The sequence below is a fragment of the Streptomyces sp. NPDC001890 genome, from assembly GCF_042891445.1.
In the GTDB taxonomy this organism is placed as follows: domain Bacteria; phylum Actinomycetota; class Actinomycetes; order Streptomycetales; family Streptomycetaceae; genus Streptomyces.
On the sequence record NZ_JBIATE010000011.1, the window covers coordinates 56,832 to 168,941 of the forward strand.

The window sequence follows — 112,110 nt, forward strand, 5'->3', positions numbered from 1 at the left end:
TCCCGCGCCGGTAGCGTCTCATCGACTTGCACCGGCGCGGGATCCGATGTCCCGCTGGGGCGGGTGTTCGTGTCGCTCTCAAGGGCTGCTGGAGGTCACCTTCCGGGTGAGATGTCGAACCGGCGTGCTGTCAGCTGCAGTTGCAGCCGGATGTGCTCTTGGCTTCGAGGACGGTGTTGTGCGGGTCGTCGGCCTGTTCGACGGGTGTGCAGCATGCGGTGACGCCGCAGCAGGAGTCGCTGCTCATGCTCGCCCCGGCCTCGTCGCTGGTGGGGGGCTTGGTGGCGCGGATGATGGCGGAGTGCATGCCGTCTGCGACCGCGTGGGTGGGGCTGAGTTCGATGTGGGTGAACCCGGCGGCTTCGAGGCCCCGGCGGTACTCGGCGAAGGAGAGGGCACCGGCGATGCAGCCCACGTAGTCGCCGCGCTCCGCGCGCCGATCGGGAGTGAGGGCGTCGTCGGCGACGACGTCGGAGATGCCGATCCGGCCACCGGGCTTGAGGACCCGGATCATCTCGGCGAAGACCGCGGGCTTGTCGGTGGACAGGTTGATGACGCAGTTGGAGATGACGACATCGATCGTGTTCGCGGGCAGCGGAACGGCCTCGATGGTGCCCTTGAGGAACTCGACGTTGGTGGCACCGGCCCTCCGCTGATTCTCCAGCGCGAGGGCGAGCATCTCCTCGGTCATGTCGAGGCCGTACGCCTTGCCGGTGGGGCCGACGCGGCGGGCGGAGAGGAGGACGTCGATGCCGCCCCCGGAGCCGAGGTCCAGGACGCGCTCGCCTTCGTGGAGGTCGGCGATCGCGGTCGGGTTGCCGCAGCCGAGGGAGGCGGCGACCGCCTCGGCGGGCAGGGTGTCGCGCTCGTCGGCGGCGTAGAGGGCGGAGCCGAAGTTGTCGTCGATCTCGACGGCCTCGGGGCCGCAGCAGGCGGTGCCACCCTGGGTGACCTGCACGGCGGCTGCGGCATAGCGCTGGCGGACGGTCTCGCGCAGATCGGTGCTCGGCTCTGTCATGGCGGCGACTCCTCGATGGTGGGCAGGACCCAGTAGGGGCTGCATTGATGCCTCTCGATGCAACCTTGCGCACTGAATCGAAGACTGTCAACATAGAAGCATGTCGAAACAAGAGCTGGTGGTGCTCGGCCAGGACGAGGCGGGCTGCTGCCCGACCCTGCTGACCGCGCCGATGGGACAGGACCAGGCCGTGGAACTGGCAAAGGTTTTCAAGGCCCTGGGCGACCCGGTCCGCCTCCGCCTGTTGTCGATGATCGCCTCGCGGGAGGGCGGGGAGATCTGCGTGTGCGACCTGACCCCGGCCTTCGATCTGTCGCAGCCGACGATCTCCCACCACCTCAAGCTGCTGAAGCAGGCCGGGCTGATCGACTCCGAACGTCGCGGGACGTGGGTGTACTACCGGCCCCTGCCCGCGATGACGGACAAGCTCGCCGCCGTACTCACCCGCCCCCAAGGGCCCGATCACCCGTCCGCGAGCGACCCGGCCGAGGTGGCCTCGTGAGCGAGTCGGCTGCTGTTTCGTCGGGTTCGGTGGCCGGGCGGCTGTCACTGGTGGACCGGTTCCTGGCGGTGTGGATCCTCGTGGCGATGGCCGTCGGCCTCGGGCTCGGCCGTCTGGTGCCGGGCCTGGGTGACGCGCTGGCGAAGGTGACGGTCGTCGGCGTCTCGCTGCCGATCGCGCTCGGTCTGCTGGTGATGATGTATCCAGTGCTCGCCAAGGTCCGCTACGACCGCCTGGAGAGCGTCACCCGCGACAGGCGCCTGTTGGTCCCGTCGCTGGTCATCAACTGGATCCTCGGCCCGGCCGTGATGTTCGCACTCGCCTGGATCTTCCTGCCGGACCTGCCGGAGTACCGGACCGGCCTGATCGTCGTGGGGCTCGCCCGCTGCATCGCCATGGTCATCATCTGGAACGATCTGGCCTGCGGCGACCGCGAGGCCGCCGCCGTCCTCGTCGCGCTCAACTCCATGTTCCAGGTGATCGCGTTCGCCGCCCTGGGCTGGTTCTATCTTTCGGTCCTGCCGGGGTGGCTCGGACTGGAACGGACCACGCTGGACGTGTCGGTGTGGGAGATCGCCCGCAGCGTGCTCATCTTCCTCGGCATCCCACTGATCGCCGGGTTCATGACCCGACGGCTGGGCGAGAAGGCCCGGGGCCGGACCTGGTACGAGACCAGGCTGATCCCCCGGATCGGGCCGTTCGCCCTGTACGGGCTGCTGTTCACGATCGTCGTGCTGTTCGCCCTGCAGGGTGGGGCGATCACCTCCCGGCCGCTCGACGTGGTGCGGATCGCGCTGCCGCTGCTGGTGTACTTCGCCCTCATGTGGGCCGGGTCCATGGCCCTCGGCAAGGCCGTCGGCCTGGATTATCCGCGGGCGACCACGCTGGCCTTCACGGCTGCGGGCAACAACTTCGAACTCGCCATCGCGGTGGCGATCGCCACCTTCGGCGCGACCTCCGGCCAGGCTCTGGCCGGCGTGGTCGGTCCGCTCATCGAGGTGCCGGTGCTGATCGGGTTGGTCCACGTCGCCCTCGCCGCCCGCCGCTTCTTCCCTCAACCCGGCCCGGTGGCCGGCCCGTCGGACGCCCTTGAGAAAGGAACCGCTCGTGTCTGAGGCCGCCGCCGGCAAGCCGTCCGTGCTGTTCGTGTGCGTGCACAACGCCGGACGCTCCCAGATGGCAGCCGCCTTCCTCACCCACCTGTCCGGTGGCCGGGTGGAGGTCCGTTCGGCCGGGTCCGCCCCGGCCGGGACCGTGAACCCGGCGGTCACCGAGGCGATGGCCGAGAGCGGCATCGATCTGTCCGCCGAGGTGCCCAAGGTACTGACCGTCGAAGCGGTCCAGGCGTCCGACGTCGTGATCACGATGGGCTGCGGGGATGCCTGCCCGGTCTTCCCGGGCAAGCGGTATCTCGACTGGAAGCTCGAAGACCCGGCCGGTCAAGGCGTCGAGGCGGTCCGCTCGATCAGGGACGAGATCGAAGCACGCGTCCGCGGCCTGCTCGCCGACCTCCTTCCCCCGCAGTGACACATCGCCGGTGGATCAGCTGCAGACGAACACGCCTTCTCGCGCAGTTACCCTGAGCCTTTTCCAATCTGGCGGTGGTGACCGCGCGTTGGACGGTCCTTCACAACGACGAAGCTCCTGGTGGACGGGTTCTCGATCAAGATCGCCCGTGTCTGCCAGGAGCTTCGCGTGCTTGCCTACCCGTCCTCGATTGATCTGTCCAGCCGCACCTTGCGGTTCCTGACCGGGCGGCTGAAGGCCAGACGGCAGGAGATCGGGACGCGCTGGCGGCGCCTTCCCGCCTCGCGACAGGCCTTGCTCGCCCTGGCCCACCTGCGGTGCGGTGACACCTACGCCCAGCTGGCCGCCGGGTTCGGTATTGGGATCGCGACTGTCTACCGCTACATACGTGAAGCCGTCGACGCCCTGGCCATCCTCGCTCCGTCCCTGGCCGAGGCGATGCGGACGATTCAGGAGAAGGCGTTCGTCATCCTCGATGGCACCCTGCTGCCGATCGACCGCATCGCCGCTGACACCCCCTATTACTCCGGGAAGCACAAGCGCCACGGCATGAACGTGCAGGTCCTCACCGATCCGTTCGGACGGCTGCTCTGGGCCTCGCCGGCTCTGCCCGGCTCGACTCACGACCTGACTGCCGCGCGACAGCACGGGATCACCGAAGCCCTCACCGAAGCAGGACTCAGATGTTGGGCGGACAAGGCGTATCAAGGCGCCGGCGGACCCGTCCGCGTACCGTTTCGCGGCCGGCGCCTCAAGATGTGGAAGCGTCGCCACAACACCACCCACGCCGAGATCCGCTGCCTCGGCGAGCAGGCCATGGCCACCCTCAAGGGCTGGCGCCTCCTGCGGAAGCTCCGCTGCAGCACCAACCGGATCACCGACGTGGTGAAGGCCGTCCTTGTCCTTCACCATGCATCAACATGAGGTTGGGCATCGCTCAATACGTCAGCCACTCCGTGTCGGGGATCAAGTCCTCGATCCGTTCCTGGCCTCGCATGGCCCACTGAGGCGCAAGGAACACTGGGCGACAGCGGGCGTGGTCACCGTTCTGTTGGCAGCGCAGGATCAATCCCAGACTGAGGAGATACGGCTCCCCGCGGGGCCCGAAGCGCAGGCCGTCGACGTACTCGGGCAGAGTCGGATCCTCAAGTGTTGACGCGGTTTCCTCAAGCCAGGGTTCGAGTTCCGAGGGCAGCCGGCCAACCAGAGGGGTGTCGTCGAGGCTGACCTGTGGGCCCCGGCAGGCGTCGACAGCTATTGCAGCCAGGGTCTGGGCCTCCTGGTCGTAGTAGGTGTCGATGCCAACCCCGTCGAAGGGATACCACCGCGCGTACTTCTTGGCGTCCCATCCCGTGATCGGCTCACCCAGAGCGGCTGAGACTTCCTCCTTGCTCTGACCGAACCGTATGGGCCCCACGGACTTCAATGGGACCCATGTCCACTCAGGACGCTCCCCGTCCCAGAGGAACCTTTCCGTCCACCAGACCAACGAACCCACCCCTGCTCGAAACATGCGTGTAGGAAGCATTCTTGCAAGGCGCGTCACGGACGGCACCATGCGTCTGCCTGCGGGGCCCATTCCAGAAATCCGGAACGGTCCCTGGGCGGCTGTCGTGGTGCCGCCTGACCAGGGGCGCGGGGATGCGGGCGAGAATCGAAAGTGCGGGCACGCGGTGTGGTGAGGGAGGTTTCCTCCCCCGCGTCCGCCACCTCTTCGCCGGGCATCTGGCCCTCGCACGCGCACGGCAGCTGAGGCGCCGCCCCTTCCGGACCCACCGGCGGACGGGTCCGGTCAGAGCCTGAGGCCCCAGTGTCACTGCGGCCCACACCAAGAACCCCCCACCCGTCAGATAGGACCGAGCCATGGACACCAGGTTCAATCCCGACCGGCACATCCGAAACATCTACAGCTCACCCGAGGTGAAGCTCCTCAACTCACGAGGTGAGGTCATCCCCGGAATCCTGGGTGTGGTGGGCGCCGGCGAGCTGATCGAGAACGATGTGGCGGTCGGTGCGGACCGCATCATCATGGAACCCGGATCCCGCTTCGAACTGCACACTCACCCCGGTGCGCACATCCTCTACGTACTCAGCTCCCGCGGCCACATCCGCATAGACGGGGTGGACTACGAGATGGGCCGGGGCGAAACGGTGTTCGTCCCGGCGAACTACGCACATGGCGTGAAGACCATGCTCCATGTGCCGGAGCCGCTGGAGATCCTCGCGTTCGGGGTTCCCCACATGCCGCTGGAGTCCGCCGAGCGGATGACCCTGGTGGAGGCCCCGTGACCAGTGCACGCCGGTCCCGGTGGAGTACGACGAGGTCCGGGCTGTCTCGGAGATCGTGTCCCATCCCTTGCCCAACGGCACCCTGTGTGGCCTGGACCTGGGTGACGTGCAGCTGACCGGCCTCGGGCTCGATTCCCTGCGCGTCGTACGACTGGTGACGCGGATGGAGAAAGATCTCGACTTCAAGTTCCCGCCCGACTTGACCAATACCAACAACACCTTTCGCGCGATACACACGATTGCCGACGTCGCCCGGCCGGCGCCCGCCTGGCTGAACGGGCAGTGGAGCAGAGAGCATGCCGTCCGAGACCGAGACCGAGGTCGATCGGTCGACCGGTCGACCGATCCGAATGAGGAAGCCGCGTGCATGACAGTCTCCTGGCGGACGCCGATCCGGTTCGCCACTACCGGGGCGAGCCCTTCCGGGCCGACCACACCATTCGCTCCAGCATCCCGTCGTACCTGAGTCACGCGGCGGAGCTCCGGGGCGAGTCCCTCTATCTCACCGCGGTCGCCGAGGACGGCAGCACAACCAATGTCACCTACCAGGAACTCGACGAGTACAGCCGCCGGACCGCTCACTGGCTGCGCACCGAATGCGCGGTACCCCCGGTGCTGCGGTGGGCCTGTTGCCCGTCAACGACGCCGAGTCCGTGGTCGGACTCTTCGCCCTGCTGCGCGCGGGAAACCCGGCGCTGATACTGAACCCCGCCGACCCCACGGCCCGGCTGACGGAGCAGACAAGTGCACTGGACATAGACATCGTGCTCAGGGGGCCGCGAGTGCCGGACGACGGCCTGCCGGGCAACATACGGTTGCCGGACCCGCGAAGACTCCCTGCCCCCCGGCAGCGTGGAGACCCGGGCCGATCCGGCGTGCGATGCACTGTAACTCCCCAGCCTGCTGGACGCCTTGACAGAAACCTGGCGCCGCCCCGAACTCCCCACGAATTTCGACTACTTCGTCTCCGCCGCGGCACCGCTGTCGACGATGACCGCCCGCGCCGTGCACGACCGGATCGGCGCACGCGTGGTACAGGGATACGGCCTGACGGAGACCACGAACTTCTCCACGAGCATGCCGACGGACCTGTCCGACGAGGCGTACCGGCATCTGGTCCTCGACGCCGACATCCCTGCCATCGGCATCCCTGTGCACGGAAACGAGGTGGCGGTCCTGGCACCGGACGGCAGCCTCGCCGAGCCGGGAACGACGGGGGAGATCTGTATGCGCGGCCACAACGTCATGTCGCGGTATGCCAACAACAATGCGTCCACCGCAATGGCGTTCCGCGGCGGGTGGTTCCACTCGCAGGACCTGGGACACCGGACGGTCGACGAGGAGTCGGGCCACACCCTGTTCGTCATCACCGGCCGCACCAAGAACGTCGCCAAGGTGCGGGGCGAAACGGTGTCCTTGGAGGAAATGGAACGTGTGCTGCGCGCACACCCCGGCCTGCGTGACGCCGCCTGCGCGGCGGTTCCCCAGCCCCTGCTGGGCGAGGTGGTCTCGGCCGCCGTGGTCGCCCCGCCCGAACTCACGGACAGCGAGCTGCGGGCCCATCTGCGCCGGCACTTCGCCGAAGGCGTGCTTCCCACCCGGATCGTGCGGGTCGACAAGGTGCCCAGAACGGCCACAGGCAAGATCCTGCGGCCGGCTCTCCAGGATCTGCTGGCTCCGCCCGCCCCATGACGTCCCTGAACCTTCTCGGACTGAGCAGCGGGTCGCACAGATCGTGGATCACGCCGCTGGCGTCGTCGACGGAGTAGGTGTCGCATTCCTCGCCGGTGTTTTCAAAGATCCGGCGTTGCTCCGCTGTGGGCACAAGAGGGTTGTCCAACCCGATGTGCTCGACGGCATGGCCCTCGTGGCCATCGCGCACCAGTTCCTCGTATGCCTTGGCCGGGGACAGCCGGACCCCTCGATCGGGGCGCTGCCGAGCCACCGGCCCCGGCCTGGCTGGGGTTGCCCGATGTCACCGCGAACTCCGGATGTCGATGGGGCGCAACTTCGCTGACAGAGGTCGTGATCGACAGCGAATCCAGTCACACGTCGCCGAGGAACCCAGGGTCGGACGGGCCCATCTGCCGGGCGAAGTCCGCGGCGACTCCCATGACCTCGCGCATCGTCACAGGCCGCCTGCTCGTGGCCGCTAGATCGGCATGGGCCTCCTTGGACCACAGGAACGGATACACGGAAATGCCCTGCGAGAAGTCCAGGGCCGCAGCTTCCTCACGCCAGCCGGGCCATCGCAGCCCGTCATAGAACGTCTCCAACCTGCCCGAGAGCAGCCAGGAGACCCACCCGGAGTGCCCCATCTCCATCGCCTCCCACGCCAGCGTGTCGGGAGCGAAATACGTCATCTGTCCCGGCGCTCCCGGACGGCCCGTCGCCGCAGGATCGCCACCGTTCAGCGCAAAGACCCCACCGACGACGTCGTGGCCGACGACGAGACCTGTCGCGGGATGCCAGACCGGATCGAAGTCCGTGGGGAAACGGTTGACCTGCGCCAGACCCGGAAGCCCCCCAACTGCAACTGAGCCCCCGCCGAACACTCGCACCCACCCGTTGTCCACGACCAATCCGCCGGTGTTCAACATCAGCGCACCCAGCATCGATCGCGCGCTGACCTGCATCTGCAGAAGGCTTCGGCGTCCCTCGTCGACGTCGGCGGGCAGCACCTGAACAGGCACGGAGCTCGACGCGAGCATCTTCTGAAGCTCTGTCCATGCCGGATCGTCCACGTTGACCAACTCGTCAATCTCTCGCATGCGAGGATGGTCGCACCCTTTCGCATCGCCTCATCACGCGGGCTGGACCGCGATCGCTCGGGGCTGGGGCGATGGATTGGGCAGCGACCTCGCAGTCAGACGTCACTGGCAGTGGTCAACGTCCACCGCCTCTGGACAACCTGCACCGACTCGCGGCTGAGGTTCAAAGACACCTGCTGACCGTCATCGCCACTGCCCAGATCTCGCGTACCCGGTGTCCCGGTCCCGGCACTCCAGCGTCCAGGCTCTCCGCGACCCTGGACACCCGGGCAGCTCAGTGATCGCGAAATGGTGTCATCAGCCTGTGGGGCTGACTCCTTGACCTCAAGTGAGGTTGAGGTCTTAGCGTGCTGTGAACGTGCTCAGCGGCTGACGACAGGAAGAGACGACGATGATCCTTGTGACCGGCGCGACCGGGAACATTGGAAGTGCTCTGCTGAGGGAGTTGCAGGTGGCCGGCGCCGCACCTGTGCGAGGTCTGACTCGTGATGCGGGACGGTCCTCGTTCGCTGAAGGGATCGAAGCCGTTGAGGGCGATCTCGCGCAGGCGGATTCGCTGAAGGCCGCGCTGGAGGGAGCGCGCTCCTTGTTCCTGCTGTCGGGCATGGGTGCGGAAGCGGAGGTCCTGGCGGCTGCCCGGCAGGCAGGCGTGGAGCATGTGGTGCTCGTGTCGTCGATCACGGTGCAGACTCATCCGCATCTGCCCGCGGCCGGCGAGAACCTTGCTGTTGAGCGGTTGCTCAAGGACAGCGGCATGGCCTGGACCATACTGCGGCCGACACAGTTCGCCTCGAACACCCTGTGGTGGGCGCAGTCGATTCGCGATCAGGGCGTGGTCCGGGCGCCGTATGCGGACATCGGTCTCCCGACCGTCCACCCTGCGGACATCGCGGCGGTGGCCTGTGCGGCGCTGACCGAGCCAGGCCACCAGGGGCGGACGTATGCATTGACCGGGCCGGAGTGCATCACCGTCCGACGGCAGGTCGCGGCCATCGCTGCAGCGTTGGGGCGGGAGGTGGCCTTGATTGAGATCAGCCGGGAGGAAGCCCACCGGCAGATGGCTTCCTTCATGGGGGACGAGACCGCGGATGCGGTCCTCGACTTGATGGGCGGGGACGTCAACGACGAATTGCTGAAGGTGAGCGACACCGTTCCCCGGGTCACCGGGTCGGCGGCGAGATCGTTCCAACAATGGGCGTCGGACAATGGTGCCGCCTTCCGCTGATACCGCAGGCCGCTGCCGTGACCTCGAACTTCACCGCGTCCTCGGGCTCGATCCGGTCGTCGGGGCACACGTCCAGGACCACACCAGTGCCGTCGCGACGGCACACGAAGCAGTCCGGCGTACGGCTGGTCCGCCGCTATGTGCTGGAGGGCGATGACGGCGGTGTCGTCGACCAGCTGCCCGCCGACGTGGGCGAGCAGATCGGTGCACAGGTGACGGATCGGTGCCCGGGAGGCATTCGTCCGTCCGGGCGGCGGGCGCGCTCGGTACTCGCAGAAGCGGGGCGGCGGGTGCCACCCTTCCGCTCCCCCGCCTTGAGGGCGAGCGCAGCAGCCCCACAGCCATCGATCTCCGCACCGGGAAACAGAAGTGGCCGTTCAAGGACGAAGCCGTCGGGGGTGGACCGCGATCACGGCCCGCTGTCCACCCCCGACGGCTTCGTCCTTGGTCGCACCCGACGGCGTAGTCCGTCCCAGCGCCGAAGACGGCACAGACCTCTGGCGGACCAAGGGCGGCGAGGACCTCGACATCGACTCCGCGGGCAACCACACCATGGTCCGTCACTCGCACACCGCGAGGCTGTTCCAGCAGAGACAAGCGGTCCGCATCCTCCGTTCCGCGGATGGCCGGGCGCTGAGGCAGGGCGAGTTCGAGTCAGGCTTCAACAAAAGCGGGGTTTCGTCCCGGCAGGCCCGGTCAGGGGGCCGGCGGCGCCGATTGGTCGCGTGGACGTCCTGGACGGCGGTGGCGGCGCCGCAGCTGACGTTGCGCAGGTCGACCGGGCTCGCCGGGCGGCGGGCTCCGGCTCGTTCGCTCCACGCCTCGGCGGTTCGGCCGAGCAGCTTGCCGCGGGCCGGCGGCGGCCGCCGCTACCGCCTCGGTGTGCTGTCGCGCACGACCGGCTCCGCAGGAAGCAGCAGCCCGCTCGCCGGGGCGGTTGCGGGGTCCTCGACAGCGCTGATCAGCCGGTCGACGAGGGCGTGGGCGATGGCGGCCAGGGGCAGGCGCGCGCTGGTGAGGGTGGGCTGGAGCAGCGTGCAGAGCGGGATGTCGTTGAAGCCGGTGACGGCGACGTCGTCGCCGACGGTCAGGCCGGCGGCGCGGACCGCCTGGTAGGCGGTCAGGGCGAGCCAGTCGCTGGCGCAGACCAGGGCGGTCGGCCGGTCGGGGCCGGTGAGCAGGCGCTGGACGGCGTGGGAAAGCGCGGCCGGGTCGTCGTCGGGGACGCCGACCTCGAAGGCGCCGTCGGGGGCGGCCGCTGCGGCTTGCAGGAAGCCGGCCCTGCGGTCGGCGAGCCAGGGCAGGGATGCGGCGGAGTTGAGGTAGCAGATCCGGCGGTGTCCCTGGTCGAGCAGGAGTCCGGTCAGGGCGGCGGTCGCGGCGGTGGAGTCGATGTCCACCCAGTTCTGCGGACGGCCGGGTGCGGTGCGGCCGAAGGCGGTGAACGGGAAGCCGGCCTCGGTGAGCACGTCGACGCGGGGGTCGTCGTGGACGACGTCGGAGAGGACGAACCCGTCGACCTGGCGGGCCGCGATCAGGCCGTTGAAGGACCTGGCGACTGCTCCGGCGCCTTGTCGGGGGTCGGAGCGGAACACGAGGATGCGGTGGCCTACGGCGTCGGCGGCGGTTATCAGCGCCTGGAGGAAGCCGCCCATCAGGGGGTTGGGGTCGGCCGGGTTGTCGGCGGGGGCGGGATAGCCGATGACCTTGCGGGTGCCGGTGCGCAGGCTGCGGGCGGACTGGTCGGGCTGGTAACCGAGTTCGTCGATGGCCGCGGTGACCCGGGCGAGGGTGGTGGCGCGCAGCCGGTGGGGTGCGTTGAGGGCGTTCGAGACGGTCTGGCGGGAGACGCCCGCCGCGTGTGCGACGTCTTCGATGGTCACCTGTCGAGCGGTCATCGTTCCTCTGTGGTCGGCGGGCTGGGAGCGGCAGGTGGTCGCCCCCAGCCCCGGTCGTCAGTGCTCGCGGGTCAGGGTGAGCAGGCCACCGGTCGGCACGGTCACCGAGTTCACTCCGGTGACGAGGTCGAGCACGGTCTCGGACAGGATCTCACCACGGCAGTCCTGGACGCGGGCGAGGGTCTGTTCCGGTCGGGTGGCGGTCAGGAGCACTGCGGGGTCGCCGTCCGCGTTGGCGACGAGCAGGGTCTGCGGGCCGGCCGCGGAGCGCCGGTCCGGGAGGGCGACGGGCAGCGGCGCGTAGCGCGCGACCACGGTGGTGCGGTGGTCGCGGGCGCGGATCAAGGGGTAGCCCAGGTCCGGCCGGGCGGGTTCCAGGACGCCGAGCTGGAGTACGTCGGCGTACTGGCGGAAGACGCCGAGCCAGAAGCGCAGGGTGGCGAGCTGCTCAGGGCTCTGGGCGGCGAGGTCGACGGAGATCTGTGGCACCGAGAACAGGGCGTTGACGAGGTGGACGGCGACGGACTCGGGCGTCTCGGCGGAGTTCCACGTGATCATGTCGGCGTGGACGGCGAGCGGGCCCGCTGTGAGCCGGCAGTCGACGGTGCGCTGGCGGTTCTCGGCAGGGCTGAGCGGGCAGTCGGTGGCGCGGACCATGGTGGCGTACGGCCACAACCCAGGGCTGACGTAGGGCTGGCGGTGCTCGACGATCACGTCGGGCCGGGTGCGGCGCAGGCGGGTGTCGAGGTCGGCGAGCAGCTGGAGCAGGCCCTCGTGGACGGTGGTGCGGTCGGCGCCGGCCGGGGCGGGCGGGGGGTCGGTGACGGCGAAGCGGTCGATGAAGTCGAGTTTCAGACCGTCCATGTCCCAGTGTTCGACGGCGCGGGAGACCTTCTCGATCAGGTAGGCGCGGACCTCGGGGTGGCGGGGGTCGAGCACGGCCGCGTCGAGGTGGGGTTCCTCGCGCAGGATCATGCCCTTGAAGCGGTCCCAGGCGTCGTTGTGCCGGCCGATGAAGGGCAGTGCGTACCAGAGGAGGTAGGCGAGGCCGAGCCGGTGGACCTCGGCGACGTGGGCCGCGGGGTCGGGGAAGGCCATCGGGTTGGGATCCCAGTCGCCGCAGTGGCCGTAGCCGCGGGCGCGGTCGGTGGTCTGCCAGCCGTCGTCGACGATGATGCTCTCGCAGCCGACGGCCGCGGCGAGGGCAGCCTGGCGTTCGACTGCGGCGGTGTCGACGTTCTGGTGGAGGCTGTACCAGGTGGAGTAGGCGGGCATCCGGGCGGCGGGGGCGACGCCGGGGTGGTGCAGGCCCTCGGCCCACCAGGCGGTGACGGCCTGCAGGGTGGCGGCGAAGTGCCGGCCGCTGAGGTCGATCCGCAGCCGCAGCGGCGGCCCGTCCGGGGTGAGGTCCTGTTCCACGGTGAAGGCGAACTCGCTGCTCTCCTCCACCACACCGGCGCCGACGCGCACGGGTGCGGAGGTCTCGTCGGCGGCGGCGGTGCACAGGGCACGGTCGTCGGCGCCGACCAGACTGACGACGGGAGCGCCCAGGGCGAGCGAGACGGTCCGGGGGGCGATCCAGGACGGCGGCAGCCAGTGGGAGGCGTTGGTGTCCGGGGTCCAGTAGGCGGTGGCCCCCAGGCAGGGGACCCGCCATTCGGCGCGGACGGTGGCCGCGGCCGCCGTCGTGACCTCGATCAGGGCCACGCCGTCGCCGACCGGGGTGACGACGGTCTCCAGCCGGTCGCAGCCGAGCCCGGTGAGGTGGACGGTGAGCGGAGCTCCGGTGGAGTCGAACAGACCGCTGGCGAGCCGCCGGTGGCCGATGGTGTCGGGAGTGGCCCCGGTCTGCGGGTTCGGGCGCCACAAGGGGACGGGCTGCTGCGGGGCGGCGTCCGGCTCGGCGGACACGTGCGGACTGCCGGGGTGCTCGCCGACGGGGCGTGGTGCGGTGGTCATGGTGGTCACTCCTTGGTGGCCCCGGCCAGCAGGCCGGAGATGAACTGGCGTTGCAGGACGAGGAAGAGGGCCATCACGGGGATGGCGGCGATGCCTGCGGCGAGCAGGACCTGCGCGTAGTTGGTGGTCGACAGCCCCTGCAGGGTGGCGGTGGCCACGGGCAGCGTGTACATCTCGGGGCTGCGCAACGCGATCAGCGGCCAGACGAACTGGTTCCAGCTGCCGAGGAAGACGAACAGCGCGAGTGCCGCGATGACCGGCCGGTTGACCGGGATGACGATCCGCCACAGCACCCGCAGTTCACCGGCCCCGTCGACGCGGGCCGCGTCGAGGAGTTCGTCGGGCATGGAGCGCAGTGCCTGCCGCATCAGGAAGATGCCGAACGGGGTGACCAGGCCGGGCAGGATGATGGACTGGTAGGAGTCGATCAGACCCAGCTCCATCATCATCTGGAAGATCGGGATCAGCATCACCGTGTCGGGGATGACCAGGGTGCTGAGCAGCAGGACGAAGAACAGGTTGCGCCCGCGGAACTCGAACTTGGCGAAGGCGTATCCGGCCAGGACCGAGACGGCGACGGCACCGATCGTCTGGACGCCCGCCACCAGCAGGGTGTTGAGCAGGACCCGGGTGAGTCCGATGGACTCCTCAAGTCCTCGGAGATTCTCCATGAGGTGGCCGCCGGGCAGCAGTTTCGGCGGCCAGGAGAACACGTCCTTGTCCTCCTGGGTCGCGGCGATCGCGAGCCAGTAGAACGGACCGACGCAGAGCGCGAAGGCGCCCGCGAGCAGCAGGGTGAGCAGGGGGCCTCGGGGCTTCACCGGCGCTCCCCCATCAGTCGGACCTGAAGGATGCCGAGCACGGACACGATCAGAGCGAGCGCGTAGGCGATGGCCGAGGCGTAGCCGAAGTCGAAGTACTTGAAGCCGTTGTTGTAGAGGTACATGGTGACCGTCAAGGTGGCGTTGTCGGGGCCGCCGCCGGTGAGGACGTACGGCTCGTCGAAGAGCTGCAGGGTGCCGATGGTGGAGAGCACCACGGTGAGGAGGAGGATCGGCCGCAGCTGGGGAAGGGTGATGGAGACGAAGCGGCGGACCGGTCCCGCGCCGTCGACCATCGCGGCCTCGTGCAACTCGTTGGGAATGCCCTGCAGGCCGGCGAGGTACATCACCGCGTTGTAGCCGGTGTAGTGCCAGGTGATGACGAGGACGACGCCGACGCGGGCCCAGAAGGGGCTGCCGAGCCAGTTCACCCGGTCGACGCCGAACAGGGAGAGGACCCAGTTCAGCAGCCCGGCGTCGCGGTTGAGGATCACGGAGAACATCACGCCCGCGGCGACCAGTCCGGTCAGCGAGGGGACGAAGACGCCGAGTCGCCAGAGCGGGCGCAACCAGACCTTGGTGGAGTTCAGGGCGAGGGCGACGAGCAGAGCCAGGCCGAGCATCAGTGGCACTTGGACGACCAGGATCAGCGCGGTGTTCTTCAGCGCGGTCCAGAACAGCGGATCGTCCAGCAGACGCCGGTAGTTGGCGATTCCGGCGAAGTGCCGGCTGTCGCCGTTGCCGGTGGTGAGGCTGATCCAGAGCGAGGAGACGATGGGGTACGCCTTGAAGATCGCGAAGCCCAGGACGGCGGGCATGATCAGCAGGTATGGGACGGAGCCGCGGGTTAGCAGCCGACGTCGGCCCGGGCGGGCGCGGCCGGTGTATGTGGGTGTGCCGCGGCCGGCCGGGGTGGCGGTGGCGGGAGCGTGTTCGGGCGGGGCGAGGGACATGGTGGTCAGGCCGCCTGCTGCCGACCGGTCTGCTGCGCGAGCCGTTCGGCGGCGTCCTTGAGTGCGTCGGCCGGATCGGCGCCCTTGACCAGCACCTGGCTCTGGGCGTCACTGGCGAGCTTGAGAGCTCGGGTGTAATCGCCGGTGAAGTTGGTGGCTTCGGATCCGTAGCCGAGCGAGTCGACGAAGGTCTTCAGTACCTTCTGGCCACCGTAGAAGGGGTGGGGCGCGCTGAACCTCGGATCGTCGTACGCCGCTCTGAGCGCGGGGAAGACGCCACCGGAGGTGAACATCCGGTTGATCTCGACGGGCTTGGTGAGTGCGTACTCGATGAATCGCCAGGCGGCCCGGCGGCGCTTGCTCGATTCGGAGACAGCCAGGTAGGTGGAGTTGACGATGGCGCTGCGCCCTCCCCCGGGTACGGCGGCGGGCGGCTGCATGACACGCCATTTCCCCTTCTGGTCGGGGAACTTGGTGGCCAGGTACTCGACGGCCCAGGCGGGGTCCGGTGAGGTGGCGAGCTTCCCCTGGCCGAGCAGGCGCTTCCTGGTGCCCTGGCCCGCGGTGTCGGCGAGCAGACCGCCGTCGTTGAGCCGCTTGATGATGGTGAGGGCCTGGACGGCTTCCGGGGAGGCGAGGGTGATCTTGCCTTGCTGGTTGAAGTAGAACGCGCCCTGAAGCTGCATCAGGTTCTGGAAGAAGTCCATGTCAGGAGTGGTGCCGGGCTTGTCGAGCCCGAGCAGCCGGGCGCCGGTGGCGGCGAGGATCTCGGGTCCGGCGGCGATCAGGTCGTCCCAGCTGCTGATGTCCGCGGGATCGACACCGGCCTTGTCGAAGTAGTCCTGCCGGTAGAACAGGCCGAGCGGATTGACCTCCCAGGGCAGGGCGTGGGCGGCTTTGTCCTTGCCTATGACGGTCGGCCACAGCCCCTGCGCGAAGTCGCTCCTGTATCGGTCGGCCCCGAGTCCGGACAGGTCGGCGAGGCCTTCGGGGAACTTCTCCAGGTAGCCGGGCAGGTAGTCGACTCCGATGTGCAGGACGTCGGCGAGACCCTTGCCGCCCGATGCGAGGCCGACGGTGATCTTGTCCCAGATGGCCGGGTTCCCGACATCCTGCACATCGACCTTTATCCCGGGGTTGTCCCGTTCGAAGGAGGGGACGACGCCGCGCAGGGCCTCGGCCGCGGTGGTCCAGCTCCAGACGGTGATCCGGCCGCTGTCGCCGTCGCCGCCGGTGACGCCGCTGCCCGAGCCGTTGCCGCCACAGGCGGCCAGGCCGAACCCGGCGGCGGAGGCGGTGGCGAGCTGGAGCAGCCGGCGGCGGCTCAGTTGGTGGGACATGTCGGCTCCTGGGGATAGTGGGTTGTGCGGTGAGTGAGGGTGTGCAGTGCCTCGGCGAGCAGGTCGGCCGCGGCGTCAGGGGTGGAGATGTGGGGAGACAGCCGGATCCACTCGTCGCGGCGGGTGGTGATCAGGCCGGCCGATTCGAGGGTGCGGTGGACGGTGGCGGGATCGTGGCCGGGCAGGCGGAAACTGCCGATGCCGGCGCGCTCGTGGGGGCCGGCTCCGTCCAACAGGATCTCGGCGCCGGCCCGGCGTGCGCGGTCGAGCAGGTCGGCGAGGGTGGCGCGGATACGGGCGCCGACGGCGGCCGGGCCGCCCTGGTCGGACAGGTCGTCGATGGCTGCGCCGATGGCCGCCGCGGCCGGGAAGTCCGGGTTGGTGGCGAGGTGGGCGGCGGCCCCGGGCAGCGGCGGCGCCGGATGCCGCGGTGCGAAGGGCTCCGCGACACCGGCCCAGCCCCCGAGCCCGGGAGTCAGGCGCTCGGCACACCGGTCGCGGATCAGTAGCAGGGCGGCTCCCCAGCCGGCCCGTAGCCACTTCTGGCCGCCGCTGACCAGGATGTCGGCGGCGTCCACGTCGAGTGGGACGGAGCCCAGACCCTGGATGGCGTCGACGATCAACAGCCGGCCGGGCCCGAGGACCTCCTTGAGAGCGGCGAGCGGTGCGAGGTGGCCGGTGAGCGAGTCGACGGCGCTGACGGTGAGGGCGGTGACGTCAGGAGTGAGGTGGCCGCGCAGGAGGTCGGGGGTGATGTGCCGCCCGTCCACCGGGTCGACGAGACGGACGGCGGGACCACCGCGGTCGGCGAAGCGGAGCCAGGGGTAGAGGTTGGCGGGGAACTCGCCACGGGGCACCAGGACGGTGCCGGGGCCGTGGAGTGCGGCGGCCACGGTGAACAGGCCGTTGCTGGTGGACGGGGCGAGCGCGATCTCGTGCGGACGGGCGTCGAGCAGCCGTGCCGCCGAAGTCCGGGCAGCGTCGCCGAGGGCGAACAGCCGGTCGAGGTCGGCGGGGTCGAGGCGGGCGGCGAGCGCGGTCGTGGCGGCGAGCGCGGCGGCGGCCGCGCGGGAGAGCGGGCCGATCCTGGCGTAGTCGAGGTAGCCCACTCTCGGACCGCGGGCGGGAGCCGGGCCGGAGACTGCACGGATGACGGCTTCGGGTGCTCGATGGATTTGATCGTTCAAAAAACTTGCCTAACGGAGCTGGATACGCGCACTTCCTGGATTTGAAGGTTCACATTAGGGAGTCGAGGTTGCCCCAGCAAGAGGTTCGACGCAGCTGATTTCCAGCGAGCCGGCCGGCCCGGTGCGGGCAGGCGGCCCGGTTGATCGTCCGTGCGGGTGTGCACCTCTCCTTCAGGACTCCACGCGGGGCAAGCCCCCAACTGGCGGCGGCGGCGCCCGGATTCCCGCGGTCGGGGCCGACGACTCCGGCGCGTGTGGCACATTTCCTCTCCGCCAGCCGGACTGCGGCGGGCCAACCGCCTTCGGCGAGACAGCCACGGCGACCGGCCACCCGCCTTCGACCGCGAGACCTGCCGAGGCCACAACACCGTCGGACGGTGCGTCAGCCGCTCGAAGCCGATCCTCCTCACGGGCTCGACCGTGGTGATACGGCGACGGTGCGGCCGGGTGCCGGTTGTACGGGGCCGGCCGGCTTCGTGGTGCACCGAGCGCCTGGGACGAAGCCGATCGTTGCGGGCGGTTCTTCTGTGTCGGAGCCACGAAGCCGGTGCTGGTGGGGGCGGAGGCAGGCGCAGGACGAAGGCACCGGCCTGTCCCGCTCACCCATGGCTCACGCCCGCCCGACAGGCGCGCCCGGTGATCCCGACAGGCGCGCCCGGTGAGACGGCGCGAAGATGGAATCGGCCCGGCGCACTGGGCGGCGTGAGGAGAGGACATGGAGATCAAGCCTCAGGCGGTCGTACTCCCCAAGAAGACGGATCACCTCGAACAGGGGAAGTACGGGCCAGTCTTTCCCAGGACTCCGGCGTGCTACGGATTCACCGTCATCGCGCGGGTCAAGCCCGGTCACGCCGATGCCGTGCGCGAGTACGGCTACTCGCTGGCCAAGGCGCTCGAACGGGATCCCTACCTTCTCGCGCCACTGAAGCTGCACTATCTGCGGTGGGTTCTCTTCGACGACGACACGCGCTTCATGTACCAGGGGATCTTCGACACCGACTTCGACAAGTACACCGAGGACGCCATCGCGCTGTTCTCGAAGGCCGGTGTGAGCACCGCGTTCGAGCATCTGGAGGGATTCCCCGAGGACTGGCGGACCAACCCGGAGGCGTTCGTCAGATTCGTCCGTGAGCACCACTGTCCGAGCTTCATCGAGTACGGAGAGTATCCGTACGTGACGGCGGACGAGATCAAGAAGGCCCTGCGGGTCAAGAGCGCTCTGTCGGAGATGCTCGACCAGATGCAGTGAGGGCGGGAGCGGAGAGCTGGGAGCCGGGCGATGAGTGATGCCAGAACAGCACGGACCTACAACCAGCGGAACATTCCCCGGAAGTACACCTCAACCGGACGGCGTGTGAGCATCTACGTCTCGTGGAGCTATCCCGCCGAGGCGGGCCGGAACGCGGCTGAACTGGACAACCGGTTCTCCACCATGACCGAGGTCCGGCGGGTGGCGTGGCCGGCCTACGAGGACCCGGAGTGGTCGGACCCCGCTCGGTTCCAGCAGGGGATCGCGGGGTCGCTGGAGCTGTTCTTCCGGGCATGGGTGCCATTCCAGGAGTTCGTCACGGAGGTCACCGGGCATCCAGTCCCGGTCTACCAGCGCATCGACCAGGCCGGATTCCACACCCCTCTCGACGAGCGGGTCCTCGACGACACGGATGTCCTGTTCGTCTTCGGGCTGGACCACATGATCACCGGGCAGGCAGCCGAGCCCGGTGAGATCGAAGCGCTGCGGTCCTTCGTCGCGAGGGAGGACGCCCGGCTCGTCCTGGGGCCCCACCACGACGTCGGCGCGTCGGACGACCTGTCCGTGCGCGAGGTGGAGTACCGCCACCACGGCGATCCCCTGGTGCCCCGCCAGCAACGGTTCGCCACCTACGTCAGGGACGTGATGAACGGCCTGGGCGTGCCCGTCATCAACCGGTACGGGCTGCGCCCCGCCACCGGCCAGGACAACCGGATCGCCCCCCTGTCGACCGTCAGGGATCTGGACGGGAAGGGCTGGCTGAACGGGGTTACGAACTTCAACTTCCACATGCACCTGCCGCACTACGCGGTGACGACCGACGAGCCGCAGGCCATCCATGTGCTGGCCCGGCAGCCGATCGACACGTCCCGGCCCCATCCGTTCACCCAGGACGGGAACACCGAGTTCAACATGCTCCTGTGGATGCCTCCCGGAGAGGACCGCGCGGCAGACGTGCTGCTGGCCGACTCGACGATCTTCAGCACACTCTTCGGCGCCGACGACAGCCTGCGGAACTTCTGGCGCAACCTCGTCTCGTAGTGATGCCGCAGGGAGGCCGGCATGAGCGCACCCATGGACGTCACGCTGGAACTCGACGACATCCAGCGCGGGGTACTCAGCCCGCGTCCCACCCCGTACGCGGCGACGTACCTGGTCTTCCGTATCGACGACCGCTCCCAGGGCCGGGAGTTGATGCGGCGGGCAAGCGCGGTGGCGACCTCCGCCGCCGACACCTCCAGCCCCCTCGGAGACACCTGGGTCAGTGTCGCCGTCACGTACTGGGGCCTGGAGGCGCTGGGGATGCCACGTGCATCGCTGGACACGTTCGCCTGGGAGTTCCGGCAGGGCATGGCGGCCCGCGCGCGGGCGCTGCTCGACGAGGGAGCGAGCAGCCCGCAGCACTGGGAAGCGCCCCTCGGCACGCGCGACGTTCACGTCGTGATCACAGTGGTCGCACCCGACCCCCTGGGCCTGGAGGCGGCCATCGACCGCGCCCGGCCCGCCTACGAACGTCTTCCCGGCGTGACAGCGATCTGGCGACAGGACTGCTACGCACTGCCCACCGAGAAGGAACACTTCGGATACGTCGACGGCGTCAGCCATCCGGCCGTCGAAGGGAGCGGCATCCCCGGGTCCAATGAGCTGGAAACGCCTCTGAAGAGCGGGGAGTTCGTCCTCGGATACCCGGATGAGATCGGCGGCGCCCAGACGCCTCAGCCGTCCGTGCTGGGGCGCAACGGCAGCTATGTGGTCTTCCGTAAACTCCACCAGAACGTCGCCGCGTTCAGGCGCTATCTGAAGGACAACTCCACCAGCGCCCACGACGAGGAACTCGTCGCCGCGAAGATCATGGGCCGCTGGCGCAGCGGGGCCCCACTGGCCCTTGCCCCGGAGCACGACGACCCGGCCCTCGGCGTCGACCCCCACCGCCGTAACACCTTCCTGTACGAACAGGACGACCCGGCGGGATTCACCACCCCCGGTGGCTGCCACATCCGCCGCGCCAACCCACGCGATGCCTCAGTGGCCGGAGAGGTACGGCTGCACCGCATGATCCGGCGCGGCGCCGTGTACGGCCCGCCCCTGCCGGAAGGAGCACTGGAGGACGACGGAGCGGACCGCGGTCTGATGTTCGCGTTCATCGGCGCCCACCTGGGCCGACAGTTCGAGTTCGTCCAGTCGGAGTGGATGAACGACGGCGTCTTCTTCGGGGCAGGCAACGCGAAGGACCCCGTCGTCGGCGCCCAGGACGGGCAGACCCGCTACACCGTCCCCCGAAGGCCGGTGAGGCGATGTCTGGCCCCGCTGCCCCGGTTCGTCGTCACCCGAGGAGGCGAGTACTGCTTCCTGCCGAGCCTGAGCGCCCTGCGCTGGCTCGGGGACCTCGACGACTGACAAGGCGGGCAAGCGCCATGGACACCCTGCGTCTCGTCCTCCATGGGGTCACCGTCGTCTTCATCGCAGCCACCGTGTTCGGCGCCGGGCCCACGAGCAACCGTCCCCGGCGTCGCGCGGCGCCTTCGCCGATGTCCCCCTGCTGCCGGCGCTGACGGACGACATGCCGGTCATTCCGCCGCTCGGCCGGGGGCATCGGCTCTCTGTTCAGTCTCCCCCGGCTCCTTCACCGCCCTGCCACCTCGTCTTCGGGCGGCCCCTTCGGGGCAGAACCGGCGATCGTGCAGCGAGACGACCTCGTTGCAGGCTCAGGCGTCGAGATTCCGTTTCTCGTTTTCTCGTTCCTCCGACGAAACTGCCGGTCGGACACCGCTTTCATCACAGAACCCGGGCGGCGGAATCCTTTCGTCGCCCGGGGCCGGCCGGGTCGCACCGACGGCAGCAACGTCGAGCAGACCTGACCAGGGCCTGACCCGTTCACTGACCCCCACGGCAGTCTTTTCCGGCCGCGTCTCCGGCACAAGGTACGCCCTTGTGCCGGAGACGCTTCTTGTACTGGCAATCAAATAGCTTGTTGTTCCTTGAGATTAGCGAGATCAGCAGCACCCTCGAAAAGACTGGAGCTTCCGGGATTCCTGGCGTCCGCACCAACCCACCTGACGTACTGCTCATCGTCGCGGCTTCGGATCACCGTACGCGGCACCGGAATTCGCCCTTTTGACGAACGCTTTGGCGTTCCTCCGCCTGGCTTCCGACCGCATGCCGTGGCGGGTTTGCGTCATGGAAGAAAGCCGCCACGGTCAAGCTGTTGCCCCGCTCGGCGTAGAGCCCGAAAGTATCTGCCGAATGCAGCAAGTACTTCTTTCTCACGACGAGTAGGAGAAGCTCATGCATCCCCCGCGCTGTTTTCACGGCGAGCCCGAAGCAACGGCATCTCGGAAGGCCTCGCGATGAGGAGTCTCGGGCGACGACTGGCCGCCGCGGTCGCCGGCGTCACCATCCTCGGGACGGTCATGGCGAGCACCGCGGCGAATGCCTCCGACCCGGCTCCGTCTGCCGCTGCCTCCCTCAACCTGCCCGCGTCGGTCAGCAACAGCCTTCTCCAGGCCGCAGCTGGAAATGGGGCCGATCTGTCGCTGACGCTGGTGACCGGCGACAAGGTGCAGATCGGCATCACTGAGGAACGTAAGCCGGTCGTCCGTGAGATCGTGCCCGCGACGCGGCCCGGGAACGAGTCGGTTCTCTTTCAGACCATCACCAGAAACGACCAGGTCTACGTCGTACCGGAAGACGCGTTGTCGCTGCTCCGTGCCGACGCGCTGGACTGGGAGCTCTTCAACCTCGCCAAGCTGGCCGATTGGACGACTGCGGGCCGGACCGGCGAGGTCCCGGTGATCGCCACGTACACCGGCAGGACCAGTGCCCGGACGGCGAAGCCCTCCACCGGCGCGACCACCAGGGCCGTCCTGCCGAGCATCAATGCCCGCTCGATGAGCATCAAGGGCAACGGCCAGTGGTGGCGAGAGGTGCGGAAGAAGAACACCGGCAAGTCCGCCGCCGCCCTGACGACCGGCCCGCTGGCCGGGGTGGAAAAGGTATGGCTCAACGAGCTGACGAAGCTGCAGCTCGACAAGTCCGTACCGCAGATCGGCGCACCCGCTGCCTGGGAACGCGGCTACGACGGTTCGAACGTGAAGGTCGCGGTGCTGGACAGCGGCGTCGACGCCACCCACCCCGATCTCACCGGCCAGATCGCCGAGGCGATCGACTTCACCAACAGCCCGAGCGGCCCGGTGGACGGACACGGACACGGCACTCACGTGGCGTCGACGATCGTCGGTACCGGCAAGGCCTCCGACGGGCTGCGTCGCGGTGTGGCGCCCGGTGCGAAACTCGCCATCGGCAAGGTGTGCGACAACGAGGGCAGATGCGCCGGCGACGCGGTCATCGCCGGTATGGAGTGGGCCGCCAAGTCCGGTGCCGACGTGGTGAACATGAGCATCGGCGGCGGGGCCAGCGACGGAACGGACCCGCTGAGCAGCTCGGTCAACGCTCTCAGCCGCACCTACGGCACCCTGTTCGTCATCGCCGCGGGCAACAGCGGCCCGGACCCCGAGACGGTCGGATCGCCAGGTGCCGCCGACGAAGCACTGACCGTCGCGGCCGTGGACAAGAGCGACCAGATGGCTTCCTTCTCCAGCCGCGGGCCTCGCGTCGGGGACGGCGCGGCCAAGCCGGACATCGCCGCTCCGGGCGTCGCCATCGCCGCGGCCCGCGCCAAGGGCACCTCGATGGGCAAGCCCGTGGACGACTACTACACGTCCGCCAGCGGCACTTCCATGGCCACGCCCCATATGGCCGGTGCCGCTGCGATCATCGCCCAGCAGCACCCGGACTTCACCGGGCGGCAGATCAAGGCGCTGCTGATGGCGACCGCCAAGGACCTCGGGCACGACCTGTATGCGCAGGGAGCCGGTCGGGTGGACGTGGCCCGCGCGATCGACCCGAAGGTCATCCCCGACGCGAACCTGAACTTCGGCCGAGCCGCATACCCGCACGCGCCGGTGACGAGGAAGGTCACCTACACCAACGTGACCGACGCGCCGATCACTCTTGCGCTCTCCGCCTCGGCTTCCTCCTCGGGCAAGCCCGCACCGGCGGGGCTCTTCGCCCTCAGCGCCGACCAGGTCACCGTGCCCGCCAAGAGCTCGGCCGAGGTGACGGTGACCATGGACGGCAGGGTGGTTGACGCTTCCGGGCAGTACGGCGCGTACACCGGCGCCCTGACCGCCAAGGACAGTGCGGGACTGGTCCTGTCCTCGCGGATCTCGACCTTCGTGGAGCCGGTCCGCCACGATCTGACTATCAAGATCGTTCCTCCGACCGGCGCCACCGATGTCTCGTACGGCGATGTGCTGATCGTCCCCGTCGATGAGGACAAGCTGAAGCTGTACGACGAGCCGCTGACGGTACCGGGCGGCGAGACGGTCAAGGCTCGGGTCTTCGCCGGAAGTGTCACGGCGGCCGTCGGGGTGTCGTGGCGGAACGCGGCCGGTGAGCTGAACACGGCTGCGCCGATGGTGCCGGAGGTGAAGGTCACCGGGGCGGCCTCGGTGGAGCTGGACCTCCGGAAGGTCAAGCCCATCAGGGCGAAGACCCCGGAGCCGACCGAGACGTACCAGCAGACCTTCAAGACCGAGCGGACCTCCGTGAACGGAGACTGGGGGATCACGGCGTCATTGGGCACCGAATACGGTCCTGGTGAGCCGAACTGGTGGGCGCTGCCGACCACCGGTGAGGTCAGCCTCGGCACGCTCGACTTCCACAGCCGGCATGTCCTGGTGCCTCCGTCGGTGACGATGAAGGTCACAGGCAACGGTGACTCGTTCGACCTGGATGCCCGCTACGCGACACCGGACACCACCATCAACGGCGGAAACCAGAAGTGGACGAAAGACGGGAAGATCGTGACCACCCTCGTGCGGTCGAAGATTCCCCGACTGCCCTCCGACGGGAAGAAGCCCGTCGTCTACGCAGGCACCGGCTCGGCCGAGGAACTCGCCGACGTCGATGCCAAGGGTGCGCTGGTGCTGCTGAAGCCGACCGACATCTGCGAGAGCACCTGCGACTTCACCGCACTGCGCAAGCGCGTGGCGGCGGCTGCCGACGCGGGCGCGGTCGGGGTGCTGGTGACCGGCGAGACCAAGAGGGTCGCCCTGCTGAAGTATGAGTCGTCCCGGCAGTACAAGTGCGCGGACGGTCCCGACAGCTGCCCGCCGGTCGATCCCTACGCGGCGCTGCCGATCGTGACCGTCCCCCCGGCCCAGGCCGCCTCGTTGATCCGGCGGGTCGAGGGCGGAGCGAAGTCCGGCGTCCGGATCGAGCTCGGAGGCAGCCGTGAAGTGTCCAAGGCCTACGCTCTGGCCTTCGACTCCCCCGGTCGGGTTCCCGGCAACCTGCCGTACCAGGTCCAGTCCCAGGATCTCGACCGCGTCGATCACCGCTTCCACGCCGACCAGCCCGGCGCGATTCCCCACTTCAGCTGGAACCGGTTCTCGAAGTCCGGCCCGGTGACGGAGGAAATCATGCTGCCCAAGCCGGAAAGCCAGCGGCAGTTCACCACGTTGGTCGGGCCGCGGAACGCCAACGCGATCGACCGCTTCGAAATGTCCGGCAGGGACTACCTCGCGCCGTCCGTGGCGCGTGCGTCGGGCCCGATCGAAACTCGCGACCTGGTGCTCGGCACGAAGAACACGATTGCCTGGAACGCGGGTCCGTCCCTTCCCGGAGCGGCGCCTCAGGTCCGCACCGCGTCGGGCTTCACCGCCGACACCGGCCTGCCGTGCGCCGGCTGCCGGGAGGGCGACCGCTTCTGGCCCACTCTCTACCAGACCAGCAGCGGGGGAGGTCGCCAGGCCATGATGGGCATGCTCAACGACACCGGTGTCGCCCATCTGATCTACGGGCTGCAGGCCTGTGAGCCCCCTGCCTGCAAGGTGGGCCTCTTTGACGGCACGGGCCGCGAACTCCAGCAGAAGCTTCACCCGGTCGAGTTCGTCTTCCAGCTCGGCGAGCCCGGCAATGTGCCGGACCTGGCATCGAGGAGCGGGCGGTGATGACCGGAATGGGAAAGGAGACCGCTCCGATGAACGCGGCCGTGCCGTCGAGATGGCGCCGGAAGGTGAACCTGGCGGCGTCGGCAGCCATAGCGGTGCTCGCGCTGGCGGGGTGCAAGGCCGACGTCATCGCGTACGACCTGCCTGCGGAATCAGCCCGCTACACGTTCCAGGCGGAGACCAACGGGGTCAAGACCGCGTGGGAGTACACGTCCGACCGGCCGGCCGAGTCCGACACGCCGAAGTCCCAGCCCTGCGTCGCGGACGTCGTTGTCAAGGACCCCGGTCCGTGCCGTCCGGAGCCGCTCATCTTCCTGCGGTACGACCTGGGTCTGGAGCTTGACAACACCGCCAAGGCCGACGGGATCCATCCCATCACGGTCACCGGCTACTACCAGGACCGGCTGAGCACGCCGCCGACCGTGAGCGAACTGCGGGCGGAGACCAGCTTCGACGGCGGAAAGACCTGGAAGACGGTGGCCTCCAGGGCCGACGGCAAGAACACCTTCACCGCGCGGATCAGGAACCCGCAGCGTGACCAGGCCCCCGAGGGAGTCGCACTGCGGATCACCGCGACCGACAGCGCGGGGAACAAGGTCGAGCAGACCATCCCCCGGGTGTACCGGCTGCGCTGAGGTGAACCTGTGAAGCGGTGAACCGACCCGGAGGGGTCACGGCCGGGGCGAGACGTGAAGCTCGCCCCGGCCGTCTCTCACATCTCCCGGGAATTCCTCGTCAGTCGTGGACGAGGCCGGCGATCGCGGACCGTTCGCGAGAATCGGCGCCGCACATGCGCCGCTCGATCGGGCCGTTGGGCCAGTGCCGCTCGCACCGGCCCACGGCACGCCCGGTTCCGCATTCCGGTGCCCTCGCACTGATGACACATCGAGGCTGCGGGCTGCTTCCGCGACACGAAAACCAGGCCGAAGTGCCGAAGGACAGACGGAGAGACATCATGCTGTCGGACGTGCTGGGACTCACTCCCGAAGAGGCGGACGCCTACCGCACCCTGGTCTCGGTATCCTCTGCCACTCCCGCCGAACTCGCCGAACTCGTCGGCCACAACGCCCGTCAGGTGGTGCGCATCCTCAGCAGGCTCGAAGGCCGGGGGCTCGCCGCGCGCAGCCTCGGCGACACCACTCGGTTCGTCGCCTCACCACCGGCGGCGGCACTACGGGCTCTCCTGGTCCAGCGGCAGAACGAACTCAATCTGGCGGAAATCGAACTCGACTCCCTCGACGAGACATACCGCGCGGCCACCCTCGGGCGCGGCGTCGCGGAAGTCGTCGACGTGATCCACGGCACGGAGGCCGTCCGCGAGCGCGTCGGACACATACAACTCGGCGCACGGAAAGAAGTCATGAACTTCGCCAAGGCGCCGTTCTTCTCACCCGGCAACACGACCGACGACGCGGTCATCGAACGCGGCATCCGATACCGCGTGATAATCGAAAGCTCTTTGTTCGACGGAGAAGGCCCGTCGTTCGGCGAGATCGCCCACGCGCAGGCCTCAGGAGAAGAAGTCCGGATCGCCGAAACCGTCCCACTGAAACTCTTCATCGTGGACCGCGAGTTGGCCATTGTTCCACTGCTCGGTTCGGCCAGCGCCACAAAGGCGGGAGCCCTGCTCGTGCACCAGAGCAGCCTGCTCGACGCGCTGATCGCACTGTTCGAGTCCGAATGGGAGAAAGCAACGCAGTTCGCGACTTCCGCGGGTGATGTGCAGAACGCGCCCGCCATCGACGATCTGGACGCGCAAGTCCTCAGCCTGTCGCTGACCGGCCTCACCGACCAGGCGATCGCCACCCAACTGCGCGTCTCCTTGCGGACGGTCCAGCGCCGGATACGGCACCTGATGGACATCGCGAGAGTGCACAATCGCATGCAGCTGGGCTTCCATGCGGCGCGGGCGGGCTGGCTCGGGGCCGAACAGAAGGGCGGTGGAACGACGCCCCGCCTCCGGGCCGTACCACCGGCGCCTGCCACGACCGCTCGGAGATCCGCCGGGTAGCCGTACCGGTGGCCTTCGGGGAAGGTCGGCCCGCGGCTTCGGCGATGCGCTCGGTCCCCGTGGGAAGTGCTCGCGATCCGAGTGCCGAGTCCGAGGCGCCTTCCGCCCGGGCAACGCCTTCTTCAAGGAGACGGGCAAGCACACGGCGGCGCGCGCCGCTGTGCTGGACAGCACGCCGTGAGGTCTGCGGGCGACTGCTGGGCCGGCCTTCGCGTTCATCGTTCTCCGACGCCACGGGCTCGGCAGCCCGTGTCCGGCAGCGGTGGGTGCAGGCCGGCACCCACCGCTGCCGGACGATCCCCGGCCGCCCGTGGAGTCGGCCCGGTTGCCATTCGGCTGTCCGATGCGGCGAGCAGGCCGATGGCGCCGGCTATGTCGTTCCGTCACGGCGGAGCACGGCACCCGGCGGCCGACAGCCGCCCCGCCCCGGGAACGCCCGGCCCGGGGCCGTCCCATTCCGTGGTCGGGCTGATCGACGGAGTGCAGTCGGAGGGGCGAGCAGATGCGCCCCGGCGCGGCCGTCCGCGCGCGCAGCCGCGCGAGCAGTTGGGCGGCGGCCGGGCCCGACGGAGCAGGGAGCTCCTCGGGTTGCGCGCTCATCGGCACCTCCTGGTGAGATCTACAGCCACAGCAGCTGCCGCCGGGGCGCTGGAAGAGGGGCCCGACACCCAATTGCCGCGGCGCCTCACCGTCGTGGAGGCGCACACCGAACCGCCCCCGTCCCCGCTTCCTCGGCGGACGGGGGCGGTTTCCCAAGTTCGGACAGCGTCGTCAGTCCACGCCTTCGGAGGCCAGCCGATCCCGGAAGGCTGGTAGTAGGTCGGGGCGAACGGCGTCGTCCGGCGCGGGGACCTGGGCAGGGATGGTGGCGCTCGGGCGCCTTGGGGCGCTGGCTGCGCGTGTCGGCGCGGCCACGATGGCGTCCTGTTCAGCCCGCTGCCAGGAGGGCTGGGAGTGTGCGCATGTCGTCGAAGACGACAGTGCCAGGTCCTTCAAGCCACTGCGCGGGAGTCAGTCCCCCGGAGTAGCCGAAGGCACGCATGCCCGCCGCGCGGGCCGCCTGCACGCCGTACTGACTGTCCTCCACCACCACGCATCGATCAGGGGTGACGCCCATTCGTTGTGCGGCGTGAAGGAACAGATCCGGGGCTGGTTTACCCCGTTCGACCTCAGTGGCACTGAATATGCGGCCCTCGAATTTCGAGAAGAGTCCGGTGATTCCCAGGGTGAGTCGCATCTTGCTGTGACTCCCGCTGGAGGCGACGCAGGCGGGCCGGTGGACAAGGACGTCCAGCGCTTCGACGATGCCGTCGACGGGCTTCAGCTCCGCCAGGAGAGCCTCGTGGTACCGGTTCTCCGTCTCTTCCTCCCAGGTGGCTGGAAGGCTGCGCCCGAGATGGGCCTCGATGTCCTTCCTCATCGAGGCCGTCGTTCGGCCTACGAACCGGTCAACGATCTCGGATTCGGTGAGCTCCCATCCGAGCTGGGACAGCACCATCGCGTCCACGCGCACGGCAATGCGCTCACTGTCGACGAGGACGCCGTCGCAGTCGAAGATCACGAGCTCTATCGGTTTGATCACGGGCGCACCATACGGGGAGCACCTGGAAATGTCGCCGCCTCCTGCCCGGAATCGGGCATGAAGCGGAAGGTTCCAATCCCTGGACGGGTCGCTTTTCAGGGTTCGTGGCCAGCGGGCTTGTCCGATGTCGGTGTCGAGTAGGTCGAGGAGGTGGAGTTGGACGCCGCGAGCGGTCTGGATGGTGGGCGGGTCGGACCCTGCCTCCGCCATCGTCCTCGGTGACAGAAACCTGTCTCCGTGACGCCAGCCGTGCTTGGGCGCAGTAGCGGGCCCGGCGCGCCTGCGAGCGCCACGGGCTGAAGAAGATGGCCCACGGCCACAAGACCCCGCATCATGGCTGTGCTCGCAAGTTGCTTCTCGTGAACGCAGCCCGCATCAGGCCCGGCAGCGGGCAACCATCGTGCTGCTGACGGCCCGCGGGCGCTCCAACGACGCCCGGGTAGCCGCGCAGACGCGCATGCATGTCGACACGGGCGCACCTGGCGGGGCCGTTTCGCCGCCGACGGACTGCGTTCGGCACGCCACCGACGGGACGTTTCAGTCGGGACCGAACTGTCCTGCACCGGAACGTCAGGCCCGGTCCGGCAGCAGTTCCGCGTTGAGTACGGCGATGCCCGCCTCGCCCTCCTCGAACAGGGCGATCAGCTCCTCGGGCCCGGCATCCGGACCGGCGGTGTGATCGACAAGGAGGACCGGCTGGAACTCTCCGCCCTGCTCGACGGGGACGAAGCCGGTGGTCAGCTCGCGGCGGAGCAGGACGACCCGGTCGGCGTCGAGCGGGTCAAAGGGCAGTGCTCCGGGCAGTACGCACCCCTCCTCCGGGCGCGCCCGGAGGCTGTGGGCGAGGACGTCCCGGCGGGCGAGAAGCGTCACCACGAGCCGGTCACCGGTCCGCTCGTAGCGGGCGGCCAGATCCTCCGGCAGCAGATAGAAAACGCCCTCCTCCCCCTCGTGCCCCCGGTCGAGAAGAAGCCGCGCCAGCCGGGCTCCGGGCTCGTCGGCGTGCGAACCGAGCCCCAGAAACACATCACGCCCACCGGGCCCGAGGGAGGGCACCGCCCCGATCCACAGCTCGGCGGAGCCCTCCGGGGCCTGCTGGATGTCGTCGTCCTTCGTCATGGCGGCGATCCAAGCACACGGCACCGACAGGCCATTGTCAGTGCGCTGCTCGCGGCGCAGCCCCCGGGGGTGACCGGGTGGACCACTCGTACGCCCCGAAGGAGCCCCTGCCCGCGCTCACGACGGATCTGCGGCCCCTGGTGGTGTCGGCGCTCGACCAGATCCTCACCAAGGAGTCCGAGCTGCTCGAACTCTGGGGAGAGGAGCTACGGTACGTCGCTATGGACGCTGCCGATCTTGACTATCGGGCCCGGACGCAGTCTGGCTGCATCCCGCCGCATCTGGTCTCCCGGCTTCTCGAACTCGGCCATGCCGGGATAGTGGAGTTCTGGGCCGGCCATGAGGAGTGGTTCTGCGCGCGGGAGTGGGCGCGGCTGCTCGGTGAACAGGGCCGACGCGCTGAGGCGTTGGAGATGCTCGACCCATACCTTGCTACGGGCTGGTGGACGGCCACCAGGACCACGGCGGACCTGCTGGAGAGCTGGGGGCGGCCCGACGAGGCGATTGCACTGTCCCGATCACGTATGGAGGACGGGCACCCGCTGGCACTGGAGTTCCACTCTCGGCTGCTCGCCCGGCACGGCCGGGACGACGAGGCATTCCACCTGCTGCGGCCGCACGTCCAGGACTGGTTCATCGCCGCGGCCCTGGTCGACGTCGCGGACGGCGCCGGCCGGGACGACGAGGCGGCGGAGCTGCTCGCGGCCCAGATCCCGGACGAGCATCGGTGCGACAGCCCGTGGTGCTGCCGTGGCCTCGACCCCGACATGGCGATCGGACTGCTCGCCACGATCCGTGAACGCCAGGGCCGCGTCGACGACGCCATCGCCCTGCTGCGGACCCGGGACAAGACCTCGCTCAACAACCGGGACCAACTGGCCGACCTGCTGGCCCGGCAGAACCGAATCGAAGAACTGCATGTGTACGCGGCGACTGAGCCTTTCGGAATCGCTGCGCGGCGTCTGGCGGAGCTGCTGGAGGAACGCGACGACATGGAGGGTGCGATCGCCGCCTACCGGCAGGGCCGTGCTGCGTCCTTCTGCCCGGGAAACGTGGCAGTGGATCTCGCACAACTCCTGGCGCGCCACGGCCGGGGCGAGGAGGCGGTGGAGGTGATGCGCGCAGTGGCCGATGCTCCTGGCGGCGCCGAGGACTGGATCGTCCACATGCTCTGCACTCTCTACACCAACCAGGGCCGCCCCCAGGACGGCCTGGCGTACCTCGACGCCCTCGCCGCCGCCCGCGGGGGCCAGGAGGAGTGGGACCTCTTCTGGATACGGCTTCCGCTGATGGCCGCCTGCGGCCGGATCCATGAAGCGTTGGAGGATGCTCGGGCCCATCCCGAGGGCGCCACCCAGTACGCGGCACCGCACATTGCCGAGCTGCTCGCCGGCGCCGGCCGCACCGAGGAGGCTGTCGCTGTCCTGCGCCCTCACGCCCCCGCAAACAGCCATGACCTGGCCAAGTACCTCATTGACCTCGGCCGCGCCGAAGAGGCTGTAACCGTCCTTCATCAGGACAAGCCTCGTCCGCCGCAGCCCTCTGCCGCCGCTTGGAGCGAAGATCCCCCGTTCTGAAGATGTGCCGCCTCCGCGTGGCAGGCGCGGATGTGGCTCCCCTCTGAAGTTCCCCACCGAAGCGGCGCTCTCCGATGCGATCGTCACCAGGTCCTGGCAGGCAGAATGCGCGGACGAGGAAGCCCCACCGCCGGGCGATCCCCACGCCGGTTTCGGCCTCGCTCTGATCGGCCGCCGCTACGTGGCGTCGCTCACCGCCCGGACGCGGCTGACCTGTTCCGGATCGTCATCGCCGAGCTGCCGCGCTTCCCGGAACTGGCCGAGTCGCATTCCAGCCCCTGAGGATTGCTGGGATCGGTGGCCGCCTGAGACGCAGACGGCTCGCCCCTCCCGCTCGACGCGCCCCGCCACCGGGAGGTGCTCGGACGGCTACTGGCCGCCCGGGGCCGGGTGGTACCGGTCGGTCGGCTCGTGGCCGGCCTGTGGGAGGACGAGCCTCCGGTGGTTGCGGTGGGTGCGGTCCGCCATCTTCGTGGCGGCGCCGCGCCGCTCTCTGGAGCCCGTACGCCCTCCCGCCGACCGTCCTGCCTGTTGGTCACCGACGGCCCCGGCTACGCGCTGCGCGCCGGCCGCGAGGCGGTGGACGCATGGCGGTTCGAGGACACCGTGGCTAGGGCCGCCGAGACACCGCCTCACGCGGCCGTCGCCCTGTGGGACGAGGCACTCGCCCGCTGGCGGGGGGCGGTGCCGGCCGACTTCCCTGCCGCCGCCTGGGCCGCTGCCGAACAAGCCCGACTGGAGGCGCTCCGCCTCGACGCGGTCGAGCGGCGAGCCGCCGCTCTGCCGGCGACCGGCGCGACTCGCGACGCCGTCGCCGACCTGCGGGCCCATGTCACCGCCCACCCCGGCCAGGAAGACGGCTGGCTCCTGCCGGCCACCGCACCCGACCGTGCCGGGCAGCGCGGTGAGGCCCTGGAGGCCCTGAGCCATGCCCGCGCCGCCCTCACCGACACGAGCGGGCGCTACGGGGCCCCGTAAGCGCCTTGGCGCGGGCAGAGCACCGCATCCTCGGCGCCTCCGCACACTTCCGCGGTCTTGAGCTGGATGTTCAGAGAAGGGATATTCTTGGACCGGGGGCCGGACGAGAATCCCGGCCCGATTACGGCGGGCCGGGATTCTCTGGCATGTGCAGCGGACGGTTGCTGGATTTAGTAATCGCCGAATCCGCCGCCCTCGCCCTTCTCGTCGTGGTAGCGCTTGATGACACGGAAGCTGGCGACGACTCCGCGCTTGACCTTCACCCCGTCATCCATCTTCTCGTGGTGCTTCTTCTCGTGGTGCTTCTTCTCGTGGTGCTCGCCCTTCTCGCAGTTCTCGTCCTCATCCTCGCCGGGGCGGACGTTGTTGGCGGAACTGTAGCGGCCGACAGTGGCGATGGGGGCACCGTTGTCGCACACGGCACCACGGAAGACCTCAACTTCGTTGCGGCTGTCGTTGCGGATGTTGAAGCTCTCGGCGCCCAGACCACTGACGACGGTGATGCAGCCGTCGGGGCGGCTGGAGTATTCGCGCTCGTTGATGTGGATCCGGCCCTCCTCGTGATGGCGCTTGCCCCCGCGCTCGTTGCCGCCGCGGTCGTTTCCTTCATTGCCCTTGCCTTCATTGCCCTTGCCCGTGTTGCCGCCGTCGCCACCCATGGGGGCCTGGGCAGGGACCGCGATCGGGGCCACCTGGGCCTCGGGGGCGGGAACCGCGGTGGCGTAGGTGATACCGGTCGCGGTCAGTGCCGCGGCGGCGGCGACGGCCGTGGCGATCGCGTGGGAACGGGTCATGATCATGTCGCTTGTTCTCCTTCTAGGACTCAGAGACAGTCTCGCTGTGACAGCCGATGCGTGATTGAACGTACTAACAGCACCTATTGCTGTCATATCGAACAAATCAGAATCCCTGTTTTGATGGGCCGATCGAGTCTGCAGAGCCTCCTCGTGCCGCCCCAACAGTGAACTGATTACTCGTCAAAAATACCTTGAATATGGGCATTTAAACGGAAATTAGCCCTTGCAGGTGATCTCCTGACGCCTAGTCACCCGATAGCATCGGGAAGTGTCGGCAAGTCGCTGCTTGACATGTGGCCTGCCTAGTGCTGTGACCAGGAAGGTTCGCCGGGGTATTGGTTGGAACGGTTGGATGGGCGGCAACGTCCGTTCCGACCGTTGGAGGTGTGGCGGCTGAGCCCGTGCGGGTGCGCAGACCGACCGACCAGGCGGGGCAGAAGTTGCATCAGATCGTGCGCCGGGGCAGTACCAGCTCGGTGCGCCATCGGCGGGCGATGATGCTGCTCGCGTCTGTCGGTGGGAACCGTGTCCCGGTGATTGCCCAGCTGGTCCAGGCCGACGAGGGCACGGTGCGGGAGGTGATCCATCGGTTCAATGAGATCGGCCTGGCCTGTCTGGCCCCTCCGTGGGCAGGAGGCCGTCCCCGCCTGCTCAGTCCTGACGCCGAGGACTTCGTCGTCCAGGCGGCCACCACCCGCCCCACCAGGCTCGACCAGCCCTTCACCCGCTGATCGATCCGCGAACTCGCCGCCTACCTGCGGAAAGTGCACGGACACGCCATCCGGATCGGTCGCGAGGCGTTACGGTGACTCCTCCCATGCCACGGCATCACATTCCAGCGCACCAAGACCTGGAAGGATTCCCCCGGCCCTGACCTCGATCGCGACGCCAAGCCAGACCACAACGAGCACGTCCTGGAGCACTTCCCGGACGGCGTCTTCGCCTTCGACGAGTTCGGGCCGCTCGGGATCCGCCCCGCGGCAGGTTCCTGCTGGGCGAAGCAGGGCAAACCCGATCGCCTGCCGGCGACCCACCACGGCAGCCACCCCGCACAGACCCAACACCTGCACCGCTTCCTTCGCTGGCGCAACGCCAACACCCGCCACCCCGACGTCCTCGCCGCCCAGCGCAAGGAGCGTGCCCCCATCCGCAGCGAGAAGGGCATCAGCTGGGGCGGACGTCCTCTCAAGGCGGCCTCACCATGAACAACAGCAGGGCGATGACATCGATCCAGCTCGTCCACGAGACCCACGCCACCACCACCGACAACGAGGCCGGAATCGCCACCGGCTGGCTGCCGGGCGTCTTCTCAGAACAGCGGCGACAGTTGCATACGTGAGCCACCAGTACGGGGCCGGGGAAGTCGTGGAGTACCTGGCCGCAGAGCACGAGGAGGGCCCCCGCCACTGAGGTTCGGGGCCCTCCTCGTGTCACGACGGAGCGTCAGTACGCCACGGTGAAGCGTTCACCGAGGTGCTGCGACTGCTCAACCTCGTCCAGCAACGCCACCGCGTAGTCTTCGGTGGAGATCCGGCTCTCGCCGTCCTCACCGATCAGCAGGTCCTCCAGGCCCTGGCGGTAGAAGCCGGTGCGCTCGCCCGGGGCGATGGTGGCCGCCGGGGACACGTTGGTCCACCGCACGTCGGTGACAGTTCGCAGGAAATCCAGCGCGTCGCCGTGCGCGTGCATGATCTGCAGCAGGAACTCCGGCAGGCCCTCCGCGTCCCACACCTGCTTGCCGTCAGGGGTGCGCAACGAGCCCGCGCCGCCCACCGTGACCAGCCGCGGCGCGTCCGCGCCCAGCGTGCGCAGGCCCGTCACCAGCGACTCGAAGGACGGCTTGATCAGCGCCTGATGCCCCGGCCCGTCTCCGCCGCCGACCGCGCTGACCACCACGTCCGTGCCCTTGGTGTGCTCAGCCACCGACGCCGGGTCCAGCACATCGCCGACCGCCACGGTGAGCGCCGGGTGATCAACCGTCAGTTTGGCCGGGTCCCGGACCACTGCGGTGACCGAGTGACCGCGGCGCAGTGCCTCGTCAAGGACGCGGGAGCCGATGGTGCCAGTGGCGCCGTACAGGGTGATGGTGCTCATCGTGGAATGTCTCCTTCTGCCATTTTCTGTCCTCACCGTACGGCGGTACGGAGCAGGTGGGCGATGTGCCGGGCCGAGAGAACGGAGGGAAACCGGGAGCCGTGCGCGCAGGTCGGCTTCGCTCGACGCGTCCCACTGCATCGCCTGTCTGCCGACACCCGGACCGGTCGGGACGGCCAGGAAGTCGAACACGCCCCGTCCGAGCGACTTGAGACCTGTCTGCCCTCCGCCCAATCCCGTGGTCAGCTTCGGACACGGGGGTCGGGAATTCCGAGCACCTGGCACTCATCCGTCGCTGGCTCGCGGGCGAAATCGTCAACAACACCGTCGGCATCGCGATCGTCGCCGGTCCTTTCAACGGGCAGACCGAAATCGTCAACTCGACCAGGCAGGACTGCCGCCCGAAGGCATCCGCGGCCGCCCCGGCCGGGTACCGGGGCCCTGGAACGCATCGCCAAACACACCTACCTGGCAGCCCGGGCCTCGACACTTCTGCGGGCTGGACCTACGAATACGTCGGCGTCGGCACAAGCACGGAAGACTGACGCGCCGAGCCTCCACCGCCCCGCAGAGACTTGCCCAAACCCAGCGGGGCGCCCCCGCCCGGGAGCGGTAGCTGTAGTGCGTACCGGAGGTGGGCGATAAGCACCGTTGACTAATCCTCGATGAACGTGACCATCTCCTCCAGTGGCGCCCTGCCTGTACGGGCGTACTCCACCGTGTCGTCCTCGAACCCGATCGACATGCCGCAGAAGAGGATGAGCTCGTCCGGGGGCGACAGGACCTCCGCGACGGTCTTGCGATACACCGACCACGCCATCTGCGGGCAACTGTGCAGCCCTTCGGCGCGCAGCAGCAATATGACGGTCTGCAGATACATGCCGACGTCGGACCATTGGGGCCGCCCCAGGTCACGGTCGATGTAGCAGAACAGCGCGGCGGGCGCGCCGAAGCAGTCCCAGTTCGCGGAAGCGGCCCTCTGGCGCGCCTCCCAGTCCTCGCGACCGATACCGAGTGCGCTGTAGCGCTCTTGACCGAAGGCGGATCGGCGCTCGCGGTGCGGGGACTTCAGTGAGGGCGGGTACATCTCGTACTCCCGCTCGTCCCATGGGCCGGCTGCCGCCACGCGTTCGCCGGCACGCCTCTTGAGCTCGGCCAGCGGCCGGCCGGTCAGCACGTAGGTGCGCCACGGCTGGAGATTTGACCCGGACGGCGCCCAGGCCGCGGCGGACAGCACACGTTCCAGCACCTCCCTCGGCACGTGTCGGTCGGTGAACCCGCGCACCGCCCGTCGGCTCGCGACCGCCTCATAGACGTCCAAGGTCATCTGCCTCCCTCGCTTGCTCCACGTGCCTGCTCATGGACAGTCGGGAACCTTGAAATGCGACCAAGTAGCGCTCTCAGTACGCGAACTCCCAGTGCGAAGCTGTGCGGACCGGGCACGGAACCCGTCTGTCCTCGCACCCCACGACTCGGCCTGCTCAACCCGTCAACGATTCATCGCACCGTCACGACAACGGGCTCATCCGGCGCCCGGCGCGGTAGATGCCCTGGCTGCGTGAGGCCGCATGGACCACGTCCGGCCCCTGTTCGGAGTACGTGGCATCGCCCACGACAGGCTGGGGCCGGGTTCTCTGCGGTCTGCGTGCCGGAGGGACACGAGCGAGTCGAGCAAGTCAGGAGAGCCAGTCGGCGTAGCGGGTGGGGGCGAGGTGCGCTTCCTTGTCGGTGAGGACGTCCCCCTTGACGGCGGCGAACATGCCGGCGGTGGGGTCGGTGACGACGGTGCGGTTGTCGCCCTTGTGAGCCAGGGTGATCCGGCCCAGCTCGTCCAGGTTGAAGATCTCGGGGCCTGCGATGTTGCGCCTGCCGTTCAGCGGGGCACCCGCGGCGACCTCCGCCACCGCGCTGGCCACTTCCTTGGAGGCGATCGGCTGGATCGGCGTGGCGGGCAGCCGGACGGTGTCGCCGTCGGTGGTCCAGGACAGGACGGCGTCCATGAACTCCATGAATTGCGTGGCCCGGACGATCGAGTACGGGATCGGCCCGGCCGCGAGGATGTCCTCCTGGAGCGTCTTGGCCCGGTAGTAGTCCAGCTCCGGAACCTGGTCCGTACCGACGATCGAGAGGATGACGAAGTGGCCGACGCCACCCTTCTGGGCCGCGGCCAGAAGGTTGTCCATCGAGGTCTGGAAAAAGGCCGGTGATGCTTCGTCGAAGGTCGGGGAGTTCGTCAGATTGACGACGACGTCGGCTCCCGCCACCGCCTCGTCCAGTCCCTGGCCACTGATGACGTCGACTCCGGTGGACTGCGAGTGAGGTACCGCCTCGTGTCCGGCGGCGTTCAGATCCTTGACGACCTGCGAACCGATCAGCCCGGTACCGCCGATGACTGCGAACTTCATGACACACCTTTCGTTGAGATTACGTACGAAATATGCCATATGAGCCACGCTGTGGGCGCGGCAAGAAACGGCGCCGTGATCGGCTGAGAAACGAAGGTGTACAGACCATCCATGAAGGCGACCATCTCGCCGAGCGGCGCCCGGCCCACGCGCGCGTCATCTGCCGTGCCGTCTTCGAACCCGATCGACACACCGCAGAAGGGGCTGAGCTCGTCCGGAGCGACAGGACCTCCGCGACGGTCTTGTGGTGGGTCGCCCATGCCATCTGCTGCGGATACATGCCGGCATCGGCCCATTGGGGTGAGCCCATTTCACGGTTGATGTGGCAGAACAGGGCGGCGGGCGCGCCGGATGAGTCCCCGTTCACGGAAGCGGCTCTCTGGCGCGCCTCCCGGTCCTCGCACGGAATGCCGAGTGCGCCGTAGCGCTGCTCACCGACTGCCTCCGCCCGCGGTGCCCGTGTCATCGGTCACGGTGACCACGTGGTCGGTCGGCGCCGTGGCGGCGCACGTCGTCGGCCGGCAGATGATGAGCTCCCGCCACGACAACTGCCCCTGGCCAGCAGCACCGTTGCGGGAGTTGCCGTGGGCGGCGCGGTTGTCGGCGTGGGGTGATGTATTCGGCGTCGGCGTCGGCCGCTCAGGATCGGGTGGTGGAGTGGGTTGGTGTTGGTCACCGAGGGCCTGGTCACTGGTGAGGCGGGTGAAGCACTGCCAGATGAAGATGCGGAAGGACAGCATCGGTTCTCAGTGGTCGGTGGGGGCCGACGTGATCTGCCGCATGAGGCCGATCACGTCCGCGGGAACCCATTCCTCGGCGATCTTGTCGCCCACGAGACGGTTGACCCCGATGCTTCGGTAGCCGGCCTGACGGCCGGTCGCCTCGAACTGCTGGAACGCGCCCAGATGGGTTCCCCGGCAGTGGAGCAGCACCGTGACCTTGTCATCGACGCCGAAGATGTCCTGAACAGCTTGGAGGTCGCCGGCTTCCACGGCCTGGAAAGCTGTGCGTATCAAGGTCATGCTCTGCTCGGCGGTGGTAGTCATCATGGCTTCCTCTCCAAGGCGGGCCTGGGCTCGGCGACCGCCGAGCCCAGGCCAATCAGTAGAAGCCGTGACGTCGCGACAAGGTCAAGGAGACCACTGGAACCCCCTACTCGCAGGGGCGGGGCAAGTGTGCCGTCTCCCGCTCAGGCGTCCTTGACCTTGTCTCAGCGTCATGGTTTTCACTGAAGTCATGCGAATCGGCGAACTCGCCGCCCTCGTCGGAATCACCCCACGGGCCGTGCGGCACTACCACCATCTCGGACTGTTGCCCGAGCCCGCGCGGCGCAACAACGGGTACCGCGCGTACGGCGTGCGAGAGGCCGTACCGCTCGCTCGGCCCCGGCGGCTGCCCGAGCCCGGGCTCGGGCTCGGGCTCGGGCTCGGGCTCGGGCTCGACGAGGCGCGGGACGTTCTTGCGGACGATGCGGGCCGGGAGGTGGTTGAGGTCCTGAAGGAGGTGGACGAAGACCTCGGACGCCATGAGGCGGTCATCCAGGAGCGGCGGGCACAGCTCGCCTCTCTGCCGCCCCAGGCACGCGCCGGGCAGCTTTCCGCAGAAGGGCCGTTGTCGCCGGAACTCACCAGGCTGCTGGCCGGTCCCGGCGAGCTTCCCGACTCGCCGATGGCCGTGAAGGACCGGGAGCACCTGGCCTTCCTCGACGCCGCCCGCGCCCCGCCCTCACCCCGGCGATGTCGGCTCCGGCTTCCTTTGCCTGCCCCTGCGGCGCGGAACAGCGGCGGACTGAGGTTGATCCCCGGGAGTGGACACCGGGTTTCATGCAGCGCGTGACAGCCTAGGTGACGTGATCAGTTGCTGTTCGAACCCGGCCGTTGTGAGGTAGCCGAGCGCGGAATGCCGACGTCGCCTGTTGTAGTACGACAGCCTGCGGAACAGCTTGAGCCGACGGATCCGCTTGACGCCGAAGTCGGCGCGGTTGTCGGAGATGGAGTCCCAGCGGCAGAGCGTCCGCGCCACAGGATCACCCTCAGTGTCGGCGGCGGTTGAGCACCCCGATGAGAACGGCAAGGTCGGCGGCACCGGCTGGGTCATCCGCGTAGCGGGTGGTCTGGAGAGGGCCGACCTCAGGGAGGACGATGTCCTCCCGGGCCAGAACATGGACCAAGGTCAACAGCGCGGCGCGGGCATTGCCATCGGTGAAGGGGTGGAAGAACGCCACATCGAGGTAGGCGCGGGCCGCGCGGGCTGCCAGCGGGACGTCCGGGTCGGTCGTCTCGCGCAGGCAGGAATCGAAATCGGCCTGCGTGTGAGGGGTCAGGCCATAGCGCTCGCGACCTGCCTTCGCATGGGCGTCACTCGCGCGGAACGGTGCCCCTGTTGCAGCGAGGACTTCGCGCTGCCAACCGGCCATCAGGGCGAAGTCCAGTGGGGTGCGGCGTGCGGCATCCTCTCGGGCCAGGGCGTGTGCGGCGAGCAGACGCTCGGCGCGAATCGGGTCGCGCCGGCGTACCGACCCCTCGCACCAGGACCGGAACCCATCGCGGTCGGGCGTGACCCGCTGCAGCGCCGGTGCGCGTTGCCAGTCGGCCTCACGGCGCACGCGCAGCCAGACCGAAAGGCTGTCAGTAGCGGTCATGGAGATCCTCCAGCGCAGCCCTCTCACGGTGGTCCCGGTACGGGGCGTGGCCGGTGAGGCCGGCAGCCAGGTCCTCACCGACGGATTCGATCAGCGTCCGTCCCGGGGTGACCCAGCTCTTGAACCGGCCACCGATCGCACTCTCCACCGCTCGCGCGGCTTCGGCTCGGTCCAAACCGGTGCTGGTGAGGAACCAGCCCAGGACGATCGAAGCCTGGCCGTGCCAGCCGCCCTCCGCGCCCGAGTCCAGCGTGTGGGTCACGAGCCGGACGCAGGCCCGCTCCAGGTGCCAGCTGCGGTCCTCGGGCGAGGCGTCCGAAGGCGGCGCCAGCTCGGCGAAGCGCTGGGCCGTCCGCTCCAGCCACTCCCGCCACTCCAACAGCGCGGCTACGACGCGTGCTGCGGTCTCGTCGGGGGTCGTCACCGAGCTTTCCCCGCTGACCCAGTTACCGATGGGCCCGCCGTCGCGGTAGCACCAGCTCCACCCCCAGGCCCAGGTGCCGTATCGCTCCCGGATGACCGCGTCCACCTGACTCTCACACCAGCGTTCACCCTGCCACCAGCCGGCCATACCGGAGAGCACAGGTGGCACCCACACACGGACCAGCGAGCGGAGGTGGGCTTCCTCGTCCTCGTCCCAGGCGAACGAGTGACGGGCCGGGTCGAATTGGTCCCAGTTCCGAATGCCCTCGTAGGTGATGGGGGGCACACGGTTGTCGGGAAAGGGCAGGGTTTCACGGTTGTACGTCAGCGCTGGCCACTCTTCCTGTTCGATGTGATCGACCCACCAGTCTCGGCCCGAAGCCCCTGGAATCGCGAACGGTTTTCGGACCGCACCCCGTGCGGCCATCCGTACGGAACCTGTAGCCCGCTCTCGTCGCCACCGACCGATGGTTCGCGCAGCGACCGCCGCCCGGCTTCGGCCGGGCGGAAGAACACATACCGGCCAAGGAAGTCGATGTGGTCAAAATGGAGCAGCAAGAGGCTGATGAGGAGGCCGTCGGTGACGGGAAGGCCGTCGGAGGCGAGCTGCCTGGCAGCACCTGCGGCTCCAGAAGCAGCTGTGGGCGGCGGGTCAGTTCAGGACGCCGATGCGCGGTGCGCGTCCGAGAGACGGCACTGACACTGCCCGATGGCCGGAGGTCAGGTTTGAGGGAACCGCTCAAGCACGTCGTACTCGGCATCCCTGGGGCACCAGACGGCCCCGATCCGGTCACCCGGAACGCCGGCCTCGTAGTCGATCTGACAGCCGGCTCCGCGACTGCGCTGTCGCGTCCTTGGGCCAGGACGTGTTCGCGCAGGCTGACCGGGCGAGTGCGGTAGCGGTCACGAACCGTGTCCACCGGCCAGGTCGACGACGATGTCATGACTGCTGCAACTGCTGGTCGAAACCGGGCGACCGACCTCCGGCCCTGGCGATTCGGACCCGGTTGGCGGCCTGATCGACTTTCTCCGGGATGACATGCCAGATTCCGCGTCTGCGCAGGTAGCGGCGGGTTCGGCGGTTGCTGCAGCCCTTGTCGGCGCTGACGCTGTGCGGTTTGGTACGCGGCCTGCCGCAGGCCGGCCTCGGCACGCGAATGTTGTCCATCACCGGCCCGAACTGGGTGCAGTCAGCACACTGCTGTGCGTATCCGGAACAGCACCCCGTTCACGACCTGACGATGCTCCCGCCACCTGCCACAACGTCCGCTGCTCACTGGCAGAAGCGACTCCAGGCGCTCGCACTGGGCATTCGTCAAGTCACTCCCACTTCCCATAGTCGTATCAACGACTCAGCTGTGCAGCAGCCACGGCCAGGAGCGCGAGGGGAACGATCCACCCCTCCCTTTCCACTCTCTGTCAACCGCCCGGCAAAGACAAGACTGCAGTTTTTGCTGTCAAACCAGGAAACTCGTTCCCGAGCGAAGGTCTGCACCGCTCTCGAACGGGAGGACACTCATGTCAGACGTCTGGGATCCACATGGCAGCCTGAAGCGCGCGCTGTGGATCGGCGGCGCACAGTGGTCCGGCAAGACCACCGTTGCCGAACTCATCGCCAGAAAGTACGGATTGACGGTGTATCACTACGACTATCACGACGCCCGCGGCCATCAGGATCGCCGGATCGCGCGTCGGGTCGCCCTGGGTGAGCCCGTGGAAGATCCCACCCCCGACCATGTCTGGTCGGACCGGAGCCCGGAGGAGATGGCTGCCGAGACGCTGGCCGGCTTCCCGGTCCGCTTCGAGTGGGCGTTGGACGACCTGCGCGCACTGTTCACCGGCCGACCGGCGATCGCTGAGGGATGGGGGCTGCGACCGGAGCTGGTCGCGCCGCTGCTCGACTCACTCCGGCGAATGGTCGTCCTCGTCCCCACCGAGGACTTCCGTCAGCACCAACTCCGGACCCTCCCGCGCGCGGGAACTCTCAACGTCCCTGTCACCGACCCGGCCCGATCCCAGGCCAACCGTCTCGCCCGTGACCGGCTGGTCACCGAGGACGCAACACAGAACGCCCGCCGCCTCGGCATCCGCGTCATCGAAGTCGACGGGACGCTCGACGCGGTGGCTGTGGCGGCAGAGGTCGCCGAACATTTCGCCCCTTACCTTGGCCCGGCGACGGCTGCGTGATCGCTCGGCCCAAGAGGTTTTCGCTATTGATCGCCAGCACACTGCCTAATTCGAGGCACGTTGGGCGAAGGCCAGGACGGTCCGACACCGCAGGGACCACGCCTGCGGTGTCGAACGGCGCCGCACCCACCCCTCAAGCGCGCGGCCCGCGCCTCGTCCGACAACCTCGACTCGGCCTTCGGCCGCCCCGTCCGTGCCATGGGACAAGCCTGCCCACCTGAACAGAATTCCCGCCCCAGAAGACCAGGTCCTGCCTCCTCGATCACGACCAGGGCTCCCGATGCATCTGCGCTGGCCGACTGCGGACCACATTGCCCTCAAGGCTGAGTTGATCAGAGCCCGTTGTCGACCAACAGCTGAGAGATGAGGGTGTCGTACGCCCATTTCTCCCACTTGGCCGGTGGCCATGCACGGTCGCGGGTGAGTACCAGGAAGAGCTCTGGGCTGAGGACGGCGTAGATGATGTCCGCCACTTCTTCGACGGAGATGGCGGGGCGGGCGCCTGGCTTCTCGGTCAGGGACTTCGCTGCTGTTGAGATCACTGAGTACCGCGGGTCTGCCTGATCCGGCCACAACTCTCGGATCTCCGGGTTGGTTGCGGTCGCGGCGCGGACCATCTCGTTGATGGCCGCGACGCGTTCGAGTGTCTTGCGGGTACCGGCAGTCAGTGCGGCCAGAGCGGACTCGGCGGTAGGCGCGGTCATGACCTCCGCGAACCAGGGCCTGTCCATCGTCGGCACGGGTTCGTCGTCGCCCGCGATCGCGACATCGACAAGTTGCTTGAGCAGCGAGGGCTTGTTCCGAAAGACGAAGTAGATCGTCTGCACTGCCACGCCTGCCCGGTCGGCGATCTCCTGCAGTTTGGTCGCCCCGTAGCCCTTCTCGATGAAGAGCGCACCGGCCGCCTCGATGATCCGTCGCCGTGTCTCCTGGGCCTTGCTTCCCTGTTTCCCCTTGCCCTCACGCATGACTGGAGTCTATATCTAGAGTTGAACTCTAGAGGTGAACTCTAATCGTTGGAGGGTAAGCCGTGCACGCGATCGCCAACCATCAGCAGGCAGAGGCATGGAATGACTGGGAGGGCATCCTCTGGGCCGAACACCCCGAGCGTTACAACGGGATGATGGGCGCGTTCAACGCACCCCTGTTCGCCGCCGCAGGCATCGCGGCCCAGGACTGGGTCCTCGACGTCGGCTGCGGCACCGGCCAGACGACGCGCCTTGCAGCACAACGGGCGTACGACGGAAACGTCGTGGGAATCGACCTGTCCGCGCCGATGCTGGAACGCGCCCGCCGTGACGCTGCCACGGAGGGTCTCGACAACATCACCTTCGAGCAGGGCGACGCACAGGTGCATCCGTTCCCCGACCGTGGGTTCGATGTCCTCGTCAGCCGCGGCGGTGTCATGTTCTTCGCCGACCACGTCGCAGCCTTCACTCATCTCAGGCACGCGCTCGTGCCGGCCGGCCGCCTCGCGTTCCTCGGCCCGCGGCCCGCGGGCCCGGACAGCGCCTACGCCCGTGCGACCGCCGCACTCTCGCCGTTCCTGCGCGAGGCATCCCCCGCTTCCAGGGGCATGGGGTCGCTCCTCGACCCCGCGCGCATCCGCCGAGTACTCGCCGCCAGCGGGTTCACCGACATCGAGGTGGCTTCATTTGAGGCGCCCATGACCCTTGGCACCAACGCGGGCGACGCCGCAGACTTCATCTTCTCCATGGGCCCGACGCGCCACAACCTGCGGGATGTCGACCCCGCAACCATCACCCGCATCCGTGCCGAAGTACACGACGCGCTCACGGAGTTCGAGACCACAGACGGTGTCCGCATCCCCGGAGCAGTCTGGATCGTCACAGCGATGCGTGAGCCCATCTCTTCGAGCAACTGACGCATCATTGCAGAGGCGATCAGCAGGGGGATCTGACGGACGTGGAGTGGGCGCTGCTGAAGCCGCTGCTGCCGGTGAGCAACAACCGGTGCGGCCGGTGGCGGGACCACCGCCAAGTGATCAACGGCATCATCCATCGATTGGGCAGCGGGGGGCAGTGGCGTGAGCTGCCGGACCGCTTCGGACCGTGGCAGACCGTCCACAAACGGCACGCGCTGTGGTCGGCAGACGGCACCGGGGAGATGCTGCTCCAGCATGTCCAAGCCCAGGTCGCCGCCGAGGACGGCATCGACCTGGGACGTCTCGGTCGACTCCAGTGTGATGCGCGCCCACCAACACGCCGCCGGGATGCATCATGGCGAAGACGTACTCGCCGCCCTGGAGAAGGCGGCCGCAGGGAGAAGAAGGTCACGTCAAAAGGGGCGACTTGAAAGAACGAACCGGACACGACGTCGAAGCGGACCCCGAACGGAAGGAGAGACGACGCGTCCGGTGCCGACGAAAGCTCCGACTCAGAGCCGCCCTCCTCGGGCGTTCGCGGGGCGGGCAGACCAGCAAGGTTCACCTCGCCACCGACCGTAAGTGCCGCCCGCTGGCGTTCGTCCTGACCGCCGGCCAGGCTGTCGTCAGCCCGCAGTTCATCTCCGTCCTGAAGAAGATCCGGATTCACGGGCCCGTTGGCCGCCCCCGCACCCGGCCCAACGCCGTCGCGGGCGACATGGCCTATTCGTCCCGCGGCAACCGAGCCCACCTACGCAGACGCGGCATCAAGGCCGTCATCCCGGAGAAGGTCGACCAGGCTGCCAACCGGAAGGAGTGGTCCAAGGCAGCCGGCCCGTCAGCCACGACGTAGATCTGTACAAGGAACGGAACACCGTCGAGCGGCTGATCAACAAGCTGAAGGCCTGGCGGGGCATCGCCACCCGGTACGACAAGACCCCGGAGAGCTACCTCGCCGGACTCCACCTGCGCGCCTCGATGATCTGGATCAAAGACCTCACCAGGGGCGACCCGCTGATCAGGACTCGCTCCGTACCCTAGCGCCGTCGTCCGCGTCCGCCCTGCCGTCTGCCCTTGCCCCTGCTGGGTCGTCTGCTCTTGGCCTTGCCCCTGCGCCTGCCCGGAGCCTGCACCGGGTGCCCCTGCCAGTCGATGCTGTCGTCCTCCGAGAGGCTCGCTGCATACGAGAGCGCATGCTGGATCAGCAGCGCCAACAGGCGCTTGGACTCCACCGAGGGAAGCTCGCTCTGCCAGGGGCAGAGCGAGTACCAACCCTGGCCCGGATCCGTCAGGGGCGGGCAGGGCTCTGCGGGCACCAGGGGCTCAGCCGGCGCTTCGGGAAGGCGCACCAGCAGCATGCCCATGCTCCAGGCGACGACCGCGGCGATGCCCTTGGCTGCAAGCACCGGCATCCCGGACGTCGCCAGAACGGGCCACCGGGGAGCAAGATCCTCAAGCCTCTCGACCAGATCGGGGTGGGTATGCAGCTCCCACCCCTCATGGACGTATGCGCCGCGCCCCTGCGGAACGCCCTGCTGCCGCAGCAGGTCGAGCAGCGCCGTGTTCTGAGGCAGGTCCGGCAGCAGCGTCATGCCTCGACACGCTACGCGCCGTTCAGCAGTGGGGACAGTGGTGGCGCACCTCTCCAGCAGGCTCACCGGACCGGCACCATTCGGCAGTACTGGTACGGCCCGGTGGTGTCAGACCGCTCCCGCCCTCCGCCGCCACCATGGCGAATCCGCAGAATGATCACGACTCGATAAGCGCCCTGATGGAGACGGTGCGGCAGCCGAGTGTCCGGGCCGTGGCCACCCGCTACGACGAGCGCGGATACCTCTGCCTCGGCACTGCTGCTGCGGCGGCATCACCCGTCTTGCTCCGATCGTGATCGAGGAGACAGGCCCTGTGCCCGGCCACTCATGAGTGCCCGGCCATTCATGCCTGGTCGCGTTCGCTGGCAAACTGCAGCCCGGCTGTGCCGCCGATCTCGATGAAGAGCTTCATGAACTGGTCGGCAGTCTCCTTGCGATTCCAGTCACGCTGGAGCTCGCACAGCAGCTGAGTCCACGTGATCAGCTGCGCGCCTGCCTGTTCCACACGGCGCAGGGCGGTTTCGTGCGCCGTGAGCGATGTGCCGCCTACCGCGTCCACCACGGGGTACACCTCGTAACCCTCGTGGAGGGCGTCGTAGGTGGGGAACGTCAGACAGGCCTCCGTCCAGAGTGCCGCCATGATCAGTTTCCGGCGGCCCGTCGCTTCGATCGCGTCGACGAACTCCTGATCCTCCCACGCATTGATCGACGTGCGATCGTACGTCGGCAGATCATCAAGCACTTCGCGCAGTTGCGGGATGGGCGGTTTGTTGAGCCCGGTCGCGACATTGACCGTCGAGTGGACGATCGGCAGTCCGTAGGCCCGGCCGATCTTCGCCAGCCCGACAATGTTATCGACCAGCAGTTGCCGGTCCATGGAATCGATCGAGTTCACTTGAACCGGCTGGTAGTCGATGATGACGAGCGCCGCGTTCTTCGGCGTCAACAGCCCGTCGGTTTCCTGGTCACGGATTGGTTTACTGGTCATCCTTCGGGCTCCTTGGTGCGCCGGGTACGGAACGTCGGCGCTCTCCGAACGCTTCCCTGGTCCTGATCGCTGGGATACCGGGCCGCGGAACGGCTCTCACGGCCTTTCAAGGCCTCTTGCTTCCGTCGGTCCTGTCCGGGCGGCAGAGTGCGCCGGGACCGCGAGCCACCGTCGCGCTCCCGCATCCCTCACAGCGCGCAGCTCACACAAGAAGAGGAGGCGGGTCGGGGTCCTGCTCACACCCTGGCGAGAGGCATTCGTCATCTTGGCCGCTCCACAATTCGACCACCCTCCACCCAGCTCCGCAACGCAGACAGGGCGGCACGAGAGGCCGTTGTGCGACTGCTTCCAGCGGTTCTGGCCAGCGGCACGCACGCTTCCGACGGCCACGGCTGATCACGAACTTGCCGAGGTACCGTTCCCATGCCCGGGCCGCGTTGGTGAGGGGGTCCGCTCGAATTCGAGCCGGATCCGGCGGTGCACGTCCCGCTCGCCGACGCAGTCTTCGCCGGGGATGCCCTGACCACGCGCCACGTCCTCACCGGACGGGCAGGCCCGCAGAGGCCGCCTCTACCGATGACCACGCCGAAGCGCTCGCACCCTTCGGCGATATCGCCGATCTGGCGGCGTCCTGGGTGCTCCCCGGTCACGGCACCCCCTGGTGCACCTCGCCGGCCCGTGTACGTAAGGGGGTTCAGCTGGCTCACGACCCTCAAACGCCACGCCGGCATCACCGATCGTGACGAGCGAGGTCAGCGCGGGACCTCCGGCCGAAGCAGCGTGGCCGGTCTGTGCCGCCCTGCCTTTCAGCTGGGTAGGAGAGCAGAAGCGTTCGAGCGGGTGACCACGGAAAGGTGTTGCGCGCCCGCACTTGGGGCCACGTCTGCCAACTCAACTCCATGGCCTGCGCATTCACCATCAACCCACGTCGGCACGGCGGGCTGCTGGACGGCGGTGACCAGGCCGTGTTCCCGGATGCCGACTCCAAGGTCAAGCAGGTCACCGGCGCCGCGAAACGGGGAACCGGGCACGGCTACACCAAGGTCGAAGGTCTGCACTTCCATCTCGTCACGGCCTCGACCCCGCTGTCCGCACCGGTGATCGTGGTGCGGGCCGACTCCGCGTTCTTCTCCCACAAGGTCGCCGCTGCCTGCCGCCGCTGCCTGCCGTCGCGCGAAGGTGCGGTTCTCCCTCGCGGTCCCGATCCGCAAGAAGATCCGCGAACACCTCGCCGCCATCGAGGAGAGTGCGTGAACGCCGATCAAGCACCCGAAAGCGATCTGGGACGAGGCCGAGCGCCGCTGGGTCTCCGACGCGGAGGTCGCCGAGATCGAGCACTCCGCGTTCACGGGCAAGGCGAAAGAGCGAAGCAGAGCGCGGGTCTTGTCCGAGTCGTAGCCGGCGTCCAGGTGCACGGTGATGTCGTCGGGCAACGGTCCCAGGTCGTCAAGAGGGTCCAGGGTCGGGGCGAGCAACGGGGTGTCGTGACGGTTGGCGCCGGCCAGGACACGGCCCAGTGGAATACCGTATCCGTCCGTCATACCCGAGCGTTTGAGGCCCTGTTTGCCGCGGTCGACCGGTGAGCGGCCGGCGGCCTCGCCGCCTCCGGGGGCCTTGGTGATGGAGCCGTCGACGGCAATCTGGTCGAGGACAAGGCCGATGATCCGGTCGTAGGAGTCCAGCGCCATCTGCTTGAGCCGGGCGAACACGCCCAGGCGTATCCACTCGTCGCGACGGCTGCGGATCGTGGTGGCCGAGCAGGTTGTGTCGGCAATCGCCTCGCAAGAGCAGCCGAAACGAAGCAGTTGCAGGAGCTTGTCGAAGATGCCCCAGTCACTGATGCGCCGACGGTGGCAGCCGAGCGGATGACCGGTGCGGTACTCCGGCTGCTCAGGCAGCAGGGCTGCGAATTGGCCCCAGAGCGGTTCTGTCAGCCATGACGGACGCGCGGGCACAAGCCTCCTCAGTGATCACAGAGCGTCGCAACTCCCTGATCGTCGGCACCCGTGCCTGTCCTGCTGCCGGGCCCCACCATCGAGCCACGGCCTTGACCACCGGCGTCTCGGTGCGCAATCCGCACCCGACGAGCATGAAGTGCTGGGTGTAGGTCGCTGTGACGTGAAGACGGGCAGGCGCGGTTCGTGCGGATCAGTGGGCGCTGCATTCGATGAGCAGTGCATCGGTGAGGACGAGTCGGGGTCAGAGGGCGCTGATCGGCTCAGCCGTGGAGAGTGACGTGGGGCAGCGGACGGCCAGTGGCGTCGAACAACGCGGCTCCGCAATCGCAGCGCTCGTCGGCCAGGGTCTGGTCCGCCGACAATTCCCAGACCAGCATCTGCGAGCAGTTCGGGCAGTCCAGGCTGACCAGGGTCTCGTCGGGTTCCGAGCCCCAGGCCCGCACCGGAAGGCCCTGGTGCATCAACCCGGTCGGCTCACGCTCATCGGTCAGCGCGACCAGTACCTCGTAGGTGTCGGTGCCGTTCTCCCACACCATGAGCGTGCAGCGGAGATCTGCCAGCACACCGGACAGGTGATCGAGCTGACGGACCGGCAAATCACCGCGGCGCAGGGTCGGGTCGGTCTCGGCTGCTCGGTATACGACGTTGGTGTCGACGTCTGTCGGCTCCGCCCCGAAGGTCCGCACTCGACCAGCCACGAACGCAGCCAGCTGGCCCGGGTGGTCCTCACCGGCCCAGTCCATCGTGAACATCACGCTGTCGACGGGAACCCCCCGGGCCCGTTCGCCGGGGCTCAGGACCAGCTCTTCCAGTTCTGTCACGACGATCACGCTATCAACTGCCGGGCGGCGGACGGTGCCGTTGTCGTGCATGACCAACATCAGCCTGAGGTTCGGATGTGTCTCAAGCAGACGATGCTGCGTGCAAGTTGGAGCAGCCCGACATGCAGGTCGGCGCGTATCTCGTAGCGGGTGCGGAGTCGTTTGAACTGATGGAGCCAGGCGAAGGTGCGCTCGACGACCCACCGTGTCTTGCCCAGCCCGGACCCGTGCGGGCTGCCGCGACGGGCGATCTTGGGTGTGATCCCGCGGCCCCGGACGAGACGGCGGTACTTGTCGCAGTCGTAGCCGCGATCAACAAAGAGCCGCCGGGGACGGTGGCGTGGTCGGCCACGCAGGCCACGAATGCGAGGTATGGCGTCCAGCAGTGGCATGAGCTGGGTGACATCGTGACGGTTTCCGCCAGTCAGGGAGACGGCGAGCGGAGTACCGTGCCGGTCGACGATCAGGTGGTGCTTGCTGCCGGGTCGGGCACAGTCGACCGGCGAAGGGCCAGTGTGAGCCCCTCTTTGAGCGCCCTGATGTGCGAGCCGTCGATCGCGGCGTCGTCCATCTCCAGCAGGCCATCCCTGCGTAGTTCTGTCACAAGGACCTCGTGCAGGCGGGGCCATACCCCGGCCTCGGTCCAGTCCCGCAGACGCCGCCAGGTCGTCACTCCACTGCAGCCGACCCGCTCTGTGGGAACGTCCCGCCAGCTCACGTTTCCCACTGCCCTGCCCCGCAGACACCCAGTAATCCACCACCGGATGGCGTGCCGCCACGGGTGCAGCCGATCTTGCCGGTGACCTTCACCGTCGCTCGGCTGCGACTACGCGGGCGCGGCTGCGCCTACCAGGTCGCCCACTCCGATTTCCTCAACTCGGGGCGGCAGTCGATGGGCTGCGGATCACGCCGACCCAGGCTGGGGCTCCTCGCCGTCGTAGGCCGCCAGCGCAGCCTGGCGGCATTCCAGCAGGTCGCCAAGGTCCTCGTGGGTCACGTGCTCCTGGGTCAGTGCCACCATGGCCCTGGCCTCGACCGAGGCCCATGCGTGCCGGGCGCGCTTGTTGGCGCGGCGCCTGGTATCGCTGCGCAGGAAGCCCGCTCCCGCCGCGAACCCGGCAGAGGCCAGAGCGGCGAGGGCGGCGGGAACGCGCACGTCCGCCGAGGCCAGTCCTGCCGCTCCCGCCGTGCCCGCGAGCAGGGCCGCGGGGAAACCGAGGGCGATGTCCGTCCTGGCCCAGAACTCGGCCCGGCGGTAGGCGAGTTTCTTCTGGCGCGTCGCCTCGTCTCTCAGCCGCTCGATCTCGGCACGCAGGCGGTGCGCGAACTCGTCCGGGATCAGGCCTGTGGTTCCGTCAGCGGGAGTGACCATAAAAGCATTCCAACACGCCTGCACCGGAATGTACTTGGCGAGCCCGGACAGCCTTCGAACGCGGCGGACGTGAGCTTCCCACAATGGTGTGCGCCAAGTCGTGCAGCCGATCTTGCCGATACGGTGGCAGGCCATCACTGAACGTGGCATCGGTATCCATCACCGCACCTACGACCACGATCTGCTGGTCCCTTCCCGGGGGCTGGACTCCGAAGTGGCGGCCCCGGGCAGGGACATGCAGAGTCCGTACCAACCCGCACGTCGTTGATGACGCTCTTTGACATCGGCCACCCCCTGCTCAGGGGTGACCCCACACCTGCTCACGCTTCCCCAGCTGCGGAATGAGATGACCACCGTGGGGCACGGGGCCGGTTTGTTGCTCCGCCGATGGTCAGAGTTGGTTCGCAATCCGCCGGCCGAGTTGTTCGAGGAACTTCTGCAAGCTGGCCTCGGCAATCTCGAAGCCGTCGAACCAGGAAGCCGTAGTGGACTTCCAGACTTGTCCGCTGTCTCCGATCGCGAACAGATGACCCCCGCCGTCGCTGGCGAAGACCAGCGCGATGGATTCGCCGTCAATCGGAGCGGGGCCGTACTCGCGGAAGTGCTCGGCTGCCGTCGCAGGTGAGTGGATGAAGTATCCGCTGTCGACGTCGGGCAGAGAAGCCTCGCCGATCCCCCAATAGAGCGTGGTCAGGTCGGAGGGAATCGGCGTCAGGTCCACGAGTGTGTCCGTCGCCTGGTGGCTGTCGTCGGTTGCGAGCATCACGGCGTTGTGGCCGGGCGGGAAACCGTGCGCAGGGAGGAAGGACTGCGTCAGCCGCTTCAGCGCCGCATCGGCCTGCTCCCACCAGGACCGGACCCACTCCGCATCAAGCCGCTCACCAGACACGTTTCCCCCTCGAATTCGCGTGGAGCGCGCCGGCGCGGGCCCGGTAGAACATATCCGAGAGCCCCGTCTGCCCCCTGCGTTCCCAACTCGCTTCAATCTGTAAAGAAGTGGAGTGAAGAGGATCCCTGGCGGCGCCAGGCTCGACGCCACAGAGCGGTGCCCCCCACGCGTCGGTCCGACCCGAGACCCACGCTCGGGACCCCCGACGACCGGCCGGAGATCTTCAAGGCGTGGTTCAGCCGACCGGTTCCGTCATCGCGTGCGGCCGTACCGCCGGTTCGAGCAGCGACAGTGTCCGCTCCCGCGCGTCCAGGCCCACACGGATGCCGACCGGCATCGACCGCTTGGCGCGCTGCGGGCACGGTCTGCCAGTGCCCGCCGATTCCAGGTGTGGTCAGATCGGCATGGAAGCCGACCATACCCGTGCGCCCATGGAGCACCAGATGCAGCAGCGAGATGTCGCTGTGTCCGAGAATCGGCTTGGGGTCGGCAGTGATCGCCTCGACGTCGATCAGGTCGAAGTAGCCGAGCACCGTCTGGCCGCCGCCATACGCGATGGACGCGCGCACCTCAGGATCGCGCAGCAGTCCGTTGAACTCCCCGGCGATCCCGCCGGCCGAGCAGCACTCCACCAACGGCGCCGCCCTGCTTCGAGAAGCAGTGCCCGACAACTGCCGATGCTCCTCCACCCCGACGCGTTTCCTGCGCGAAACCAGACTCCGGCGCGTACGACAGGAGCTTGTCGCGGCCGACCCCGCCACGACGAAGGTCACCGACGTCGCCGCGCGCTGGGGATTCGTCCACCCCGGTCACTTCTCCGTGTACTACCGTCGGCGGTTCGGCGAGCCGCCGTCCGCCACGCTGCGACGCTGAAGCCTGGCCGGCCCCGCCACGGCGTGCGTCACCGCACAGCATGTCGTATCGGCGGAGCCGGTCGGCCGGCACGACGTAGAGCTCCGCCACCGCCGGCCGCCGGCCGCCGGCCTCCAGGGCCGATCGGCCCTAGTGGTGCACGGTCTCCGACGGGTTCACTGCGATGCATCGCACGCCGCGGGTGCGCGAGGAGGGAATCATGGTGATCGCAGTCGTCGGGCACAGGGATCTCGGCAACAGAACCCTGGAGCTGGTGGAAGCCGAACTGAGAGCGCGGCTGGACCGCTTGGCGGAAGGTGCCGCCGCCCTGGTGCGGGTCGGGGCGGGGCTGCCGTTGGTGTTCGGGCGGGCCGCCCGGGAGGCCGGGCGGAAGCTGACGGTGCTGCTGCCGGCCCAGGGCGCGGTCCCCGCCGTACTGCCCGAGCGGGACCGGTCGGCCGCCGGCGAACTGCTGGTCCTGGCCGAGCACGTACGGCTGCTGCCCTTCGATCCGGCCGACCGCGACGCGTGTGTCGGCGCCGATGAACGGCTGGTGGAGACCTCTCGGACCGTGCTCGCCGTGTGGGACGGATCGCCGTCGGACGGCCGGGACGCCACCGCGCACCTGGTCGCCTTCGCACGTGCACGAGGAATCCGGGTGGAGATCATCTGGCCGGACGGTTCGGTGCGGGGGCGGGCATGAAGCTTTCGGAGCGTGGTACGGGGAGGGTGGCGGAAGGCCCCGAGGCCGGCGAGCGGGAATGCGCCGGCGTGGTCGGGACGGGGGACGAACGGGAGTGCACCGGGGCGAGGCCGGGGTTCGGTTGGCTGCTGGTCGTCACCGCCGCACTCGGGCTGCTCGGCTCGTTCGTCATCACGATCGACAAGTTCGCACTGCTCGCCGATCCCGGCTTCGTGCCCGCCTGCTCGCTGAGCCCCGTGGTGTCCTGCACCAGTGTGATGCGCAGCGAGCAGGCGTCGGCGTTCGGCTTTCCCAACCCGCTCATCGGGCTGGTCGCCTTCGGGACGGTGCTGGGGACCGGGGCGGGCCTCCTCGCGGGTGCGCGCTACCGGCGCTGGTACTGGTGGGGACTGAACCTCGGCACGCTGTTCGGCGCCGGCTTCTGCATGTGGCTGATGACCCAGGCGTTGTTCGAGATCGGCGCGCTCTGTCTGTGGTGCGTGCTCGTGTGGGTGGCCACCGTCCTCATGTTCTGGCACACCACCGTGCACAATCTGCGCCACGGCGTCCTGCCCGCTCCGCGCGCCCTGGTCGCGGCGGTGCTGGAGTTCCCTCTCGTGGTGCCGGTGACCTGGTGTCTGGCCATCGTCATGCTGATAGCAATCCGGTTCTGGTCGTACTGGCAGACATTTCTGTGACCGCGACCGCGCCGGCGGCGTCATGACGGATCTGCTCGGCCGGTACTCCGGCGGCGGCCAGCCGGGCGGCGACCGCCTGCGCCGGCCCGGTGGCGGCGGCCTCGGGGGCCAGGGCCAGACAGGCGTGCTGCCGGGCCGCGGCCCCGGGCTGCGGGGGCAGTATGCCGTTCAGGGCCGACAGCCAGGCATCCGCGAATCGAGGGTTCGTCGTGTCGGCCGCGATGACGGTCAGCCAGGGGCGTTTGCGCCGGAAGGCTTCCAGATACGCCGCGTCGTACATCTCCCCGTCCGTCGCCGTCTCCCCTGTGGGGCCCAGCAGCAGCCGTACCCGGCGCGCGCGGGCGCGCTCGTCGTCGATCCGCTGGAGCAGGGCCTTCATCGGGGCCCAGCCCGTACCGGAGGCGATCAGCAGGAGGTCCGCGAAGGGAAGGTGCTCCGGCAGGGCCAGTGCCCCGCGCGGGGCACTGAGCCGGACGGTGCAGCCCTCTCGCGTACCGTGCACCAGAGCGCCGCTCACCCCGTCGGCGCCCCGGGCCCGTACGTGGAACTCCAGTTCACCGTCCGGATGCGGGGCACGGGCCAGGTAGTACGGACGCCATGCCTGCTCCAGGAGCGGCGACTCCAGGGACGCGTACTGCCCGGCCTCGAAGGCGTAGGGCTGATGGGGCCGTACCCGCAGTACCGCGAGATCGGGGGTGCGCAGTTCGTGCGAGGTCACCGTCGCCTCCCAGCTGGGTAGTTCGGCGATCGCCTCGTCCGCTCCCCTGACCATCGCCGAGACGGCCAGCCGCAGCATTCGCAGCCAGGCCTGCTCCAGTTCGTGGGTCCACCGGGCGCCCGAGCGCACGCGCAACGCCTCGATCAGCGCCGCCTCGAATGCCTCGAAGTGCGCGGGGCGCACACCGAGCTTGCGGTGATCGCGCCCCAACTGACCGAAGACGCGGATGATTTCGTCCGCGCGGTGCAGATTACCGATCAGATAGCGGAAGATCCCGGCGAGATGGGCCTGCTGGAAGGCCATCGACTCGGGGAACAGAGACCTCAGATACGGGTGCCGCTCGAACAGGATCCGGTACAGCTCGGCGATCAGCTCCTCCAGCGGGTTCACCAGGAGCAGTGAGTCGCCGATCAGCAGTTGGTCGGCCGTTCCGTCGTACGCCTGCGGGGCCTTTGCGCTGCACTCCCCGGCACGGCTTCCGGCCGGGGCCAGGATGCGTCGCCGGAGCCGCATCGCGTCATGCCGTGCGAGCAGTGCGTGGTAGTCCTCGCTCGGGGTGTTCATGGGCCGGTTGCTCCTCGTTGCAGCACAGTGGGGTGGCCGGGAAGGAAGACGTCCGGGGCGCCCGGACGATCTTGGCGGCGTCAGTATGGCACCGCGCCCCACCCGCTGACCGGCCCCTGGCCACAGGGCCTTTCGGCCCTGTTCAGGCACCGTTTTCCATGCTGCCGCACCCCGGCGGGAACAGCCCCGCGGACGGGCACATACTGTTGGCGCCCCTCTCCCCGAACCGATCGAGCATGTGGTGAATGAGTTCGCGAGTACCCCACCGAGCACGGCCCTGACGAGCACGGAATCGCCCCGGTCCCCGGCCCCCGTACGCGTCTTCATCCTCGATGACCACGAGGTCGTCCGGCGCGGCGTACGCGATCTGCTGGAGGCCGAGGACGACATCGAGGTCGTCGGCGAGGCGTCCGACGCCCGGGAGGCGCTGGCCCGGGTACCGGCAAGCAGACCGCACGTCGCCGTGCTGGACGTACGACTCGGCGACGACCGGGGCGGTGATCACGCCGGCATCGAGGTCTGCCGGGAGCTGCGCGCGCTGATGCCCGAACTCGCCTGCCTGATGCTGACGTCGTTCGACGACGACGAGGCACTGTTCGACGCCATCATGGCGGGCGCCGCAGGATACGTGCTCAAGCAGATCAACGGAGCCGATCTGATCACCGCCGTGCGCAGGGTCGCGTCGGGCACCTCGATGCTCGATCCGCGGACGACCGCCCGCGTGATGGAGCGGCTGCGGGGCGGTGAGCGGCCCCCGGCCGAGGTGTCGGAGGGATCGGAACTGGACGGACTGACGCCCAGGGAACGGCAGATCCTCGATCTCATCGGCGAGGGACTCACCAACCGCGAGATCGCGGAACGCCTCTTTCTCGCCGAGAAGACCGTCAAGAACCGCATCTCCTCGATCCTCGCCAAACTGGGCGTGGGCCGCCGGATCCAGGCCGCGATGCTCGTCGGCCGGGTCAAGGGCCGCCAGGGGTGGCCCCGGGATCCAAGAGGCTGACGGGTACTCGGACGCCGGTCCCGGGCATCAGTCGTGGAGCGGTGCGCGCCAGATGATCCGGGTGCCGCCGTCCGTCGGCCGTTCGACGGACAGGGTGCCGCCGCACAGTTCCGCCCGCGTACGCATGTTGGTCAGCCCTCCGGGGCGCTCGGCCGCGGTTCCTGTCCCGGCCGTGGTCGTGACACCGTCGCGGATCCCGATGCCGTTGTCGGTGACGGTCAGGGTCACCGCGTCGTCGGCCGACAGGACGATGCCGATACGCGTGGCGCGGGCATGGCGGGAGGCGTTGGACACCGCCTCGGCGGCGACCGCCACCACATGTTCGGCCACCTCGTCCGGGACCGTGGTGTCCACCGGCCCGTCGATCCGCAGAGAGGGCCGGAATCCGAGGGCGCGGGCCGCCGTGCGAGTGGTCTCCGCCATACGGTGCCGCAGCCCGCCGCGGCCCGGACCGTCCGCCGTCCGCAGATCGAAGATGGTGGACCGGATGATCCGGATCGTGGTGTCCAGATCGTCCACCGCCCTGCTGACCCGCTCGGCCGCGTCCGGCCGGTCCGCGATGGCACGCGTGGTGCTCTGCAGGGTCATCCCGGTCGCGAAGAGACGCTGGATCGCCAGATCGTGCAGATCGCGGGCGATCCGGTCCCGGTCGTGCATGACGGCGAGTTCCTCGGACTCGGCGCGCCTGCGGGCCAGTTCCAGGGCGATGGCCGCCTGGTCGGCGAAGCCCGAGACGAGCGCCACCTCGGTGTCGTCGAACGGCGGGCGGTCCACCGGCCGCCCCAGGCGCAGGGCACCCCTGGTCTCCGCGTCGACCCGCAGAGGCACCGTCACCACCGGGCCCAGGCCGTCCTCGGCACCGTCGCCGAACGGGTGGGCCCGGGGATCGGTACGCACATCGGCGCAGTGCACCGGGGTCCCGGTACGGGCGGCGAGTCCGGCCAGTGAACCCCGCGCGGGTACGGACAGCCCCGTGACGCGCTCGGAGTCCCTGCCGTGGGCGACGGCAACGGTCAGACGCTCCGGGGCTTCGGAGCGGGGCGTGGGGGGTGGCGGCAGCAGGATGGCGGCCCGGTCGGCCCCGGCCACCTCCATCGCCCGCTCCGCGATCAGATGCAGCACCTCGTCGGCGTCCGTCCCCGAGAGCAGGGTGCGGGTGATCTCGCCCAGCGCCTCCAGCCGCCGCTCCCGGCGACGGCTCTCGTCGTACAGGCGGGCGTTGTCGATGGCGACCCCGGCCGCGATCGACAGGGTGGTCAGCACCGCTTCGTCGTCGGTGTCGAAACTCACCCCGCCCCGCTTCTCGGTGAGATAGATGTTGCCGAACACCTCGTCCCGCACCCGCACCGGCACCCCGAGGAAGGTGCGCATCGGGGGATGGTGGGGCGGAAATCCGAAGCTGCGCGGATGGTTGCTGAGATCGGTGAGCCGCAGCGGTTCCGGGTGCCGGATCAGCTCTCCGAGGATGCCGCGTCCGCACGGTGTCTGGCCGATCTCAGCAGCGAGCTGTTCCGATATGCCGACCGGCAGGAACTCCAGCAGCTTCTGCCCGTCCCCGACGATGCCGAGCGCCCCGTACTCCGCGTCGGTCAGGGTCACCGCGGCCTCCACGATCCCGCGGAGCACCTCGGGCAGTTCCAGGCCCCGCCCCAGGCTCATCACGGCATCCAGCAGACTGCGCATCCTGTCCGGCCGGCTGGGCTGGGGCCAGGCCGCCGGACCGGCACAGAGGGAGTCGGGCAAAGCCTCGGGGGCTGTCTCTGTCATCGGGCGCCGCTCTCAGAATCCGTGTGCCGTATACCGGGAATCGCTCACCGGATCACCGCAGGTCCGGGGCCGGTCCACGGACGGTCAGCCTACGGCAGCCGCAGGGCGGTTCCGGCCGTGCGGCTACCGGCCCGTGAGGCCGGTCGGCTCCCCTGCGCCCCGGCAAGCAGGGCCGGTCGGCCCGGCGGAACGTACCCCGTAGGTCCCTGGAGGAATTCGCGGGGCGCGGCCAGCATGGTGCGGTCGGGAAGGTCCGGACCCGTCCCCTCGTGATCTGCCGGACCTTTCCGGCCGCTCCTCCGGATGGAGCTTGAAGGCGCCCGGCAGGTCGGCCGGAGATGTCTGCCGCCGCCGCAGGAGGACGCCGGGCGGTACGTCTCGCCCTGCACAGGAGGAGGTCAGACGGAGGCTATGCGCAGCACCAGTGCGGCGACCGAGAGCAGAGTGAGCACAACGGCCGGTGCCACTGCGTAGTCCTTCGCACGCAGGTGGGCGATCACCGCGCCGACGAAGTAGAGCACCAGGCCCACGGCAGCGGCCATGCCGAGCGGTGGGAGAACCAGGCCCCCCAGCAGGCCGAGAGCGCCTGCCGCCTTCGCGGTCGCGAGCCAGGGCAGCCATGAGTCGGGCACGCCCAGCTTGGTCACGCTGCCTGCGACCTGCGGATTGCGGGTGAAGGTCATGAAGGCCGAGGCGGACAGGCCGAGCGCAAGCAGCGCGGCGACGACAACGTAGCCAATGAACATGGTGCGACTCCAATGATCTTGAGCAATCAATCGTTGAACACTATAAACGATTTGGCTCGCTCCACAATAGAGCCGCTGTTACGGTGGAGGGCATGGCAGCTGCGCACCCGAACGAACGCCTCGGCTTCCTCCTCTCCTTCCGCGGGGAGCTCACCGGAGCACGCATCCGCGCCGCCCTGGCTGTCGCCGGGTTGCACCCACGCAACGCGATGACCCTGATGCGACTCGCCCCCGGTGCCACCAGTCAGCGCGACCTGGCCGCCACGATGGAGATCGATCCCAGTCAACTGGTCGCGATTCTGAACGAGTTGGAGTACTCGGGGCTGTGCGAGCGGCGCCGCGACCCGGCCGACCGGCGACGCCACATCGTGGAGATCACCCCGGCCGGCCGGCAGGCCCTGGAACGCATCGACGAAGCGGTGAGCGCGGCCGAGCGCGAGCTCTTCGGCAATCTCACCAAGGCCGAGCAGACCCTGTTGCGGAGTCTGCTCAACCGTGTCGTGGTGGATCCGGCCGCCCACGAGTGCGGCGAGTAGTCGCCGGCTCCCGCTTTCCTCACAGCCCCGCAACGGGGATCCTGTCCTCCGGGGTCGGCATGCCTTTCTCCCCGGGAACGATCTCCGCCGCCCGGTGAGCCCGGCGTACGCCAGGGGCCGCGCAGATGCGGATCGCGTGCGGCTGGTTGCCCACGGGCTTCTCGGACAACGGTGGCCGCAACCGCGACAGCCCGAGCAACGGCCATCCACGTGGATTTCCGATGTTCGGGCAGGTCAGCCGGTCTGGCTGTAGTGCTGGAGATAGAGGAAGATCGAATTCAGGCCCGATCCCACGTGAACGATGTGCAGTTGCCCGCCCGCCGAACCGAAGTCCCAGGCAGCGACTCCCTGAACCTCGTCCCCCGACTCGACGTCCTGATGGAATCGGTAGGAGACCCCGCCGGAGACCGTGTCGATCGAGTAGACCGACTTGGCCGAGTCGTCCACGGAGGCATAGAGCCTGCCCTGCCACATCGCGGCACCCTGGATTCTGCTCAGGGGCTGCGACAGCGTCACGGTCTTCACCACCGGGAGCGCCGAGCCGGGCGCAAGGGTCAGTAAATCGTTCAGGCTGTAGGCGACCAGCTTGTTCGTGCCCTGCGCGGCATCCTGAGTCCAGGGGGCGGTGTAGAGCAGTCCGGAGGCGGCATCCACCGCAACCCACGGCACGCCACCCGGCATCTGCTCGAGCGGCAGTTGCACATAGCGGCCCGTGTAGCTCAGGTCGCTCGCGTTGTACAGCGCCAGCAGCGGATGCCGATAGTCGTTGCCGTCCTCGATCGGGGCAATCACATAGCCGCCGTAGTACTCCACGTCCCCGATGTGATCGCTACCGTACGTCCCCCTCAGCTCCCACGGAATCGGGAATGCCGACGACGCCACCTCCGAGTCGTTCGCGACAGTGGCCTTCACCATCCCGCCGGGCCCTGCGTAGTAGAAATATGTCCCGTCCGTCGCCACGCCCTGTCCACGCTCCAGCGCGTTGAACCCGGTCCAGCGCTGATAGTCCGCCGTCCGTGTCCAGGCCGCTGCCATCGCGGGAGACGCTGCGCTCCCGATGAACGTCACGACCGCGAGCGTCGCACCCGCAACCATCCTGCCCAGCTTCATCTGGTATCCGCCCTTGTCCTGTTCCGGTATGTGCCGAACCGTGTTTCTCACGGGGAATGGATTACAGCGGTGCGGGTCGACGAGCGTCAATGAGCAAGGGGCGAGCAGTTGGCTCGGCATGCGGTACACCCAGCACCCACCGTCTCGGAGCAAGTGAGCTGAGGGTGCACGAGCAGCTCATGGGCGGCCCGGAGCAGAACGGCGCCCTCGGCGAATGTGCCGGCGGTTCGGCTTTCCGTGCCGGCTCAGGGGCGACGCGTTCCTTCCGCCATGGTGCCGCTCCTGGTGAAGCCACTGGTGGGTGCCTGGGCGGCGGAGCGCAGGCGGGACACCCTGGAGCGACTCAGCTCGGAGCGCGACATATGGGTGTCGACTGCCCACCCCGATCACGGCCCGCAGCGGGTGCCGCTGTGGTTTCTGTGGGACGGGCAGGCCGCGTGGATGTGCACCGGCGCGAACTCCGCGACCGCGCGCAACGCACGCGAGGAACCGCGCGTACGGCTGGCTCTGCCGGATACCGTCGACGTGGTAATGCTGCAAGGGGAGGCGGAGTGCGGTCCCGCGCGGGAAGTACCGGAGGAGGCCGCGGATGCGTTCGCGGGCAAGTTCGGTTGGGACCCGCGTACGGAAGAGACCTCGCTCCTGTACCTGCGCGTGGCGCCGTAGACGGTACGCGCCTGGCGTGGGGTGCCGGAACTTCCAGGCCGGGTCGTGATGCGTGACGGGGCGTGGCCGGGGTAGCACGGGGGCAGTGTGAATGTGCTGGTCACAGCCGCTCGTTGAGGGTGGCGACTAGGGCGGTCACCCCTGTCCCCGACGCGCGGCCACGGCGACCGCCCCACGCCGGGGACGGTGCCGGACCGCGGGCGGAACGCGATGCCGAGATCCCTGGCCGGCTGGAGGCGGACGCGGAATCGGCAGGCTCGCAAGCATGCCGATTCCGGAATCGGAGGCGGTCTCGATGGTCCGGCCGTCGTACGACGGCAACGAGACCGCTCCGCACCGGCCGGCACAGATCCCGGCCGGGAAAGCAGCCGCTCCCGGTGAGGGCGGCCCCGGTGCCGTTCGGACTGCGGGGCCGTCAACCGGCCGGTTCCACGACGGAAGCGGCCCCGCTGATTCGACGGAGCGTCAGCCCGCCCAGACCTCGGCCTCATCGGCCGGGACGGTGGTGGCCAGGCCCAGTTCCTTGCGGGCGGCGACCGACTTGTTCGGGTCGATACCGGAGAACGCCGGGTCGTAGGCGACGTAGAACGTGTCGGCATCGGCGGCGTTCGAAGCCTTCTTCCAGTTCCCCGCCGCCTTCGTCAGCGTCGCACGGAGCTTTCCGACCTCGGTGCCCTCGATGCCGTCCAGGCCCTTGACGTGTGCGTCGAGGGCGGCGGCGACGGCCTTGGCCTGCGCCTTGTAGCCGGCCAGGTCGTCCTCGACGGCCTCCTTCTCGGACTGGTTCGCCCACAGGGCGTCGTAGACCGCGTTCGAACCCTTGAGATACGTGGTCTGCTCGGGCTTGAGGGACTTCGCGGTGCCCAGCGAGCCGCGGAACGTGCCCTTCTCCACGGTGTAGGTGCAGCTCACCGCGCGGTCACCCGTCGCCCAGCTCTCCTTGGTCGGGGTGTAGTAGAAGAGGGCGACGCCCTTGGGGAGCGCCCAGGTGTCCGGGGCGTACTTCTCCGCCTCGACCAGGCAGCGCTTGTCCGCGATCGCCGAGACCCCGTCTTCGCCCGGGTACTCCTTGCCCTCGTCGACCGCGAAATCGCCGACGACCTGGCCCTTGTGCGCCTCTTCGCAGGGCACGACCTCGACGGCGTACGCCGTCCCCTCGGCCTTGCCGTTCGGGTTGTAGCAGTCGCCGACGTCCAGCGAGAACACCGAGCGCTGACGAGTCACCTTCTTCGCGCTGTCCTTGGCGCTGTCGACGGCGTCGGAGACGTCCGAACATCCCACCGCACCGATCGCGAACAGGGCGACAACGGCAGATATGCGGCGAATGGAACGATTCGGGACAGGGATTGCCATGACGTGTACATCCTCTTAAGTGATCTTTATGAAAGCTGCGCGCATCCTATGCCATTCCTGTGAACTGGACACGGAGGCCCTCACCTCATCACTGCATCTCCGACTCGTGACGGGCCGCAAGGGTTGTATCCGGGCTGCTCGCAGGTGACCTTCCTGGACCTCGCATCCGGTCCGAGCGGCGCGGCGCGGCCGGTGATCACCCGGCGGAGCGGGAAGGACTTCGCCACCGTCCCTTCCCCGGCCCCACCCCTTCGGGGAACCCCTCGGCCGTCGCCGTCGAGTGCGGCGACGAGCGGCTGACGTACGCGCAGCTCGAAGCGTGGTCCGACGAGACAGCCCGTACGCTGCGAGCCGAGGCGCCGCCTGGACTGCCGGTGGCAGTGGCCGTTCCGCGGAGCGTCCGGTTGCCTGTGGCTCTGCTCGGCATCTTGAAGGCAGGGCTCTCCTACCTCCCCTTGGACGCGGACGACCCCCCGGACCGGCTGCGACGCGTACTCGATGTATCGGGCAGCGCGCCGGCCCTCGTGATCGACAGAACACAGGGTCCACTGGCCGCGCGGGGACTACGCACGATCACAGTCCCCACGCGCTCAAGGGGTCCGGCGGCCGGGGAAGCGGAATGGGACTCCCTACGGCCGGTCTCCGACGCGCAGCCCGTCCATGTGCTGTTCACGTCCGGATCCACCGGCACACCCGAGGGAGTCGTGCTGCCGAGCACCGCTCTCGCCAACCGGCTGGTGTGGATGCGTGACACCTACGGGGTCGGCCCGGCCGACCGTGTCCTGCAGAAGACGCCCATCACCTTCGACGTCTCGGGCTGGGAACTGTGGCTCCCCCTCATCTCGGGCGGCACCTGCGTCCTGCTGCCACCCGAGGAACACCGCGATCCCGGGCTGGTGGCACGCGCCATCCGCGAACAGGGCATCACCCTCTGCGATTTCGTCCCCACCATGCTCCGCGAGTTCCTCCGCCACCGCGATTCGGCACGGTGCACCCCCCTCCGGCACGTCTTCTGCAGCGGCGAACCGCTGCCGGTCGAGGTCGCGCGTGCGTGCGTGGGCACCGTCCCCGCCGCCCTGCACAACCTCTACGGTCCCACCGAGGCCGCCATCGACGTCAGCCACTGGACCAGCCCGGCCCCGGCGCGGGAAATCGACCGCGTCCTCATCGGCCGGCCCATCGACAACTGCGTACTGCTCGTGGTCGGCGGCGACGGCGGTCCGGTTCCCGACGGCGACGAAGGGGAGTTGTGCATCGGGGGCGTACCACTGGCCCTGGGGTACCTCAACGATCCCGCGCAGACCGCCCGCGCCTTCGTACCCGCACCACCGGGGTCCTCCGTGGACCGGCTCTACCGGACCGGCGACCGGGTACGACTGATCGACGGGAACCTTGGAGTACCTGGGACGGGCCGACGACCAGGTGAAGATCCGGGGGCAGCGCATCGAACCGCATGAAGTCGAACACCACCTGTGCTCCCACCCCTTGGTGGACGACGCCGAGGTGGTGGCGGTCAGGGCCGGGAAGGACACCGAACTGGTGGCGTGGATCCGCGTGGCCGAGGCCCGTGCCCCTGCTCGCGATCTCTCCGCCGCCCTGCGCGCACACCTCGCCTCCGTCCTTCCCTCGGCGTATGTGCCGGGGCACTACCTGATGCTCGACGAAGTCCCCCTGACCGGCAGCGGCAAGCTGGACCGGGCGCGACTGCGATCGCGCGCCGAGCAGCAACTCGGTGCCGGGCGGGCCGCGCCCGCCTCTCCCTCCGTCACGCCGGGCGAGCGGCCCCTGTTCGCGGCCCTGCTGCGGGAACGCGACGCTCGTACCGTCGCGAGCGGACCCCGCGAAGCGACTCACTGACCGGACGGCCGTCGCTCGCTCCGGTGCCAGACACCTCCCTTTTTCTCTTCTCCGCCCATCCGGGGCGTCCCCGCGCGCCCATGAAGGCGATCCCTCGCACGTCACGGGCGCCGCCCACCCCCGCGGCGCTCTCGAAGATCTGGAGCCATCCCATGCCGGTCGATCCCCCGCAGCAACCGCAGAGCGAGGAATGTTCTCCTCCCCGGACGGTCCATGACCTGGTGGCACACCGGGGCGCCCACCATCCCGAAGCCACAGCCGTGATCGCGGGCGAGCGCAGGACGAATTACCGGGAGCTGCTCGCCCTGGCCACACGGATCAGCGCGCTCCTCCCGACCGCTCCCTGGGGCAGGACCGGCATCTGCCTCGGGCGCGACGAGCGCACGGTGGCCGCCTTCCTGGGGGTGTGGCGGGCCGGCCGCTCCTGCGTGGCCCTGGATCCCGCGCTCCCGCCGTCCCGGCTGGCACACATGGTCCGCTTCGCCGAGATCAGCGAGGTCCTCACCACGCCCGAACTGGCCCCCGTCGTCGCGGCGGCGGGCGCCCGCCCCCTCATCGTCGACGACGCCCCGCACCAAGCCGCTCACGACAGCCCCGCACCGCACCCGGCGCGTACCGTGGGCGAAGAGGCGTACCACACCTGTCGGTGCTGGTCCGCGCGGCCGAGATCCTCGGCCGCAACGGGGCAAAGACCACCGTCGGCTGCGTGACGGCCGAGGAACTCGGGGTTCGGGGTCGGTGTTGCAGGGTTCCAGGTTCAGGGGTTCAGGACTCAGGGTTCAGGGGGCGTCGCAACGTCACCCGCGATCCCGATTTCCTCTTCCGCGGGTACTGTCAGTTCTGCCGGATGAAGCAGTCCGAGACGTAGCCCTCCACCCCGGTTCGGTTGTTGTGGATGTACGTCCAGTGGTCCTTGACCTGCCCATCGGGGCACCGCACCTCGTCGGCGCCTGTGCTCTGGCCCCCCATCCAGGTGTATCCGTCTCCCGGATTGCCGTGTCCCCGGACCGGTGAATCGAGCGTGTAACCGCTGTGGATCCTGACACCGGTGGCAGTGAAGTCACCCTGTGGTGGATCCGCAGCGATCGCCGTCACCGGCGCGGACAGAACGCTCAGTAGGGTCAGTGCCGCCACGGCTGTCCGGACGACCGTGGAACGCGCGTTGCTCATGGTGCTGTCTCTTTCTCGAACAGGGACGTCACAGCCGCATCAGCGAGGAGCAACTGTCTTCCCAGGTCATGTGGTTGAGCACGACCGGCTCGGCCTCGTCTCCCCACAGCGTGCGGATGCACCGGCGGTGGTGGGAGCGCCGCGAGCCCGCCGGAAGCCGAAACGGCTGTGCGGGGCGCGGTGCGCCGCAGGTGACGAGTCATGCCGATCATGCTCCGGCCCCGGCCGTCGGAGAATCGTTGCTGCCCAACAGGTGTCACCCGTGTGGGTGGGAAGTCGTACCGGGAGCCGCAGCCGGGTGCTGTGAGGTCGGGGCCGGTCCCCGCGCGCGGACCTCGCGCAGTCGGTACCGGGCCGGCTCGTCATACATGGGTCGCGCACAAGGTCCGGAACCTCTCGGTGCGGGGCCAGGAGGACAAGAGCGCGCGCCGGAGGCGTGGAGGAACGGGAGGTGCTGTCGACGGTCCCGGTGCGACAGGTGCGGTGCCATCGTTCGATCCAGGGATGGCACCTTGTCGTTGCCGTGAGTCGCATGTGGTCGTCAGTGCTTGGTGGTGTCGGTGATCCAGCGGGCGGCAAGGAATCCCGAGCCGGCGGTGAGGACGGCCGCTGCGATGACGGTTGCATTCAGGCCGAGAGTGTCGGCGAGGACGCCGGCTACGAGGGCTCCGGCGGCATAGCCGATGTCGCGCCAGAAGCGATAGGTGCCCAGGGCGTTGGCGCGCCAGGCGGGGTGGGCGTGGTCCGAGACGGAGGCGATGAGCGCGGGGTAGACCATGGCGGTGCCGATTCCGAGGGCGACGGCGGACAGGATGCCCGCGAGGAGGGGGCGGTCCAGCAGGGTGAGGGCGAGGACGAAGCCGACGGCCTGGACGAACATGCCGGTGACGATGAGGGGCTTGCGCCCGATGCGGTCGGCGAGGTGGCCGGTGGGTATCTGACCGATGCCCCAGAGGATCGGGTAGAGGCCCTTGATGAGGCCGACAGCGGCGAGACCCAGTCCGTGGTCGGTGAAGAGCAGAGGAAAGACGCCCCAGGTCAGGCCGTCGTTGAGGTTGTTGACCAGCCCGGCCTGGCTGGCGCCGCGCAGGGAGCGGTCGCGCCAGGAGGTCCGCGCGAACGTGGCGGCCGGTCCCGTGCTCTCGCCGGTGGGCAGGGGCGCGGCGTGCTGGGCGAGTTCGAGGGCGGCGTGTGCGGCGGTGTCCCGTACGACGAGGGCCAGGGCCAGGCCGGCGACGACGAAGACGGCACCGATGAGTTCCGGGACCGGGCGCAGGCCGTAGGCGGTGGCGAGGTAACCGGTGAGCAGGGCGGTGGCGCCGACGGCGGTGTAGCCCGCCGCCTCGTTGAGGCCGGTGGCCAGGCCCCTGCGGGCGGGCCCTACCAGGTCGATCTTCATGTTGACCGTCATCGACCAGGTCAGGCCCTGGTTGAGGCCGAGCAGGACGTTCGCAGCGACGATCCAGCCCCAGGACGGCGCCCAGGCGAGGGCGAAGGGTACGGGGATTCCGATCAGCCAGCCGGTGATGAGGAGCTGCTTGCGGCGGAAGCGGGCCGTCAGGGTTCCGGCTGCGAGATTGGTGAGGGCCTTGGTGAGGCCGAAAGCGATGATGAAGGAGAAGACGGCCAGGTCGCCGGTCAGACCGAACGTGTCGGTACCGATGAGCGGCACGGTGGTCCGCTCCAGGCCCACCAGGCCGCCCACGGCGATATTGACGACGACGAGCAGGGAGAACTGCAGCCGGTTCTCCCGCAGGCCGAGACGGACCGGTGGCCCGGAGGTGCGGGTCGGCGGGGTGGCCGTGGGCAGGGCGTTCACGAGCGGATCTCCTCCGTGCCGTGACGAGGTGGACGAGGCGTCGGGCGTATGCGGACGGTCTGCCGGAGGCGCATGCGCTGCAGACCTCACGTGGCACCGCTCCCGCTCAGCGGGCTTCGCGGCGGGCCTTGAAACTGCCGTCGGCCCACATACACGCACTTCAGAATACCCCTACGGGTATATGAATCGAACACCTCAAGCAGATCGGCCATGTGACCCTCGATACCCATGGGGGTATTTGACTTCCCCCATGGAGCCGCTCTAACGTCGAGTACGTAAATACCCATGGGGGTATCGAGAGGCGTACCGGAGCACCCGGGCGACCGGGCAGCTCACGGCCGCCAGGGGAACGCCGTCTCCGTCGCGGGTGGCACCGCGGGCCTGGCCCGCACCGGTCGTCCACTCGTGCTCGGTGCGGCCGCTCACACCGCCCGACCACCGGGTTCCACCGGGCCGGGGACCGTCACGCCGGGCGAACGACCGCCCGCGCCCCAGCACTCTCGCACCCTCCCGGCGTGCGTGTTCGTCATGAAGGGATTGCCGTGTTCTTCACCCAGTACTACCTCGACTGCCTCTCCCAGGCGTCGTACATGATCGCCGACGGGAAGACCGGTCAGGCCGTGGTGGTCGACCCGCGGCGGGACGTCTCCGAGTACCTGGCCGACGCCTCCGCGCACGGGCTCACAATCGTCGGCGTGATCAACACGCACTTCCACGCGGACTTCGTCGCCGGCCACCTGGAAATGGCGGACGAGACCGGTGCCTGGATCGGCTACGGCCGACGCGCGGAGACCGAGTACCCGATCCGCAAGCTCGCGGAGGGCGAACGCATCTCCCTGGGCGACGTCACCCTGGAGATCCTGGAGACGCCCGGACACACCCCGGAGTCGATCAGCGTCCTCGTGTACGAGCGGGCCGACGACCCCGTCCCGTACGGCGTCCTGACCGGTGACGCGCTGTTCATCGGCGACGTCGGCCGCCCGGACCTGCTCGCCTCCGTCGGCGTCTCCGCCGAGGAGCTGGGCGCGATGCTCCACGACAGCGTCCAGAACAAGCTGATGGGCCTTGCCGACGCGGTACGTGTCTTCCCCGCGCACGGCGCCGGCTCCGCCTGCGGCAAGAACCTCTCGACCGCGAAACAATCGACCATCGGCGAGCAGCGCGCCACCAACTACGCGTGCGCCCCGATAGACCGCGAGGAGTTCGTCGCGCTGGTCACCGCCGGCCAGTCCACCGCGCCCGGCTACTTCGCCTACGACGCCGAACTGAACCGCAGGGACCGCGCCAGGTACGACGCCTCGTCGGCCCCGCGGCCGCTGACGCTCACCGAGTTCACCGCACTGCGTGCCGCGGGGGCGGTCGTCGTGGACACGCGCGATCCGCAGGAGTTCGCCGCCGGGCACCTGCGTGGCGCGGTGAACGTGCCCGCCGACGGGCGGTTCGCCGAGCAGGCCGGCACCGTGCTGGACCCGGCCGACGAACTGGTCGTCATGGCGCCCCAGAACCGGGAGGAGGAGGTCGTCACACGCCTCGCCCGGATCGGCTTCGATCGCGCCGCCGGCTACCTGCGCAACCCCGAGGACGCCTTGGAGTCGCTGGCCGACGACGTCACTCCGGCGAGCCGTGTGACCGCCGCGCACCTTCGGACCGCCCTCGCCGGTGGCAACCCTCCCGTCGTCGTGGACGTCCGCACCTGCGGCGAACGCGAGGCGAACGGCTTCATCGACTCCGCCCTGCACATCCCCCTGAGCGAACTGCCCGCGCGGAGCAGCGAGCTGCCCGACGACCGGCCCCTCGTCCTGCACTGCGCCGGCGGGCACCGGTCCTCGATCGCGGCGAGCCTGCTGCGGCACCGGGGCTTCACCGACGTTTCCGACGTCCTCGGCGGGTACGCCGCCTGGGCCCTGTCCGCCGAGCCCGTGAGCGCCTGACCGGCACAGCTCCGACCCGACCCCCGGGGCCCGCAGTCCACCCGGGCCCCACCAGCCTCCACGCATACCCCACCTGGGTGTGCACGACGACCCGAAGGAACCTCATGAGCACCACCCCCGCGCCCTCCCCCTCCCTCTCCCCCGCCGTGCTGCACCGGCTCGTCCAGGAAGGGCGGGCACCGCGCCTGCTCGACGTACGCACGCCCGGTGAGTTCCGTACGGCACACATCCCGGGCTCGTACAACGTGCCCCTGGACACCCTGCGCGAACACCGGACCGAGCTGCTGGCCCACCTGGACGAAGACGTCGTTCTCGTCTGCCGCTCCGGAGCCCGCGCCGCGCAGGCCGAAAAGGCCCTGGCCGACGCCGGCCTGCCGAACCTCCGCGTCCTGGAAGGCGGCATCGTCGCCTGGGAGACGGTCGGCGCACCCGTCGACCGGGGTCCCGAGCGGTGGGACATGGAGCGTCAGGTACGGCTCGTGGCCGGCTCGATCGTCCTGGCCACCGGTCTGGTCGGCGTGTTCGTTCCCGGCATGCACCTGATCGGCACCGCGATCGGCGCCGGCCTGACGTACGCGGCCGTCAGCAACTCCTGCATGATGGGCGTCATGCTGTCGAAGCTGCCGTACAACCGGGGCCCGCGCCCCAATATCCGCACGATGATCGCGGAGCTGCGGAGCACGCAGTGACCACTCCGGTCGTCACGGCTTCACCGCTGGTCGGCGCAGTCTCGGCCTCCTCGGCGGCGGCGCCTCACCGAGTACGTCCCGGGCACGACCCTGCTGGTCGCTTTTCGCCCTGATGGTGCCGACAACAGCGGTCGCAATGCTCCGCAGGCCCCGGAGCGGCCTGGAGAAGGCGCGGCCCCCGCACAGTGACCTGCCCGTGAAGCACATCGCGGTGGAGGGTCTCGTCGTCGGCGCGGTGAAGGGCCACGAACACAGTACGGCCGAGTCCTGACAGCAATACCCCCCGGGGTATTGCTGTCAGGAGGTGAAGGAGGATCTGGTGCAGGTGGACGAAGAAGCGCTACGGCCCGTGCTGAACCGTCTTCGGCGGGCTCAGGGGCAGCTGGCCGCGGTGATCACGATGATTGAGTCCGGCCGCGACTGCAAGGACGTCGTGACCCAGCTGGCCGCCGTCTCCCGCGCTCTGGACCGGGCCGGATTCAAGATCGTGGCGAACGGGATGCGGCAGTGCCTCGCCGAAGGATCCGACGCCTCGCCCATGACGCAGGAAGAACTGGAGAAACTCTTTCTCACCCTCGCCTGACCCCGCTCACTCCGGCAGACTCCGCCAAGAACCGGCCGGCCCTCGCACCGATATGATCCCCGGCCACGAAAGTCCTGCCGGAGCCACGGTCACATGTACGCCGCCGCAGGCTGCTGAAGCGCCGGATGGTGGTGCGGCCTCCAGGAGCCCGGGAAGCGGGTGTTCTCCTGGCCGAGACCGCGGCCGGTGAACAGGCCGCCCCGTGTTGGGGACCAGACTGGGAGACGCGTCGGCTGGTTCCTGCACACCGAGGATTTCGACCGTGATCACGCGCGCAAGAAGGCGGCCGGTGCCAGGTTCGAGGGGAAGCCGCGGCGGGAGCGTCACGGCGTGGTTGCTGCCTTCCGGGACCTCTACGGAAACCGGTGGGATTTGATCCAGCTGCACTGATGCCCCAGGCCGGCCGGCGGTGGCGGTCAGGCTGCGTCGGTCAGAGGGCGTCCACCCCGGCGGATGCCCTTCTCGCCGCGGATACGGGCACGTTCGCGCCGCTGCGCGGCCAGCACGTCGGAGTGGCGCGCATTCTGGTTGCGCCAGTGCAGGGGCACGGGGGTGCGGCGCCGTACGGATCAGCAGTCATGAACCGCCCCTTGGGCGAGCGGCGCCCCGCGTGGGACTCACGGGGCGCCGGGTAAAGGTGGCGATGCTGTTCCTCGGTCGGGATGCCGCGGCTGTTGAGGACTTCGGCGACAGCGAGGGGAGGTGTCCATCGGCACCTGCGCACGCGCCTTCGGAACTCCGTATGTCCATCAGCACGCTTGTGTCAGATGCTCACTCCTGAGACCAGGCCCCGCCCAACAGGCACGGCTCGTCGAAATCCGCGATAACCTCATCGCCCGCATCGCCGAGGCGGAGCGCGAGGGCTGGCTCGGCGAGGTTGAAGGTCTGCGGGTTGGCCTGGCCGGCGCCGAGGACAAGCTCGGTCAGATCAACCGACGGACACAGGCGGCCCCGACCAGCCTCGGCGTGCCTACGACCAGGAGCACGGACTGTGAGTAGCGACGCAGACCAAGAAGACCTCGCGCGCGATCCGAGCACGTGGACACTCGAACAACTGCGGACGTTCGTCCAGAACGCCCGTGGTCAGCAGCTTGAGACAGCACGCGTCGCTGCACAGGGACACGCCTACGACTCCGCCCACCCACAAGAAGACCGCCGCCAGTGGGCGAAGCTGTCGTTGCTCGCCAACCGGCTCATGCTCGCCGACAGCGGGGGACGCCTGACGCAGGTAACCCATCAGGACTTCATGCTCCGGGCGTGGGTGATCGACAGACTGGGTCCCGACGACACGGACCCCGACTGGAGCCCTGCCGTGCTGGCGGCCGACACGCTTGACGCACTGACGATCACGCCCGCGCAGGCTGCCGCCCTCGCCGATGGATGGCGCTACCTGACCATCGAGCAGATCCGCCGGCTTCGGTGGCACAAGAACCTGACGGCCCATCTGGAGGCCCTGCTCGGCCACCTGGCACCTGGACACACCCGCGATCAACTCCTGGCCTGGACCTCTACCCGCCGATTGCTGCCCTGACCGGCCGGCCAGCCAGCCAGAACCAGGCATCCCAACAGCCAGGTTTCAACGCAAAGTTCAGAAAAGCACGCCTGCTCGTGTTGGCAGGGGGTGCCGCAGGGCCGGTCACGGGTGTCCAGCGCGACATTACGGAGGCTGAAATGGTCACGGAAGTCGGCCCACTCGGCGTCGGTTGGCTTCCTGCACTCTTCGTCGGGACGCGCGGCTCGGCGTTGATCGACGAAGTGCCGGTAGTGGCGGATGACCTCCTCGGGACGGCCCCCGCGACATATCCCTGAGCTGTGTTCGGATCGGAGTGGCCGATCACCTTGGCGGTGATGTGAATCGGCAGCCCACCGTCGACGGTCCCGGTGGAGACGATTCTGCGGAAGTCGTGCGGGGTGAACCGCACCAGGCGCGGGCCCGTCGCGTCAGGCGGTGGTTCGGGTGACGAAGTCCGCGATGGCGTCCTCCATCTGCTGGAGCCCCGGGTCTTCGAGGGGGTAGTGGCCGGCGTTGTCGAGCATGACGGTGTCGACCGGGACCTTCGTGATGCGGGAGAGGACGGGCACACTGAGGTGGTGTGGGGTCCAGCGGTCCTCGGCGGGCTGGGTGAGCAGAACGGGGCAGGCTTCGAAGTCCTGCGGTTCGACGGCGGGGGTATAGGTGGCGTAGCTGTCGAGGAAGCGGACGCTGACCCAGTTGGCGGCCGAGGTTCGGTCCTTCATGAGGACCTTCATGGCGGCCGGGTCGTTGGCGAGCGCGGACATCTTGGATGCGAGGCTCATGGGGTACTTGGCGGAGGAGGCCGGTGTCTTCGCGAGCAGGCCCATGAGGGGGACCCCGGCGCGGGCGGTGAGCTTGTCGTGGGACGTCTCGTCGCGGACCTGCTGGTCGCGCTGGTCGAGGAAGGTCATTCCGACGATGCCGCGCAGGGTGCCGCGGGGGGCTTTGGCGGCGACGTGGTAGGTGAGCATGCCGCCGGCGCTCAGTCCGTACAGGACGATGGGGCGGTCGTCGCGGGACTGCTCATGGGCGAGGAAGTCGACGACGAGGTCGACCCAGTCGTCGTACGAGGGGGTGGTCCCGGGTCTGACCCGGGTGAGCCCGTAGCCGAGGTTGTCCAGGGCGACGGTCTCGAAGCCGCGCCGGGCGAGCGGGGCGCCGAGGATGAGGGACATCTGGCGGCCGTTGGTGCCGACCCCGTGGTGGAGAACGACCTTGGCCTTGGCGTCGGGGTTGCGGTATCGGTCGAGGTGGACGCGGTGGCGGCGCCAGTCCCAGAACTCTTCCTCGGGCGCGGTGGCGTCGGTCAGACGCAGCCGCTCGGGCAGGAACTGCTGGAGGTCGCGCCATGCCTGCTGGTCGCGGTAGTGCGTGGGGGCGAGGGCGGTGTTCATGAGGGGCGCCTTTCGGCAGGGTCTGCCCCTTGGGGTCAGTCGGGAGTGGACGCGGAGCGGGCGAGGGCTCCGCGGGTGATCATCTGCACACCGGCGGCGAGTTCGCCGCGCACGGCGTCGGCGTCGCGCAGGTCGTCCTCCAGGCCCCGGGTGAAGGTGAGCAGGACGGCAGCGGCCTGCCGTGCGGTGTCCGGCACGACCTCAGCCAGGGCTGAGGTCAGGAGTACGGCCAGGCCGTCGGTGTAGGTGCTGACCAGGTCGGGCGCCTGGGCAGTGGCGGCCGACAGCAGTTCCTGCGCGTGGGCCGGGCTGTCCTGCCAGAGCCGGATGGCGACTTCCAGCTTCACCGTGAGCACGGCGAGGACCTTCTCGTCCGGCTTGACCGCGGCCTCGGCCGCCGCCTGTGATGCCGCACCTGCCTGCTCCAGCAGGGACTGGACGACCTTGACTATCGCCTCTTCCTTGCTCCCGACGTACTTGTAGACCGTCGGGCGCGACATCTGCGCCTCTTCGACGATGTCGGAGACCGTGGTGCGGCGGTAACCGTTGCGGCAGAAGCAGCGGTAGGCGGCGTCGAGGACGAGCTGGGACGAGGGAACCTTCGGCATGGCTACGAATTTAACACTTGACTCGAATAATGTAAAGATATGAGGGTTCCCCCGGGGCTCTCCGACTGACCCCACCGCCCTCGCCCCCTCTGGAAGGCCGCCATCGTGGACAAACGCAGAATCGTTCTGCTCGGAGCAACCGGCTTCACCGGACAGCGCGTGCTGCGCGAGCTCCTGGCCCGTGGTGAAACGCCGACCCTGGTCGGCCGCAACCGCGCGAAGGTGCTCACACTGGCCGAGCGCTTTCACGCAGACCTGCCCGTCATCGAGGCAGACGCCACCTCGACAGCCGCTCTCACCCGCATCTTCGACCGCACCGACGTCGTCGTCTCCACCGTCGGGCCGTTCGCACAACTGGGCCTGCCAGCGGTCACCGCGGCCGCCCGGGCAGGAGCCCACTACCTCGACTCCACCGGAGAACCGCCCTTCATCCGGCAGGCCTTCCAACTGGATGCCGTCGCCACCGCCCGTGGCGCGAGCATCGTCCCGGCATTCGGCTACGACTACGTACCGGGCAACCTCGCCGGTGCCCTCGCCCTCACCCAGGCCGGCAAGCAGGCGCGCCACGTCGAGATCGGTTACTTCCTCACCCGCTCCGGCCACGGTGACGAGGAGCGCTACCGCAGCACACTGCGCGACGCCTTCACCCTCACCACCGGCGGCACACGCGCCTCACTCGTCGGCTCCGCCGTCGAGGAAGCCTTCGCCTACCGACGCCCACGCACCGGCGGCCCCGCCCACCTCGCCGACGAGCACACCGGCGCCCGCTTGCTGTCGTTCCACCACGCGGGCATCACCGGAACAGCACTGACAGTCGGCGGTTCCGAACACCTTGGTCTGCCCGAAGCCTTTCCCCACCTCGACAGCGTCGACGTGGGCCTGGGCTGGTTCGGCCGATGGACGCGCCTCGTCCAGACCAGCACCCACCTCGCCGCACCTCTGCTCCGCACTGCGGCGATCCGCAGCTCGGTCACCAAGCTCTCCCACCGTCTCCCGGGATCCACGCGCGATCCCGACGCCAACGGCCGGGCCCTCGTCGTTGCCGTCGCACGCGACGCAGCAGGCCGGGCCCTGGCCACAACCGCTCTCACCGGACCCGACCCCTACGAGATGACCGGCTCCCTGCTCGCCTGGGGCGCCAGCCACGCCGCCGCCCCCAGCACCTCCCTCACCCCCGGCGCCCACGGCCCCGTCACAGCCTTCGGACTCCAGACACTCCGCCTCGGCGCCGCGCAGGCCGGTCTTCACCGGACCAGGCAGACGACCGGGACCGAGGGGCCGGAGCCGGTCCGCTTCGACCAACAAGGTGGCGCCCGCCCATAGCTGGCCGGCGGAGCCGTTTGCCGAGCAGCTGACCGGGTCCGGACTCGTCACAGTCGCTCGGTTGCTCCACGACCCGGTTCCGAGCAGGGCTTCCTCGACAACCACCCACCGGCCCGCCGCCCGTAGGACGTGGCCCGTGGCCTGCATGAGGGCGGGGCAGATCATCCGCGGATGAAGTTCGTCCGATACTCCGGCCGCACTTCGTTCACGAGCCGGGCCGTTCAGCGGTGCTGGGCCGTGGGCGGACGATCCGCGAAGTACTGCAGCCCTTGCTTGAGCGCCGCGCGGGCGCCGGGTTCCAGGTGACGGGACCAGAGCGGATCCGTCTCGCCCCGAAGCCGGCAGTAGCAGGCCAGGGCGTAGCCGAACTGACGCTCAGTGAGGTAGCCGAGGTGGCGGGTGGGGTCGAGTGCGGTTCCAGTGAGCTCCCGCTCGGTGAGGTCCCCCAGCGGGAGAACGGAGAAGCCGTGTACCGACTTGGTGAAGCGGTAGGCCGCGTTGGCGGTGAAGACGCCCATGCCGAGGAAGACCGTCACGAGGCCGGTCAGCTTCTCGTGGTCGACCTCGATGCCTTGAATGCGATCCTCACCGAGCAGACGGGCGTGCCCGAGCTCGTGGGCGATGATGGCCGCGAGCACAGCCGGCTCTTCGGCTTCGCGGAGGTCGAGCTCTATCACCGCATGACCGTCGGCCTTGCGGTACATGCCGACCGTACGGTGCTTGTCACGGTTGCTCCGCAGGGCGTGGGATTCCTGTTCGGGGCTTTCGAAGTACTCCACGCTGAGCTCATCAGGGTCGACCCCCATCAGTGAGCAGACGCGCCGGACCAGCTCCCCGACCTGAACCGGGGTGCCGACGAAGCCCGGAGGGAAGAAGTCCGAGACGGGAAGTGCTATCTCGCGCTTCACCACCTCAAGCCCGAACTCCTTTACGCACCACCTCATCCATTTCTCGACCCACTCCTGGTCCTTGGGCGGTACCGGGCACTGACCGATCTGCTCGGAGCGGACCCAGGGCTTCGCGCTCGTGATCGTCACAGCATCGATTCGTGGGCGACGCCGCCGCCATTTGCGCCACGCCCGTGCCCACCGTCCTGGCGTCCTGGCGTCCTGGCGTCCTGCTCATCCTCGCCAATTGCCGCCCACCCCCTGGTCGCTCCAGTGCGAACTCCAAGGCCCTGGAATGTTGTTCATCGAGAGAAGTGGCCGTGGTCGCTGAGCGCCACTGGTCTGCCGACAGTGCTCACGAAACCGTGGGCGCCATGTGACCACGACGTGCGGCTGGAGTACTGAGCGCCGCGCTCCGGCCGATCGGTTTCGGCAGTTCCGGTGTTCGCTGGGCGTCGCCGGAAGTGACAGCCGTACAGCTCTCGAAGGCTCCTGCGGTGTGGCCACCGCAGGCAGACGTCATGCGCTGTCCAGAGAGATGGCGGGTGGATTGGTCCGGCCGTTCTCAGATGAAGTACACCGTGGTCTCAGATGAAGTACACCAGGTCCACCTGGCCGTCGGACCGGGGGACGATGATCGCCTCGCCGGCGCCCTGGACGGGGTCGATGTTGAGGAAACCGACGGCGGCGTCCACGCTCTGATAGACCCCATGGTGCCAAGCCTTGGCCGCTGCCGCCTTGATCAATGACTTCTTGAATTCCACCTCGTCCTCGCTGACATGGACCATGGATGACTCCTTTGAGGGCTGTGAAGGAAATCCATCGCCCGTTCCAGGCGACAAGAGAGAACTACCCCCGCATGGGCAACTTACGCAGAGAGACTGCGCGTTCACTCTCTGTCGGCAAGGGCGACGCGGCAGTTGAGGCCGGAGCGCGCACGGCGTTCGTCGGGGGTGTGAGACGTACGACCAGGATGGGTGGAAGTCAGCGGCGTGCTGCTGGCACAGGAGCGCCGTTTCGATCCTCACATGGGGACGCTCGGGCTCGACACAACTCAGCGGCGAGCAACGGGCCGACACCTGGTTCGGGCACTGCGAGCAGAAGCGTCACGTCCACCTGTCCCACGCGCTCACGGTCCTCGGCGACACCGAACATGCCTGCCGCCTCGCCGCCGCCGCTCCGACCGTCCTCCCAGCGGGCTACCGCACCGGCCTCGTCCTCGCCCGCGCCACGAACTCGCACCGGTCAATCCCCGCCCAGCACCACCACGAGCCCGCCCTACGAGCCCTCCGCAACGCCCTCGCCCGAAGGCCCCGGCGGCACCCCGGGGTCCACGTGGGCGAGCACGCTCTCCTCCACCGAGCGTGCCCTTCCCGTGGCGGGCGGGTGGTTCTACGCTCATCCCATGACCGGAAGCGCGCAAGCAGGTGACAGCGCCTCTGCACAGGGGAGACCGTGGACGTCCCGACGTTGATCCTGTTGGGGGCGGCGGGTGGTCTGCTGCGCGGGGTCCTGGATCTGTACACCCGCTTCGTCTCCTGGCAGGCCGACCGCCGCCTCCACCGACAGTCAGCCGTGGCAGGGACGGCGCAGGCCGAAGCGCCGCGGTTCCAGGCATACTTCGACCCCGCCGTCGACACCGCCGCGGCCGTCGTGCACGGCATGATGGGCGCCGGCGCCGCAGTGCTGTTCGGGACCACGGGGCAGATCAGCGGTGGGTACGCCGCACTCGTCGTCGGACTGTCGGCGCCCATGCTGCTCACCCAACTCGGCCGCATCCAGACGGTGAACGAGGCGGTGACGGGCGAACGGCAGCCGGCTGAACTGGCTGCGGAGCCCGAGTTGCCCTCGGCCGCCGCCGGCAACACCGTTGGGGCAGGCGATACGGGCGACCCGGGCGCCGAAGACTCCACGCCCCCGGTGGTGCGACCGTCCGCGCCGCCTTCTGCGGATCAACCGGTCCAGCCCTTGGTCCCGGCAGAAAGACCGCCGTCCCCGGTGCGACCGATGTCTTTGCCTGGGCGGCCCGCCACAGTCGCGGACGCCCGTACGCAGGAGCCCGCATCGAGCGAATTCCCTGCGGACTCGTCCGACAGAACCGGGTCCGGTGCCGACGATCGGGGCGCGTCACGATGGCGGCAGGGGCCGGCGCTCGGGGAGGAGAGGCTGTGAAGAGTGCTCCGCACTTGCTGGCCGAGGACCGCCCCGAGTACGAGAGGCTCCTCGATGACGTACTGCGTCATGCCCATGAACGACCGGATCTTGCCGCGGTCGGCCGACGGCTCAACGCCGAGCAGCTGCGCACCATGGCGCTGAACGCCATGGCACTGATCGCCGCGACCGCCGCACCCGAGTACGAGCACTACGTACGACTCCGCGAAGAACGCCGCGGCCCGGCCCCGAACATGGGATCGGCGTCCGCCTCTGGCTTGTCCGCAATCCCCGGCTCCGGCCCCCGGGCCACCGACCACCACACGTCGGCAGGCCCAGGCCATCGGCTCGGCGCTGCCGTGCTGGGTACCAGGCACCCCGGCGGCCGGCGGATCAGCGACGGAGTCGTTCCGCGGCGATGGGCCGAGATGTCCTTCGGCCGTCGTCTGCTGGCAGCGCTGCTCGGACTCCGCGTACGCCCAGTCGTATCGGGGACGGCAGAGATGGGGACACTGCGCACGTCCGAGCAACAACTGGCCGGCCTCAATGCCGATCGTGCGCGGCCGGCCAGACGCAGGCCACCGGCCCCGGAGGCGACCGGAGCCGGTGTGCTCGCCGTCATCCTGGTCCTGTTGCCGGTGCTGGCAGGCACCGCCACGGTGCTCCTCCTGTTGGCCGGCTACCTCCTGAAGATGCTCAATCCGCCGCCATCGTTCGCGAGCACCATGGTGGGCGCGGGCTGGTCCTTCGCGGCGATCACCGTGGCAGCAGTCCTCGCCGCTGCTGTTGGTCTCGTCATCACCGCGCTGCGCCGCGGTTCGACGTCACGGACGACAGAGGACCAGGACGAGGAACTATGGGAGGACGTGGCACGCGCCAGAGAGGCCTGGCGGCACGCCCTGCTGGAGCGGGGCATCCTTCCGTTCCTGCGGGACGCGCTCGCCGACCCCGAAGCAGCCCCCGCCTCGCGCAAGCCGTATCGTCCGGCGAACCGCATCCTGAAGGTCGGCTACAGCAGACCGGACTTCTCCGGCCCGGAATCCAAGTCCCGACCCGCCTTCACTAGCCCCGACTTCTCCAGCCCCGACTTCACCGAGCCGGACCAAGGAGGCTCGGAACCCAGGCCGGAGTGACACGCTCAGGTACGGCCGTGCGGTCGGAGGAGCGGACGCGGAATCCCTCATTGCCATGAAGATCGCCTACGAGATCGTGCTCACGGGCATGCCGGACGCCCACGCAGATCCGTAACGGTGGCCCGGGCGGGTCGGGACGGCCATACGGCGGCTGCGGGCGGCACGTTACGACTGGGGGTGCGAATTCTGCGTACTGCGGGCCACCAACCGGCGGCGGGCGCACCGTCGCCGCCCCTTGGACAGCGACGTTCCCGGGCGCGATCGCCGGGCTGGATGTGCTGCGGTCACGCCCGGACGCCGCCCGCCGGGTCCTGCTGGAGCGTCGGCGACTCGGAATGCAACACGCTCGTGTGTGTTGCTGGTTGACTCTGCTTTCACAGCTCAGGGCTGCAACGCAGGTCTGTTCCAGTCGGATGTCGCACTGCGTGTTGCGAGCCCCCGACCCCGGCTGTTGCGTCGGCAACAGAGCGGCTGCCTAGCCGTGCCGGGTGAAGACTTCACGGACGCCGGACAGGTCCGCTTCCTTCTCCTTCTCGTCCTCGTATGAACCGTCCTCGTCCCGGATCGCCACGACGGTCTCCGGGGTGAAGTCCTGACCGAAGCGGTAGCCGTCCAGGCAGTAGTCGAAGCCGGACTCGCCGAAGAGGTCCGCTTCCTCGCGACGGCAGTACTCCGCCAGGCCGTCGGACACGTGCCAGCGCGTGCCGTCGTACCAGAAGACACCGCCTGCGTAGTGAATCGTCCGGCCCGTCGCGGAGTCCGTGAGGTTCAGCGACTCGTAGTTCTCGGGACGGTCGCGAACCAGGGCGACGAGGCGCTCGGGGACGCCCTCGTAGAAGGACTCCTGAAGGGCGAAATCTTCCTCGGCATACAGATTCAGCGCCGACTCGTGGTCGAACGTCAGCAGCAGCACGCGGCCGTCCTCCGCGAAGTACCAGACCGCGGACTGGCCGCCGCCGTCGTTCCAGGCCAGACGGCGTGCGCCGGTCACCGTCACCGGTTCGACCCCGGCGAGGTCGTCCATGATGGCCGCGCGGCGCCGCACTTCCGGGACGGGTGTCGCCGCCAGGGCATCCCACATCGTGTTACTCATTCCCGCAGGGTATCCACCGCCTATGACAAGGCCGTCACCAAGTACCCCGCCGCCTTCCACGTCGCCGCCGTCCTCATCCGGGCGGCGACGTGATCCAGTGCCGCATCAGGCCACGTTCGCCTCGGCGGTGGAGCACGGAGAAGTAAATCGGTGGGGTGTTGTGGGGGAATCTGCCACGATCGTCGGATGGGTGCTCTGGATGCAGTGGCAGGCAGGGTTGCCGGCGGAGCCACCGTGGCGTTCCGGCCCAGCGGCTCGTCGATGATTCCGCTGATACTCAGTCGGCAGCAGGAGGTCGTTGCCCCGGTCGACCCGTCGAAGTTGGAGGTCGGAGACATCGTCCTCGCCCGTGTCGCCGGCACGGTCCACCTGCACTTGGTCTCGTCCGTGGACCTTGCCGGGAAGCGGGTACAGATCAGCAACAACCGTGGCCGCGTCAACGGCTGGACCAGCCACGATCGTGTCTTCGGTATCTGTGTGACAGTCGATGGCGTCGTCCGGTCAGGAGCCGTGGGCAAGACGCTCTCGGCCGACTCCGACGACTCCTCCTGACCTGACACTCCAGCGGCATCGGGCTGCCAGGCCATGCAGGTGGCAGGACGAGTGCGCGTTCGCGAGATCGATGACGAAGAGGCCCTGTGGTTACTGCGGATCATCCGCGAAGGCACCGGCTCGTGGTGACGTGGCGGCGCGCGCAGACGGTACTGCTGTCCGCTCAGGGCGTGCCGGTCGCGAAGATTGCCGAGGTGTCGTTCACCAGTGACAACCGGGTCCGCGACGTGATCCACAGCTTCAACGCCGACGGCTTCGACGCGCGCCTCGACGGCACCGGCCACGCCGGCCACAAGGAACGGGGCAGCGTGATCCGCCGATGCATCATCTGGCGCCAGCCGCCATGCCGACGGCCGTCGCCTACGCGCGATCATCGACAGGACAAACGTTGCCTGCCGCGGCACTGGGTTGGCTGACGTGAGTGCGCGGGGGCGGAGTTACAGATATGTCGGACCGGTCGAGCTGAAGACCGCGGTCCGGCCTGGTGGCGGCGGGTGCCGGATCAGTTCGGCGGCTGACTTCGACGGCTGGATCACTGGGCGATCAGTGGCGGAGCTGGCCGAGCCGTTCACTTTCGTGGTCGGCATGGACGGTGTGCTCCGGCTGGCTCCGCGGCGAAGCGAACACGTGGCCTGCGCCGGCGGAGACATGGTTCTGAGTGCCGGCGAGATCAGCTTTATCCGTGAGGCACACCGGTGGGCCGTGAGCGAGGTCAGCAACCAGTCCACCGGGTACTGCCCGGACGTCAACTCCTGGCCGGAGGTCGCTCGCGCTCTGGACGACGCAGGACTTGAACGGCCTTCCGGTTTCACCCACGAGGTGGTGTTCCGGCGGTGCCTCAGCTGCCAGGAGCACAACATCGTGCGCGAGGACGACTTCGTCTGCGTCTTCTGCGGCAGCGATCTTCCTGCGGCGTGGAACGTGGATCCCACCGTGTGACAGCCGGGGGTCACAGCCACTCGTCGTTGGCAGCGACGAGGACAGTCGCCTCGCAGTGGACCGCGAGTTCGTCGGGAGCGCCGCCAGGCCAAGCCGAGCACGCCTCGGGCCGAACTCGGCGTGCGGGCTGCGCGAACGGCGGGCAGGCCCACCGGATTCTGCAGCGTCCGGCGGTGGCCTGCGGCATCCGTGAGGGCGACGATGAGCAACGGAGACCACAACCGCACGACGCGGACAGAACGGGCCGGCTCCCCCACATCAGTCCTGTGCTCAATGGCCGCACCGCAGCGTTCTGACAGCCCGGTGTGTGGGCGCGGAATGACTTTCTGACGCCCTTGATCGGGACGGTTTCCAGCGTTTGACGGCACGGTCCGCGCCGGCCCGAGAAAGGTGACCGGCGATCCCGAACTCCTCAGGAAGAGAGAACTCCACGACCGGTACACAGGCCGGACGATCACCTTCATGCGCGGCCCCCGCACGTCCCTGGCCGTGCAGATCGACCACATCGTGCCCCTGGCGCTCGGGGGCGCTCGGGAGCACCCTTCGGGGTGATCCTCTCCTGCATCGACTCCCGGGTGCCCCGGAACTCCTCTTCGACACCGGACTGAGTGACCTCTACGTGATGCGCACAGGAGGTGAGGCGGTCGGTCCGGTGGTCACGGGGTCGGTGGAGTACGGGCCCATGACGAGCGGCACTCCCCTCATCGTGGTCCTCGGACATCAGCGTTGCGGCGCCGTCGCGGCAGCGTACAAAGCCATCCGTGACGGCAAGCCGCTCCCCGGCAATCTGGATGCGATCGCCAGGGCTCTGCGGCCGGCCTACGAGCAGGCAGTCCGGGAGGGGCGGCTCCGATCCGGTCGAGACCATGGCCCGCGCGCAGGTCGAGTTGACGACGGCCGGCCTGCGCTCCAACCAGGACCTGGCCCCGCTCGTGGCCAAGGGCACCCTTGCCGTGGTCGGCGCCTACTACTCGCTCGACACGGGCAAGGTGGAAGTCCTGGCCGGCGCGCCCACGAAGCCGCAGAACCTGGGGAAGAGTGCGCGCACGCGCCGACGTTCCACCTGATCACGCCTCCGACCTGCACAGGTGATGTCGAGCCGGGCCGGCTGGTCGTCCGTGCGGTCCGGCGGGCACGGGGCGTCGTCGTTCGTGGTGGGGCCTCTGGTGTCTCGTGTCGTCCGGCCGGTCCGCTGTGGTTCAGCCGACGGTGACGGTGTATGTGATGCGCTCGGGGTCCTGGGAGGGGGTGGCCGCCCCCGTGGTCGGGGTCGCGGAGGGCCCGGTCGTCCCGGGAGGCAGCGTGGAGGTGTTGCCCCGGCACGTGCTGAAGGTGCAGTGCAGCAGTGTGAACCGGGTGGTCCCCTTGCCCTTGGCCTCGAAGGTGAAGGTGAGCCGGCCGCCGGCACCGGCCCCCGGCTCGTCGCCGGGGTCCGACGCGTAGTCCTGGCCGCGGCTGACCAGCACCGAGCTGTCGGGCTCGGGGTCGACCAGGTACCAGTACTCGCGGGTGGAGGCGTTCTGGTCGACGGTGAGCGTGAAGCGCTCGCCCGGCTCGGCGGTGATGCCGGTGTCGTCCACCGGGCGGCTCGCGCCGCTCGTGGAGCCGCCGGCCGGTTCGTCGGAGCCCGAGTCGCAGCCCGTGGCGAGAGCGAGGAGCGCGGCCGCCGCGATCGCGGCACCGCCCCTGCTACCGCGGAAGATAGACGCTGTACGCGTTGGGAAGATCACTGTTGGAAGCCTTGCCCATGTGGCCGTTGGTGAAGTCGTCCTCGCTGACCCAGGTGGTCCGGCCCCAGGGGTTGTACACCTGAAGCATGTCACCCTCCTGGGCGATGATGGTCATCGCGTGAGAGATCCCATGCCATCGGCCACACCCACCTCCTCCGCATCAGCCCGGATCGGAGCCCCGACGTTGTGACCGGCCGTGTTCAAGTCGGCGCAGACGCCGACGCCTGCGCCGACGTGGTGAGGTGCCCCCTCCCCCCGGAGCGTGACTTCCTGTGTCCACACTCCGAGGGCGCCTCATTCGTGCCTGCCCCCGTGCTGACTCAGCTCCGCGTCACCGTCACTCCTGGTCGAAGGAGAGCCATGTGCCGGCAAGGCCCTGCTGGCCCGCCCCGGGCCTGGACCAGTCGCAGACACCGTCCCGGAAGACCGCCCGCAGATCCTTCAACTCGTCTTCGGTCACCGGCACTCGGTAGTCCGAGCGGTCCACGGGACGCTTGCGGCACTTGACGATGTCGTTGGCCACATCGGCCCCGGCGACCATCCGCGGCGAGGTCCACACCGGGTAGAGGGTGTTGCACTCGGTGTTGTCGATGCCCTCGACCTGGGGCTCCTCGATCTTCTTCGCACCGATGCCACGGGTCCAGCAGGCGTCCGTGAGACCCTGCGGCTTGTTGCGGACGATCTTCTCGATGGGGGCTTCGTCGCCGGAGTCCGCCCTGATGCCGGTGAGCCACTGGTCCATGTCGGACAGCATCCCGGCAAGAGTGAATCCGTGCCCGCTGGAGCGGGTGAGCATGATCTGGTTGGCGTGGGTGCCGTTGGCCTTGTCCAGGCGCGCCCGGGTGGAGAAGGAGTGGAAGCGCATGTGCATGTCGCCGGCGGCCGCGTCGTCGGTGTAGTCGCGGTAGTCGATGATCGGGACGTCGGCGAGGCCACCGCCGCCGTTCAGCATGCGGCCCGTGCGGTAGGCGAGCCGTACCGCCTTGAGATCGGCGACGGTGCGCTCCGCGACGGGCTTGGCGTCGTCGTCGAGGCCACCGATGCGCCGGTTCAGGTCGATGAACTGGTTCATGTCGATGGCCCCCTTGTTCAAGGCCTCAAGTCCGTACTGGATACCGGTGTTGTCGAGCGGCCTGCGTGTTTTCCCGGTCTCCGGTGCCTCCCCGTAGACGTTCACTGTGTGGCTGTAGACATCACAGCGGGCACCGTCCGGGTTGGTGCCGGGGTCGTAGCGAAGGCCCTCGGGCAGCTGGGACGGGCAGTACACCGTGGGGTCGATGCGGCCGGCGGCCCGGGCCAGGCTGCCGATGCTCTCCCACTTGCCGAACCCGGAGACCGCTCGCTGCTGCTCCTCGGTGAACGCGTCCGGTGCGACTTCCTTGAAGTAGTGGTTCAGGAGCTGGGCGTCGCTGAGCGTCTGTATCGTCCCGAAGCCGACATCGGGAAAGCTGCAGCCGGAGAGGATGCCGTCCAGCAGACCCGGGTAGTTGTCGGCGATCTGATGGGTCTGGTACGAGCCACCGGAGCAGCCGTTTCCGATGGTGAAGGCCGGTTCGCCGTACGTCTCCACGAAGCGTTCCTTGACCATGCTCATGGTCTCGGCCGCCAGCACGTCGTTGCAGTTGTTGCCGAAGACGTTCAGTGTGGACGAGGCGACGCCGTAGCCCTTGCTCAGGTACGTGTCGTTCATGATGCCGACGGTTTTTCGGCCCTGGACGTACCAGCCGCCGTTGCATCCCCCGCCGAAGCCGTACACGAGGCGCCCGTTCCAGCCCGGCTCGCGTTGCAGCGGGTCGGGGGCGGCGGACTGCGGATCGTGCAGCACGGCCGTCTCGTAGATGGCTCGGTTGATGGTGCCGGTCTCGACGCGGACGATGTACGGCACCTTCCTGCCCGCGCTCGTCGTGGCCGTGGCCAGGTCGGCGGGCCGGGCGCTCTCGTCGGGCAGCGGAACGAACTTGCCGGCCGTGGTGCGGTACATGTAGTCGACGCGGGTGCTGACCGAGCAGTCCTCGTCGAGCGGCTGTCCGAGGGTGCCGCCGGTCACCGTCTTGAACTCGGCGGTGTCGCAGACGAACGGCTGCTCGTGCGGCCCGGCGAACACCGGCCCCGTGATGGGGTGGTTCTTCAGGGTCAGCTGTCCGGCGTCGGCGCCCGGAGCCCGGGCCGTGAGCCTGTTGTCGCCCTTGGACAGCTCCTTCACCACGCCCATCAACGCATGGTCGCCAAAGGGCCGGAAGCTCGATGTCACGTCCCGGCCCGCCACCTCGACCCGGACTCCGTCGGCCGCCACGGAGGCGGGCACCTCGACGCGTATCAGGGCGTCGTCCCCCGACACCGTGCCGGGCCGCGACGACACGGCGCTCACCTGTAGCTTCTCGCGTTCCTGGCTGCCGGCCGGCGTCGCCGACGCGCCTATCAGCACACCCATGAACGCTGTGCCGACAAGGACCAGTTCGACCGGTCTCGCGGCTCGTGCGAATGACACCACGGAGTTCCCCTCGCTTCTGAAGTCTGAGGTCGTGCTCGGAGGTTGTGCTCGGAGGCCGTGCTCTGATGTCGTGCTCGGGGTACGGGCGCGGGCTCGGGACCGCGCGACCACCCGGAACCGGCCGGATCCGCCCGGCTACCAGTTGGTGAACGCCCCGTCCTCCGTGCGCAGGTGCGGGCGCTCGGCCGCCGCGGCCTGGTACCGGCGCGCCGCCTCCCGGTCGATGTCGACGCCGATGCCCGGCAGTTCGCTCAGCTCCACCCGTCCCGGCAGGATCGTCGGCCTCGCGGTGAAGAGGGCGGCGATGGCCGGGTCGGGGTCGGTCTGGTGCTCCTGGATCGCCATATTGGGGCAGGCCAGGTTGAGCTGCAACGAAGAGGCGGCGGTGACCGGGCCGAGCGGGTTGTGGGTGGCGAGCTTGATGTGGTGGGTCTCCGCCATCGCCGCGATCTTCTTCGCCTCGGTCAGGCCCGCGGCGACTCCGACGTCCACTCGCGCGTAATCGATGAGATCGTCCTCGATGAGTGTCCTGAACTCCCATTTGGATCCGTACTGCTCACCTGCGGCCAGCGGGACACCGGTGCGGGCCCGCAGCATGCGGTAGCTGTCCGGGTTCTCACAGCGCAGTGGGTCCTCGACGAAGTACGGGCGGGCCGCCTCGATCTCCCGGCACAGGGTCAGCGCCTCCGGCGGATCCAGGCGGGTATGGACGTCGAAGATCAGCTCCACCTCGTCGCCGACCGCGTCCCGGACCTCGTGGAAGAGGCCGACCGAGTCGCGCAGACAGCGGCGGGCGTCGAGCGTGCCGTCGGCGTCGTGCGGCGAGGCGAACCGCAGATGGCGCCAGCCCTCGGCGACCAGGCCGCGGCAGCGGTCCAGGAACCACGCGCGGTCGTGGTAGCCGTCGCCGACATGCACATAGGCGGGTACGTGATCACGCACCCGGCCGCCGAGGAGTTCGTGCACCGGTACGCCGAGCGCCTTGCCGCGGATGTCCCACAGCGCCACGTCCACCGCCGCGATCGCGGCCCCCAGTATGCGGTCGGCGGGGAAGAACCCACGCCGGAACATCACCTGCCAGAGGTGCTCGATGCGTCGCGGGTCCTCGCCGACGATCAGCTCCGCGAGGTGGTCGAGACCGCCCGCGACCGCTCTTTGACGCGACCTGATGCCGACCTCACCCAGACCGTGAATGCCCTCGTCGGTGTCGACCACGACCAGCATCATGCTGTCGCCGTGGTCGGGGAGAGTCAGCACTTCCAGGCCGGTGATCTTCATGCCACTCCTCTATGAAAACGTTCCCGCAATTTCAGCTCAGTTCTTGGGAGCACATCATTGGCAGCAGTTCACTCGCAGGGCAAGACCCTTGCATCCAGAAGGTTTTCCTCGGCGAAATACTCCTGATACACGTCTTGACACACCACGGGAACGTTCGCAAGCATCAACCGCATTCGCAGGATCCAGATGCGAGAGAGCTGGGATCCCCCGGCTCAGGACGGCTAGGAGGCCCACCCGTGGCAGTAACGATCCGGGAGGTGGCGAGCGCCGCGGGCGTCTCGGTGTCGACGGTGTCCCGTGCGTTCACCGCACCCGACCAGGTGCAGCCGACGACCCGGCAGCGCATCCTCGACGCCGCGGCCGAGCTCGGCTACTCCCCCAACCCGGCGGCCCGTTCACTGCGCGGCGGCGGCACCGGTACGCTCGGCCTGATCGTCCCGGACATCGCCAACCCGTTCTTCCCGCCGATCATCAAGGCGATGCAGGCCCGTGCCCGGCATCTGGGCTACACGGTTCTGGTCGCCGACAGCGACGAGCGCGAGGCCGACGAACTGGCGGCCATCGCGGCCGTGTCGAAGCGGGTCGACGGCCTGATCCTGTGGGCTTCCACCCTCACCGAGGACCGGCTCCACGAACTCGCGGGCCGGATGCCGCTGGTGGTGGTGAACCGTCATGTACCGGGCATCCCCGAGGTCCGGATCTCGCTTGCCGCCGGCATCGCGCAGGCCGCCGAACAGTTGAAGGCGTACGGCCACCGGCGCTGTGTCTTCATCAACGCGTCCCGTGCCGAGCTGAGCCGCGGCAAGTCCATCCAGGAGTCCTTCGAGGCGCTCGACCTCTCCCTGTCCGAACTCGGGCCGTACGAGCCCCGGTTCGAGACGGGCGTGCACGCCGCCACCCTCGTCGCCGCCCACGAGGCGACGGCTGTGATCGCCCACAACGACCTGGTCGCCCTGGGCGTGCTGCACCAGATGGCCAATCTCGGCGTGAGCGTGCCGCGCGACGTCAGCGTCATCGGCATCGACGACACACTGCTCGCCTCCGTCTCCACCCCCAGCCTCACCACGATCCGGATCGACCCCGAAGAGATCGCCACGCGTGCGGGGGACCTCCTGATCGAGACGATCGCGAACACAACAGGCCGCACCGGACGGGGACCCGCTGCCACCTCCCCCTTCGTGGAGATCGGATCCCGCCTGATCCCCCGCGCCTCGACGGGTCCCGCACCCGCCCACTGACACACCCGCGGCGCACACCACCACAACGAGCAAAGCACCGCACAACACCGCGCTGCACCGCACCGAGCCCACTCCTGCCCATCTTGGAGCCGATATGCCCAGAAACTCCCGCTGTGCGGCCATACTTGGCTGCATGGCGCTGACCGCGACCCTCGCGGGCTGTTCCTCCCTCACCCCGAGCAGCGCCGGCGGGGGCGGCGATCTCGTACTGCGGGTGCAGGGCATGCCGCCGGCCACCGACAAGCCGGGGTCCGCCCTGTTCAAGAAGCAGGTGGCCGACTTCGAGAAGGCCCACCCGGGCATCAAGGTCAAGGGCTCGACCACGGTCTTCGACCCGCTGACATTCTCCGCGAAGCTGTCCGGCGGCAATGTCGAGGACGTCATCAAGGTGCCGCTGACCGAGCCGCAGCGGCTGATCCAGCAGAAGCAGGTGCAGCCGATCACCGGGCAGCTCAAGGAGTGGAAGCACTTCAGGGAGTTCAACCCCCAGGTGCTCCAGCCGCTGACCGACAGCGCCGGCGACGTGTACGGCGTCCCGCAGAATCCGTACGCCCAGGGACTGGTCTACAACCGCGAGCTCTTCGAGAAGGCCGGCCTGGACCCCGACAGGCCACCGACCACCTGGGCGCAGGTCCGCGCCGCGGCCAAGAGCATCAGCGACCGGACCGGCAAGGCGGGCTTCGTCCACGAGTCCAAGGACAACCAGGGCGGCTGGCAGCTGACGATGCTGTCGTACGCCTTCGGCGGCGAACTGGAGAAGGAGCAGGGCGGCAAGTACACCGCCACGCTCACCGGAGAGCCGACGAAGCAGGCGTTGCGCCTGCTCAAGGACATGCGCTGGAAGGACGATTCGCTCGGCAAGACCCTCCTCAACAATCAGAACGACGTGATCAAGCAGTTCGCGGCCGGGCAGGTCGGCATGTTCATGGGCAGCCCGGGAACGTACCGGCTGGCGAAGATGCAGTTCGGCATGGAGAACACCGACGCCTTCGGAGTGGCCCCGATGCCGCAGTCCGGCGGCGACGCGACACTCACCGGCGGCGACATCTACATGGTCCCGAAGTCCGCCGACAAGAAGCATGCGGCAGCGGCCGTGGAGTGGCTGACCTTCGCCTACGCCAAGCCGCAGTACAGCACCGACATCGCCGCCGAGCAGGCCAAGGCGCTCTCCGCCGACCCGAAGTCCGCGGTGGGCGTGCCGACGCTGCCGGTCTTCGACAGGAAGCGGCAGACCGAGATCGACGCCGCGATCAAGCCGTACGTCAATGTGAAACTCCAGAACTTCAAGCCGTACATCGACGGCCTCTCCACGCTGAAGCTGAAGCCGGAACCGCCGTACCAGGCGCAGAAGCTGTACACCGTGCTCGACCCGGTGGTCCAGGCAGTGCTCACCAAGCGCGACGCCGACATCGACGCCCTGCTGGCCTCGGCCGAGAAGGACGTCAATGCCAAGCTCGCCGCGGACCAGAAGTAGCCGGCCCATGGCTCTGCTCACTCCGTCCCGGCGCCCGGCCGCCGTGTCCAAGGAGCCCGTGCCGCGCACCCTGCCCAGGCAGCGTGGCACCGGCGCCCGCAAGCAGTTCACCGCCTGGCTGTTCCTCGTCCCCGCGCTGCTGATCTTCGGGCTCTTCGCCTGGTGGCCGATCGCGCGCAGCCTGCTGCTCAGCTTCCAGAAGACCAATCTCGTCGAGCCCGCGGTCTGGATCGGCCTGGACAACTTCCGTGCCCTGTTCGACGATCCGCTGCTCGGGACCGCCGTCGGCAACACCCTCTTCTTCGTGGCCCTCGGCCTGCTGATCGGCTTCCCGGCGCCGCTGGTCCTGGCCGCGGTCATGTCGACGGTGCGGCGGGGAGCGGGCGTCTACCGCTTCCTGGTGTATCTGCCGGTGGTCATCCCGCCGGTCGTGGCGATCCTGCTCTGGAAGTGGTTCTACGACCCCGGGAGCGGGCTCTTCAACAACGCCCTCGGCAAGGTCGGGCTCGGCCCGTACGCGTGGCTGGAGTCCTCCGACAGCGCCATGCTCTCGCTGGTCCTGGAAGCCACCTGGGCGGGCATGGGCGGCGCCGTCCTGATCTACCTCGCGGCGATGGTCGGCATCCCCGGCGAACTCTACGAGGCCGCCGAGATGGACGGTGCCGGCATCTGGCGGCGCATCTGGCACGTCATGCTGCCTCAGCTCCGGTCCGTCATCGGGCTGTTGCTGCTGGTCCAGCTGATCAACACGGTGCAGGTCTTCACCGAACCGTATGTCTTCACCGGCGGCGGGCCCGAGAACTCCACCCTCACGGTCCTGCTGCTGATCTTCCGGTACGCCTTCCAGGACGGCGAGTACGGCCAGGCCGCCGCGCTCTCCTTCCTGATGGTGCTCGCCCTCGCTCTGCTCTCCGCGGTCTATCTGCGGGCCACCCGCAGTTGGAGCACGTCATGACCACGCTCACCACCTTCGTCTCCACCAACGACCGCCAACGCCCCGGCGTGCGCGCGGCAGTGCGCTCCGTCCAGGTGTTCACCCTGATCCTGCTGCTGCTCATCGGCATCGGACCGCTGTACTGGATGGTCAAGGGCGCGGTCTCCCCGCCCACCGAGCTCACGACTCAGCCCCTGGCCCTCTGGCCGGACCGGCCGGCCCTGGGCAACTTCTCGACGGCGTACACCGATCTGAGTGTCGGCCGCTATCTGATGAACACCTTCCTGGTGGTCGGCGGATCGTGGTTCGTGCAGCTCTTCGTCTCGGCCACGGCGGGCTTCGCCCTTTCGGTGCTCAGGCCGAAGTTCGGCAAGGTCGTCTACGGGGCGATCCTCGCCACGATGTTCGTGCCGTACACGGTGAACATGGTCAGCCTCTTCATGACCGTGATCGATGTGCCGTTCCTCCACCTCAACCTGGGCGACACCTACTGGGCGATCTGGCTGCCGGCCGGCACGAACGCCTTCACGGTGCTGCTCGCCAAGCAGTTCTTCGACGCCCTGCCCAAGGAGCTGTTCGACGCGGCGCGGGTCGACGGGGCAAGTACCCGGCAGCTGCTCACCAAGATCGTGCTGCCCATGAGCAAGCCGGTGCTCGCCGTGATCAGTCTGCTCGCGGTGATGCACTCCTGGAAGGACTTCATCTGGCCGCTGGTGGCCATCACCGACCCCGAGAGGCAGCCGATCAGCGTCGCGCTGGCCCAGCTCGCCACGCAGGCTCCGCAGGACCAGCTGATCGCCACGATGGTGCTCGCGGTCGCCCCGCCGGTGCTCGTCTTCGTCGTCTGCCAGAAGTACATCGTCGCCGGGCTCGGCTTCACCGGGGTCAAGGGCTGACGTCCGTCCGAGCCGGTGGCCGTGCCTCGGCCTCCCCCACCGCACCTTCCGCTTCGAAACCTCCGGAGCATCCGAAACACCCCGACCAAGAGAAGGGCACCTCCATGTCAGTCGCCCGGCGCAGATTCATCCAGGGCACGGCCGTCGCCACCGGCGCCGCGCTGTTGCCGACCGTTCCCGCGCACGCCGCGGACCCGGTCACCATCGAGGCCGACGGCATCACCCTGGTCGGCCGCGGCGACGGCAGCGTCCTCGTACGGGACGGCGTGGGCACCGACCGCATCCTGCTCAGCCACTTCATGATCAAGGACACCGCGCTCGGCCAGCAGCGCACCTTCGGCGGCACCCCCGCCCACATCACGCTCCCGGACGGGCGGCCCGCGATTCAGGTCACGTACACGATGGGGAGCGGCGCGTCCGGAGTCACGGTGCGCGGCACCTTCGACGTCACCCCTCGCAAGGCACACATGAAGTGGGAGGTCGGCGGCTCCGGCACGCTCACACCGGCCGGCTTCATGTTTTCCCGCACGGTGTACGGAGCGAGCGCGGCGGAGTCGTACGAAGCACTGACGGTCTGGGAGAAGGACGCCCGGGGCGGCATTCCGTACGAGGTGAACGCGGGCGGCGCGTACGTGGAGACGTGGGCCGGGTCGAAGGGCTTCTTCTGTCTCCCGGTCACCAACCCCGCGAACACGAACGCCACATGGGTCCACTCCCCCGGCACCCTGACCGGCTCGGGCACCGCGGTCACCGAGGCCGCTCTGGTCCTCGGTGACCTGCGGCCGCGCGGGGCGGGAGCGCTCGCCGCCGGGCGCCCGCTCGGCGTGGAGGTGTGGACCGACCAGCCGTTCAACCTCTACAAGGCGGCCGGGCAGACCATGACGCTGAAGGCGCAGGTCGTCAACGGCTCCGCCACGGCCAGGAAGGTGACGCTCACCTGGTGGGCGCGGGACTTCGGCGGCAGGAGGATCGCCGGAGGAACGCTCCGCAGGAGTCTCGCGGCGGGCGCCGCCTGGAACCCCTCCTTTCCTCTGACCGCACCCTCGCAGAACATCGTGTTCACCGGGGTGGAGGTGGTCAGCGGCAATGACCGGGCGCTGGCCCGCACGAATCTGAGCGTGCTCCCGGAGTTCGTGTACAAGGCGGGCAAGGAGTCGATGTTCGGTCTCGCCAACTACCCCTGGCTGCTCAAGCCCGGCAAGGACGCCGTGCTCGGGCTGGTCAGGACGCTCGGCATCAGGTGGATCCGTATCGCCTACGCGGGCGCCCCAGGCATCGACACCGCGACCCTGGACGCGAACGGCATCGGGCACAACGTGGAGCTGAGCGGCATCCCCGTGGGCGGCAGCGCGGAGCAGATCGCGGCCTGGGCCGACACGAATGTCGCGAAGGCCCTGGACGCCGAGGCCGCGTACTTCGAGGTGAGCAACGAGGTCAACCAGCCCTGGATGTCGGGCCGCGGCGCCGACGTCTACGTCCGGGACGGTCTGCGCCAGGTCACCACACGCCTCGACGCGGCGGGCTCGCGGATGAAGGTCATGAACGCCGGCCTCGGCGGCATGGACTACGTGTGGACCGAGAACTTCCGTGCCGCGGGCGGCTGGGACCTCATCGACGCCTTCGCCTTCCACCCCGGTCGCGGCAACTTCACGCCCGACTTCGCGCCGCCGCCCGAGGAGTGGACACAAGGATCGTCCGGCACGTACTGGAACTTCCTCGGCGCGCTGCGCAAGGCGAACCAGGTCCTTCAGGAGTACGGCGGCGACAAGGAGCTGTGGCTGACCGAGGCGTACGCGCCGACCCGCCCCAACGCGTGGTGGAGCGACACCTATCGGCACGCCGCCGAGAACACCCTGCTCACGCTCGCGCTCGCCAAGTCCGAGAACGTACGCGCCGTCAACTGGTACCAGCTGCACGACTCGGTGCTGTACCACCCGCAGGAGGCCGACCCGGCCAACCCCGAGTACCACTACGGCCTGATGAACCGCGACACCAGCGCCAAGCCCTCGCTCCTCGCCTACGCGACCGCAGCCCGGGTCCTGGACGAGGCCGACTTCGTCCGGCATCTCGCCTTCGCCGACCAGGACATCAAGGGGCTCCTCTTCACCACTCCCGGCGGACCGGTTTCGGTCATCTGGAGCCGCAAGGACGGATACGTCCTCAACCCCGATCACGGCGAGGACCCCTGGTACGCGTCGCCCGAGCCCTGGGTCGACACCTGGACGACCAGGACCCCGGTCGTGGCCCACGCGGGGACGGTCGACGGCACGGTGCGGGAGCTGAACTGCATCGGCCAGGAGCGCTCCCTGAAGGCCTCCAACGGCAAGGTCACCCTCACCCTCGACGGTGCCCCGCGCATCTACTACGGCCTCGCCGCCAATCCCGACTGGAAGTAAGTGACGTACGACATGAGGAACGAAACCGCACGGCACGACATCACCGTCGTCGGCGGCGGCCTGGCCGGGGTCTGCGCGGCGATCGCCGCCGCCCGGCTGGGCCGTACCGTGGCACTCGTCAACAACCGGCCGGTGCTCGGCGGCAACGCGAGCAGCGAGGTCCGGGTCTGGGTGTGCGGAGCGACCGGCCACGGCAAGAATCACCATGCCCGTGAGGGCGGCATCATGGGCGAGTTGCTCGTGGAGAACCAGTTCCGCAACCCGGACGGGAACCCCTACTACTGGGACGCCGTGGTCCTGGACGCCGTGCGCGCCGAGCCCGGCATCACGCTCTACCTCAACACCGACGTGCGTGAGGTCGACGCCGAAGGTCCGGACGAGGCCCGGCGAATCACCTCGGTCACCGGCTGGATGATGGGCTCGGAGCGGCGGATACGTTTCGAGAGCCGTCTCTTCCTCGACTGCACGGGGGACGGCCTGATCGGCCACCTGGCGGGCGCCCACCACCGCATCGGCCGGGAATCCCGCGCCGAGTACGGCGAGTCATGGGCTCCGGAGGCGGCCGACGACATCACGCTGGGATCGACGCTCCTCTTCTACACGAAGGATGCCGGCCACCCGGTCAAGTTCGTGCCGCCGGACTTCGCCAAGGACATCACCCGGACCTCCATCCCGCAGCGCCGCGTCATCAAGTCCGGTGACAACGGCTGCGCGTACTGGTGGATCGAGTTCGGCGGCGAGCTCGACACCGTCCACGACAACGAACGCATCCGCGACGAGCTGTGGGCGGTGATCCACGGCGTCTGGGACCACATCAAGAACTCCGGCGAGTTCGACGCGGCGAACATGACGCTGGAGTGGGTGGGCTCGGTGCCCGGCAAGCGCGAGTACCGGCGCTTCCTCGGCGACTACGTCCTGCACCAGGGCGACATCCTCGGGCAGACCGAGTTCGACGACCGGGTCGCGTTCGGCGGCTGGTCCATCGACCTGCATCCGCCCAAGGGCATGTACGCCGACGAGGGCGGCGCCAAGCAGCGCTACGCGGACGGGATCTACCACATCCCCTACCGCAGCCTGTACTCGGTGAACACGACCAACCTGCTCCTCGCCGGACGCAACATCTCCGCCAGCCACGTCGCCTTCGGCTCGACCCGCGTCATGGCAACCTGCGCCACGATCGGCCAGGCAGCCGGCACCGCCGCCGCGCTCTGCGCCACCGGTGAGGTCACCCCGCGCGAACTCCCCGTACCCGAACTGCACAGGGCGCTGCTGCGCCAGGACGCCTCGCTCATCGGCCTCGCCTCGACGGACCCGGAGGACCTGGCGCTGCGGGCGACGGCCACCGCGTCGTCCGCCTTGAGCTGCCTGGTGGTCGAGGACTCCGACGAGCTGTGGCCGCTCGCGGCAGACGCCGGACTCGTCCTCCCCGCGGACCCGGACCTCTCCGGGGTGGAGCTGCTCGTCGACGCCGACCGCGACACCGAGATCGTGATCGAGCTGTACGACCCCGAACTCGGCCAGAACTACGTCCCGCGCCGCCTCGTCACCTCCACCACCCTGCCCGTCGCCGCCGGTGCCCGGCAGTGGCTCAAGACGGGCCTGGACTGGTCTCCCGAAACCCCGCGCAACGCCTTCCTGGTCGTCCGCGCCAACGACGCCCTCGCCCTGCACCGCTCCGACCGTCCGACCCCCGGCGTCCTGTGCCTCACCCGCGTCCCGCTGCGTCCGTCGGACGAATCGCCGCAGCCGCTGCGCGAGTGGACGGACACGGGTCTGCTGCGCCGTACATTCTGCTTCCGTACGGGAGAGACCGCGGCCTACTCCCCCGCCAAGGCCGTCGACGGCTATGCCCGCCCGTACGCGGGACCGCACATGTGGGTCTCTGCACCGCTGGCGGACGCCCCGTGCCCCTGGCTGGAGCTGGCCTGGCCGCAGCCGGTCACCCTGGGCCGGATCGAGGTCGTCGCCGACGACGACGTCAACGAGGACCTGATCAACCTGCACCACCACCGCACGCCCTTCGACATCCTTCCCACCCTCCTTCGCGACTACCGCGTCGAGGCACTGGACGCTGACGGCACCTGGCGCGTCATCGCCCGTGCGGCGCAGAATCGGCGACGGCGCGAGACGCACACGCCGGCGGAGCAGGTCACCACATCGGCGATCCGGGTCGTCGTCGAAGCCACCAACGGGGCAGCGGCGGCGCACATCGTCGCCGTGCGCGCCTACGAGTAGAAGCACCGAAGCAGGAGAGTGACTGGATGTCCGCAAGAGCGATGGTCACCGGGGCCGCCGGACGGATCGGGCGAGCGGTCCTCGCGCTGCTCGCCGAGCGCGGGATCGAAGTGAACGCCCTGGTCCTCGACGACCCCGGTGATCTCGCGGCGCGCCTGGTCGTGACCGGTGACGCCGCCGACGCGAAGACCGTGCGGGCGGCTCTGGAGGGCGCCGACGCGGTCATCCATCTGGCGGCCATCCCGACTCCCGCGCGCAACACCGCGTTCGAGGTCTTCGCGGGCAACAGCCTCTCCACCTTCACCGTCCTGGAGGAGGCCGGCCGGGCCGGGATCCGGCATGCGGCGGTGGCGAGTTCCTGGGGGGTCACGGGCCTGCCCTGGACGGACGCCGAGGATCCGCATCCGCCGTACGCGCCGGTCGACGAGGCAATGGCCTCCCAGGTGGCCGATCCCTACGGCCTCTCCAAGCAGGTCGACGAGCTGACGGCGCAGATGATGGCGCGGCGGCACGGGATGAGTGTGGTGTGCCTGCGATATCCGTACGTGGGCGGCTTCGAGGAACGGCTGCACGCGCACGCCGCCCGGCTGACGGCCGACCCGGCCGCGGGGGCGAGGGAGCTGTGGACCTACCTGGAGGTCCGTGACGCGGCGAGGGCCGCGCTGCTGGCCCTGGAGGTGCCCGGCCGTGCGGCGCACACGGTACATCTCTGCGCCCCGGAGATCATCGTGCCCTACCCGACGGAGGAACTGCTGCGCCGCTACCACCCCACCACCGTGCTGCGGCGCCCGATTCCGGGTCGCACGGCGCCGGTCGACACCTCGGCCGCGCGCAGGCTGCTCGGGTTCACGGCACAGAACCTCCTCGGTCGGGGCGCCGTCACCCCGCAGTGAGGTCGGCCGGGAGGGCGCCGGCGGCGACCGGCGCTGACGGCGGCGACCGGCGGTGGTCTGCCCCGTGTGTGCGCCGCCCGGCATCAGTGAGCCGTCGCGGCACCCCGCGGCGACGAGGAGGAGAACCGTGTCGTGTTCGGCACCGCCCATCGGTGCGGTCGCCGACAGACGGGGCTCGGACAGGCCCGCCTGTCGGAAGAAGAAGTACAGGCGTGTCCCGATCCCAGGCTGCTGCCGTTGACGGTGAGCGCGGCGGCGACGGCCTGGAGGACAGCGCTGGTCAGCGGGGTACGGGGTTCCACACGCAGCGGGGAGTTGTCGACGTCCTGGAAGACGACGAGCCCGCCGGGCCGTACGAGCCGGGACAGGCGGCGCAGCGCCTCGACCGGGTCGGGCAGGTGGCCCAGGACGAGGCGGCCGATCACGGCGTCCAGGGCCAGGTCTCCCCCGGCCACGACGCCACCCGCTCACCACGAATACAGCCCTGGATCCCACGCAATCCGCCCGCAGGATTTGGCAATTCCTCGTCAGGAACCAGCCAAATGCCAAGCGCAGCAGGTGAGTCGGGATCACTCCGCCCATCGCCCCCTGAGTACCGTCCTTGCATGAACCTTCTGAATCCGGACGATCCGCGCGTGATGGGCCCTTATCGACTTCTCGGGGTGCTCGGAGAAGGAGGCATGGGCCGGGTGTACCTCGCACGGTCCGAAGGGGGGCGGACCGTCGCGGTGAAGGTCGTGCGGGCCGATTTCGCCGAGCAGGACGACTTCCGGCAGCGGTTCGCGCGTGAGATCGACGCAGTGCGGCGCGTGGGTGGTGACTGGACCGCGCCGGTCCTGGACTTCGACACGAGTGCCGTGACCCCCTGGGTCGCCACCGGCTACGTGCCGGGTCCAGACCTCCAGACCGTCGTGGCCGACGACTACGGCCCGCTGCCCGAGCGCTCGCTGCGCACCCTCGCCAACCGGCTCGCGCTCGCCCTGGGGGCCATCCACGACGCCGGTATCGTGCACCGGGACTTGAAGCCGTCCAACGTCCTCGTCACCGTCGAGGGCCCGCGCATCATCGACTTCGGCATCGCCCGCGCCCTGCACGCCGTTTCTGGCAGCGGCTTCCACACCCGTACCGGCGTCGTCATCGGCTCGCCCGGCTTCATGTCGCCCGAGCAGGCGCGGGGGCTCGAAGTCGGCCCGCAGAGCGATGTGTTCAGCCTCGGAACCGTACTCGCGTACGCGGCGACCGGGCGACCCCCGTTCGGGAGCCACTCCATCGGACTGCACGCGCAGTTGTTCCGGGTGGCCGAGGAGGAGCCGGATCTGGAGGGCGTGCCGGAGGGTCTGCTCGGGCTCGTACGCCAGTGCCTGGAGAAGGCGCCCGAGAAACGGCCCACGCCTACGGAACTTGCGGCCCGCACCGACATCGGGCAGGTGCGGCCGTGGCTGCCGGGAGAAATGCTTGAGCAACTGGGACGGCATGCGGCGTGGTTGCTGGATCTGGATACGCAGGGGAGTACGTCGGGTGCGCCGGTGGATGCGCGGCCGGACGTGCCGGTGGCGGTTCCACTGAATGCGCGGGCGGACGCGCCGAAGGACTTTCCGGCAGATGCGTATGAGGGCGTAGAGCCCGGCGTGCCGGTGGGCGGCACCCCGGCACAGCCGAGTACCCCGCCCGCGTGGTCACGGCACAAGAGGGCCCGAATCCTCGGCGCTGTCGTCGGAGTACTGGCTCTCTCCGTCGGCGTGCCGATCGTGGCGAAATCCTGGGACGGCAACAACGTGGACGACGGTGGAAGCGGCGGTACGAGCGGTGGTGCGGAGGCCACCCCGGCGGTGGCCGTGCCGAAGAATTTCCTCGGGGCATGGGAGGGTGTGCCGTTGAGCGACACACGCGTACGTGTCGAGTTCAAGAAGGACGAGCGGCAGCGCACGGTCGCCAGGTCCTTCTTCCTGACCGGCACGTCGCTCTGCGTTGTGAACAAGGAACCGAAGCAGGCGTCCCAGGACTCGGTCTCCCTGGGTGACGCCCGTAGCGAGAACGCCTTCACGGGCGGCAAGTGCAAGTTCCTGCCGTCGTACACCCTGAAGACCCGTAAGGACGGCAACCTCAACTTTGCCACCGACAACGGCCGGTACAAGGCCGTCCTCTTCAGGGCCAGGGCGGGCGAGGCGCCGGTACCCAAGGAGTACGTGGGGCAGTGGGTCCCCAAGGGCCGAGCGGAGAACCCGACGGCTCAGGTCACCATCGAGCAGGCGAAGACCGGGGACTTCTTCGTCCGGGGCTGGGACAACTCCCCTCGGAAGCACTGCGCTTGGAAAGAGGTCCTGGTGTTCGTGAACGACACCGGTCTCATCTCCCGGCCGGTCTACCGGCGCGGGTCGGCAGATCCCTGCGGCATGGCTCCCACCGGCGCCCGTGGGTACGCACTCTCCGACTCCGGCATCCTTTCCATGGGATATGGGGCGCAGAAGCTGGAGTTCGTCCGCAAGCCCAGCACGTAACGCATACGTATCGGCCTCTCCCCCCCCGCCTCTGGGGCCGCGAACGACCGGCCAGGCTGCCGAGGGGGGTTTCCGGCCGGTCACCGCTCACGACTGATGTTCAGACGAGCTCCAGTGCGGGAGCGGGCAGGTAGGGGGTGATGTTGCGCCAGGCGCGCTCCACGTATTCCCTCTTCTCGCCGACCGGGGCGACATAGTGCAGAGCACCGTCTGCGGCCTGCTTGCCCTCAAGGCGGGCGATGATCCAGGCGGCGAGGTAGTGCGAGGCCAGGCAGCCGCCGGCGGTGGCGATGTTGTCCTTGGCATAGAAGGGCTGGTCGAGTACTTCGATGCCGGCGGCGACGACCCAGGGCTTGGAGGTCAGGTCGGTGCAGGCGGGGATGTCGTCGAGCAGGCCGAGCCTGGCCAGCACGAGCGCGCCGGAGCACTGCGCCGCGATGAGCTGGCGCGAGGGATCCAGGCCCCGCAGGACACTCATGATCGCCGGGTCTTCGACGACCTCACGGGTGGCGATGCCACTGCCGACGATCACGGCGTCAGCGGTGCACGCCTCCTCAAGCGTGGACATCTGCTCGATGACCACCCCGTTCATCGACGTCACCTTGGGGCTCGGGGTGGCGATGGTGACGCGCCAGTCGTCGGTCCTGATGCGGTTGAGCACACCGAGCGCGATCAGGGAGTCGAGCTCGTTGTAGCCCTCGAAGGTGAGGATGGCGATGTGCACGGCGGCTGTCCTTCCGGGTGCGTGGGTGGATGGGTCTTGACGGTAAGGAGCCGCGAACAGGACAGTCAAAGAATTGTCATGCGTACAATCCGGTGCATGGCAGCCTCGCGGTACAAAACACTGGTCGACGCGTTCGCCGCCGACATCCGGACCGGGCGGCTCGCCGCGGGCGTACGGCTGCCGACACACCGCGGGCTCGCCGCCCGTGAGGGCATCGCCGTGGTGACCGCGACCCGGGTGTACGCCGAGCTGGAAACGATGGGGCTGGTGAGCCGGGAACAGGGCCGCGGCACGTTCGTGCGTGACATCGCGGTTCCCGCAGGTCACGGCATCGACCAACAGGCCGTCGCCACCGACGCGGTCGACCTCAGCTTCAACTGTCCGTCGCTGCCCGGACAGGCCGATCTCCTCCGGCGGGCCCTGCGCGAGGTGGCCACTTCCGGCGACCTCGACTCGCTGCTGCGCTACCAACCCCATCGCGGACGCCCCCAGGACAGAGCCTCGATCGCACGGCACCTGAGGCGTCGGGGAATCACCACCGACGCGGACCGGGTCCTCGTCGCCAACGGTGCGCAGCACGGCCTGGCCATCACCGTCATGGCCGCGCTCGACGCCGGCGACGTCGTCGCGGTCGACGCACTCACCTACCCGGGTTTCAAGGTGCTCGCGCACGCCTTCCATCTCGACCTGGAGCCCATACCCGCAACCGCCGACGGACCGGATCTCGATGCCCTCGAAAGACTGTGCGCGACCCGCCCTGTACGCGCGATCTACACCATGCCCACCTTGCACAACCCTCTGGGCTGGGTCATGCCGGCAACCGATCGAACCCGCCTGATCGAGATCGCCCGACAGCACGGCCCCCTCATCATCGAAGACGCCTCCTACGCCTACCTGGTCGAGAACCCACCACCACCTCTGGCCGCAACCGCACCGGACATCACCGTCTACGTTTCGGGACTGTCCAAGAGCGTCGCCACCGGCCTGCGGGTCGGCTTCGTCGTCGCCCCGCCGTCCGTGGTGCCGTCGCTCGAACGCGCGATTCGGGCGACCACCTGGAACACCCCGGCCCTCACCACCTCGATCGCCTGCCGCTGGCTCGACGACGGCACGGTGGACCGCTTGGAGGCGCAGAAACGAGACGACGCCAAGGAACGCCAAACGCTCGCCGGACAAGAGCTGGCAGGGCTCCCATTCATCAGCCACCCCTCGTCCTACTTCACCTGGCTGCCGCTGCCCGACAACGCCCGCGCCGACCGCCTGACCGCCACTCTCGCCCGTCAGCACATCTCGGTATCCACGGCCGAGCCGTTCACCACCTCGGTCCACACACCGCAGGCGATCCGCCTCGCCCTGGGCTCGACCGATCTGGACAGCCTCCGGTCGACGCTGCGTACGGTGCGACGAGTCGCTGCCGAGGACGCCTACGCTTGAACGCCCCTCGATCAGCCGATTCCTGCCCGCGCCGGCGCCTGCTCACGAAGGGGCATCGGCGCTGGGGGCCTGCGGAACCTCGTGGCGGATCTTCCGCAGGGCCCGGTGCAGCCCGAATCGAAAGTCGTGAATCGCCGCAGCCGCCCTCACCCTGGAGCGGCACCGCTGAAGAAGATCAGTGAGTGGCGGTTCCTTCCGAGCGCTTCGGGAAGCTGGAGGACCGACTACGGACGGCACCGGCGCTGATCCGCAGGTGAGACCTGGGACAGAATCCGGCACCCACCTCCGCCAACGCCGAACGCGACGGACTACCGGGCTTGCTCGCCTCGATTCCTCGCACACGTACCCGATGCGAAGAGGCGAGCCATAGAGTGATCCGATGGCTGCCCCCAGAGGAATCTTCCGGGTCGAGGCGTTGCAGAACCTCTTGACCGACCTCTGCGCCTCGCCGGTCACCGTCGACCGCCTGGAGCGACTGGAGCCGTGGGCTGTGGCCCGGGTCTGGCTCCGAAGTGCTTCCGCGCTTCCGTGCTCCGTCGTCGTCAAGTGGGTACCGGACGGGCAACGCGAGGCTCGTACCGCCCCATGGCGGCTGCGTAACGAACTGGCTGCGCTCCAGTTCCTCAGCGAGGACCTCGGGGTCGGCCTCGCGCCGCGCGTCTTCGCCGCCGACACCACTGCCCGATTCCTCGTCCTGGAAGACCTCGCTCCCCGCGTCCCCCTGGACCGGCTGCTTCGACGGGACGGAGCGGCAGCGCACCGCGACCGACTGGCCGCGTTCGCCCGCGCCCGCGGCGCGCTGAGCGCGGCCACCGCGGGGCGGGCGGAGGCCTACTACGCCCGCCGGGCCGAGCTGGGACCGGTTGACGCAGCGGCCGATCCGGCAGGACGGCTCGCCCTTCTCCGGGCAGGAGGGATCGACCACGCCTCGTCTCTCGGTGTGCCCCTCGGCGGCCGAGCGTCCTACGAACTCACCTCAGTCTTCGATGAGTTGTCTGCTCCAGGCCCCTTCCTCGCCCTGAGTAACGGGGACGCGGAAGCCAACAACATCCTGCTCCATGACTCGGGCCCTGCCGAGGCCCGCCTCATCGACTTCGAATTCGCCGGCTGCACCCACGCGCTGACCGATGCCGTGTGCCTGTATGTGCCCGGCCCGGCCTGGCTGACAGTGGGCAATCCGAGTACCACAGGCCTCGCCGACGAGTACCGCCACGCCCTGGCCCTCGGCATCCCGGAGGCCGAGGACGACCGGCGATACGGAGACGGCCTCGCCGCTGCCTGCGTGTCCTGGGCGCTGGTCCGTCTGCAGAGATTCGCCCTGCTCGACACTCGCTCGCAAGGTGACCACAGCCGACTCCAGCTCATCGCAACGCTGGAAGCGGCCGCCGACACTGCCCAGACCTGCAGGGCCCTGCCCCACCTCACCACCTGGATCCGCCGTATCGCCGCCGTGCTGCGCCATCGCTGGCCCGACGCGGACCAGGACTTCGCCGACTCGGCAAGGTTCCCGCCCTACCGGGCCCGGCACTGACCCCGTCCTCATCCTCCGTTCCCCGGCATGAACAACAGCCCGGCCCGGCCCCGCACCCCTCGGGGCCACGAGCGCCCTCACGGCGTACGGCGTCGCGCCAGCCGTTTGACCTGGTACGGACCGAACCCGGCGTGGGCGAGGGCGAGCAGTGCAACGCCCGCCAGCAGCACCGGCGTTGTCGTGATGTGGCCGAGGAGTGTGAGGACGTACGGGGTGAACATGCCGAGGTACGCCGCCGTCCAGAACCGGGCCGTCCAGCGGGCGAGCTGGTGGGGCGGGGCGAGGGCCGCGGTCAGGGTGAGGCCGTGGGTGAGGGCCAGTCCGTAGCCCGCGCCGAGAACGATCGCGGCGAGGAGGGCGAGGGGCTCGTTCTCCGTCGCGGCGGCGATGGCGGCGGTCGCCGTGCCGGCCGCGACGACCAGGAGGCCCGCGGTGGGCGTGGGCCGGGCTCGCCGTGCGGTGAGCAGACCGGTGCCGGGGACGACGGCCGTCGCGATGCCGGTGAGGACCAGGCCGGTGTGGAGGGTGCTCGGCAGCGTGACGAAGCCGATGGTGGGGGCCGCGAAGACCCAGGGTGCCAGGGGCAGGACCGTGCGCCGGAAGCGGTGGCCGGCGTGTTCGTGGCCGGCTTGGGAAGTGTGGACCGGGACCGATCCGCCCGTTTCCGGTGCAGCCAGTGCGAGCCACCCCGCCGCCGTCCCGAGGACGACGTGCGGGACGTACGCCGTCACCATCGGCCAGGGAGCCCACTGCGCGATGAGCGCCGCCACGAGGCCGCCCGTCGCGAAGCCCGCGGAGACGAACAGGCCGGGGCGGCGCGGAGAGTCGGAGAGTTCCTTGATCCAGGCGCTGCCCGCGGCCAGCAGCGCGCCCGCGCTGACACCGGTCAGGAAGCGGCCGGGCAGCAACAGCAAGGTACCGCCCCACGCGCCGCCCACCATCAGGAGCAAAGTGGACAGGACGTTGAGGGCGAGGGCCGCGAGCGCCACCGGGCGCCGTCCCCTGCGGTCCGCGAGCGGGCCCGCGATCAGCAGCGCCGGGACCAGACCGACGACGTACACCGCGAACAGACCGGTCACTGTGGACTCGGTGAGGCCGAGGTGGCTGCGGTAGGCGCCGAGCAGCGCCGAGAACTGGTTGGCGCTCCAGCCGGAGGCCAGCATGATCCATGCGGCGCGGGCGCCCCGGGTTCCGGTGGCCGCGGAGACGGCGGCGACAGGGGCGGTGACAGGGGGTGTGGTCATGCGCCCATTCGTACGGGTCCGGCCGTTCGGCCCGCACCGTACGTTCACGATTCGTGAACGGCCCGCGCCGCCTGCCCGGCTCCCCGCCTACCCTGGTCGTATGACGCTTGACCTGCGACTGCTGTCGTCGTTCCTGGCGGTCGTCGAGGAGGGGCACTTCGGGCGGGCCGCAGCGCGGCTCTTCCTGTCGCCGCCCGCCGTCACCCAGCACGTACGCCGCCTGGAGAGTCAGGTCGGCGCGCGACTCCTCGACCGGTCCGGCTCCCCCGTCGTGCCGACGGCCCCCGGAGTGCGGCTCGCCGGACACGCGCGCACCCTCCTCGCCGCCGCGAATGCCGCGCTCGACGACCTGGCGGACGTCACACAGGAGGCTGACAGCGGCCGGCCACTGCGAGTGGGGATCATGGGGCACGGTTCGGCCGAGCTGACGCCCGCTGCCATCAACGCCTACCGGCGAGCCCGGCCCGAGGTGCGGGTGGAGATCCGGCAGCTGGACTTCACTGAGCATGTGACCGCGCTGGTGGAGGACCGGGTGGACGTGGCCTTCGTGCGGCCGAGCCCGGACGACGAGCGGCTCGTCACGGATGTTCTCACCACCGAGCAGCGGATCGTCGTCGTGCACGAGCGATCACCACTGGCCGACGCCCGGACGTCCGGAGTCGCCGTCGCGGACCTCACCGAGCTGCCGCTGTTCAGTGTCCCGGGGCACACCCCGCACTCGTTCACGGAGTATCTGTACTTCGACGACCGCGCCCAGCGCCGCAGCTCCGAGTTCGCCGTCACCCCGCAGGAGGTGCTGACCGGCGTCGTCACCGGGCGGTCCGCAGGCTCTGGCCTGCGATCTTTCGCGCGGTACTACGCGTGGCCGGGCGCTGTCTTCGTACCCGTCCTCGATGCGCGGTGGGAGAGCACCTATCTCGCGGTGCGGGCCGGTGACGACAACCCGGAAGTGCTGATCTTCCGGGCGCTCGCGGTGGCCCTCGCGAAGGACATGGGCCCCGGGATCAGCTCCCGTCCTTTGGGATCCGGCTGACGCGTGCGGCGCCCGGGACGCCGGTCGTTCCGCCTCGCGCGTCTCCCGCTCGGCCCGACTTTCCACTGCCGTCGGGCGCGGCCTGCTCCAGGTCCGGTCAGGGCTTCCGTCCGATCTACGGGATCGGCAAGTGCCGGGGCCGCAAGGGCGAACCGGAGGGTTGCGGTCGGAGGGACTACCGCGAACCAGTCATCCCTTGCTGCCGCTGGTCCCGGCCAGGTCGCCCGCGCCGTGGAACCGCAAGTTCACGATGCTGGAGTACCGGCCGGAGGTGAGCAACGGCTGCCTGGCGGGCACCGGCCCGACCGTCTCGGCGTGGTCGTCAGAAGAAGCCGAAGAAGCGATGCCACCAACTGGGCCGCTCGACGTGCCGAGGCAGCCGACTCGGCCCGTCGTAGTCGAGCTCCAGGGTTTCCTCGGCAACCACCACGTAGCCGAGCTCGGTCAACGCTCGATCGACCTTGTCGAGGTCGGCGCCGTCCAGCTCGCCCTCGGCCTGGGCATCCTCCGTGCCGAGGAAGGCGCCGGGGTTGTCCGCACAGACCAGAGCCAGCGAGCCGAACCTGCTCACACAGACAACGATCCGGGTACCGCATACGGCCGCGTCCCCGGGCACGATGACACGTCCGTACTCGCTGGATTCCTGGGTGTCCTGCTCAGCCGTGCAATGAGCCCCGAAGTCACCTTCGAGCCGGGTCACCAGACCGCCGAAGCGGGCTGCGGCCTCACCGCGGTTGTAGTGCTGCGGCCGCTCCAGCCACTCCGGATCATCGAGCTCACGCAGCAACGCCCGCAGATCCGCTTCGCTCCTGGTCATGCCCTCATCCTTTCGCGACAGCCACACGCGGAGCAGATCGGGGTTCCCTGCTCGGCCCGCCACGCCCGACACGCCCGACACGCCCGCCAAGCCCGCCAGCACGCGTTCAAGTTCGGTGGCGGGCCGAGCAGGGTGCCGAATGGGGCGGACCTATGCCGGGTGCCTGCCGGTGGCCGCGTCGTAGGCGAGCAGTTGGGCCGACGTGGCCACGTACACCAAGCGGCCGTGGACGATGGGGTGGTTGCCGTCCGCGGTGAGCCCCACTCGTTTGCTGGGGCTGACGCTCCACACCTCGGAGCCGTCCTTGGCGTCCAGTGCCAGGACGGTGGGGGAAAGTTCTTCGCGGTCGGCGACGTAGACCCGTCCGTCGGCGACGGCCGGGATGGTCCCCTCCCGGTCTCCGGCAACCCACTTCCGCTTGCCGTCGGCCGCGTTCAGCGCGTACACCAGCCGGTCGCCCCCGCCGACGTAGACCGTGTCGCCGGCCAACACGGCCGGTGATGGGCTCTTCAGCCCATCGTCCTGGACCGGGGAGGTCCACCTCACCGTGCCGTCGCCCATGCCGAGGGCCATGGCTTTGTCCTGGTCGACGAGGTACAGGATCCTCCTGGACGCGTCCACCGCGGGCGGTCCGGGCAGGAAGCCGTTCGCGCGACGCACCCAGCGTCGGCCACCGTCGTCCAGGCGCAGCGCATACAGCTTGTCGTCCCAGCCGCTCAGGTAGGCGGTGTCGCCGGTCACCGTCAGTGTGTGGTCCCGCCACTCCCGCTCGGACTTCCACCTCTTGGCACCGGTGGCGGCGTCCAGGCAGTACAGGACCCCATCGGTGACGAGACACACCGTATCGCCGTGCGCCCGGACCGTCGTGCTGCGGTCCTTGCCCGACCTGAAGCTCCACTTGGGCCGCGCGCCGCCGTCGAAGGCGTGCACCGTCCCGTCGTCACACCCCACGAACACCTGGGAGCCGGACGCCGCCAGGGAACCGGCCTGTTCGAGGGAGCCGGTCCACAGCCTCTTGCCGCTGGACGGCTCCACGGCGTGGAGGCCGTCGTAGTCGATGGCATAGAGCACTTCTCCGGCCACCACGGGGGTGGTGGAGATGGTGGCGTCGAGCGGTATCGCCCATCCCCGGTCGGCGGCCGGGCGACGGGATCCTGTGGTGGAGGCGCTGGGCCCGGCCTTCCCGCCTCCCGGCTCGTGGCCGGAACGCAGCAGCGCGGCGACGCCCGTGGCCGCGGCGGCCACCGCTCCGGCTCCGAGCCCGAGCTGCAGGACCCGGCGGCGGGTGGGCGATGGGGGCGTCCCCCGGCCTGGGGCGGGGGGTGGCGCAGGCGCCGTCCGGGTGGGCAGGGCGTGCGGGCCGGGGTCCGCGGGCCGCTCGGGCCGGCCTGCATCGCGGGGTGGCTGGGGCGGGTCCGCAACGGTGGGTGTGGCGTTGGACGCGGATATCCCGGCGCGGGCGGGGGCTGTGGTGCGGAGGAGCGTGTGGAGCGTGTCGTGGACTTCGGCGGCGGTGGCGGGGCGGTCGGCGGGGTCCTTGGCCAGGAGTCGCAGGACGAGGGTGTCGAAGGCGGTGGGGATGCCGGAGCGGTGGTGGCTGGGTGGCGTGGGCGGGGTGGTGAGGTGGGCGGTCATCATGGCGACGGGCCCGGTGGGCTGGAAGGGCGTGTGACCGGTGAGGAGTTCGTGCAGGACGCAGCCCAGCGCGTAGAGGTCGGACCGGGCGTCGCCGGGATGTTCGTTGAAGCGTTCCGGCGGCATGTAGGCGAGGGTGCCCATGACCTGGCTGGATTTGGTGGCGGCGGCCATGAAGCGGGCGATGCCGAAGTCGAGGACTTTGATTTCGTTGTCGGTGGTGAGCATGAGGTTGCCCGGTTTGAGGTCCCGGTGGACGACATCGGCGGCGTGCGCGGCGGCCAGGGCCGCGGCGGCTTGGGCGGCCCAGTCCGCCGCCTGGTGGACGGGTGGTGGACCGTCGCGTCGCAGGAGTGCGGCAAGGTCGTGTCCGGCGATGTACTCCATGACGAGATAGAGGGTTCCGTCGGCAGGGTCCTCGCCCATGTCGAAGACGGTGACAACGCCTCGGTGGTTGAGCCGGCCGGCGGTGCGTGCTTCACGGAAGAAGAGTTCTGCGCCGCCGCTTTCGTCCTGCTGGTGGGAGAGGAGTTTGACTGCGACGCGGCGTCCGATGACACGGTCGCGGCCCTCCCAGACCTCACCCATCCCACCCCGGCCCACGAGCGACACCAGTTCGTATCGGCCCGCAAGTACCCGATCAGCCATGCTTCCCCCGCCACCTGTCCCTCGCACACCAGAGCCTCTTGATCCCACCATTGAACCGCAACCGCCTCACCGTTCTCCGACGGCCGGGACCGATGGCGTAGTGGCCTCTCAGCCGATGGATCGAGGAGTGCCCAGCGATCGGGCGAAGTCAGCAAGCGTCCGGAAGTCGTCCTCGCGCAAACCGATTCGCGGGTTGACGTGGTGCAGAAGTCCAGGAGCCCGGTGGTGGGCGGTCACGTAGCCCTCGTCGAGGTCGCTCTGCTCGTCGTCCACCCAGGCGAAGGGACGACCGTTGGCGTAGCGCACAAGGGGCGCGGTCTTCCAGTGGACCCCGTCGGGACGTTCTTGGAACAGGGCGTCGCCGAAGTCGACGAAGGGGAGTTCGGGAAGGCCGAGCACGGGGGCGATCCACCGATTCGCCTCGCCCATCCATGTGGTGGCCCAGCACAACTCGTAGCCGAGTCCGAGCAGGGCCCGCCCGTGCTCAGGGTTGAGCCAGACCCTCAGGGGCCGCTGCCGGACCGGGAGTCCTCCGTCTTCCGTCGGGGCCCCGCCGCCCCGCGGCACCCTGAGTGTGGTGTAGCCGTCGGGGCGCCTCTGCGGCTTGGCCGCATAGGGGTTGAGCGGCCCGTCCACATCGAGGAACAGCAGTGGTCGGTTCACGGTCTCTCCTTTGCTCGGCATCGGCTGCGTCGTGGAAGCCTGGTTGCAACGATCGTCCTGGGCGCCGGGGCGATCTGATCCGGTGGTCCCGGTGCAGCTGGTGTGTTCACGGCGCCGGCATGTTGCGCCACCGGCGCAGCAGCGCATCACGGTACGCACCGGCCTGGTAGTTGGGCTCGTCGAAGGCGAACGCGCGGGCAGCGACGGGATCAGGCAGGTCGACGATGTGCACGCTGCCGGTGGGCGTTTCGCCGTCGGCGGCAAAGACCGGGCCGCGAGCGATCATCTCCTTGGCGTCCTGGTCCATGTACGACCAGTGCTCCTGCAGCAGCTCCTCGCGCAGGGCGAGGGAGTCGGACCGGTCACGGTGGTAGCAGAAGAACTCCATGCCCATGACCTTCTCCCGTACACGGCGGCGTCACGCCTTCAGTGCCGCCTCCACCTTCGCCAGCTCCTTCTCCGGGTCGACCGTCCGGGACAGCACGTCCAGGTCGTCCCGGCTGTAGCGGGCGCGCACGTCGTCGTCCCAGCGTGCGGCGGCGGTCCGGAGCGGCTCGGTGGCTTCCGCGAGGCGGCCCAGCCGGTGCAGGACGAGTCCGTAGTACCCGGCGGCCTCCGTCCGGTACGGGGAGTCGCCGCCTTGTTCCCAGGCCATCCGGAGGTATGGTTCCGCCTCCGCGTACGCGCCGCGCTGGGCCTTCAGTTTGCCCGCCAGCATGGTGTTCAGCTGGGACCCGTCATCGGCCGCGAGCACATACCAGCGCTCGGCCTCCTGGTAGTCCCGGTGGTACTCGGAGAGCCATCCCATCTGGTTGCACGCGTCGTGGTGGCCCGCCTCGGCCGCCGTCCGGTGCCACTGGTCGCGCAGCGTGGGCCTGCGCAGAGCGCCGTACAACTCCGCGAGGTC

The 112,110-nt window shown here is 69.0% G+C and carries 97 protein-coding genes and 15 pseudogenes (1 of these 112 cut by a window edge); 58 read left to right on the top strand and 54 right to left on the bottom strand.

The annotated features are described in order from the left end of the window. Positions 1-130: 130 nt before the first annotated feature. Positions 131-1,018, bottom strand: coding sequence for an arsenite methyltransferase (gene arsM / locus ACFYY1_RS24875; RefSeq protein ID WP_388589280.1), 888 nt, complete (start codon positions 1,016-1,018; stop codon positions 131-133). 100 nt (positions 1,019-1,118) lie between these two features. Between arsM and ACFYY1_RS24880 the strand changes: the two genes are divergently transcribed. The 4 genes from ACFYY1_RS24880 (at position 1,119) to ACFYY1_RS24895 (ending at position 3,971) form a co-directional block, all read left to right on the top strand. Further along, complete coding sequence (locus ACFYY1_RS24880) at positions 1,119-1,520, top strand: ArsR/SmtB family transcription factor (RefSeq protein ID WP_388589282.1); 402 nt, start codon at positions 1,119-1,121, stop codon at positions 1,518-1,520. After that, a complete protein-coding gene (arsB, locus tag ACFYY1_RS24885) occupies positions 1,517-2,635 on the top strand; it encodes an ACR3 family arsenite efflux transporter (RefSeq protein WP_388589284.1) in 1,119 nt (372 codons plus the stop codon). Before ACFYY1_RS24880 ends, arsB begins: the two co-directional genes overlap by 4 nt. Next, positions 2,628-3,047, top strand: a complete 420-nt coding sequence (locus ACFYY1_RS24890) for an arsenate reductase ArsC (RefSeq protein ID WP_388589287.1) — start codon at positions 2,628-2,630, stop codon at positions 3,045-3,047. Before arsB ends, ACFYY1_RS24890 begins: the two co-directional genes overlap by 8 nt. A gap of 168 nt (positions 3,048-3,215) precedes the next feature. Continuing rightward, entirely contained in the window at positions 3,216-3,971 is a 756-nt protein-coding gene (locus ACFYY1_RS24895) for a transposase family protein (protein WP_388589654.1), read from the top strand. Between the two features lie 13 nt (positions 3,972-3,984). Here ACFYY1_RS24895 and ACFYY1_RS24900 read toward each other — a convergent pair whose 3' ends face one another. Continuing rightward, on the bottom strand, positions 3,985-4,464 hold the full coding sequence (locus ACFYY1_RS24900) for a hypothetical protein (RefSeq protein WP_388589290.1): 480 nt from the start codon (positions 4,462-4,464) through the stop codon (positions 3,985-3,987). Positions 4,465-4,910: 446 nt separating this feature from the next. Between ACFYY1_RS24900 and ACFYY1_RS24905 the strand changes: the two genes are divergently transcribed. The 3 genes from ACFYY1_RS24905 (at position 4,911) to ACFYY1_RS24915 (ending at position 7,028) form a co-directional block, all read left to right on the top strand. Beyond that, on the top strand, positions 4,911-5,336 hold the full coding sequence (locus ACFYY1_RS24905) for a cupin domain-containing protein (RefSeq protein ID WP_388589292.1): 426 nt from the start codon (positions 4,911-4,913) through the stop codon (positions 5,334-5,336). Positions 5,337-5,355: 19 nt separating this feature from the next. After that, entirely contained in the window at positions 5,356-5,802 is a 447-nt protein-coding gene (locus ACFYY1_RS24910) for an acyl carrier protein (protein WP_388589295.1), read from the top strand. A 437-nt stretch (positions 5,803-6,239) separates the two neighbouring features. Further along, positions 6,240-7,028, top strand: a complete 789-nt coding sequence (locus ACFYY1_RS24915) for a class I adenylate-forming enzyme family protein (protein ID WP_388589656.1) — start codon at positions 6,240-6,242, stop codon at positions 7,026-7,028. Between the two features lie 353 nt (positions 7,029-7,381). Here ACFYY1_RS24915 and ACFYY1_RS24920 read toward each other — a convergent pair whose 3' ends face one another. Further along, positions 7,382-8,107, bottom strand: coding sequence for a DUF2625 family protein (locus ACFYY1_RS24920; protein ID WP_388589298.1), 726 nt, complete (start codon positions 8,105-8,107; stop codon positions 7,382-7,384). 391 nt (positions 8,108-8,498) lie between these two features. Between ACFYY1_RS24920 and ACFYY1_RS24925 the strand changes: the two genes are divergently transcribed. Beyond that, positions 8,499-9,332 carry an NAD(P)H-binding protein gene (locus ACFYY1_RS24925; protein ID WP_388589300.1) on the top strand — a complete coding sequence of 278 codons (834 nt, stop codon included), beginning with the start codon at positions 8,499-8,501 and terminating at the stop codon, positions 9,330-9,332. Positions 9,333-10,201: 869 nt separating this feature from the next. On the opposite strand, the gene ACFYY1_RS24930 is transcribed toward ACFYY1_RS24925, so the two are convergent. From ACFYY1_RS24930 to ACFYY1_RS24955, 6 genes are all read right to left on the bottom strand, one after another. Then, positions 10,202-11,230, bottom strand: a complete 1,029-nt coding sequence (locus ACFYY1_RS24930) for a LacI family DNA-binding transcriptional regulator (RefSeq protein ID WP_388589303.1) — start codon at positions 11,228-11,230, stop codon at positions 10,202-10,204. A 57-nt stretch (positions 11,231-11,287) separates the two neighbouring features. After that, entirely contained in the window at positions 11,288-13,189 is a 1,902-nt protein-coding gene (locus tag ACFYY1_RS24935) for a glycoside hydrolase family 36 protein (protein ID WP_388589306.1), read from the bottom strand. 5 nt (positions 13,190-13,194) lie between these two features. Beyond that, positions 13,195-14,010, bottom strand: coding sequence for a carbohydrate ABC transporter permease (locus ACFYY1_RS24940; RefSeq protein WP_388589309.1), 816 nt, complete (start codon positions 14,008-14,010; stop codon positions 13,195-13,197). Continuing rightward, positions 14,007-14,828, bottom strand: coding sequence for a carbohydrate ABC transporter permease (locus ACFYY1_RS24945; protein ID WP_388589311.1), 822 nt, complete (start codon positions 14,826-14,828; stop codon positions 14,007-14,009). The genes ACFYY1_RS24940 and ACFYY1_RS24945 overlap by 4 nt, the downstream gene beginning before the upstream one ends. A gap of 140 nt (positions 14,829-14,968) precedes the next feature. Further along, complete coding sequence (locus ACFYY1_RS24950) at positions 14,969-16,303, bottom strand: ABC transporter substrate-binding protein (protein WP_388589314.1); 1,335 nt, start codon at positions 16,301-16,303, stop codon at positions 14,969-14,971. After that, positions 16,288-17,490 carry an aminotransferase class V-fold PLP-dependent enzyme gene (locus ACFYY1_RS24955; protein ID WP_388589317.1) on the bottom strand — a complete coding sequence of 401 codons (1,203 nt, stop codon included), beginning with the start codon at positions 17,488-17,490 and terminating at the stop codon, positions 16,288-16,290. The genes ACFYY1_RS24950 and ACFYY1_RS24955 overlap by 16 nt, the downstream gene beginning before the upstream one ends. A gap of 715 nt (positions 17,491-18,205) precedes the next feature. On the opposite strand from ACFYY1_RS24955, the gene ACFYY1_RS24960 reads away from it, so the two are divergent. The 6 genes from ACFYY1_RS24960 (at position 18,206) to ACFYY1_RS24985 (ending at position 27,763) form a co-directional block, all read left to right on the top strand. Continuing rightward, entirely contained in the window at positions 18,206-18,739 is a 534-nt protein-coding gene (locus tag ACFYY1_RS24960) for a hypothetical protein (RefSeq protein ID WP_388589319.1), read from the top strand. A 105-nt stretch (positions 18,740-18,844) separates the two neighbouring features. Continuing rightward, a complete protein-coding gene (locus ACFYY1_RS24965; RefSeq protein WP_388589322.1) occupies positions 18,845-19,780 on the top strand; it encodes a hypothetical protein in 936 nt (311 codons plus the stop codon). A 21-nt stretch (positions 19,781-19,801) separates the two neighbouring features. Beyond that, on the top strand, positions 19,802-21,136 hold the full coding sequence (locus tag ACFYY1_RS24970; RefSeq protein ID WP_388589324.1) for a Dyp-type peroxidase: 1,335 nt from the start codon (positions 19,802-19,804) through the stop codon (positions 21,134-21,136). A gap of 950 nt (positions 21,137-22,086) precedes the next feature. After that, the gene (locus ACFYY1_RS24975; protein WP_388589327.1) at positions 22,087-25,752 is read left to right on the top strand and encodes a S8 family serine peptidase; all 3,666 of its coding nucleotides are present in this window, start codon (positions 22,087-22,089) and stop codon (positions 25,750-25,752) included. After that, positions 25,752-26,387, top strand: coding sequence for a hypothetical protein (locus ACFYY1_RS24980; protein WP_388589329.1), 636 nt, complete (start codon positions 25,752-25,754; stop codon positions 26,385-26,387). Before ACFYY1_RS24975 ends, ACFYY1_RS24980 begins: the two co-directional genes overlap by 1 nt. Before the next feature lie 320 nt (positions 26,388-26,707). Continuing rightward, positions 26,708-27,763 (top strand): helix-turn-helix domain-containing protein, encoded by a 1,056-nt coding sequence (locus ACFYY1_RS24985; RefSeq protein WP_388589332.1) that lies wholly within the window; start codon positions 26,708-26,710, stop codon positions 27,761-27,763. Between the two features lie 928 nt (positions 27,764-28,691). Here ACFYY1_RS24985 and ACFYY1_RS24990 read toward each other — a convergent pair. After that, positions 28,692-29,345 (bottom strand): HAD family hydrolase, encoded by a 654-nt coding sequence (locus tag ACFYY1_RS24990; RefSeq protein WP_388589335.1) that lies wholly within the window; start codon positions 29,343-29,345, stop codon positions 28,692-28,694. Positions 29,346-29,915: 570 nt separating this feature from the next. Beyond that, positions 29,916-30,464 (bottom strand): hypothetical protein, encoded by a 549-nt coding sequence (locus ACFYY1_RS24995; RefSeq protein WP_388589338.1) that lies wholly within the window; start codon positions 30,462-30,464, stop codon positions 29,916-29,918. 77 nt (positions 30,465-30,541) lie between these two features. Between ACFYY1_RS24995 and ACFYY1_RS25000 the strand changes: the two genes are divergently transcribed. The 3 genes from ACFYY1_RS25000 (at position 30,542) to ACFYY1_RS25010 (ending at position 33,019) form a co-directional block, all read left to right on the top strand. Continuing rightward, complete coding sequence (locus ACFYY1_RS25000) at positions 30,542-32,041, top strand: tetratricopeptide repeat protein (protein WP_388589341.1); 1,500 nt, start codon at positions 30,542-30,544, stop codon at positions 32,039-32,041. Positions 32,042-32,146: 105 nt separating this feature from the next. Continuing rightward, on the top strand, positions 32,147-32,323 hold the full coding sequence (locus ACFYY1_RS25005) for a TetR/AcrR family transcriptional regulator C-terminal domain-containing protein (protein WP_388589342.1): 177 nt from the start codon (positions 32,147-32,149) through the stop codon (positions 32,321-32,323). 129 nt (positions 32,324-32,452) lie between these two features. Then, a complete protein-coding gene (locus ACFYY1_RS25010) occupies positions 32,453-33,019 on the top strand; it encodes a BTAD domain-containing putative transcriptional regulator (RefSeq protein WP_388589344.1) in 567 nt (188 codons plus the stop codon). Between the two features lie 170 nt (positions 33,020-33,189). On the opposite strand, the gene ACFYY1_RS25015 is transcribed toward ACFYY1_RS25010, so the two are convergent. Next, positions 33,190-33,819: a hypothetical protein gene (locus tag ACFYY1_RS25015; protein ID WP_388589347.1), complete on the bottom strand. Its 630-nt coding sequence runs from the start codon at positions 33,817-33,819 to the stop codon at positions 33,190-33,192. A 491-nt stretch (positions 33,820-34,310) separates the two neighbouring features. On the opposite strand from ACFYY1_RS25015, the pseudogene ACFYY1_RS25020 reads away from it, so the two are divergent. Together ACFYY1_RS25020 and ACFYY1_RS25025 are read left to right on the top strand one after the other, a co-directional pair. Beyond that, positions 34,311-35,021, top strand: a pseudogene (locus ACFYY1_RS25020) (helix-turn-helix domain-containing protein). Next, positions 35,018-35,155 carry a hypothetical protein gene (locus tag ACFYY1_RS25025; RefSeq protein ID WP_388589350.1) on the top strand — a complete coding sequence of 46 codons (138 nt, stop codon included), beginning with the start codon at positions 35,018-35,020 and terminating at the stop codon, positions 35,153-35,155. Before ACFYY1_RS25020 ends, ACFYY1_RS25025 begins: the two are co-directional and overlap by 4 nt. A gap of 104 nt (positions 35,156-35,259) precedes the next feature. On the opposite strand, the gene ACFYY1_RS25030 is transcribed toward ACFYY1_RS25025, so the two are convergent. The 4 genes from ACFYY1_RS25030 to ACFYY1_RS25045 form a co-directional block, all read right to left on the bottom strand. After that, positions 35,260-35,910, bottom strand: coding sequence for an NAD(P)-dependent oxidoreductase (locus tag ACFYY1_RS25030; RefSeq protein ID WP_388589353.1), 651 nt, complete (start codon positions 35,908-35,910; stop codon positions 35,260-35,262). 655 nt (positions 35,911-36,565) lie between these two features. Further along, positions 36,566-37,231: a nitroreductase gene (locus tag ACFYY1_RS25035; RefSeq protein ID WP_388589658.1), complete on the bottom strand. Its 666-nt coding sequence runs from the start codon at positions 37,229-37,231 to the stop codon at positions 36,566-36,568. A gap of 355 nt (positions 37,232-37,586) precedes the next feature. Further along, positions 37,587-38,315, bottom strand: coding sequence for an SDR family oxidoreductase (locus ACFYY1_RS25040; protein ID WP_388589356.1), 729 nt, complete (start codon positions 38,313-38,315; stop codon positions 37,587-37,589). Between the two features lie 746 nt (positions 38,316-39,061). Next, positions 39,062-39,364, bottom strand: a complete 303-nt coding sequence (locus ACFYY1_RS25045) for an ester cyclase (RefSeq protein ID WP_388589359.1) — start codon at positions 39,362-39,364, stop codon at positions 39,062-39,064. Positions 39,365-39,551: 187 nt separating this feature from the next. Between ACFYY1_RS25045 and ACFYY1_RS25050 the strand changes: the two are divergent. Next, a pseudogene (locus ACFYY1_RS25050) lies at positions 39,552-40,037 on the top strand (MerR family transcriptional regulator); the annotation flags it as partial. Positions 40,038-40,136: 99 nt separating this feature from the next. Here the strand turns inward: ACFYY1_RS25050 and ACFYY1_RS25055 are convergent. The 4 genes and pseudogenes from ACFYY1_RS25055 to ACFYY1_RS25070 all read right to left on the bottom strand — a co-directional run. Next, positions 40,137-40,265 (bottom strand): annotated as a pseudogene (locus ACFYY1_RS25055) (IS3 family transposase); the annotation flags it as partial. Positions 40,266-40,347: 82 nt separating this feature from the next. Then, positions 40,348-40,956, bottom strand: a complete 609-nt coding sequence (locus tag ACFYY1_RS25060; protein ID WP_388589362.1) for a Fic family protein — start codon at positions 40,954-40,956, stop codon at positions 40,348-40,350. After that, a complete protein-coding gene (locus ACFYY1_RS25065; RefSeq protein ID WP_388589366.1) occupies positions 40,943-41,665 on the bottom strand; it encodes a hypothetical protein in 723 nt (240 codons plus the stop codon). The genes ACFYY1_RS25060 and ACFYY1_RS25065 overlap by 14 nt, the downstream gene beginning before the upstream one ends. 672 nt (positions 41,666-42,337) lie before the next feature. Then, positions 42,338-42,550 (bottom strand): annotated as a pseudogene (locus tag ACFYY1_RS25070) (IS5/IS1182 family transposase); the annotation flags it as partial. A 347-nt stretch (positions 42,551-42,897) separates the two neighbouring features. Here ACFYY1_RS25070 and ACFYY1_RS25075 point away from each other — a divergent pair. Then, positions 42,898-43,566: a hypothetical protein gene (locus ACFYY1_RS25075; protein ID WP_388589367.1), complete on the top strand. Its 669-nt coding sequence runs from the start codon at positions 42,898-42,900 to the stop codon at positions 43,564-43,566. Between the two features lie 332 nt (positions 43,567-43,898). On the opposite strand, the gene ACFYY1_RS25080 is transcribed toward ACFYY1_RS25075, so the two are convergent. After that, entirely contained in the window at positions 43,899-44,534 is a 636-nt protein-coding gene (locus ACFYY1_RS25080) for a TetR/AcrR family transcriptional regulator (protein WP_388589369.1), read from the bottom strand. A gap of 62 nt (positions 44,535-44,596) precedes the next feature. On the opposite strand from ACFYY1_RS25080, the gene ACFYY1_RS25085 reads away from it, so the two are divergent. Together ACFYY1_RS25085 and ACFYY1_RS25090 are read left to right on the top strand one after the other, a co-directional pair. After that, a complete protein-coding gene (locus ACFYY1_RS25085) occupies positions 44,597-45,451 on the top strand; it encodes a class I SAM-dependent methyltransferase (RefSeq protein WP_388589371.1) in 855 nt (284 codons plus the stop codon). Positions 45,452-45,483: 32 nt separating this feature from the next. Beyond that, a pseudogene (locus tag ACFYY1_RS25090) lies at positions 45,484-46,492 on the top strand (IS5 family transposase). Here the strand turns inward: ACFYY1_RS25090 and ACFYY1_RS25095 are convergent. The 8 genes and pseudogenes from ACFYY1_RS25095 to ACFYY1_RS25130 form a co-directional block, all read right to left on the bottom strand. Further along, entirely contained in the window at positions 46,489-47,043 is a 555-nt protein-coding gene (locus ACFYY1_RS25095; protein WP_388589376.1) for a hypothetical protein, read from the bottom strand. The pseudogene ACFYY1_RS25090 and the gene ACFYY1_RS25095 sit on opposite strands and share 4 nt — an antisense overlap. A gap of 343 nt (positions 47,044-47,386) precedes the next feature. Continuing rightward, positions 47,387-48,031, bottom strand: a complete 645-nt coding sequence (locus ACFYY1_RS25100; RefSeq protein ID WP_388589379.1) for a hydrolase — start codon at positions 48,029-48,031, stop codon at positions 47,387-47,389. Between the two features lie 1,358 nt (positions 48,032-49,389). Beyond that, positions 49,390-49,986 (bottom strand): annotated as a pseudogene (locus ACFYY1_RS25105) (IS5 family transposase); the annotation flags it as partial. A gap of 263 nt (positions 49,987-50,249) precedes the next feature. Continuing rightward, entirely contained in the window at positions 50,250-50,861 is a 612-nt protein-coding gene (locus ACFYY1_RS25110) for a hypothetical protein (RefSeq protein WP_388589382.1), read from the bottom strand. An 8-nt stretch (positions 50,862-50,869) separates the two neighbouring features. Then, positions 50,870-51,510, bottom strand: a pseudogene (locus ACFYY1_RS25115) (IS5 family transposase); the annotation flags it as partial. A gap of 204 nt (positions 51,511-51,714) precedes the next feature. Beyond that, the gene (locus ACFYY1_RS25120; protein ID WP_388589384.1) at positions 51,715-52,182 is read right to left on the bottom strand and encodes a hypothetical protein; all 468 of its coding nucleotides are present in this window, start codon (positions 52,180-52,182) and stop codon (positions 51,715-51,717) included. Between the two features lie 391 nt (positions 52,183-52,573). After that, positions 52,574-53,071, bottom strand: coding sequence for a hypothetical protein (locus ACFYY1_RS25125; RefSeq protein WP_388589387.1), 498 nt, complete (start codon positions 53,069-53,071; stop codon positions 52,574-52,576). Between the two features lie 92 nt (positions 53,072-53,163). After that, the gene (locus ACFYY1_RS25130; RefSeq protein WP_388589388.1) at positions 53,164-53,760 is read right to left on the bottom strand and encodes an LD-carboxypeptidase; all 597 of its coding nucleotides are present in this window, start codon (positions 53,758-53,760) and stop codon (positions 53,164-53,166) included. Here ACFYY1_RS25130 and ACFYY1_RS25135 point away from each other — a divergent pair. From ACFYY1_RS25135 to ACFYY1_RS25145, 3 genes are all read left to right on the top strand, one after another. Next, positions 53,732-53,944, top strand: coding sequence for a helix-turn-helix domain-containing protein (locus ACFYY1_RS25135; RefSeq protein WP_388589390.1), 213 nt, complete (start codon positions 53,732-53,734; stop codon positions 53,942-53,944). The two genes, ACFYY1_RS25130 and ACFYY1_RS25135, sit on opposite strands and share 29 nt — an antisense overlap. Positions 53,945-54,146: 202 nt before the next feature. Then, positions 54,147-54,626, top strand: coding sequence for a hypothetical protein (locus tag ACFYY1_RS25140; protein WP_388589660.1), 480 nt, complete (start codon positions 54,147-54,149; stop codon positions 54,624-54,626). Beyond that, positions 54,623-55,303, top strand: coding sequence for a vitamin K epoxide reductase family protein (locus ACFYY1_RS25145; protein WP_388589393.1), 681 nt, complete (start codon positions 54,623-54,625; stop codon positions 55,301-55,303). Before ACFYY1_RS25140 ends, ACFYY1_RS25145 begins: the two co-directional genes overlap by 4 nt. Here ACFYY1_RS25145 and ACFYY1_RS25150 read toward each other — a convergent pair. Then, positions 55,254-56,585, bottom strand: coding sequence for a globin domain-containing protein (locus ACFYY1_RS25150; protein WP_388589396.1), 1,332 nt, complete (start codon positions 56,583-56,585; stop codon positions 55,254-55,256). The two genes, ACFYY1_RS25145 and ACFYY1_RS25150, sit on opposite strands and share 50 nt — an antisense overlap. 277 nt (positions 56,586-56,862) lie before the next feature. Here ACFYY1_RS25150 and ACFYY1_RS25155 point away from each other — a divergent pair, with 277 nt between their 5' ends. After that, complete coding sequence (locus tag ACFYY1_RS25155) at positions 56,863-57,588, top strand: response regulator (RefSeq protein WP_388589662.1); 726 nt, start codon at positions 56,863-56,865, stop codon at positions 57,586-57,588. 27 nt (positions 57,589-57,615) lie between these two features. On the opposite strand, the gene ACFYY1_RS25160 is transcribed toward ACFYY1_RS25155, so the two are convergent. Further along, on the bottom strand, positions 57,616-59,271 hold the full coding sequence (locus tag ACFYY1_RS25160) for a GAF domain-containing protein (protein ID WP_388589664.1): 1,656 nt from the start codon (positions 59,269-59,271) through the stop codon (positions 57,616-57,618). 482 nt (positions 59,272-59,753) lie between these two features. After that, a complete protein-coding gene (locus ACFYY1_RS25165; RefSeq protein ID WP_388589399.1) occupies positions 59,754-60,101 on the bottom strand; it encodes a DoxX family protein in 348 nt (115 codons plus the stop codon). A gap of 92 nt (positions 60,102-60,193) precedes the next feature. Between ACFYY1_RS25165 and ACFYY1_RS25170 the strand changes: the two genes are divergently transcribed. Next, a complete protein-coding gene (locus ACFYY1_RS25170; RefSeq protein WP_388589402.1) occupies positions 60,194-60,637 on the top strand; it encodes a MarR family winged helix-turn-helix transcriptional regulator in 444 nt (147 codons plus the stop codon). 234 nt (positions 60,638-60,871) lie between these two features. Here the strand turns inward: ACFYY1_RS25170 and ACFYY1_RS25175 are convergent, their stop codons facing one another. Next, positions 60,872-61,867: a hypothetical protein gene (locus ACFYY1_RS25175; RefSeq protein ID WP_388589405.1), complete on the bottom strand. Its 996-nt coding sequence runs from the start codon at positions 61,865-61,867 to the stop codon at positions 60,872-60,874. 150 nt (positions 61,868-62,017) lie between these two features. Here ACFYY1_RS25175 and ACFYY1_RS25180 point away from each other — a divergent pair. Continuing rightward, a pseudogene (locus tag ACFYY1_RS25180) lies at positions 62,018-62,488 on the top strand (pyridoxamine 5'-phosphate oxidase family protein). Positions 62,489-62,878: 390 nt separating this feature from the next. Here the strand turns inward: ACFYY1_RS25180 and ACFYY1_RS25185 are convergent. Next, a complete protein-coding gene (locus ACFYY1_RS25185) occupies positions 62,879-63,766 on the bottom strand; it encodes a septum formation family protein (RefSeq protein ID WP_388589408.1) in 888 nt (295 codons plus the stop codon). A 164-nt stretch (positions 63,767-63,930) separates the two neighbouring features. On the opposite strand from ACFYY1_RS25185, the gene ACFYY1_RS25190 reads away from it, so the two are divergent. From ACFYY1_RS25190 to ACFYY1_RS25200, 3 genes are all read left to right on the top strand, one after another. Then, positions 63,931-65,223, top strand: a complete 1,293-nt coding sequence (locus tag ACFYY1_RS25190; RefSeq protein ID WP_388589666.1) for an amino acid adenylation domain-containing protein — start codon at positions 63,931-63,933, stop codon at positions 65,221-65,223. Further along, positions 65,189-65,623, top strand: coding sequence for a hypothetical protein (locus ACFYY1_RS25195; protein ID WP_388589668.1), 435 nt, complete (start codon positions 65,189-65,191; stop codon positions 65,621-65,623). Before ACFYY1_RS25190 ends, ACFYY1_RS25195 begins: the two co-directional genes overlap by 35 nt. Positions 65,624-65,775: 152 nt before the next feature. Continuing rightward, positions 65,776-66,333, top strand: coding sequence for an AMP-binding protein (locus tag ACFYY1_RS25200; protein ID WP_388589410.1), 558 nt, complete (start codon positions 65,776-65,778; stop codon positions 66,331-66,333). A gap of 124 nt (positions 66,334-66,457) precedes the next feature. On the opposite strand, the gene ACFYY1_RS25205 is transcribed toward ACFYY1_RS25200, so the two are convergent. After that, positions 66,458-66,793, bottom strand: a complete 336-nt coding sequence (locus ACFYY1_RS25205) for a hypothetical protein (RefSeq protein WP_388589413.1) — start codon at positions 66,791-66,793, stop codon at positions 66,458-66,460. Positions 66,794-67,334: 541 nt separating this feature from the next. Then, complete coding sequence (locus ACFYY1_RS25210) at positions 67,335-68,612, bottom strand: MFS transporter (protein WP_388589415.1); 1,278 nt, start codon at positions 68,610-68,612, stop codon at positions 67,335-67,337. A 542-nt stretch (positions 68,613-69,154) separates the two neighbouring features. Here ACFYY1_RS25210 and ACFYY1_RS25215 point away from each other — a divergent pair. The 4 genes from ACFYY1_RS25215 (at position 69,155) to ACFYY1_RS25230 (ending at position 71,815) form a co-directional block, all read left to right on the top strand. Continuing rightward, a complete protein-coding gene (locus ACFYY1_RS25215; protein ID WP_388589418.1) occupies positions 69,155-70,543 on the top strand; it encodes a rhodanese-like domain-containing protein in 1,389 nt (462 codons plus the stop codon). A gap of 104 nt (positions 70,544-70,647) precedes the next feature. Continuing rightward, complete coding sequence (locus ACFYY1_RS25220) at positions 70,648-71,232, top strand: rhodanese-like domain-containing protein (RefSeq protein WP_388589421.1); 585 nt, start codon at positions 70,648-70,650, stop codon at positions 71,230-71,232. 136 nt (positions 71,233-71,368) lie between these two features. After that, positions 71,369-71,503, top strand: a complete 135-nt coding sequence (locus tag ACFYY1_RS25225; protein WP_388589424.1) for a hypothetical protein — start codon at positions 71,369-71,371, stop codon at positions 71,501-71,503. A gap of 48 nt (positions 71,504-71,551) precedes the next feature. Beyond that, a complete protein-coding gene (locus ACFYY1_RS25230) occupies positions 71,552-71,815 on the top strand; it encodes a metal-sensitive transcriptional regulator (RefSeq protein WP_388589427.1) in 264 nt (87 codons plus the stop codon). Positions 71,816-72,231: 416 nt separating this feature from the next. Here the strand turns inward: ACFYY1_RS25230 and ACFYY1_RS25235 are convergent. Then, positions 72,232-72,357, bottom strand: a pseudogene (locus ACFYY1_RS25235) (IS630 family transposase); the annotation flags it as partial. A 449-nt stretch (positions 72,358-72,806) separates the two neighbouring features. Between ACFYY1_RS25235 and ACFYY1_RS25240 the strand changes: the two are divergent. Continuing rightward, a complete protein-coding gene (locus ACFYY1_RS25240; protein ID WP_388589430.1) occupies positions 72,807-73,346 on the top strand; it encodes a hypothetical protein in 540 nt (179 codons plus the stop codon). 410 nt (positions 73,347-73,756) lie between these two features. Here ACFYY1_RS25240 and ACFYY1_RS25245 read toward each other — a convergent pair whose 3' ends face one another. Beyond that, positions 73,757-74,725, bottom strand: a complete 969-nt coding sequence (locus tag ACFYY1_RS25245) for an alpha/beta hydrolase (RefSeq protein ID WP_388589433.1) — start codon at positions 74,723-74,725, stop codon at positions 73,757-73,759. A gap of 35 nt (positions 74,726-74,760) precedes the next feature. Further along, the gene (locus ACFYY1_RS25250; RefSeq protein WP_388589436.1) at positions 74,761-75,333 is read right to left on the bottom strand and encodes a TetR/AcrR family transcriptional regulator; all 573 of its coding nucleotides are present in this window, start codon (positions 75,331-75,333) and stop codon (positions 74,761-74,763) included. 159 nt (positions 75,334-75,492) lie between these two features. On the opposite strand from ACFYY1_RS25250, the pseudogene ACFYY1_RS25255 reads away from it, so the two are divergent. Both ACFYY1_RS25255 and ACFYY1_RS25260 read left to right on the top strand, forming a co-directional pair. After that, positions 75,493-75,687, top strand: a pseudogene (locus ACFYY1_RS25255) (NAD(P)H-binding protein); the annotation flags it as partial. A gap of 912 nt (positions 75,688-76,599) precedes the next feature. After that, a pseudogene (locus ACFYY1_RS25260) lies at positions 76,600-76,782 on the top strand (SAM-dependent methyltransferase); the annotation flags it as partial. 95 nt (positions 76,783-76,877) lie between these two features. Here the strand turns inward: ACFYY1_RS25260 and ACFYY1_RS25265 are convergent. Both ACFYY1_RS25265 and ACFYY1_RS25270 read right to left on the bottom strand, forming a co-directional pair. Beyond that, entirely contained in the window at positions 76,878-77,693 is an 816-nt protein-coding gene (locus ACFYY1_RS25265) for a hypothetical protein (RefSeq protein WP_388589439.1), read from the bottom strand. A 437-nt stretch (positions 77,694-78,130) separates the two neighbouring features. Beyond that, a complete protein-coding gene (locus tag ACFYY1_RS25270; protein WP_388589441.1) occupies positions 78,131-78,331 on the bottom strand; it encodes a hypothetical protein in 201 nt (66 codons plus the stop codon). A gap of 667 nt (positions 78,332-78,998) precedes the next feature. Between ACFYY1_RS25270 and ACFYY1_RS25275 the strand changes: the two genes are divergently transcribed. The 3 genes and pseudogenes from ACFYY1_RS25275 to ACFYY1_RS25285 all read left to right on the top strand — a co-directional run bounded on the left by ACFYY1_RS25275 (position 78,999) and on the right by ACFYY1_RS25285 (position 80,827). Then, complete coding sequence (locus ACFYY1_RS25275; RefSeq protein WP_388589444.1) at positions 78,999-79,715, top strand: hypothetical protein; 717 nt, start codon at positions 78,999-79,001, stop codon at positions 79,713-79,715. Beyond that, positions 79,676-79,934 (top strand): annotated as a pseudogene (locus ACFYY1_RS25280) (hypothetical protein); the annotation flags it as partial. The gene ACFYY1_RS25275 and the pseudogene ACFYY1_RS25280, both read left to right, overlap by 40 nt. Before the next feature lie 14 nt (positions 79,935-79,948). Beyond that, positions 79,949-80,827, top strand: coding sequence for a hypothetical protein (locus ACFYY1_RS25285; RefSeq protein WP_388589671.1), 879 nt, complete (start codon positions 79,949-79,951; stop codon positions 80,825-80,827). Between the two features lie 475 nt (positions 80,828-81,302). Here ACFYY1_RS25285 and ACFYY1_RS25290 read toward each other — a convergent pair whose 3' ends face one another. Beyond that, the gene (locus ACFYY1_RS25290; protein ID WP_388589447.1) at positions 81,303-81,920 is read right to left on the bottom strand and encodes a hypothetical protein; all 618 of its coding nucleotides are present in this window, start codon (positions 81,918-81,920) and stop codon (positions 81,303-81,305) included. 186 nt (positions 81,921-82,106) lie between these two features. Between ACFYY1_RS25290 and ACFYY1_RS25295 the strand changes: the two genes are divergently transcribed. The 5 genes and pseudogenes from ACFYY1_RS25295 (at position 82,107) to ACFYY1_RS25315 (ending at position 84,478) form a co-directional block, all read left to right on the top strand. Next, on the top strand, positions 82,107-82,472 hold the full coding sequence (locus ACFYY1_RS25295) for a S26 family signal peptidase (RefSeq protein WP_388589450.1): 366 nt from the start codon (positions 82,107-82,109) through the stop codon (positions 82,470-82,472). 39 nt (positions 82,473-82,511) lie between these two features. Further along, positions 82,512-82,735, top strand: a pseudogene (locus ACFYY1_RS25300) (helix-turn-helix domain-containing protein); the annotation flags it as partial. A 154-nt stretch (positions 82,736-82,889) separates the two neighbouring features. Further along, positions 82,890-83,411, top strand: coding sequence for a hypothetical protein (locus ACFYY1_RS25305; protein ID WP_388589453.1), 522 nt, complete (start codon positions 82,890-82,892; stop codon positions 83,409-83,411). A gap of 622 nt (positions 83,412-84,033) precedes the next feature. Then, positions 84,034-84,189, top strand: a pseudogene (locus ACFYY1_RS25310) (carbonic anhydrase); the annotation flags it as partial. Positions 84,190-84,277: 88 nt separating this feature from the next. Next, complete coding sequence (locus tag ACFYY1_RS25315; protein WP_388589679.1) at positions 84,278-84,478, top strand: hypothetical protein; 201 nt, start codon at positions 84,278-84,280, stop codon at positions 84,476-84,478. A gap of 132 nt (positions 84,479-84,610) precedes the next feature. On the opposite strand, the gene ACFYY1_RS25320 is transcribed toward ACFYY1_RS25315, so the two are convergent. The 4 genes from ACFYY1_RS25320 to ACFYY1_RS25335 all read right to left on the bottom strand — a co-directional run bounded on the left by ACFYY1_RS25320 (position 84,611) and on the right by ACFYY1_RS25335 (position 88,910). Continuing rightward, positions 84,611-85,141: a protease inhibitor I42 family protein gene (locus tag ACFYY1_RS25320; protein ID WP_388589456.1), complete on the bottom strand. Its 531-nt coding sequence runs from the start codon at positions 85,139-85,141 to the stop codon at positions 84,611-84,613. Continuing rightward, positions 85,101-85,256: a hypothetical protein gene (locus ACFYY1_RS25325; RefSeq protein WP_388589459.1), complete on the bottom strand. Its 156-nt coding sequence runs from the start codon at positions 85,254-85,256 to the stop codon at positions 85,101-85,103. The genes ACFYY1_RS25320 and ACFYY1_RS25325 overlap by 41 nt, the downstream gene beginning before the upstream one ends. Positions 85,257-85,478: 222 nt before the next feature. Beyond that, on the bottom strand, positions 85,479-87,629 hold the full coding sequence (locus ACFYY1_RS25330) for a DUF6351 family protein (RefSeq protein WP_388589462.1): 2,151 nt from the start codon (positions 87,627-87,629) through the stop codon (positions 85,479-85,481). A 138-nt stretch (positions 87,630-87,767) separates the two neighbouring features. Next, positions 87,768-88,910 carry a mandelate racemase/muconate lactonizing enzyme family protein gene (locus ACFYY1_RS25335; RefSeq protein ID WP_388589465.1) on the bottom strand — a complete coding sequence of 381 codons (1,143 nt, stop codon included), beginning with the start codon at positions 88,908-88,910 and terminating at the stop codon, positions 87,768-87,770. Between the two features lie 236 nt (positions 88,911-89,146). Between ACFYY1_RS25335 and ACFYY1_RS25340 the strand changes: the two genes are divergently transcribed. The 7 genes from ACFYY1_RS25340 (at position 89,147) to ACFYY1_RS25370 (ending at position 98,976) form a co-directional block, all read left to right on the top strand. Then, on the top strand, positions 89,147-90,148 hold the full coding sequence (locus ACFYY1_RS25340; RefSeq protein ID WP_388589468.1) for a LacI family DNA-binding transcriptional regulator: 1,002 nt from the start codon (positions 89,147-89,149) through the stop codon (positions 90,146-90,148). 133 nt (positions 90,149-90,281) lie between these two features. Beyond that, on the top strand, positions 90,282-91,622 hold the full coding sequence (locus ACFYY1_RS25345) for an ABC transporter substrate-binding protein (RefSeq protein WP_388589471.1): 1,341 nt from the start codon (positions 90,282-90,284) through the stop codon (positions 91,620-91,622). A gap of 7 nt (positions 91,623-91,629) precedes the next feature. Next, complete coding sequence (locus ACFYY1_RS25350) at positions 91,630-92,577, top strand: carbohydrate ABC transporter permease (protein ID WP_388589473.1); 948 nt, start codon at positions 91,630-91,632, stop codon at positions 92,575-92,577. Further along, entirely contained in the window at positions 92,574-93,452 is an 879-nt protein-coding gene (locus tag ACFYY1_RS25355) for a carbohydrate ABC transporter permease (protein ID WP_342282236.1), read from the top strand. The genes ACFYY1_RS25350 and ACFYY1_RS25355 overlap by 4 nt, the downstream gene beginning before the upstream one ends. A 104-nt stretch (positions 93,453-93,556) precedes the next feature. Then, a complete protein-coding gene (locus tag ACFYY1_RS25360; protein ID WP_388589477.1) occupies positions 93,557-95,848 on the top strand; it encodes a hypothetical protein in 2,292 nt (763 codons plus the stop codon). A gap of 12 nt (positions 95,849-95,860) precedes the next feature. Further along, entirely contained in the window at positions 95,861-98,083 is a 2,223-nt protein-coding gene (locus ACFYY1_RS25365; protein ID WP_388589479.1) for an FAD-dependent oxidoreductase, read from the top strand. A 26-nt stretch (positions 98,084-98,109) separates the two neighbouring features. After that, positions 98,110-98,976 carry an NAD-dependent epimerase/dehydratase family protein gene (locus ACFYY1_RS25370; RefSeq protein ID WP_388589482.1) on the top strand — a complete coding sequence of 289 codons (867 nt, stop codon included), beginning with the start codon at positions 98,110-98,112 and terminating at the stop codon, positions 98,974-98,976. A gap of 83 nt (positions 98,977-99,059) precedes the next feature. Here ACFYY1_RS25370 and ACFYY1_RS25375 read toward each other — a convergent pair whose 3' ends face one another. Next, positions 99,060-99,431, bottom strand: a complete 372-nt coding sequence (locus tag ACFYY1_RS25375) for a class I SAM-dependent methyltransferase (RefSeq protein WP_388589485.1) — start codon at positions 99,429-99,431, stop codon at positions 99,060-99,062. A 150-nt stretch (positions 99,432-99,581) separates the two neighbouring features. Here ACFYY1_RS25375 and ACFYY1_RS25380 point away from each other — a divergent pair, with 150 nt between their 5' ends. Then, a complete protein-coding gene (locus ACFYY1_RS25380; protein ID WP_388589488.1) occupies positions 99,582-101,474 on the top strand; it encodes a serine/threonine-protein kinase in 1,893 nt (630 codons plus the stop codon). A gap of 100 nt (positions 101,475-101,574) precedes the next feature. Here the strand turns inward: ACFYY1_RS25380 and ACFYY1_RS25385 are convergent, their stop codons facing one another. Then, positions 101,575-102,198, bottom strand: coding sequence for a DJ-1/PfpI family protein (locus tag ACFYY1_RS25385; protein ID WP_388589491.1), 624 nt, complete (start codon positions 102,196-102,198; stop codon positions 101,575-101,577). A 96-nt stretch (positions 102,199-102,294) separates the two neighbouring features. Between ACFYY1_RS25385 and ACFYY1_RS25390 the strand changes: the two genes are divergently transcribed. Together ACFYY1_RS25390 and ACFYY1_RS25395 are read left to right on the top strand one after the other, a co-directional pair. Further along, positions 102,295-103,632, top strand: a complete 1,338-nt coding sequence (locus tag ACFYY1_RS25390) for a PLP-dependent aminotransferase family protein (RefSeq protein WP_388589493.1) — start codon at positions 102,295-102,297, stop codon at positions 103,630-103,632. 379 nt (positions 103,633-104,011) lie between these two features. Next, positions 104,012-105,163: a hypothetical protein gene (locus ACFYY1_RS25395; protein WP_388589495.1), complete on the top strand. Its 1,152-nt coding sequence runs from the start codon at positions 104,012-104,014 to the stop codon at positions 105,161-105,163. Between the two features lie 77 nt (positions 105,164-105,240). Here ACFYY1_RS25395 and ACFYY1_RS25400 read toward each other — a convergent pair whose 3' ends face one another. Beyond that, on the bottom strand, positions 105,241-106,407 hold the full coding sequence (locus ACFYY1_RS25400; RefSeq protein WP_388589497.1) for an MFS transporter: 1,167 nt from the start codon (positions 106,405-106,407) through the stop codon (positions 105,241-105,243). A gap of 100 nt (positions 106,408-106,507) precedes the next feature. On the opposite strand from ACFYY1_RS25400, the gene ACFYY1_RS25405 reads away from it, so the two are divergent. Continuing rightward, positions 106,508-107,440: a LysR family transcriptional regulator gene (locus ACFYY1_RS25405; protein WP_388589500.1), complete on the top strand. Its 933-nt coding sequence runs from the start codon at positions 106,508-106,510 to the stop codon at positions 107,438-107,440. 322 nt (positions 107,441-107,762) lie between these two features. On the opposite strand, the gene ACFYY1_RS25410 is transcribed toward ACFYY1_RS25405, so the two are convergent. The 5 genes and pseudogenes from ACFYY1_RS25410 to ACFYY1_RS25430 form a co-directional block, all read right to left on the bottom strand. Then, the gene (locus ACFYY1_RS25410) at positions 107,763-108,257 is read right to left on the bottom strand and encodes a hypothetical protein (RefSeq protein ID WP_388589503.1); all 495 of its coding nucleotides are present in this window, start codon (positions 108,255-108,257) and stop codon (positions 107,763-107,765) included. Between the two features lie 150 nt (positions 108,258-108,407). Continuing rightward, positions 108,408-110,540 carry a PQQ-binding-like beta-propeller repeat protein gene (locus ACFYY1_RS25415; RefSeq protein ID WP_388589505.1) on the bottom strand — a complete coding sequence of 711 codons (2,133 nt, stop codon included), beginning with the start codon at positions 110,538-110,540 and terminating at the stop codon, positions 108,408-108,410. Between the two features lie 108 nt (positions 110,541-110,648). Next, the gene (locus ACFYY1_RS25420; RefSeq protein WP_388589508.1) at positions 110,649-111,203 is read right to left on the bottom strand and encodes a hypothetical protein; all 555 of its coding nucleotides are present in this window, start codon (positions 111,201-111,203) and stop codon (positions 110,649-110,651) included. Between the two features lie 118 nt (positions 111,204-111,321). Further along, positions 111,322-111,591: pseudogene (locus ACFYY1_RS25425) on the bottom strand (YciI family protein); the annotation flags it as partial. Between the two features lie 30 nt (positions 111,592-111,621). Further along, positions 111,622-112,110: the 3' end of a sel1 repeat family protein gene (locus ACFYY1_RS25430; RefSeq protein WP_388589511.1), read on the bottom strand. Its footprint extends 1,182 nt past the window's final position; only the last 489 of its 1,671 coding nucleotides appear in the window; the start codon falls outside the window, past its right edge; its stop codon occupies positions 111,622-111,624.

Excerpts from the sequence above, each read along its gene's own strand:
- arsM (WP_388589280.1), bottom strand. The coding sequence starts at position 1,018 with ATGACAGAGCCGAGCACCGATCTGCGCGAGACCGTCCGCCAGCGCTAT.
- ACFYY1_RS24880 (WP_388589282.1), top strand. The coding sequence starts at position 1,119 with ATGTCGAAACAAGAGCTGGTGGTGCTCGGCCAGGACGAGGCGGGCTGC.
- ACFYY1_RS24905 (WP_388589292.1), top strand. The coding sequence starts at position 4,911 with ATGGACACCAGGTTCAATCCCGACCGGCACATCCGAAACATCTACAGC.
- ACFYY1_RS24920 (WP_388589298.1), bottom strand. The coding sequence starts at position 8,107 with ATGCGAGAGATTGACGAGTTGGTCAACGTGGACGATCCGGCATGGACA.
- ACFYY1_RS24925 (WP_388589300.1), top strand. The coding sequence starts at position 8,499 with ATGATCCTTGTGACCGGCGCGACCGGGAACATTGGAAGTGCTCTGCTG.
- ACFYY1_RS24930 (WP_388589303.1), bottom strand. The coding sequence starts at position 11,230 with ATGACCGCTCGACAGGTGACCATCGAAGACGTCGCACACGCGGCGGGC.
- ACFYY1_RS24935 (WP_388589306.1), bottom strand. The coding sequence starts at position 13,189 with ATGACCACCGCACCACGCCCCGTCGGCGAGCACCCCGGCAGTCCGCAC.
- ACFYY1_RS24945 (WP_388589311.1), bottom strand. The coding sequence starts at position 14,828 with ATGCCCGCCGTCCTGGGCTTCGCGATCTTCAAGGCGTACCCCATCGTC.
- ACFYY1_RS24950 (WP_388589314.1), bottom strand. The coding sequence starts at position 16,303 with ATGTCCCACCAACTGAGCCGCCGCCGGCTGCTCCAGCTCGCCACCGCC.
- ACFYY1_RS24960 (WP_388589319.1), top strand. The coding sequence starts at position 18,206 with ATGGAGATCAAGCCTCAGGCGGTCGTACTCCCCAAGAAGACGGATCAC.
- ACFYY1_RS24970 (WP_388589324.1), top strand. The coding sequence starts at position 19,802 with ATGAGCGCACCCATGGACGTCACGCTGGAACTCGACGACATCCAGCGC.
- ACFYY1_RS24975 (WP_388589327.1), top strand. The coding sequence starts at position 22,087 with ATGAGGAGTCTCGGGCGACGACTGGCCGCCGCGGTCGCCGGCGTCACC.
- ACFYY1_RS24980 (WP_388589329.1), top strand. The coding sequence starts at position 25,752 with ATGACCGGAATGGGAAAGGAGACCGCTCCGATGAACGCGGCCGTGCCG.
- ACFYY1_RS24985 (WP_388589332.1), top strand. The coding sequence starts at position 26,708 with ATGCTGTCGGACGTGCTGGGACTCACTCCCGAAGAGGCGGACGCCTAC.
- ACFYY1_RS24995 (WP_388589338.1), bottom strand. The coding sequence starts at position 30,464 with ATGACGAAGGACGACGACATCCAGCAGGCCCCGGAGGGCTCCGCCGAG.
- ACFYY1_RS25005 (WP_388589342.1), top strand. The coding sequence starts at position 32,147 with ATGCGCGGACGAGGAAGCCCCACCGCCGGGCGATCCCCACGCCGGTTT.
- ACFYY1_RS25015 (WP_388589347.1), bottom strand. The coding sequence starts at position 33,819 with ATGATCATGACCCGTTCCCACGCGATCGCCACGGCCGTCGCCGCCGCC.
- ACFYY1_RS25025 (WP_388589350.1), top strand. The coding sequence starts at position 35,018 with ATGAACAACAGCAGGGCGATGACATCGATCCAGCTCGTCCACGAGACC.
- ACFYY1_RS25030 (WP_388589353.1), bottom strand. The coding sequence starts at position 35,910 with ATGAGCACCATCACCCTGTACGGCGCCACTGGCACCATCGGCTCCCGC.
- ACFYY1_RS25040 (WP_388589356.1), bottom strand. The coding sequence starts at position 38,315 with ATGAAGTTCGCAGTCATCGGCGGTACCGGGCTGATCGGTTCGCAGGTC.
- ACFYY1_RS25045 (WP_388589359.1), bottom strand. The coding sequence starts at position 39,364 with ATGATGACTACCACCGCCGAGCAGAGCATGACCTTGATACGCACAGCT.
- ACFYY1_RS25060 (WP_388589362.1), bottom strand. The coding sequence starts at position 40,956 with ATGACCGCTACTGACAGCCTTTCGGTCTGGCTGCGCGTGCGCCGTGAG.
- ACFYY1_RS25075 (WP_388589367.1), top strand. The coding sequence starts at position 42,898 with ATGTCAGACGTCTGGGATCCACATGGCAGCCTGAAGCGCGCGCTGTGG.
- ACFYY1_RS25080 (WP_388589369.1), bottom strand. The coding sequence starts at position 44,534 with ATGCGTGAGGGCAAGGGGAAACAGGGAAGCAAGGCCCAGGAGACACGG.
- ACFYY1_RS25095 (WP_388589376.1), bottom strand. The coding sequence starts at position 47,043 with ATGACGCTGCTGCCGGACCTGCCTCAGAACACGGCGCTGCTCGACCTG.
- ACFYY1_RS25100 (WP_388589379.1), bottom strand. The coding sequence starts at position 48,031 with ATGACCAGTAAACCAATCCGTGACCAGGAAACCGACGGGCTGTTGACG.
- ACFYY1_RS25110 (WP_388589382.1), bottom strand. The coding sequence starts at position 50,861 with ATGCACGACAACGGCACCGTCCGCCGCCCGGCAGTTGATAGCGTGATC.
- ACFYY1_RS25120 (WP_388589384.1), bottom strand. The coding sequence starts at position 52,182 with ATGGTCACTCCCGCTGACGGAACCACAGGCCTGATCCCGGACGAGTTC.
- ACFYY1_RS25145 (WP_388589393.1), top strand. The coding sequence starts at position 54,623 with ATGAAGCTTTCGGAGCGTGGTACGGGGAGGGTGGCGGAAGGCCCCGAG.
- ACFYY1_RS25150 (WP_388589396.1), bottom strand. The coding sequence starts at position 56,585 with ATGAACACCCCGAGCGAGGACTACCACGCACTGCTCGCACGGCATGAC.
- ACFYY1_RS25160 (WP_388589664.1), bottom strand. The coding sequence starts at position 59,271 with ATGCGCAGTCTGCTGGATGCCGTGATGAGCCTGGGGCGGGGCCTGGAA.
- ACFYY1_RS25165 (WP_388589399.1), bottom strand. The coding sequence starts at position 60,101 with ATGTTCATTGGCTACGTTGTCGTCGCCGCGCTGCTTGCGCTCGGCCTG.
- ACFYY1_RS25170 (WP_388589402.1), top strand. The coding sequence starts at position 60,194 with ATGGCAGCTGCGCACCCGAACGAACGCCTCGGCTTCCTCCTCTCCTTC.
- ACFYY1_RS25175 (WP_388589405.1), bottom strand. The coding sequence starts at position 61,867 with ATGCCGAGCCAACTGCTCGCCCCTTGCTCATTGACGCTCGTCGACCCG.
- ACFYY1_RS25185 (WP_388589408.1), bottom strand. The coding sequence starts at position 63,766 with ATGGCAATCCCTGTCCCGAATCGTTCCATTCGCCGCATATCTGCCGTT.
- ACFYY1_RS25200 (WP_388589410.1), top strand. The coding sequence starts at position 65,776 with ATGCCGGTCGATCCCCCGCAGCAACCGCAGAGCGAGGAATGTTCTCCT.
- ACFYY1_RS25205 (WP_388589413.1), bottom strand. The coding sequence starts at position 66,793 with ATGAGCAACGCGCGTTCCACGGTCGTCCGGACAGCCGTGGCGGCACTG.
- ACFYY1_RS25220 (WP_388589421.1), top strand. The coding sequence starts at position 70,648 with ATGAGCACCACCCCCGCGCCCTCCCCCTCCCTCTCCCCCGCCGTGCTG.
- ACFYY1_RS25225 (WP_388589424.1), top strand. The coding sequence starts at position 71,369 with ATGCTCCGCAGGCCCCGGAGCGGCCTGGAGAAGGCGCGGCCCCCGCAC.
- ACFYY1_RS25245 (WP_388589433.1), bottom strand. The coding sequence starts at position 74,725 with ATGAACACCGCCCTCGCCCCCACGCACTACCGCGACCAGCAGGCATGG.
- ACFYY1_RS25250 (WP_388589436.1), bottom strand. The coding sequence starts at position 75,333 with ATGCCGAAGGTTCCCTCGTCCCAGCTCGTCCTCGACGCCGCCTACCGC.
- ACFYY1_RS25270 (WP_388589441.1), bottom strand. The coding sequence starts at position 78,331 with ATGGTCCATGTCAGCGAGGACGAGGTGGAATTCAAGAAGTCATTGATC.
- ACFYY1_RS25285 (WP_388589671.1), top strand. The coding sequence starts at position 79,949 with ATGGGATCGGCGTCCGCCTCTGGCTTGTCCGCAATCCCCGGCTCCGGC.
- ACFYY1_RS25290 (WP_388589447.1), bottom strand. The coding sequence starts at position 81,920 with ATGAGTAACACGATGTGGGATGCCCTGGCGGCGACACCCGTCCCGGAA.
- ACFYY1_RS25295 (WP_388589450.1), top strand. The coding sequence starts at position 82,107 with ATGGGTGCTCTGGATGCAGTGGCAGGCAGGGTTGCCGGCGGAGCCACC.
- ACFYY1_RS25315 (WP_388589679.1), top strand. The coding sequence starts at position 84,278 with ATGGCCCGCGCGCAGGTCGAGTTGACGACGGCCGGCCTGCGCTCCAAC.
- ACFYY1_RS25325 (WP_388589459.1), bottom strand. The coding sequence starts at position 85,256 with ATGACCATCATCGCCCAGGAGGGTGACATGCTTCAGGTGTACAACCCC.
- ACFYY1_RS25335 (WP_388589465.1), bottom strand. The coding sequence starts at position 88,910 with ATGAAGATCACCGGCCTGGAAGTGCTGACTCTCCCCGACCACGGCGAC.
- ACFYY1_RS25345 (WP_388589471.1), top strand. The coding sequence starts at position 90,282 with ATGGCGCTGACCGCGACCCTCGCGGGCTGTTCCTCCCTCACCCCGAGC.
- ACFYY1_RS25350 (WP_388589473.1), top strand. The coding sequence starts at position 91,630 with ATGGCTCTGCTCACTCCGTCCCGGCGCCCGGCCGCCGTGTCCAAGGAG.
- ACFYY1_RS25355 (WP_342282236.1), top strand. The coding sequence starts at position 92,574 with ATGACCACGCTCACCACCTTCGTCTCCACCAACGACCGCCAACGCCCC.
- ACFYY1_RS25360 (WP_388589477.1), top strand. The coding sequence starts at position 93,557 with ATGTCAGTCGCCCGGCGCAGATTCATCCAGGGCACGGCCGTCGCCACC.
- ACFYY1_RS25365 (WP_388589479.1), top strand. The coding sequence starts at position 95,861 with ATGAGGAACGAAACCGCACGGCACGACATCACCGTCGTCGGCGGCGGC.
- ACFYY1_RS25370 (WP_388589482.1), top strand. The coding sequence starts at position 98,110 with ATGTCCGCAAGAGCGATGGTCACCGGGGCCGCCGGACGGATCGGGCGA.
- ACFYY1_RS25380 (WP_388589488.1), top strand. The coding sequence starts at position 99,582 with ATGAACCTTCTGAATCCGGACGATCCGCGCGTGATGGGCCCTTATCGA.
- ACFYY1_RS25390 (WP_388589493.1), top strand. The coding sequence starts at position 102,295 with ATGGCAGCCTCGCGGTACAAAACACTGGTCGACGCGTTCGCCGCCGAC.
- ACFYY1_RS25395 (WP_388589495.1), top strand. The coding sequence starts at position 104,012 with ATGGCTGCCCCCAGAGGAATCTTCCGGGTCGAGGCGTTGCAGAACCTC.
- ACFYY1_RS25400 (WP_388589497.1), bottom strand. The coding sequence starts at position 106,407 with ATGACCACACCCCCTGTCACCGCCCCTGTCGCCGCCGTCTCCGCGGCC.
- ACFYY1_RS25405 (WP_388589500.1), top strand. The coding sequence starts at position 106,508 with ATGACGCTTGACCTGCGACTGCTGTCGTCGTTCCTGGCGGTCGTCGAG.
- ACFYY1_RS25410 (WP_388589503.1), bottom strand. The coding sequence starts at position 108,257 with ATGACCAGGAGCGAAGCGGATCTGCGGGCGTTGCTGCGTGAGCTCGAT.
- ACFYY1_RS25415 (WP_388589505.1), bottom strand. The coding sequence starts at position 110,540 with ATGGCTGATCGGGTACTTGCGGGCCGATACGAACTGGTGTCGCTCGTG.